Raw genomic sequence first — 97,139 nt, 5'->3', positions numbered from 1 at the left:
CCGAAGCCCAAACGCAAGAAGCGCCGCGTGCCCCACGCCCAGTACCTGCGACAGGTCGCCACCTCCCGCGTCCTCGCCGCCGGCACCGTCGACTACGTCAAACGATGAGGTTTAAAGGGGTGCCACCAAGGGGAGCGAGTCAGCCGTTTCGGACGGACGGGCCTTCCGTTAGAGCAACTCATTGTCCAAGAGCTTGGGCGCCTTACGCCACTCACGAAGCGTGGAGCGAAATGGGCGTCGTGCCGAAGGATTGGCAGGCCAATGACACGGCACTCAAGTGGGAAAACGAGGTCAGGGTGTTGCCCGCTCGAAACAGTCATGACTTTACAGCCGCATTGCCTGTCTTCCTCGCAGGCCTACTGCCCTGCGGGCTCCCGACGTCACCATGGCGAAGCTCCTGAAGTGGTCGGCCCTCCCGCTCGCGGCGCTGCTGCTGGGCGCGTGTGGTGGAACGCAGAAGCCCGCGAAGAGCGACGAGCAACCGCTGTCCGGCGAGCGCGGCTACCGCGCGGCCTACGCGCCCAGGGCTGCCGAGGTGAAGGAGGGGCTCGCCTCCGGGCGGTGCCACGTGAACAGCACCTGCGGGGAGCTGTCCTTCGTGGACTGCGGCATGGCGGCAGACGGCCCCGCCTACTACGTGAGGACCTCGAGCCACGAGGTGCTCGAGGTGTGCGGCGGCGCCTGCATGTCGGGCCCTCGCCAGGACATGTGCGTGGCCTGCCCGCCACCCGAGTGGACCTGCGGGCGGTAGGGTCCGCAGCTCTGCTCGGACGCGGCTAGCGCGGGCGAGGCAGGGCGAAGGCTTCCTCGCGCGCTCGGCCCTCGGCGGAGGCCGGGGCGCCCAGCTCCATCAGCGCGGCCACCGTGGGCGCGATGTCCACCGCTGCGATCTGCTGCGGGTAGTACCCGGGCTTCACGCCGCGCCCCATGAGCAGGAAGGGCACCTGTGTGTCGTAGCCGTGGGGCGTGCCGTGGTTCGCCCCGAAGGTCTCCTCGTCCACGACGATGAAGGGGCGGGGCACCCAGATGACGTCGCCGCTGCGGTCCGGGTAGTAGCCGCGGCGCATGGGCATCACGTAGCCGCCCACGTCCGGGATGTTGAACAGGTCGTCGCGCGCGACCGCCGTGATGGCGTAGGGCTGGCGCGCGAGCCACGCGGCCACCGCGCGGCGCACGGCGATCCCGTCGGTGCGCCCGCTCAGCGCCTTGCCCCCGAGGTACACGTCCGCCTGCTCGATGCGCACCACGTACTCGCCCGCGCCGAAGCGCGTCTGCAGCTCCTTCCTCAGCTCGCCCTCGATGACGTGCGGGTCGAGGCGCTTGGCGGGCAGCCCGGCAGCCGCCCACTCCTCGGGCGCCGCCGCGCCGCCGTGGTCCGCGGAGAGCACCACGAGCAGGTTCTGGCGCCCGCCCGCCGCGCGCTCGGCCGCGGCGATGAGCTCCGTCAGCGCGCGGTCCAGCCGCACCAGGCTGTCCTGCATCTCCCAGGAGTAGGGGCCATAGGCGTGAAAGACGTAGTCGGTGCCGCTGAAGCTCACCGAGAGCAGGTCCGGGACTTCGTCCTGGCCCAGCTTCTCGCCCGCAATCGCCGCCTTGGCCGCCTGCACCAGCAGGTCGTGCGAGAAGCCGGAGGTGCGGAAGGCCTCGTAGTAGTCCTTGCCCGGGGCCGAGAGGCCGCCGGTGAGGGCGTGGGGGAAGGTGCGGCCCATTCCCACGGGCGTTCCCTCGAAGGGGCGGTCGTCCTCGCCCACGTAGGCAATGGGAGGCAGGGCGAGCTCCCACGTCTTGCCGAAGGCGGCGTCCGGGAGCTTGCGCGCGTTGAAGGCGCTGAGCCACTCGGGCACGGCCTTCGTGTACCAGGTGCTGGTCACGAACTTCCCCGCCACGTCGCTGAACCAGTACGCCTGGCCCAGTCGCCCGGCGAGCGGGAGCGCCGCGCGCGCCTTGTACGAGAGTGCCACGGCCTTGCCCCGCTCCTGGGTGGCGGTGCGCAGGCGGTCCGCGAGCGTCTCGGCCTGCAGGGCCTCGGGGCAGCTGTCCTCGGTCGGGTCCAGGGGGACCTCGAGGATGGGGTGGCGCCCGTCGGCGAACACCGCCAGCGCCTTGCCCGTGGCGCGGTCGCCCACCTCGTTGTCGACGATGCCGTGGCGCCAGGGGTGCGCGCCGGTAGCCAGGGTGCTGTGTCCGGGCGCGGTGCGCGCCTCCGCGGTGAGGTAGCGCGTGTCCGGGAACACGGCGCCCGCGTCCAGCAGCTGCGCGAGCGCCCCGGTGAGCTTGGGGCGGTTGCGCAGGAGCACGTCCGTGCCCAGCGCATCCACCGAGACGAAGAGGGTGAGGCGAGGGGGCTTGGCGCTGGCCGGGAGGGCGAGCAGGAGGCTTGCGAGCAGGAGGGAGCGGCGCATGGGGCGCATCCTTCCCAGCGAGGGTGCTCAGAAGCAACCAACTCCTCGCGAACCGAGCCTTCCGCCCAACCTGTTGCCCTGCTAAGGGGGGCCCGGCATGTACGAGGCACGACTGCGCGTCATCTACGGCGACACCGACCAGATGGGCGTCGTGTACTACGCGAACTACTTCCGCTACTTCGAGTTCGCGCGCAGCGAGCTGTTCCGCGCGAAGGGCGGCAGCTACCGCGACTTCGAGCGCGAGGGCAGCCTGCTCCCGGTGGTCGAAGCGCACTGCGACTACCGCGCGAGCGCCCGCTACGACGACCTGCTCGTCATCCGCACCCGGGTGAGCGAGCTCAAGCGCGTGTCCCTGACCTTCTCCTACGAGCTCTTCCGCGAGGGCGAGCTCGAGCGCCCGCTGTGCACCGGCCACACGGTGCACGCCTGCATCGGGCGCGATGGTAAGCCCACCCGCATTCCCGAGCGCCTCGCGCAGCTGCTGCGCGAGGACTCCTGACGCTTCCCCGTAACCCTCACCGGCAGCAACGGAGCACGAAAGACATGGATCGCAACCTGGCAATGGAGGTGGTGCGCGTCACCGAGATGGCGGCGATCGCATCCGCCCGTCTGATGGGCCGCGGCGAGAAGGACAAGAGCGACCAGGCGGCAGTGGACGCCATGCGCCGCGCCTTCGATGCCCTGAACATCGAGGGCACGGTGGTCATCGGCGAGGGCGAGCGCGACGAGGCGCCCATGCTCTACATCGGTGAGAAGGTGGGCAAGGCGCAGGCGGGCGCTCCCGGCGTGGACATCGCGCTGGACCCGCTCGAGGGCACGAACCTGTGCGCCTACGGCCGCCCGGGCTCCATCAGCGTGGTGGCCATGGCGAGCAAGGGCTGCCTGCTCAACGCGCCGGACACGTACATGGAGAAGATCGCCGTGGGCCCGCGCGCCAAGGGCGCCATCGACCTGCGCAAGAGCCCCACCGAGAACCTGCGGGCCATCGCGGAGAAGATGAAGGTCTACGTGGAGGACCTCACGGTGATGATCCTCGACCGCGAGCGCCACCAGGAGCTCATCAAGGAGGTGCGCGCCGCGGGCGCGCGCATCCGCCTCATCGAGGACGGCGACGTGGCGGGCGCCATCGCCACCTGCTTCCCGGGCACCGGCGTGGACGTGCTCATGGGCACCGGCGGCGCGCCCGAGGGAGTGATCGCCGCTGCGGCGCTGCGCTCGGTGGACGGAGAGATGCAGGGCCGGCTCGTGCCGCGCAACCAGGGCGAGATCGAGCGCGCCAAGAAGATGGGCATCACGGACATCACGAAGATCTACACCGCCGAGGAGCTCGCGCGCGGCGAGGTGATGTTCGCGGCCACCGGCGTCACCACCGGCGACTTCCTGCGCGGCGTGCGCTTCTTCGGTGGCGGCTGCGAGACGCACTCGGTGGTCATGCGCAGCAAGACCGGCACCGTGCGCTACATCCAGTCCACGCATAAGTTCGACTCGAAGCCCGGCTACAACTTCTAGTCCTCACTCATCTCCCGGAGTCACCCCATGGCAGGCGCCACGAAGTCCATCGTCATCAACGCCCCGATGGAGAAGGTCTTCGACGTCATCGCGGACTTCGAGCGCTACCCGGAGTTCCTCCCGGAGGTGAAGCGCATCCGCCTGAGCAACCGCCAGGGCGACGCGGTGGACGTGCACTACGAGGTGGAGCTGATGAAGACCGTCCGCTACACCATCCACTCCGTCGCCCAGCGGCCCCAGAAGCTCTCCTGGACCTTCGTGGACGGTGAGTTCATGAAGGACAACCGCGGCAGCTGGACGCTCGAGCCGGCGGGCGAGGGGAAGACCCAGGCCACCTACAACGTGGAGATGGCCTTCGGACTGCTCGTGCCCAAGGCGATCGTGAACACGCTCGCCGAGACCCAGCTGCCCAAGATGCTGGAAGCATTCAAGCGACGCGCTGAGAGCCGCTGACCTCCGGCCGTTCCGACTGGAACGCGAGCTCGCCTGCCTGCCCTCCCTGCTTGGGCAGGTGGGGCACCCTGGCCTCAGGTGTGTCCCGCAATGCCGGCTTGCTGCTGCCTTTGACTGCATTACACTTCGGTCCACCTCTCGGGCTCGCGCCCGGGAGCGGGCGGGGTGCGCGGGTCGCTGTCCCGGCGGATGGGTAGCCGTGCGAGTGGCCGCGGGGGTCCTTGGTGAATCGAGGGGCCTTAACTTGCATCAAAGGATTGGACGAAGAGGCAGTACGGGGCAGGGCGGGTCGGGGTTCCAGGCGGTTTGCAGGTTGAGGAGAAGCGAAAGACCCATGCTCGACGCGTTCATCATCGAGGAGATCAAGCGGCGGGAGCGGGTGCGCGAGGATCATCAGCGCCCCGTGGCCGAGCTGCCGCTGCCCGCGCCGGACGAGCGGCCCCGCCGCCGTACGGACACGGAGGACGACGAGAAGCCGCAGCGCGGCGTGGTGGTCATCGACCTCTGCGTCTAGCCGCAAGCCGCATTCCCGCGCCTCGCAGGCCCGCGCCGGACCCCTCACCGAGGGAGCCGCCGCGGGCCTCGTCGTCTCGGCAGGCCGGTGCGCGCTCCGGCAATCGACAATCGCGGCCGCCTGCTGCAGCGCATTCTTGCGAGCCTCGGAGCGCTCCTCTAGAAGCCGCTCCATGACCGAGATTGCCGAGATCCTAGCCCGCGAAGTGCTCGACTCCCGTGGCAACCCCACCGTGGAGGCCGAGGTCCACCTGTCTGGCGGCGCTCGTGGCCGCGCGATCGTGCCCTCCGGGGCCTCCACCGGCGAGCACGAGGCGCTCGAGCTGCGCGACGGGGAGAAGGACCGCTACCTGGGCAAGGGCGTGCGCAAGGCGGTGGCCAACATCCTGGAGACGCTCGCCCCGGCGCTGCTGGGCTCGGACGCCACGGACCAGTTCGCCGTCGACCAGCGCATGCTCGCCCTGGACGGCACCCCCACCAAGGGGAAGCTCGGCGCCAACGCCATCCTCGCCGTCTCCATGGCCACCGCGCGCGCCGCGGCGGACGCGTACGGCCTGCCGCTCTACCGCTACGTGGGCGGCAGCCAGGCGCGCACCCTGCCGGTGCCGCTGATGAACATCCTCAATGGCGGCGCGCACGCGGACACGCGCGTGGACATGCAGGAGTTCATGGTGGTGCCCGCCGGCGCCGCGTCTTTTGGTGAGGGCCTGCGCTGGGGCGCGGAGATCTTCCACGCGCTCAAGAAGATCCTGAAGGCGAACAAGCTGCAGACGGCCGTGGGCGACGAGGGCGGCTACGCGCCGGACCTGCCCGCCAATGAGGAGGCCCTGCGCCTCATCATGGAGGCCATCAAGACCGCCGGGTTCAAGGCCGGTGAGCAGGTGTTCCTCGCCATGGACGTGGCCGCGAGCGAGTTCTTCGACAAGGGGAGCAAGAAGTACAAGCTCAAGGGGGAGGGCAAGGAGTTCGATGCCGCGGGCCTCATCGCCTACTACGGCAACCTCGCCTCCAAGTACCCCATCACCTCCATCGAGGACGGGATGGCGGAGGACGACTGGGACGGCTGGAAGCAGATCACCGAGAAGCTCGGCGACAAGATGCAGCTGGTGGGCGACGACCTCTTCGTCACCAACGTGGAGCGGCTCAGCCGCGGCATCGAGACCGGCACGGCCAACTCCATCCTGGTCAAGGTGAACCAGATCGGCAGCCTCTCGGAGACCTACGACGCGGTGCGCATGGCCCACAAGGCGGGCTTCACCAGCGTGATGAGCCACCGCTCCGGCGAGAGCGAGGACACCACCATCGCGGACCTCGCAGTGGCGCTGGACTGCGGGCAGATCAAGACCGGCTCCGCGAGCCGCTCGGACCGCATCGCCAAGTACAACCAGCTGCTGCGCATCGAGGAGGAGCTGGGCGCCGGTGCCCGCTACGCGGGACGCTCGGCCTTCAAGGCGCTCAAGGCGAAGTAGGGCGCGCGCTCGTGAGCCCGCGGCCCCGCATCCTCGTCTCCAACGACGACGGCTATCTCTCCGAGGGCATCCAGGCCCTCGTCGACGCGGTCACTCCGCTCGGCGAGGTCTGGGTCGTCGCGCCCGACCGCGAGCAGAGTGCCGCGAGCCACGCCATCAGCCTCCACCGGCCCCTGCGCATCAAGGAGGTGCGCGAGCGCTGGTACTCGGTGGACGGCACGCCCACCGACTGCGCGTACCTGGCCATCCACCACCTGCTCAAGGACCGCCGGCCCGATCTCATGGTCAGCGGCATCAACCACGGCGCGAACCTCGCCGAGGACGTGACCTACTCGGGCACGGTGGCGGCCGCGATGGAGGGGGCGCTGCTCGGCGTGCCCTCCATCGCCTTCAGCCTGGTGTCACGCGGCCCCTTCGACTTCGGGCCCGCGGCGCGCTTTGCCCGCGCGCTGGTCACGGCGGCGCTCGCCCGCCCGCTGCCGCCCCGCATGCTGCTCAGCGTGAACGTGCCCGGCGGCTGCGAGCCCCAGGGCTACGAGGTGACGCGCCTGGGCCGCCACAGCTACGGCTACGACGTCGTGGAGAACGTGGACCCGCGCGGCCGCAAGTACTACTGGATCGGCGGCACCGACTACACCCACGAGGACATCCCGGGCAGCGACTGCAATGCGGTGCACCTGCACAAGCGCATCGCCATCACCCCGCTGCGCCTGGACCTCACGGATACGCCCCGGGTGAAGGAGCTGGCCTCCTGGGGAATCGAGGGCTTCCGCCGCCACGAACTGGACCCCGCGGCCACGAAGGACGATCCTCCGGCCGTTTGAGTCCCTCGCTTCCACCCCGCGCCGTGCTCACTGCGCTCGCGCTGCTGCTCGCCACCGGCTGTGCCACGCCCCGTGCCGTGGCGCCCCACGCCTCGGCGCTGCCCGAGCGCGCGCCCGCGCCGCGTCCCTCTGCCGCCCAGGCTGCCCTGCGCATCACGCCGCACGAGGAGCCGGAGCTGGTGGCGGTGCGCCATCGCGTGGCGGCCGGGGAGACCGTGTACCGCATCTCGCTGAGCTACGGCCTGCGCCCGGAGGAGTTGATGGCGGCGAACGGCATGAGCGACCCGCGCACGCTCGCCGTGGGCCAGGAGCTGCTCATCCCCGGCGCCCAGAAGGCCGTGCGGGTGGCCGCGGCGCCGGACCGCGACGAGTCCGAGGTGCGCGCCTCCCCCGCGCCGCGCGAGGCGCCCAGCCGGGTGAAGGGGCGCGCCACGCCTGCGAGCCTGAGCGAGCGGCCGAAGGTGGCCACCCAGGGGCTGCTGGAGTGGCCGCTGCGCGGCGTGCTCTACGGCCGCTTCGGCAAGAAGGGGCGCGAGCCGCACGACGGCATCGACCTCGCCGCCCCCGAGGGCACCCCCGTGCGCACCGCACGCCCGGGCCACGTCCTCTACGCCGGAGAGCAGAAGGGCTACGGCAACATCGTCATCGTGGACCACGGCGACAGCCTGGTGACGCTGTACGCGCACAACCAGGACCTGCGGGTGAAGACGGGCCAGCAGGTGCGCGGCGGCCAGGTGGTGGCCACCGTGGGGCAGTCCGGCAAGACCTCGGGGCCCCACCTGCACTTCGAGGTGCGCCGCGACGGGCTGCCCGTGGACCCGCTGGACTTCCTCGGGGCGCTGCCCACGCAGTAGCCTTTGGGGTCCCTGCTCCCCATGCGCCGCCTGCCCCCGCTGACCGCTGCCGCCCTCGCGGCCCTCCTCGCGCTCCTCGGCGCGTGCAACCGCGAGCCCGCCGCGCGCGTCACCCCCGAGCAGTACGTGGAGGGGCTCTACCTGAAGGGCCAGCTCGAGTACCACCAGGGCAAGCTCCCCGAGGCGCTCGCCTCCTTCGAGGAGGTGCGCAGGCTCGCTCCCGCGGACCCGCGGGTGCCCGCGGCCGTGGGCGAGGTGTACCTGGCCATGGGGCGGCTGAAGGACGCGGCCGCCCAGTTCGAGGAGTCGGTGGCCCGCGAGCCCAAGCGCGCCACCAGCTGGGCGCAGCTCGGCTACCTGCGCGCGCAGCTGGGTCAGCCGGACGCGGCCTTCGGTGCGCTGCGCAAGGCCGTGGCGCTCTTTCCCGACGACGACGCCTCGCTCGAGCTGCTCGCCGAGCTGCACCAGAAGAAGGGCGAGTGGGACGCGGCCGTGCGCCACGATGTGCTGGCGGCCGAGTCGGCCGAGCCGGGAAGGCGCGGACAGCTGCTCGTGCGCGCCTCGGAGGTGCTCGCGGGGCAGGGGCGGCAGGCGGAGGCGCGCGCGCTGCTCGAGGAGCACGCGGCGCGCGGGGCTCGAGAGCCCTCGGTGCTCACGGCGCTCGGGGACCTGCAGGTGCGGGACGGCGCGCTGGAAGCCGCGGCCCAGAGCTACACCGAGGCCGCGCGCGCCTCACCCCGCGACCCCACGCTCTGGCAGCTGGTGGGGGAGATCCAGCGCAAGCTGGACCGCCCGGGCGACGCGCTGCTCGCCTTTCGCGAGTCCTTGCGCGTGAAGGAGCGGGTGGGGCCGAACGTGGCCGTGGCGCGCATCTACCTCGCGCGCGGGGAGCGCAAGAGCGCCGAGGACGCGCTGGAGCGCGCGCTCGAGAGCGCCTCGGGACGAGAGACTCCGGGGGAGCTGCGCGAGCTGGCGGAGCTGCTCGCGGACCTGAAGCGCAAGCCGGACGCGCTGCGGCTGCTCGCGCACCTCGCCGCGGAGCCCGACCAGGCGAAGGACGCCGCGCTGCAGCGGCGCACCGCGCGGCTCGCGCGCGAGCTGCGGGACACGAAGACGCTCACCGCCGCCTGCGGGCGCGCGCGCAGCGCCGAGCCGCGCGCGGCGTGCCCCTGAAGCAGTCTAGAGCCGGCCGCTGCCCGGGAACTTGCGGTACACGCCCACCACCAGGCCCAGCAGCATGGTGCTGCGGAAGTCCGAGCGGTTCACGTAGATGGGCTGCATGGTGGCGTTGGCCGGCTGGAAGCGGATGCGGTCGCCCTCCGGATAGTAGCGCTTCACCGTGGCCTCGTCCTCGATGAGCGCCACCACGATGTCGCCCGGCTGCGCCGTGGGGGTCTTCTTCACGAAGAGGTAGTCGCCGTCGAAGATGCCGTCCTCGATCATCGACTGGCCCTTCACCCGCAGGGCGAAGACCTCGCGGCCGCTGCCGCCGAGGAGGAAGCTGTCGATGCGCACCGAGTCCTCGACGTTCTCGGTCGCGAGGAGGGGAGCGCCGGCTGCCACCTTGCCCAGCAGGGGGACGTCCACCATCCCGCTGTCCTTGCGCTGCCCCAGCCCCAGCACCAGGCGCGCGCGCTTGGTAGGGACGAGCGAGCGGCTCTGCTGCTCGCCGCGGTTGAGGTAGCCCTTGCGCTCGAGCGCCTTGAGGTGATCGTTCACCCCGTTCGTCGAGCGGATGTCCATCTCCTCACCGATCTCCCGGATGGTGGGAGGAAAGCCCCGCGCCTCCGTCTCCTTGACGATGAAGGTGAGAATCTCGCGCTGCCGGTCCGTGAGCTCTTCCATCGCCTCTCCCTCTCGAGGCCCGGCGGGTGCGAGCTGCCGGGACGCAACAAAGTTTCAGTGCTCCATGCTCCCTGAACAGACGTTCCGAGTCAATCATTCGCGCACTGCGCGTGAAGCGCGGAACTGGGGGCCGGCACGGCTTTGCGCATACACTGCCGGACTGACGTGTCCGACCCCCGACCGACCCTGCTCTTCGTCGACGACGAAGTGGACGTGCTGGACCTGCTGACGCGGGCGTTCGAGCGCCGCTTCCGGGTGCTGCGGGCGCAGTCCGGCGCCGAGGCGCTGGAGCTCCTGCGCCAGGGGCCGGTGGACGCGCTCATCACCGACCAGAAGATGCCCGGGATGAGCGGCACCCAGCTCGTGGCGGCCGCGCGCGCCGAGGGGATGGACGTCACCACCATCCTGCTCACCGGCTACACGGATCCCGAGGACATCATCGCGGCGATCAACCAGGGCCAGGTGTACCGGTACGTGACCAAGCCCTGGGATCTCACCGACCTGCAGGTCACGGTGAACGGCGCGGTGGAGCTCACCCAGCTGCGCCGCGACCGCGAGCGCCTGCTGCGCAAGCTGCAGCAGCGGGTGGACGCCCTGGGCGTGCTCTACGACGTGAGCCGCCAGAGCGCGCAGGACCCGCCCAGCTACGACGCCATCATCGACCGCGTGCTCAGCGCGGTGGGGCGCGTGCTGCCCTACGACTGCGGCGCCGCGGTGGTCTCGGTGAACGGCGGGCGCTCGGCCACGCTGCGGCTGCGCTGCCGGGGCCTGGTGGGCGAGCGCGCGCTGGTGGGCGTGAAGGACCAGATGATCGCCGCCTACCGCAAGAGCTCCGGCTACCTGCTGCCCGAGGACCGGCTCACGGTGCGCGTGTCCGGCACGGTGACCCAGGAGGTGCAGGCGCAGGTCTCCTTCGCCTCGCAGCTCAGCGTGCCGCTCACCGCGAGCGGGCGCACCGTGGGCACGCTCACGCTCTTCTCCCGCGCGCCCGGCGCCTACGGGGACGAGGACGGGGCGCTGCTGGACGTGCTCGCCAACCAGACCACGGACGCCATCCAGGCGCTGCGGGCCTCCGAGGAGGAGGCCCGGCTGCGCGTGGAGCGGATGGTGGAGTCCATGGCGGACGGCGTCCTGCTCACGGACGAGAAGAACGAGCTCGTGGTGCTCAACCCCGCCGCGCGCAGGCTCTTGCGGTTGGGGGACGACCCCGCCGAGGCCACCGCGCGCCACCTGCAGGAGAAGCTCGGCTTCTATCCCTTCGAGCTGGTGCGCGGCTGGGAGTACGGCGGCGCGCAGGCGCTGGTGGAGGAGCTGCACCTCTTCGATCGCACCGTGCAGTCCACGGTCACGCCGGTGAACGACGCGCGCGGCCAGCTGCGCGGCGTGTGCGTGGTGCTGCGGGACGTGACGGAGCAGAAGCGGCTGGAGGAGCGCAAGGACGCGTTCGTCTCCATGGTGAGCCACGAGCTGCGCACGCCCCTGACCTCCATCTCGGGCGCGCTGGATCTGGTGCTCAACTTCCTCACCGGCGAGCTCAACGAGAAGCAGCACCGCTACCTCTCGATGGCGCGCGAGAGCACGGACCGGCTCAACGCGATCGTGGACGACCTGCTGGACCTCTCCAAGTTCGCGCAGGGCCGCATGCGGATGCGCTTCGAGCTCGGCGCGCTGGACGACCTGGTGCGCCGCGCCGCCGAGCACTACGGGCCCGCCTTCCTGGAGAAGCGCATCCGGGTGACGCTGCAGCTGCCCGCGCAGCCGCTCAAGGCGGTGGCGGACGCGGACCGCCTCACCCAGGTGCTCAACAACCTGCTCACCAACGCGGTGAAGTTCACCCCGCGCGACGGCGACATCCGCCTGGACCTGAGCGCGAGCCCCGAGCTGCCCGGCTGGGTGGTGCTCAGCTGCTGGAACAACGGCGAGCCCATCCCCGAGCGCGACCTGGAGCGCATCTTCGATCGCTTCGAGCAGGCGCACAGCCCGCGCACACGCGCCGTGCGTGGCACCGGCCTGGGGCTCGCCATCAGCCGCAGCATCGTGGAGGCGCACGGCGGGCGCATCTGGGCGGAGCCCTGCGCGGACGGCGCCCACTTCGTCGCGGTGCTCCCGGTGGAGCCGCCCCAGAACGCAGACGAGGCCGCTCGCGTGGACGAGCCCGCCGCCCGGCGCGCGCTCGCGGGGGCCAGCGTGGGCCGCGTGCTGGTGGTGGAGCAGGATGCGGCGCTCGGCTACGGGCTCAAGGCGCTGCTCGCGGCGCGCGGCTTCGAGGTGCGCTTCGCCTCGAGCGCCGAGGAGGCGCTGGCGCTCGCGCGCAGGGATCATCCCCAGGCCATCGTGCTCGGCTCGCAGCTGCCGGACGTGGGCGGGCTGCAGGTGGCGGAGATTTTGCGCCACGATCCGGAGACGCGCGGGGTGCGGCTGCTCGTCCTCAGCCGGGCCGAGGAGCGCGGCCGCGCGTTCAGCGCCGGGGCGGACGCCTTCCTGCTCAAGCCGGTGCAGCCCGGGGCGCTCGAGGCGGCGGTGGAGTCGCTGGTGCGCGGGGCCGGGGCGCGCTCGCACGGGCGGGTGCTGGTCATCGACGACGATCTCAAGATCGCTTCCATCTGCCGCGAGGTGCTGGAGAGCCACGGCTTCGAGGTGGCACTCGCAGGCAGCCTCGCGGACGCGCGCCGCGCGCTGCGCGAGCGCCGCCCGGACCTGCTGGTGCTGGACGTGCAGCTGCCGGACGGCGACGGCTTCGGCTTCCTCGAGGAGCTCAAGGCCGAGCGCGCCGGGAGCCACATCTCGGTCATCTTCGTCTCGGCGCGCACCGAGACGGCCGCCAAGGTGCGCGCGCTGAAGCTGGGCGGGGACGACTACCTCACCAAGCCCTTCGACGCGCTGGAGCTGGGCGCGCGCGTGGAGAGCGTGCTGCGGCGGCGCGAGCAGGAGCTCAACGCCTCGCCCACCACGCAGCTGCCGGGCTCCGGCGCCATCGAGCGCGAGGTGCAGGGGCGGCTGCAGGGGCGCACCCCCTTCGCCTTCTGCTACCTGGACCTGGACAACCTGAAGGCCTTCAACGACTTCTACGGCTTCGCCAAGGCGGACGGGGTGGTGCGCCAGACGGGAGACCTGCTGCGCGAGGTGGTGGCGCAGGAGGGGCTGCCGGGCGACTTCCTGGGCCACGTGGCCGGTGACGACTTCGTGTTCATCACCACGCCGGAGACCGTGGACCGCGTATGCACGCGGCTCATCGAGTCCTTCGACCGCATCATCCCGCTCTACTACGACCGCCAGGACCGCGAGCGCGGCTACATCGAGGGCGAGGACCGCTTCGGCGAGCGCCGGCGCTTCCCCGTGATGAGCGTGTCCATCGTGGCGGTGATGACGGATGGCTCGGGCAGCGTGGACCACGCGGAGCTGGCCCGGCGGGCAGCGGACCTGAAGAAGCGCGCCAAGGCGATTCCCGGCTCGGTGTACCTGCGCAGCGACCGCGACGCGGGCGTGCGCTCGGCGGGATGAGGCTCTACCAGCAGCTGGTGCTCTTCATGCTCGCGGCGACGGTGCTCCCGCTCGCCGTGGTGGGCTTCCTGCTGCTCTCGCGCGCGGAGGCCACCCTCGTCGAGCGCCTGGACGCCGAGCAGCGCGGCCTTGCGCAGGCGGCCGCCGAGGGCGCCTCCGCGGAGCTGCTCGCCACGGTGGACGCGCTCGCGCGCTCCGCGGAGCTCATCGACTGGGAGCACGCGAGCCCGGCGGAGCTGCGCGGCGGGCTCTCGCTGCTCTACGGCCAGTCGCCTGCGGTGAGCGCCGTCCTGCAGGTGGACGCGCAGGGCCTTCCCCTGGGCGAGCCCGTGTTCGAGTCCGACGCGAGCCGCGGCCATCCGGGCTTCGACCCCGCGGCGACGCCCGCGCTCGTGCGCGCGGTGCAGGTGCAGGGCCTGCGGCGCGGCGGCAAGGGCCAGGCGGCGCTGGGCAGCGCGTATGCGCACTCGCGCGGGGCCGGAGCGGCGATCGCGCTCGCGGTGAAGCTGGGGGAGGGGCCCGAGGCCTCCTTCGCGCTCGCGGAGCTGGTGCTCACGCGCGTGGAGGCGCTGCTCGCGCGCAGGGCGGCCGGAGGCCTCGCGCGCGTGGAGCTGGTGGACGGCGGCGGGCGGGTGCTCGCGAGCAGCGTACCGGGGCGCGCGCTGCAGCCGCTCGAGCCCGCGCTGCGCCAGGAGCTGCCCAGCTTCCGCGCGGGCAGCCCGCCGCAGCGCGTGAGCAGCGCGCCCCTGCCCGAGGGGCTGGGCCTGCGCGTGGTGGTCTCGGTCGACGAGGGCGCGGCGCTGGCCCCGGTGCGGACGATGCGGCGCACGGTGTTCGTCTCGGTGGCGGCGGCGCTCGGCGTGCTGCTGGTGCTGGGCGGGCTCTTCACGAGAAGGCTCAATGGCCGGCTCTCGCAGGTGGTGGAGGGGGCCGAGGCCTTCGGGCGCGGCGAGCTCGAGCGCAGGCTGCCGGTGGAGGGCGAGGACGAGCTGAGCGCGCTGGCCACGACGTTCAACCGCATGGGCGAGGAGCTGCAGGCCTCGCGCGCGCGGCTCTTGCGCTGGAACGACGACCTGCGCGTTCGGGTGGACGAGGCCACCGCGGAGCTGCGCGCGGCGCAGGCCGAGCTGGTGGAGGCGCAGAAGCTCGCGGCGATCGGCCAGCTGGGCGCGGGCGTCGCGCACGAGATCAACAACCCGCTCGCCGGCATCCTGGGCAACGCGCAGCTGATGCTCCTGGATCGCAGCGAGCAGGACCCGGACTGGGACTCGCTGCGCAAGATCGAGCAGAGCGCCAAGCGCTGCAAGGAGATCACCCAGAACCTGCTGCGCTTCTCCCAGCAGCGCGCCCGTCCCGAGCTGCGCCCAATGGACCTCAACGCCAGCGTGCGCGACGCGCTGGGCCTCACCGAGCACGAGACCCGCGGAGAGGGCGTGAGCCTGCAGCTGCAGCTCTCGCCCGCCCCGGTGCGCGTGCGCGCGGACCCCGGCCACCTCTCGCAGGTGCTGCTGCACCTGCTCTCCAACGCGCGCACCGCCATGCGCGCGGCGCCCGTGAAGCAGCTCACCCTGCGCACGGGGGAGGCGGACGGGCAGGGCTACGTGGAGGTGGTGGACACGGGCAAGGGCATCGCCCCCGAGCACCTACCGCGCATCTTCGAGCCCTTCTTCACGACGAAGGAGGTCTGGAGCAACGTGGGCCTGGGGCTCTCGGTCGTCTACCGCGTCGTGCAAGAGGCGGGCGGCCGCGTGGAGGTCCAGAGTGAAGTGGGGCACGGGAGCCGCTTCACCGTGCGGCTGCCGCGCGCCTGAGTGCGCTAGGCTCGCGCCCAGGTCCCATGCCCTCCGCCTCCCCGCGCCGCAACCTGCGCTTCATTCTCGGCGTGCTGCTCATCCTCGCGGCGCTGCCCGCGGGCTACCTGCTGCTGCTGCGCGAGCCGCCGCCGCCCGCCGTCGTGCCGCCCGCTGCAGTCGCCCCGCCCCAGGCCGTGGAGCTGCGGATCGGGGAGCTGAGCGGCGCGGTGGAGGTGCGCCGCGGCGGCGCGTGGATGCCTGCTCGCGCGGGCGAGCTCCTGCGGGTGACGGACGCGGTGCGCACCGGCCCCGGGGCCTCCGCGCTGCTCGTGGGCGGCCCCTCGCTCGAGGTGAAGATGACCCCGGGCACCGAGGTCTCGGTGGAGGAGCTCACCGACTCGCTCTCGCGCCTCCTGCTCGGCAACGGCATGGCCACCGCGCGCGTGCGCGGCGGCGCGAAGCAGACCTTCGAGCTCAAGGCCGCGGGCAGCGATGCCGTGGCCCGCACGGACGCGGGCACCTTCGCCATGAGCACCAACGGCCAGGGCACGGTGGCCGTGGGCACCCAGGAGGGCGAGGTTACCTTCGTGGGGCAGGGCAAGGTGGTCATCGTGCGCGCGGGACAGCAGTCCATTGCCCGGCCCGGCCAGGCGCCCTCGGACCCCACGCCGCTGCCCACGAGCCTGCTGCTCAAGGTGCAGTGGCCCGCGGCGGGCGCGCTGCGCCGGCGCACCCTCGTCGTCGCCGGGCAGAGCGAGCCGGGGACGCGGCTCGAGGTGGCCGGCCAGCCCCTCACTCCGGATGCGGACGGGCGCTTCCAGCGCACCGTGGAGCTGAAGGAGGGGACGAACACGCTGCAGGTGCGCGCCGAGGGCGTGGGCGGCGCCGTGCACGAGGAACACCGACAGGTGGTCGTCGATACCACACCGCCGCGGGTGGGGCTCGACCCGGGCCTGTGGAAGTAGCTTCCCTCCGCGGGGATCCCCTACACTCGCTCTGCTTTTTCACGTTGAGAGGGGACACCCCAGATGCGCGCGTCGAAGCCCTGGCCACTGGCGTACCTGCTGGCCCTCGCCCCGGCGCTCGCCTCCGCGCAGGTGTCTCCCGCTCCGTACCCCGCCGGTACTCCGGTGGTGGTGAACGCGGGCCCCGGTGACCAGAAGGAGCCGCACGTGAGCGGCGACACGGTCGCCTACTCGAGCGAGCTCAACGGCGTGGGGGAGATCCGCGTCTTCGACCTCTCCACGCACGTGGACGCGGCCATCCCCAACGGCGGCGCCTTCGACTTCCTCTCGGACGTGAGCGGCGACAGCGTGGTCTTCACCCGCATCGGCGCGGACCGCAGCGCCATCCTGCGCTACGACGTGGCGGCCGGTGGCGCGCCGGTGGAGCTCGCTCCTGCGGCTGGCACCAACCGCCGCGCGGCCTCCGTGGGCGGACGCACCGTGGCGTGGGAGGACTACGGCGCCTGGGGCTCGCAGGGCGTGGCCCCCGAGCTGGTGGTCTACGACCTGGACTCGGGCGTCACCCAGGCGCTGACCTCCGATGCGCTCTCCGACACCGCGCCCGCGGTGAGCCCGGACGGCCGCACCGTGGTGTGGACCAAGTGCGAGGGCGCCCAGGGCCCGTGCAACGTGTGGGAGGCGCAGGCGGGCGCGAGCGGCTTCGTGGCCCACGCGCTGACCTCGGACTCGCACGGCTCCGCGAACCCGGACACCAACGGCACCGTCGTCGTCTACGACAGCGCGCGTCCCGGTGCCGACGGCACGGTGGACCAGGACATCTTCCTGCAGGACGTGGGGGACAGCGCCGAGCGGCGCCTCGTGCTGCCGGGCCAGGACCTGAACCCCAGCGTGAGCGGCCACTTCATCGCCTTCCAGCGCCGCTTCCCGGACGCCGCGGTGCCCAACTCGGACATCGCGCTCTACGACCTCGACACTTCGACCCTCTACCGCCTCACCGACACGCCCGAGGACGAGCAGCTCACCGACATCTGGATCTCCCCGGACGGCAAGCGCGTGAACGTGGTGTGGAGCGTGCGCGAGAACGGGGACGACAACGTGCGCGCGCTCACCTTCCAGGCGACGGCGAACGAGTGCACGCCGCCCGCGCCGCAGACGGCCGCGCAGGTGTGCGCCGCTCCCGGCAAGCACCCGCTGCTCGCCGAGCTGCAGCTGCAGCGCGAGCGCCGCACGCCCTGGGATGCGACGGCGCGCTACAGCGCCACCGGCACCGGCGTGCTCTGCGTGGACAACGGCTTCGGCGGCGCGCGCGCGCTGGGCGGCCTGGTCGCGATGAACGACCGCGTCCTGGTGATGCTCGAGACCTGCAGCCCGGACCAGAAGACGGTGGCGCTCGAGCAGCAGCTCGCGAGCGACGGCTTCGTCTACGCGGCGATCGCGGGGGACTACGGCTCCGCCTTCCGCGTCCGGCTCTACGGCGAGCTGCCCGCGTGCATCCCCAGCCCCGCGGCGCCCCTGCCTGCACAGGGCCAGCGCATCTCCTTCGTGGACGCTGGCAGCGTCGTGGTGATCGTGGTGGACACGGGCCACGGCTGCAGCAGCACGGGGCAGGGGACGGCGCTCGCCGGCCTCGGGCTGCTCGCGCTCGCGGCGCTGCGGCGCCGGCGCGCCCCCGCGCAGGGCTGAAGGCCTTCGCCGGCGCGGGGCTTTTCCGCGCGCTTTCTCGCTCCGCCTCACCCCTGCCGCTAGAGTGAGCCGCTTGCTCCGCCCGCTCACAGCGCTCTGGCTGTTGCTCGTCGCCGCGCCCGCGAGTGCCGAGTCGTACGCGCTGCTCGGCCCCACGGCCGAGGTGCCGCCCGAGGGCTTCGCGGTCGCCGTGGTACGCCGCGACGACGCGGGCGCGCTCGCGCCGCTGCCCTCGGCGCCGAAGCTCAGCGCCCGCGGCGCCGAGCTGCGCCCGGGCCCCTCCCAGCCGCCCCTGTCCACCGTCTGGGTGCTGCCCCAGGCGGGCGCGCGCGTCGTCGAGCTGCGCGCGGAGGTGGCGGGCCACACGCTCACGGGGCGCTACGTGCTGGGGCCGCCGGCGCGCCGCGTGGAGCTCACCCTGCAGCCCCCCGCGCCGGTGAAGGGGCACGACCGCGAGGCCGAGCTCACGGTGCGCCTGCGGCGCGAGGACGGCAGCCCCGACACGAGCGGCGCACCTCCCGTGGTGCGCGCCAACGTGGGCCAGGTGGAGGCGCTCACGCCCGCGGGGCCCGGCCTCTACCGCGCGCGCTACGTGCTGCCCCCCACGCGCTTTCCCGAGGTGGCCATCCTCGTGGCGCTCTCGCCGTGGCCGCACGCGCAGGCCGTGCACGGGGCCTACGGCAGCCTGCGCGTGCCGCTCGCGGCGAGCGTGGAGCTGCCGGGCCGCACCGAGCGCGACGCGAGCATGGCCATCGAGATCGCCGGCGTGCGCTACGGCCCCGTCCGGGCCGACCACGACGGGCGCTTCCGGCTGCCGGTGGTCATCCCGCCCGGCCACCGCTTCGGCCGCGGCCGCGTGGTGGACCCGGTGGGCAACGTGCGCAACCAGGAGGTGGACCTGCTCCTGCCCCCGACGGACGGGCTCGCCTGCGTGCTGCACCCGGGGAAGCTGCCCGCGGACGGCAGCGCCCGCGCGCGGCTCCTGTGCGCGACGAGCGATCCCGAGGGCCGCCCGGTTCGCCACGCGCGCGTGGAGGCGCGCGGAAAGTCGGGGCGCCTGGAGGGGCCCGTGGAGCACGAGGACGGCCTACTCGAGTGGCGCTACGTCGCGCCGCGCGCGTCCCAGGCTCTGCGCGAGGAGCTCTCCGTCGCCTGGCCCCAGCGCGGGGCCGCCTCGCGAGAGCAGCTGGAGCTGCAGCTGGTGCCCGGCGGCACGCCCGTCTCCCTCGCGCTCTCGCTCGGGCCCGAGCCCGTACACCACGGCACGGCCACCGCCGTGCGCGTGGAGGCGCGCGATGCGGCGGGTGCGCCGCGGCCCGGGGCACCGGTGGCCCTCGAGGCCTCGCTCGGCAGCCTCGCCACGCGCTCGCTGCGCACGGACGACGAGGGGACGGCGTGGCAGGTGCCCGAGGCGGGCGAGGAGGCCACGGGCCTGCTCACGGCGCGGGCGCTGGGCGTGCGCGACGCGAGCCCGGCGCGCCTCTGGCTCTGGGCGCAGGGAGGCGAGCTGCGGGTGGGCGTGTCCGAGCTCTCGGGCCTCCCGCTCGCCCAGCAGCCGCTGGTGGTGAACGGAGAGGCGCGAGAGACCGGCGCGGACGGCACGCTCTCGCTGGGCGCCCTGCGCGCGGGCCGCGTGGAGGTGCACCACGCGCAGTGGCCCGGCCTCGCGCGCAGCGTGGAGGTGCTGGGGCCGCAGGGGCCCGTCTTCCCGGAGGACCCTGCGCTCGTGCCCGCGCCCGTACAGCGCGCCGTGCGTCTCGCGCCCGCGACGCCGGTGAACGTGCGCCTCCAGACCGAGCGCCTGCGCGACGGGCGCGTGCGCGTGAGCTACTGGGTGGAGGACGCCCGCGGCCAGCTCCTCGAGGGCCGAAAGGTGCACGTGGCGCTGAGCGAGGGGGAGCCGGGGCCCTCCGAGACGTCGCAGGGCCGCACGCGCTTCACGCTGGAGCGGCCGGCGCACGCGCTCAGCGTCTCCGTCGCGGACGTGGCCACGGGCGTCACCGCGCTCGCGGAGCTGCGGCCTTGAGGCGCCTGCTGCTCGCGGCGCTGCTGCTCGCCTCCCCCGCGCTCGCGCAGGTGGCGGTGACACCTGCTCCGTGGCTCGAGGGCACGGTGGTGGGCCGCGTGTGCGAGGACCAGGACGCGGACGGCCTCTGCGCGCCCGGGGAGCCGGGGCTCGCGCACGTGCGACTGGTGCTCTCGGACGGGCGCGAGGTGCTCACGGACGCGCAGGGCCGCTTCCACTTCGCGGGCCTCGAGGCGCGCCGCCCGGACGACACCCGGGGCCTGCACCTGCGGCCGGGCCGCTACCGCCTCAAGGTGGACGCGCGCACGCTGCCGCCCGGGACGCTGCTGCCGGTGCAGGGCGCGACGGTGGAGCTGCCCTGGGGAGCCCTCGCGCTGCAGGACTTCGCGGTGCGCCGCGAGGCCTCCGGGGCCGCGCCCCTCGCGCTCTCCTACGCGGCCGCGCCGCCCAGCGCGGAGCGCGTGGACGGGGTGGTGCAGTTCCTCGCCGCGGGGCAGGCCGCCCCCGGAGACGCGGTGAGCGTGGCGGGCGTGCCGGCGCAGGTGGACGCGCAGGGCGCCTACCGCGCACTCGTGCCGCTGCAGGAGGGCCCGAACGCGCTCGCCATCCGCGCGCAAGGCGCCGGCGGCTCGTTGCGCCTCTACACCCAGCGCGTGGACGTGGTGGCGCGCGAGGGGGGCTGGCTCGTCGTCCCACGCGCTCCCGAGGCCACCGGCGCGCTGCAATTGCCCGCCACCGGAACGCTGCCCTCCGGGCGCACCGCGCTGCACTTCGTGGGCACACCGGGTACGCGCGTGCGCGCAGGGGAGGCCGGGACCGAGGCCATCGTGGGCCCTGAAGGCAGCGCCGACGTGCCGCTCACCCTGCGCGATGGCGCCAACACGGTGCTGCTGCAGCTCAGCGCCCCCGCAGGCCCCCCGCGCACCGAGCGCCTGCAGCTGCAGGCCGCCCCGCGCGCCTTCGCGGTGGGCCTGCTGGATGTGGAGGGCAGCTACGCGCCGAAGAGTGGCGCCCTGCGGCTGGTGGGGCGCGGCGCCGCGCACGGGGAGCTGCAGCTGGGGCAGCTCTCGCTGATGGGAGAGCTCAACCTGCAGGACACCGACCGCGAGGCGGGCTTCGAGGGCTGGCGCTCCCCGCGGCGCGTGGAGCGCTTCGAGCGCGCGCCGGACCCGGACCTCGCGCCGGCGGAGTGGGGCGACACCTCCACCGGCCTCGCCGCGAACCCCGCCGAGGCCGGCCTGCGCCTCGAGGCGCGCCACCCCCTGCTGGGCCGCGCGGGCTTCGGCACCTACCGGGCGTGGCTGGGAGACCGCGAGCTGGGGCGCTACCACCGCCCCCTCTTCGGCCCCTACGCCGAGCTGCAGGCGCCGGTGGGCGCGGTGCGCGTGGGCTTGGACGCCTTCGCGGGCGGGCTCCACGATCCCACCCGGGGCCTCTCCGCCTCGCCCGCACACGCGGAGCTGCGGGCCACCGGCGGCAGCCTCTACTACCTGGGCACCGGCAGCGTCGCCGAGGGCTCCGAGGTGCTTCGGGTAGAGCTGCGCGACGGCGTCACCGGCTTGCCGCTCGCTGAGCGCCACCTCGTGCGCGGCCGCGACTACGACGTGGACTACCTCTCGGGCCGCGTGCTGCTCGCCGAGCCGCTCTCCTTCGTGGGAGGCACGGCGTGGCTCACCACGGATCCGCTCACCGCGGCGCCCGAGCCGGTGCTGGTGGCTGACTTCGCGGCGCTGCACCTCGGAGAAGACCGCGGCGGTGGCGGCGCGGAGGCGTGGGCCGAGCTGGGCCCCGCGCGCCTCAGCGTGTCCGCGCTGCAGGAGGGGCAGGGCGAAGGGCACTACGCGCTGCTGGGCGCAACCGCGCAGACGCAGTGGCAGGGCTACACGCTGCTCGCCGAGGCCGCGCGCAGCCGCGGACGCGCCGTGGCGGAAGAGCGCTTCGGGCTCTCGGACGACGGCGGCCTCAGCTTCCTGCGCCCGGCGCCTCTGACCTCTCCCGGCGGCGATGCGCTGGGCCTGCGCCTGCGGGGCCCGGGCGTGGGCGGGGGCGGGCGGCTGGAGGCCGCTGCGCGCGTGCGCTCCGCGGGCTTCTCGGACGATGCGCACGCGGACGCGGTGCGCGCGCGCCAGCTCTCGCTCAACCTCGAGCAGCCGCTGGGGCCTTTCACCCTCACGCTGCTCGGAGATGCGCGCAGTGGGGCGGACCCGCGCCTGCCCTTCGGCGAGGCGCCGCTGCGCGCACGCACGCTGGGCGCGGGGCTGGGCTACGAGCAAGGGTCCTGGGGTGTGCGTGCGGAAGTGCGCGACAGTGAGCTCGAGGCGAGCGAGGTGGCGGGGGAGCGCGAGCTGCTCGAGGGGGGCAGGACCTCCGCGGGCGTGAATGCGCACCTGCGGGTGCACGAGGGCGTGGTGCTCTCCGCGGGCCACCGCCAGTCGCTCGTGCAGCGCGGCGAAGGGCCGGGCCGGCTGGACGACACCTTCACCTCCGCGGGCGTGGACCTCTCGCTCGGAGAGGCGCGCCACGTGGGCGTGCGCGGCGGATGGGGGCCGGAGCTGGGGCCGCTCGTCTGGGCGGAGGGCAGCGTGCGCCGCGGCCAGGATACGTACTACGGCGGCTACAGCGTGGACGTGGACGGGCCGGACGTGGGCGCGGCGCGCGCGGTGTCCGGCGCGAGCACCGACGTGGCCGCGGGCACGCGCCTCTACGTGGAGGACGTGAGCGCCCACGACGCGAACGCGGTGCGGCTCGCGCGGGCGGTGGGCTTCGAGCAGCTGGTGACGGGCGCGCTGCGCGTCGGTGCCCGCTACGAGCGCGGCGTGCGCAGCCCGCTGGACCTGCCCAGCAACCTCACGCGCGACGTGGGGGCGCTCTCGGTGCAGTGGGTGCTCGAGCGGCTGCGGCTGCAGGCGCGCGCGGAGCTGCGCGACGAGCACGGTGCGAGCGACCGTGCACCCTCGCTGCCCGTGGACCGGCGGCAGGCGGTGGTGGGACTCGCAGCGGACCTCACCCTGCGCCGCGACCTGTCGGCCTCGGGGCGGCTGGACGTGGGACACACGGTGGGGCAGGGCGCGCTCGAGGCGCGCTTCGTCGAGGGCTACGCCGCGCTCGCGTGGCGCCCCGGCCCGCTCGCGCTGGTGGGGCGCTATGCCCTCACGCGCGAGCTCTCCCCGGGCGAGGGCTCGGTGCTCGGCGAGCGCGCGCTGCAGGTGTTCTCGCTGCTGCCCGCGCTGCAGCTGGGCGGGCGCGTGGGGCTCGCGGGCGGCGCGCACCTGGGGCGCTCGGGGCTGGGCGGGAGCGCGCTGTGGGTGTTCACCGGCTCGGTGCGCCCGAGCGTGCGGGTGGTGGGGGGGTTGGAGGTGGCGGCGGAGCTGCTGCGCCGCAGCGTGGCGCAGGACGGCGACTCGCTCCATGCGGTGCGCGCGGAGCTCGCGTACCGCTTCGACGAGCGGCTGCGGCTCGCCGCGGGCTACGGCGTGCTGGGCTTTCGCGGCCTCGGCATGAGCCCCACGCCGGACGAGGGCCGCGTGTACCTGCGGGCGGAAGCGGCCTACTAGGAGCGAGCATGCGCGCACTACTCCTCAGCCTCCTGTTGCTCGCGGCTGGCACGGCCCACGCGGACTGGCGCGCGCTCGCGGTGGCGGGAACGCCCACGGACGTGGAGGTGTGGCGGCCCGGTGTCTTCTCCGTCTCCACCACCTCGCAGGCGGTGCTGGTGGTGAACGGCGCGGTGACGCAGACGGTGGCGGGCGAGTCGCTCGGCACGCTGCTCACGCCGGACGGCTGCCTCCTCTCGCTGCAGCGCAACGGCAGCTTCGTCTCCGCCTCCACCTGCCCGCACCCCGCGGACAACCCCTTCGGCACCTCGGGCCTCAACATCGTGAGCTACGCGCGCACGGCGGGCGGCGCCGCGTTCACCTACGGGGAGCTGGGGAGCGACCAGCGCTTCGCGTACACGCCCTCGGCCGCGGACGCGGGCCTCTGGACGCCGCTGCTCAACGACGGGGCGCGAAAGGCCACGCGCGTGGCGGACGCGGCGCGGGTGGCGGGGGTGGACCACGCCCTCTTCGGGCTGCTCGGCGGCACCGGCACCGAGCTGTTCTGGTACGCGGGGGCCACGTCGCCCCGGGTGGTGTCGCTGGACGCGGGGGTGGCCCTGCTCGAGGCCGAGCTGTTCCCGCTCGAGGGCGCAGCACCGGGCGTCCTGCTCGGCGCGCAGGGCGGGCTGTACCGCGGCGTGCTGGGCGCGGGCGCCTTCGAGCCGGTGCCGCTGCCCCCGGGCGTCACCGACGTGACGGGCGTGGTGCTCACGCCGGACGCGGGCACCGCGCTCGGGGACGGCTTCGGGCTCGCGGCGGCGCGCCTCGCCGACGGGGGGCACGCCGTGCTCAACGCCGTGCCGGTGACGCGCGGCGCGGACGTGGGCCGCAGCTGGCGCCTCAACTCGAGCTTCCCCGGGCCCACCGTGCCTGCGGGTATGGCCACCGCGGACCTGGAGCGCGTGCGCTGCGTGGACGCGAGCTTCTGCGTGCTCACGGTGCGCAGCAGCACCGGCAACAACCTGCTCGTCTACAGCAATGCCGCTGCACCTTCCTTCGGTGCGCCCGCGCCCCTCACGCTCGACGAGGGCGAGCAGCGCGTGCTCGACCTGCCGGCGGTGGACCCGGATGGCGACGCGCTGCACCTGGAGGCGGCGCTCGCGGATGGCGGCACGGCGGCGCTCGGGCTGGACGTGGCGGAGGTGGACGGCGGCCTGCAGCTGACGGTGCGCGCCGGCGCCGTGTGCGCTGCGGCGAGCGGCAGCGTGGAGCTGCGCGCCGCGGACGGGCTCGCCGCGCACGACGTGCTCACGCGCCTGGGCGTGAGCGTGCGCGACACGCAGCCGGACCCGCGCGTGGTGCTCACGCCCGTGGATGCGACGGGGCTGCAGGTGCGCTGCGGCGAGGGCGCGAGCGGGCGGCTCGTGCAGCCCCTGCCCACGGGGCTGTGCGCGGACGTGGCGGTGGGCTGGACGCAGCTGTCGGGGCCGCAGCTCGAGAGCCCCCAGCTGAGCGGCGCGCAGGTGGAGGTGCGCACCGTGGAGAAGGGGCTGGACGCGCTGCTGGGCGAGACGCTGGTGCTGCAGGTGAGCGCGGACGCGGGCAGCGGCAACGCAGCCTCGCAGGTGCAGTCGCTCACCCTGAGTGCCGAGCCCTTCGTCGCCCTTCGCCACCGCACCGAGCGCCCCCTCACCGTGGAGGGGGAGACGGTCGGCGTCTTCGTGGACCTGGACAACCCCACCGCCTGTGCGCTCTCGGACGTGCGGGTGGAGGAGCAGCTGGAGGGGCTCGACTATGTGCCGGGCTCCGCGCGCTTCGAGGGCGCGCCGGTGGACGCGCAGGTGCAGGACGGACGCCTCGTGGTGACGGGGCTTCCGCTCGCGGCGGGCGCTCGCGCGACCCTGGGCTTCAGCGTGCGCACGCGGCTGCTCGGCGAGGGGCGCGTGAAGGGCGAGGCCTTCCGCCGCAGCGTGCGCATCAGCGAGGCCGCGGCGCCTTCGCCGGAGCCGCAGTCCTGTGGCTGCGGCGGTGCACCGGCGGGCGCGAGCGCAGTGTCGCTGCTCGCGCTCGCAGGGCTGCTGCGGCGGCTGGCCCGGGTCCGGGGCTAGAGCCCGAAGGTGATCCGCCGCCGGGCGGCGTCCCCGCTGCGCTCCTCCACCAGCCCCAGCAGCTCGAAGGCCCGCAGCGTCCCGAGCGCCTCTCGCTCCGGGAGGTCCGTGAGCGTGAGCAGGTCCTCGACGGTCTTGCTCCCGTCCGCGTACGCGAGCAGCAGCGCCTGGCCGCCGCTGAGCGAGAACTCGTTGAGGCCGTAGGGAGGGTCCGTGCGGGGGAAGAGCTTGCGTCCGGCGCGCATGTGCTGGCGCAGCTGCACGAGCGACTCGGTGCGCAGCACGCCCTCGAGGATGAGGTCTCCCGGGAACACCGAGAGGCGCACCAGGTCCGAGCGCTGCGGGCGCTGGGGGCTGAAGCCGTAGGAGCCGCTGGTCCAGGCGAAGGTGGCCCAGAGGATCTCCTTCACCTGCTGCTCGAGCAGCTCGCGCCGCTGCTCCTCGCGGAGGAGCCCGAGCCGCACCATGGCCTCGCCGGTGCGCACGTTCTGCTCCTGGCACAGCGCCGCCACCTGCTGCAGGTCCGTCTCGGTGAGCACGCCGCGGCGCACGCAGAAGCGCCCGAAGCGCTCCTGCGCGAGGTTCGAGGCGGCGTACACCGGGCGTCCCGCCTCGAAGTACACGACCTTGAGCACCTGGCCCTGGCGCAGCTTCAGCTCTCCGCCGTGCCGCGCCTCGTAGTACGCGTTGAGCAGCCGGGGCACGGCGGTGGTGGCGAGGTCTCCGGCCAGCTGCCAGTCGGGAAGGGCGGGGCGTGCTGCTGCCGCGGCCGGGGCGCTGCCGCCCTTGGCCCACACCCGCTCGCGCTCGGCGAAGGGCAGGGGCAGCGCGGCGGGGGCAGGAGCCGCAGGGGGCAGCGCGGGCTCCGGGGCCTTCGCGGGCGGGCTCGGCTGCGGGGGCGGAGCCGGCGCTCGCGGCTCGGGGGCCACGTCCGACTCCTCGAGCGGCAGCAGCTCCTCCAGCTCGGCGGCCGGCTCGGGTCCCTCGGGCGGGGGCACCGCGGTGCCCACCAGGCGCTCGAGCGACTCGAGGAGGGCGGAGAGCTCGAAGGGCTTCTCGAAGAAGGCGCGCGCGCCGTGCACCTCCACGGCCTCGCGCGCGAAGCGGTCCCCCTTGTACACGCCGCTGATGGCGACCGCGGGCAGCCCCAGCAGCCGCAGCTCGGCGAGCACCTCGCCGCCGCGCATGTCCGGCAGGAGCAGGTCCACCACGGCTGCGTCGAAGCCGCGCTCGCGCGCCGCGGCGAGCCCCTCCTCGCCCGAGTGCACGGCGTGGGCCGCATGGCCCCGGGCGCCGGCCGCAGCGGCCATCAGCGAGGCGAGCTCGTGGTTGTCCTCGACGAAGAGCAGTCGCGCCATGGGGGGGCGCAGCGTAGCATCCGCGCATGACGGACGTTCAGGGCTTTCACCATGTCGCCCTCCAGGTGCACGACCTGGAGCGCACCGCCGCCTTCTACCGGGACCTGCTCGGCTTCCCCGAGCTGCAGCGCCACCTGCACCCGGACGGCTCGCTGCGCAGCATCTGGGTGGGGGTGCCCGGGGGCGGCTTCCTCGCGATCGAGGCGGCCTCCCACCCGCCCCCCCGGGAGCTGCTCGAGGAGCCCTTCCGCCACGGCCGCCCGGGCCTCCTGCTGCTCGCCTTCCGCATCCCCCGCGCCGCGCGCGAGGGCGCGCTCGCGGCCTTCGCCCGGGCGGGCGTCCCGCTCGAGCACCAGACGCGCTGGAGCCTCTACGTGCGCGACCCCGAGGGCAACCGCATCGCGCTCAGCCACCACCCGGAGGACTGAGGGCCGCCTTGCCGGGCGGGCGGGCCGCGGGTACAAGCACCTCAATGCGCCTGGGTGAACTGCTGCTGGCCGAGAGGCTCCTCACCGCCGAGGCGCTCGAGGAGGGCCTCGAGGCCCAGGTGGTCCAGGGTGGGCGGCTGGGCACCAACCTGGTCGAGATGGGGCTGCTGTCCGAGCAGAACCTCGCGCGCTGCCTCGGCCGGCAGCACAACATGCCCTTCGCCTCCGGCGAGATGGTGCCCGACCCCAAGGCGTTGAGCCTGGTGGACCTGGACCACGCGGACGACAAGGACTACCTGCCGATGCGGCTGGACGGCACGCGCCTGAGCGTGGCGATCACCAACCCGCACGACGTGGCCACGCTGGACGAGCTGGCGTTCCGCACGGGCAAGCGGGTGGTGCCGGTGCTCATCCCCGAGTTCCGGATGAACCAGCTGCAGCGCCGCTACTGCCGCAGCTTCCGGCCCATCCGCGCCATCGACCTGGAGACCGCGCGGCCCGCGCGCCCGGCCGCTCCCACGGCCGCCCCGCAGGCGCGCGGAGATGGGCGCCTCGCACCGAGCACGGGCGATCTGATGGGCGAGGACGAGTTCCAGGCCCTCTACGCCCAGGCGCTCGAGGGAGGCGCGGCGCCTGCAACCGCGCCCGCGCCCGAGGCGCCAGCCCCGCGCGCAGCGCCCGTGCCGCCGCCCGCGCCCGTCGAGCCCGCGCAGCCCGCCGCCGCGGCCCCGCTGCCGCTCACGATGCCGGCGCCGCCTCCCGCGCCCGTGCCGCCCAGCCCGCCCCGCACCCTCACCCCGCTCACCTTCGCGCAGGCGCAGGCGGAGCTCGCGCGCAGCTCGGACCGCGAGGACGTGGCGGCCACCGTGCTGCGCTTCGCGCTGGGCAAGTGGAAGCGCAGCCTGCTGCTCTCGGTGCAGGGCGACCTGGTCACCGGCTGGCACGGCCTGGGGCAGGGGGTGCGCGACGCGGCGGTGCGGCGCATCGGCATCGCGCTGCGCAACCCGAGCACCTTCAAGCTGGTGCGCGACACCCGCTCGCACTTCGTGGGGCCGGTGCGCGCGGACGCCGCGGCAGCCGTCTTCTACAAGCTGCTCGGCGCCGGCGCGCCCACCACCGCCGTCATGCTGCCGCTGCTGGTGCGCGGCAAGGTGGTGCACATCCTGTACGTGGACGACGGGCCGGACCAGCTCACCACGCCGGACGTGGGCGAGCTGCTCATCCTCTCGCAGAGCGTGGGCCGCTCGTACGAGGCGATGATCCGCAAGCGCAAGGGCGGCTGAGCGCTCAGGGCGTCTCGAAGGCCACGTCGAAGCGCACGCGCTGGTTCGGCTCGAGCCGGAAGCCCTGCTGCCAGCGCGCCCCCGCGGCGTCCACCACCAGGTGGTGCTCGCCCTCGTAGAGCGCGAGCTCGCCCACCGGAGCGCTCCCGTAGGCCTTGCCGTCCACGCGGATGCTCGCGCCCTCCGGCGCGCTCACCACCACGTAGCCGCGCGCCAGGTACACGCTCTGGGCCACGCGCCCGCTCGCGCCCACCGTCACCGCGCGCGCGGTGTAGATGCCCAGCGCGGGGTTGCGCAGCGCGAGCAGGTGGCGGCCGGGCGGCAAGGACGCCTTGAGCGGGGTGCGGCCCAGCGAGGTCTCTCCCAGCCACACCTCCACCGCGGGCTCCACCACGAGGTCCAGCTCAGCGAGCGGCGCTCCCGCGTCGGCGGGGGAGGCGGATGGAGCCGGGGCCGCCGCGAGCGCAGCGGGCGCGCCCGCGTCTGGCAGGACGGAGGCCCCGGTCGCCTCGCGAGGCCCGGGCCCGCGCACCGCCCAGAGGATGCCCGCCACCAGCAGGGCAAGTCCCGCCGCGCCCGCGAGCATCAGGCCCACGGGCGCTGCGCGCGGCAGCTCCGCCGGAGTCGCAGGCTCGGCGGGCGCGGCCGGCTCGGGTCGTCGGCGCGGCGCGGGCGGCGGCAGCAGCTCCAGCGGGGAGCCGACGAGCGGGGCCTCGACGTGCGGGGACGGAGCGCGCGCGATGAGGGCCGCCCGCGCCGCGCGCGCGGGGTCCTCGGGCGGGAAGGCCCGCGCCATGAGGGCCGCGAGCTCCTGCGCGGAGGCGTGCGGCTCGGCCGCGGCGAGCAGGGCATCGCGCAGGGCGAGCATCGAGGGGTAGCGGTCCTCGGCGCGCTTCGCACAGGCGCGCCTCAGCACGGCATCGAGCGGCCCCGGGATGAGGTCCGGGCGCGCGGGGAGCGGCTCGAGCAGCAGCGCGGCATCCAGGTCGGAGGCGTGCGCGAAGGGGTGCTCGCCCGCGAGGCACTCGAAGACGGTGAGCGCGAGCAGCAGCACGTCCGACTGCACTGTCACGGCGCTGCGCCCGCCCAGCAGCTGCTCCGGCGCACAGTAGCGGCGGCGGTTGCGCACGCGCCGGCCCTCGGGCTCGCGCGGCGCGACGCCGAGCGCCCCGTAGCCCGTCACCTTGCAGGCGCCGTCGAAGCCGAGCATCAGCGTCTCGGGGCGCAGGTCGCCGTGCACCAGGGGTGTGCCGTCGTCGTTGCCGGCCAGGTGCGCGTAGTGCACGCCCATGGCCACGTCCGCGGCCAGCCGCACCGCGTGCGCCACGCTGAGGCGGCCCACGCGCTCGAGCACCTGGCGCAGGGGCTCGCCGTCCGCGAACTCGGTCACCCGCGCGTAGCCGCCCTCCAGCGCCGCGAGCCCGTGCACCCGCAGGATGTTCGGGTGCTCCAGCACGCAGGCGCGCGCCGTCTCGCGCCGCAGCTCCTCCAGCAGCGCCGGGTCCTGCACCAGCGCGTCTGGCGCCCGCACGAGGACCACGGGGCGGGCCGAGTCGAGGGACCAGCCCAGCACCGCGCGCGAGCCCTTGCCGGCGTGCAGGGAGCCCAGGGTGACGTAGCGCGGCTGACTCATGGGCCGGCGACTCTAGGGGACGGCGCTCTCAGAAGGGAAGGGTGAGGTGGTAGGCGTACCGACCTCGCCCCACGAGCAGCAGCACGCTGCGGGCCTGGCGCGCGTTGAGCAGCGCCTCTCGGAAGGTGCCCGCGTCCTTCACCGGCACGTTGTTCACGCGCAGCAGCAGGTCTCCGGGCTCGAGCCCCGCCTGCTCCGCCGCCGAGTCGGGGCGCACCTGGGTGAGCTGCAGCCCGCCGCGCGCCTCGCGCACGCGCAGGCCGAGCCGGTCCCACGCGAGCCCCTCGACGAGCCGCGCGGGGAACTCCACCGGCGTCACCTGCAGCGTGCGCAGCTGCCCGTCGCGGAACACCGTGAGCGGGAAGCTGCTGCGCGCGGGGTAGCCGCGCGCGCGCACCTCGAAGTCCTCGGCGTCCTGGATGCGGGTGCCCGCGAGCTCCGCCACCACGTCGCCGCGGCGCACGCCCGCGGCCTCCGCGGGGCTGCCCGGCTCCACCGCGCTCACCACCGCGCCGTAGGTGCGGTCCCACCCCAGGCGCTGCGCCTGGCGCGGGCTGAGGTCCTCCGCGTCCACGCCCACCCACGCGGGGCGCACCTTCCCGAAGCGGGTGAGCTCCTCCACGATGCGCCGCACCTTGTCCGCGGGGATCGCGAAGCCGATGCCCTGCGCGCTCGCGAAGATGGCGGTGTTGATGCCGATGACGTCCCCCTCCACGTTGAGCAGGGGCCCGCCGGAGTTGCCCGGGTTGATGGCGGCATCCGTCTGCACGAAGTCGTTGTAGACGCGGCCCTCGGCGCGGAAGGTGCGCCCCACGGCGGAGACCACGCCCGCGGTCACCGTCTTGGACAGGCCGAAGGGGCTGCCGATGGCGATCACCGTCTCGCCGATCATCAGGTCGCTGCTGGTGCCCAGCTTCGCGGTGGGCAGGGGCGCCTTCGCGGCCACGCGCAGCACGGCGAGATCGTTGTCCGCGTCGCTGCCGATGACCTCCGCGTCCAGCTGCCGCCCGTCCGCGAGCACCACGTGGATGGACGAGGCGCCGCGGATGACGTGATCGTTGGTGACGATGAGCGGCCCCGCGTTGCCCGGCCCCTGGATGATGACGCCGCTGCCCAGGCTCTGCACCGTCTGGCGCTCCTGTCCGCCGAACAGCTCGTCGAACATGCTGCCGCCGCCGCGAAAGCGCCGCTGCACCTCCTGCTCGGTGCCGATGTAGACCACCGCCGGGCCCACCCGCTGCACCACGTCCACCACCGCATCGCGCCTGCGAGCGAGGGTCCCCTGCGCCGCGGCCTCCGTGGCCAGCAGCGCCAGCACCAGCACCAGTCCCCGCTGCACTCCGCTCGTGTTCACGCTCGACCTCCGTACGTCCGGGATCGATCTGGAATCGACCCCGACTGTCGCGCCCCGGACGGGGCGATTGTTCGGAAGACCCCAGCGGACGCGCCGTCGCTGGAGGCCCTGCTCGCCGTTGCTTACACCGGCCCCCTGCCCGCGGAGTAGTCCGCGGGAGCATTCGCTGAAGGAGGGTAGGGGGATGAGCCTGGTCCTGGTCGCCGACGATGAGCCCGCGGTGCTCGAGGTGCTCAGCCAGGTGGTCGAGGACCTGGGGCACGAGGTGCTGCAGGCGCGCGACGGAGCGGAGGCCCTGCGGCTCGCGCGCGCCCGGCGCCCGCAGCTCGTGGTCACCGATCACGTGATGCCGCGCTGCAGCGGCCTCGAGCTGTGCCGCGCCCTGCGCCGCGAGCCCGGGCTCGAGGACGTGCCGGTCATCCTGCTCTCCGGCGTGCTCGCGCAGGGCGCGCCCGAGGCGCACGCCTTCCTGCAGAAGCCCTTCGAGATCGACGAGTTCGAGGCCGTGCTCCGCGCGGCGCTCGCGCAGGTCGAGGGGACGGGTGCGGACGCTGCGCTGCCGGGCGCGGCGCACGAGCCCGACTCCACCTGGGGCGCGGCGCGCGCGCTCGAGGGCACGCTCGCCGCGGCGCGCTCGCAGCTCGAGCGGCTGCAGGGCTCCGGCGCCGACGGCGCTGCCCTACAGGCGCTCTCGGCGCAGCTGGGCCAGATGGAGGTGCTCGTGCGGGGCCTGCAGGGCGCCGCCGGCCTCGAGCCGCGCGAGGTGGCGCTGCGCCCGGTGAACGGGGACCTCGGCGCGCACCTGCGCGGCGTGCTCTCGGCGTGGCGCGAGCGCGCGCCCTTCGCCCAGCTGCACCTCAGCGCCCCGGACGAGGCAGTGCCGGCGCGCTTCGACCCGGAGCGCCTGCGCCAGGCGCTGGACGCGCTGCTGGACCGCGCGGTGCACGCGGGCGGCCCGGTCGAGATACGGCTGCAGACGAACTCCGCGCTCGCCACCATCCAGGTGCGCGACGAGGGGCCGGCCGTGAGCGCCGAGGAGCTGCCCCGGCTCTTCGAGCGGCCGCGCGCGGAAGGGGCCCACACGGGCCTGAGCGCCGCGGCGCAGATCGTCCGGCTGCACGGGGGCGCCATCTCGGCGGACTGCACCCCCGAGCGCGGCTCTGCCTTCAGCGTGCTCCTGCCGCGCACCGGGCCCAGCCGGCGCGCGGGCAACGGCTAGAGGTCCTCGGGCTACTTCGCCTCGGACTTCAGCATCCAGCCGATCATCTTGTAGAGCAGGCGCGCGCCCACGTTGCCGTCCCACTCGCCGCCCTCCGCGTCGGGCGCCACCTCGTCCAGGTCGAAGCCGACGATGGTCCGGCCCGAGCGCACCACGCCCGCGATGAGCGCGTTGACCTCGGGGAAGCTGAGGCCGCCGGGCACGGGCGTGCCGGTGTGCGGGCAGAGCACCGGGTCCAGCCCGTCGATGTCGAAGGTGAGGTACACGTGCTGGGGCAGGTGGCTCACGATCTCGTCCACCTGGCGGTTCCACGGCGTGCCCTCGAAGCGCGCGTGCTGCAGCTGCGCATCGAAGTAGGTCTTCACCCGTCCCTTGGACTGCTCGATGTAGTCGTGCTCCGCCTCACCGAGGTCGCGGATGCCCACCTGCACCAGCTTGGCCACGCCCGGGATGCGCTCCATCACGTTGTGGAAGATGGAGGCGTGGCTCCACTGGAAGCCCTCGTACGCGTTGCGCAGGTCCGCGTGGGCATCCAGGTGCAGGAGCCCCAGGCCCGGGTACTTCTCGGCGTGCGCGCGGATGGCGCCGAAGGGCACGCTGTGATCTCCCCCCAGCACGCCCACGCGCTTGCCCTTCTGCAGCCACTCGCGCGTGGCCCGGTACACCGCCTCGTTCATCCGCTCGCACAGGGCGTTCACCTCGTCGCAAGCCGCCTGCAGCTCCGGCGTCACGCCGCCCGCCTCGACGATGGGGGTGGCGAGCTGCTTCGCGCGCGCGTTCCAGGCGCGCACCTCGCCCGGCTCCTCCAGCATCGCAATGCCGCGCGCGTAGGGGCGGCCCGTCTCGATGTCGAAGAGGTCCACCTGGCGGCTCGCCTCGAGCACCGCGCGGGGGCCCTCGCTGGTGCCGCCGCCGTAGCTGGTGGTGGCCTCGAAGGGGACGGGGAGGATGACGACGTGGGCCTCATCCGGGGTGTGCGGGAGGCCGAAGATGCCGGAGTCGGCGGCCGCGGCCGCGTTGGGATCGAAGGTGGGCATGGGCGCCCCCATAGCGCGCCCTACGCCTCCCAGGCCAGCACCAGCTTGCCCACCGGCGCGTTGCCCTGCATGCGCTCGAGCGCCTCGGCGGCGCGGGTGAAGGGCAGCACCGCGTCCACCACCGGGGGCAGGGCGCCGGAGCGGAAGAGGGGCAGCAGCTGCCGCTCCGCCGCCTGCACCAGCGCCATCTTCTCCTCGGGGGGGCGGCTGCGCAGCACCGTGCCGGTGAGGCGCAGCCGGCGGCTGAGCACGAGCCCCAGGTCCAGCGTGGCCGAGCGCCCCGCGACGAGCCCCACCAGCAGCGCCCGCCCGCGCGGCGCGAGCGCCGAGAGCGTCTCGGGCAGGTAGTCCCCGCCCACCAGCTCCAGCGCGAGGTCCACCCCGCGGCCCCCCGTCGCCTCGCGCACCGCTTCCGCATAGCGCGGAGGGCTTCCCGGCACGTGCAGCGCGTGCGAGACGCCCCAGTCCTTCGCCCGCGCGAGCTTCGCCTCGCTGCGCCCCGTGCCCAGCACCTGGGCTCCCGCTGCGCGGCACAGGAGCGCCGCGGCGCTGCCCACCCCGCTCGCCACCGCGGTGACGAGCACCGCCTCTCCCGCCTGCAGGCCTCCCTGCAGCACCAGCGCGTCGAAGGCGGTGAGGTAGGCCTCGGGCAGCGCCGCGGCCTCGGGGAAGGAGAGGTGCTCGGGCGCGTGCAGGGCCTCGCGCTCGTGCAGCACCAGCTGCTCGGAGAAGGCGCCTCCGCCCACCAGGCCCATCACCCGGTCGCCCGGGCGGAAGCGGCGCACGCGCGGCCCCACCTCGAGCACCTCGCCCGAGAACTCGAGCCCCGGCACGTCCGGAGGCACGTCCGGCGGGGCGGGGTAGGCGCCGCGGATCTGCAGCAGGTCCGCGCGGTTCAGCCCCGCCGCGCGCACGCGCACGCGCAGCTCGGAGGCGCCCGGCACGGGCTCCGGCGCGCTGTCCATCACCAGCGAGGCCTGGCCCTTCTCGCCCTGGATCCGCAGCACCTTCATCGCGAGCTCCTCCCGCCCGGGGCTCCCCAGGCCGCGCGCACTGTATTCAGGTTGGCCGGGGACCGGGCCCGGGCTTAACTATGGGGCTCCCCCCAACCCCCGCGACCATGCCTGCCTGCCCCGTCTGCAAGAAGCCCTCGCCCGCCCGCGCCCAGAACCCCTCGTTTCCCTTCTGCTCGCCGCGCTGCCGCGCGGTGGACCTCGGCCGCTGGCTCGGCGAGGAGTACCGGGTCCCGGATCGCCAGGCAGACGAGCAGGAGGACGGGCTGCCGCCCCAGCGGCCGACGGATGCCTGAACGGGGCGCCGGAGCTTGGAGGCCGGGGGGCGGGAGGATATACCCCGCCGCGTGAAGCGCGCCGCCAAGCTCCTCCTCAGCGTTGCCGTGACCGTCGCGTTCTCGTGGTGGGCCTTCCGCGAGACGGACTGGCACGCCCAGTTCGCGAGCCTGCGCAACGCGAACTACCTGTGGCTGCTGCCCTACGTGGGCATCCTCCTGCTCATCCACCTGGCGCGCACGCTGCGCTGGGGCTGCCTGCTGTCGGGGATGGAGCGGGTGCCCTTCGGGCCGCTCAACGCGGCCTCCGGCATCGGCTTCATGATGCTGCTGGTGCTGCCCTTCCGGCTCGGCGAGTTCGCGCGGCCCTTCCTCATCGCGCAGCGCAGCAGCATCCGGCGCAGCGCGGCCATGACCACCGTGGTGCTCGAGCGCATCACGGACGGCATCTTCGTGGCGCTGATGCTGCGCTCGCTGCTCTTCTTCGTGCCCACCGAGACCCCCGAGGTGCGCTACGTGAAGCTGGGCGCGAACCTCATGTTCGCCGTCTTCGGCGGCGGGCTCGTGTTCCTGCTCTTCGCGCTCTGGCACCAGGCGAGCGCCGTGCGCCTGGTGCGCACCACGCTGGGCCGCCTGTCGCCGGCGGGGGCCGAGAAGGTCGCCGGGGTGGTGGACTCCTTCGTCGGAGCGATGCGCCAGCTGCCGCGCGCAGGCCAGCTCGTCGCCTTCTTCGCGCTCACGGTGCTCTACTGGGCGCTCAACGGCGTGGGGATGGCGGTGCTCGCGCGCGCCTTCGACTGCTCGGCTGCGGCGCCCGGCGGCGTGTGCCAGCCGCTGCAGCTGGACCTGTTCCAGGCCTTCGTGGTGCTCGCGGTGCTGGTGGTGGGGCTGATGATCCCGGCCGCGCCCGGCATGATGGGCACCTTCCAGGCGGCGATCAAAGTCGGGCTCGGGCTCTTCCTGCCCGCCGCGGTGGTGAACGGCACCGGGCTCGCCTACGCGAACGTGATGTGGCTCGCGCAGACGGCGCAGCAGGTCCTGCTCGGCCTGCTGCTCATGTCCGTGGGCCAGATGTCCTTCCGCGACCTCGCCGGCAAGCTGGGCAAGGACGAGGGCGGCGAGCAGGCCGGCGCGGCCTGAGGCCGGCTCACAGCTGCTGATCGAGCCAGCGCGTCACGGCCTCGGCGATGGAGGCGGTGCGCTCGCCGCGGGCGGGGCGCGCGCTGCTGCGCAGCGGCTGGCCGTCCGGACCGAAGGCGCGCACGGGCGCGTCGCTGCTGCTGCCCGCTGCGCCGGCGCCGCGCCGCAGCGCCGCGCCGAGGGTCAGGGCGGCGCTCACGCCTCCTCCGGGCGGTCGTACTTCTCGAGCAGATCGTCCACCGCCTCGCGCAGGTACTCGCTCTGCGCCACGCGGGTGCGGCGCGACAGCTCGCGCAGCTTGTGGACCTGCTCCTCGGCGACCAGCACGTGGGTGGAGACCACGACCTCTGCCGCGGGGGACCCGATACCCGCGGCCTCCGCCGGGATGGAGGGGCTCTCGGGGATCGACGGGCTGGTGTTGGAATCGTGCATCGCGTTCTCCTCGTCCGGGCTGCTACAGGCCGCTACCGGCCTGTGGGCGGCATTAGAGGGGAGGCGCGTGGGGAGTCAAAAAAAGCGCCCCGGGCGAGCGGAGCGCTAGGGCTGCGCGCCGTCCTCCGGCGCTGCGTCGGGATCGGGCTCGGCGGGCTCCTCGCGGTCCCCCGGATGCTCCTCCGCGGGACCGGCCTCGGCGGGCACGGGCGCGAAGGTGGGCGCAGGCTGCAGCTCGCCGGCGGGCATCGCCTCGTGCGCCTCACCCGCGGTGCGCGCGCTGACGGCGTCGTGCGAGCCGGACGCCTCGCCCGGCTCGGTCTCCAGGCCCGCGCCGGTGCGCAGGTCCACGCGGCCTGCGCGCGGGATGCCGGCCTCCACGCGCACGCGCTCCTCGCCCGACTCCGTCGCCACCGCGCGCGCGATGCGCTCGCGCTCCGCCGCGTCCTCGGGGGCGCCGGGGAAGCGCTCGGGGTCGAGCGCGTCGTCGTCCGAGCCCGGGAAGCGCTCGGCTTCGTCGACCGCTTCGATGGCGCCCGTCCGCGCCGCCGTGCTGCCGGGAGCGGGGAGGCGGCGCCCGGCGCTCGCGTCCGGCCCTGCGGGGCCCGAAGAGGGGGTGCTGGCGAGGGACGAGCTCGCGATCGGTGCCGCCGTCAGGACCTCCGGAGCGGGCGGCGCAGAGGGCGTCGGCGCCCCGCGTACGGAGGGCTCACGCAGCACCTCTGCCAGGCGAGCGGGCGGAGGACCGTGCAGCCGCAGCGTGGGAAGCGGGGCGGCTCGCGCGTGGCGGGGGACCGGGGCGGAAGTGGCCTGGGCGGCGTGCACCGCGCGCAGCGGGGCCTCTGCCCACTCCTGCACGCCCACCACCAGGCCCAGGAGCAGGAGCGCCGTCGCTCCCACCATCCGCGTCCGCAGCCTCATGAACCCCCCTCGTGCACCAAGGTAGCGATTCGGAGCGGACAGTAGAGGGCGACCCCAGGCGCCTGCCTGGTCTCCGGGCGTCGCGGCGCACGGGCCTTGCATCAGGCGCCGGGCCGCCCCGCGTCGGGTGGAGGACAGACGCGGGGCGAGGCTCCAGGCGCGCTAGCGGCGGCGCGCGGGGGCGAGCGCGCGCTGGCGCCGGCGGCGGCCGAGCGCGCCGAGGGCGAGCAGGGCCAGCGCCGCGGCCGGGAGGCCCGCGCTGCCCGTGCTGCTGCAGCCCGCGGCGGCGACCGGGGTGCCGTCGGCGTTGAGCGCCTCCGGAGCCTCGGTGCTGGTGCCCGGCGAGCCGCTGCTGCCACCACCCGCCGGGGCCGGATCGGTCGAAGGCGCAGGCGGGTTGGGGGCGAGCACCTGGTAGCGCGCGACGAGCTGCGCGTGCGCGGTGTCGAAGGCGGCGCCGTCGTCGCCCACGCGGTAGGCGGCCGGCACCACCGAGCGCGCCACGCTGCGCGCGAAGGCGGCGTCGCCGGCGCCCTCCACGAGCTTCAGCCACTCGTAGTCCTGCATGCCCTGGCGGATGAGCTTGAGGCGGATGCTGCTCACGGGCACCTCGGTCTTGCCGCCGATGCGCGCCGTCGTGCCGGGGTAGAAGAGGGTGCCGTCGCCGTTGCCGTTGAACTGGAAGATGTTCGTCCACGCCGTGGGCAGGGCGAGCGCCGTCTCGTAGTACAGCTCGCCGCTCGCGCCCTCCAGGTAGGCCACCCACTGCATCGCGCGGTTCTTCGCGCCCGAGCGGTCCACCATGTACGAGGGCCAGCCGGAGTTGACCTGGTTCTCGGGGGAGTTGGTGCCGTAGCCGCAGCCCTGGCTCATGCAGCTCTGGTACGCCCAGAGGCTCTTGCGCGCGTCGGCGCGCAGCGGCGCGTACTTCGCGCTCTGGTCGCCGGCGAAGCTCGCCTCGGTGCCGTCCAGGTGGTTCACCACCGGCGTCATCACGTCGATGTACGGCGTGAGCCCGTTGGCCGTCGCGTCGGTGATGTTGGTGGTGATGAGCGTGCGCAGCTCGGGCGCCGAGGAGCGCACCAGCTGCGCGCGCGTCTTCGCCTCCGCCCAGGTGGCGCCGTAGGGCGGCTCGTCCGCGGTGTAGTCGAAGGCGCGCGAGAGCCAGCCCTTCGCCTTGAAGTGGCTCTGGAAGTCCGCGAAGCGCGCGGCCGTCTTCGAGCCCGAGAACTGCACCGAGGTCAGCTTCGCGCCGCTCAGGCGCGTCTGGGCGCGCCCCTCGATGAAGGGGCCGTACTCGGCGTCGTACGCGCTCCAGTCACCGCCCTGCGGGACGACATTGAGCGCGGTGAGGGTGAGCCGGTGCTCCAGCGCCATGCGCTGGTAGCGCGCGAGCAGGTCCGCCTGCGCGCGCGTGCTGCCGCAGTCACTCGTGCCCGTGTGCGCCTTGCACACGTTGCCCGGGTAGATGAGGAACGCGGAGGCGAGGCTCGAGGTGGTCGGCAGCGTCGCGTTCACCACGGTGAGGGTCACGGGCACCTGCGCCGCGTAGCCGCTCCCGGTGATCTCCACCTGGCCCTTGTACACGCCGGGCGCCGCGCCCTGCGGCACCAGCATGTCCACCCACACCGCGCGCGACTCGTTCGCCGGCACGTCGAAGGGGAACGCCGTGCGCTGCTCGCCCGCGATCTCGTCCACGTCCGGCACGAGCGCGTCCGGCCACAGCCCCTTCTGCCCGAAGGCGCCCGAGCTCGAGGTGATGTCGAGGTAGGCCTCGCGGTACAGCGTGAGGTTCGCCGCGGGGATGCTCGAGGGCCCGCTGAGGCCCGCGAAGCGCGCGCGCACGCCGCTCACGCCGCCGCTGCCGCCCGCGACCACCACCTGGAAGCTGGCGAACTCGTTGCGCGCGGCCGTCAGCGCGATGCTGGGCTGGGTGCGCGCCGGGGTGCTGGGGCGCACCTTCACGGTGGCGCTCTCGGCGTACACGGTGGGAGCGGCCGAGGCCGCGAGTCCCAGGAGCGAGGCTCCCAGGGTGAGGAGCACTGTCGAATTCTTGATGATGTGGCTCGGCATGGCGCGCCGAACCCGTCGCTCCGTGTAGGCCATTCCCTTCGTTTGAGTTGAAAGGATACGGCCCCTCCTGCTCGCCTGTTCCCGACATGGGAGGGGGGCTCGGGAGAGGTGCGCAGCGCTCTTACCCGGGGCGACACGGCCTCACGCTTTCGGGGCCTGCGCGCGTAGGGGGAGGGCGGTGCTTGTGTGGTCGTGTCCCACCCGGCTCAGGGGGTTGAGGGGCGGCGCGGCACCCGGGCGCAGACCTCGGTGCCCTCGGGGCCGCTGCGCAGCTCCAGCGCGCCGCCCACCTGCAGCAGGCGCTGGCGCATGCTGGCGAGCCCCACCGTGGGGCGGGTGTGCAGCGGCGCCGCGGGGAAGCCGTGCCCCTGGTCCTGCACGGTGATGCGCACCTCGTCCGCGTCCTGCTCCACCTGCACGCTGGCCCGCGCGCTGCCGGAGTGCCGCTGCACGTTGAGCAGCGCCTCCTGCACCATCCGGAACAGGGCGTGCTCGGTCTCGGTGGGCAGGCGCTCCAGGCCCTGCGTGCCGCTGAGCGTGAGCAGCAGCCCGCTGCGCGTGCTGAAGCCCTCCACGTAGGCGCTGAGCGCCGGGCCCAGCCCCGCCTCGTCCAGCAGCGGCGGGTGCAAGAGGTGCGAGAGCGAGCGCAGCTGCAGCAGCGCCTGCTCGAGCAGCTCCTGGCACTCGGCGAGCTCCTGCGCCCCCGAGTGGCCCGAGCGCCGCGCGGCGCGCACCCCCAGCATCGCCGCGAACACCTGCTGGGCCGCGCCGTCGTGCAGCACCGAGGCGATGCGCCGGCGCTCCGTGTCCTGCACCTGCACCAGCTCGCCGGCGAGGTCGCGCAGCTGCTCCTCGGCGAGCTTCAGCTCCGTGACGTCCTCGTGCGCGAATACCAGGCGCGGCACGCCCGTCAGCGTGAAGCAGGTGACGCGCAGCTGGAACCAGCGCGGGGAGGAGGGCAGCGGGTCCGCGTAGGTGAGGCGCAGCTCGCCGCGCGCGCCGCTGAGCAGGCCGGGCACCTCGGCCAGGAGGTGCCCCGCCTCGGGCTGCAGCGCGCGCGCTCGCCGCCACGCCTGGAGGTAGTTGGCGCCCACGCCCGGGGCGCCCGCACGCTCCGAGGCGAAGCGGCGCCACGCGTCGTTCACCGCGACGATCTGCCCCTGCGCGTCGGTGATGGCCACGCGCGCGCAGAGGGCATCCAGTGCCGCCTGCAACAGCGTGAGCGTGCCGCGCGCTTCGTGCTCCGCGTGCCGCGCCCGCTCGGCGTCGCGCGCGCGCAGCAGCGCCGTGCAGACCAGGTCCGCCATCAGCTGCATGCGCTGCACCCGCGCTTGCGGCCAGGGGCCGGGCTGCAGCTTGCTGAAGCTCAGCCAACCCTGCTCGCGCTCGCCCGTGCGCAGGGGCACCGCGAGGAAGGCGCCCACGCCCCAGGACTCGAGCACGCGGCGCGCCTCGCCGCTGCCCTCGGGCAGCTCGTCGAGGTGGCTCACACACCAGGGCGCAGCCCTGCGCAGGTAGCGGCGCACCAGGTTCCCGGCGCCGGCGCGGGCCATCTCCGACTGCGCCGGAAACGCCGCCTCGCCGTCGCGCCACTGGGAGATCAGCCGAAGCCCCGTCCCCTCCGCGTCCAGCTCCCACGCCGTACCGCGCTGCGCGCCCAGGTGCTGCGCGAGGATGCGCAGCGCCGCGGGCAGGCCCTCCAGCAGCAGCCGCTGCGGGGGAGCGGCGAGGAAGGCCGCGGAGATCTCCGCGAGCACCGCGTAGGTGCGCAGCTCCTCGTCCCGCTCGCGCTCGGCCCGCAGCCGCAGGAGCGCCGGGGCGAGCAGCTCGCCGTAGCGGTGGGCCGCCACCACCTGGGAGGGCGTCCAGCGCCGCTCGGCATCCAGCGTCACGAAACCAATCCACCCGAGCGACTCACGGCCGGCCGAGCGCAGCGGCGCCATGATCCCCGAGCGGATGCCGGTGGCCTCCAGCGTGGCGCGCTCCTGCGCGGTGTCCACCGGCAGCTGCGAGAGGCGGGTGAAGACCACCGGGCGCTGCGCGCGCAGCTCGCGATACAGCCAGGGCAGTTTGAAGGGCGCGCGCAGGGGAGCAGGCATGCCGGGGGCGGACCAGTAGCGGTCCATGAGCGCGGTCACGCCGTCCTCGCCGAAGAGGAGGACGGCGCCGCGCTGGGCGCCGAGCTCGCGCGTCGCCTGCTCGAGCACGGCGTCGATCGCCGCGTCGAGCGCGTCCGCGCCGAGCGCGAGCAGGCGCTCCTGCGGCTCGCCCGGCAACGGGAGCAGCGGCGCACGCACGTCGCGCCACGGCGCGCTCGCCCCCGGCTCCTGCATCGCCTCCGCCTCCTCCCTCATTCCGGCCCACCACCCATCAGGCAAAGATAGGGGCGGTGGCGCAGGCGGGCCGGGCGCCGTGCTCGTACTGCGGTCGGGGGGCCGCGCGCTGCCACTGGTACCCGGGACCGAGTGCGGGGGAGCGCGAACCCTGAGACGCACGCCTGGTTCCCGGCCTGCCACCAGGGCCGCTCCCCACCTGCACCGGGTTTTCCCCGATGCCTACTGTGACGGGACTCCGCATCCCTGAGTTCCAACGATGCTCAAAATCCTTCTCGCTGATGACCATGCCCTCGTGCGCCGCGGCCTGCGCCTCTCGCTGGAGGAGCGCCCGGACTGGCAGGTGTGCGGTGAGGCCTCGAACGGGCTCGAGGCCGTGGAGCAGGCCCTCGCCCTGCGGCCGGACGTGGTGGCGCTGGACCTGATGATGCCGGAGCTGGGCGGGCTCGAGGCCGCCCGGCGCATCCGCGCGGGCTCCCCGGACACCGAGGTGCTCATCTTCACCTTCCAGCACACCGAGGAGCTCGCGGCGGAGGTGCTCGCCGCGGGCGCGCGCGGCTACGTGCTCAAGACCGACCCGCCGGAGGCCTTCCTCGCCGCGGTGGAGGCGCTCGCCCAGCACCGCGCCTACTTCACGCACAGCCTCCCCGAGAGCGTGGTGGACCGCATGCTCCACAGCCGGGCTCTCAACGGCGTGCGCTTCAGCATGCTCACGTCGCGCGAGCGCCAGGTGGCGCAGCTGGTGGCGGAGGGACGGCGCACCCGCGACGTGGCCGAGGCGCTGGGCATCAGCGAGAAGACGGTGGAGACCCACCGCACCGCCATCATGCGAAAGCTGAACCTGCACTCGATCGCGGACCTGGTGCGCTACGCCGTGCGCAACCGCATCGTGCAGGCCTGAGCGCGCGCGGGCAGCCTCAGATGACCTTGTCCTTGGCCATGCGGCTGACCACCGCGCCGCTGATGTCCTCGATGGCCTTGTAGGGGCTGGAGGGGTTGAAAGTCTTCGAGTTGGTGCTCCACACCAGCTCGCCCTTGCCCTGCGCGCGGTAGAGCATGGTCTCCACGTGCACCGTCTCGTTCTGGATGACGGCGCCCGGCGTGTACACGGTGGGGTAGAGCGCGCCGTAGTAGCCGTAGAAGCCCATCGCCGCGGGGTTTCCCACGGGGCCGCCGGGCACGTACTCCACCGTGTCCTCGGCGCCGGCGTAGCGGCTGACGACGACGGCGTCGAAGCCGTCTCGCCGCACCAGTTCCTCCACCTTCGCGCGGTCTGGCGGCGGCCCCTCGGGGGTGAGCGAGTTGATGGGCACGGCCTTCAGCCCGTGCTGCTGCAGGCGCTCCGCGAGCTCGCCCTCCATCATCCGCCGCGTCGTCTGCGAGGGCACCACCGCCACCACCAGCACCTTGCGCGGCGGGGTGCCCGGATCGGGCGCCTTCCAGACGTCGGCGAGCTTCGTGCTGGCACAGCCCAGGGGCAGCAGCAGCAGCGCGAGCGCCGTGGCCGCGGCGCGCACTCGGAGGGCAGGGAAGCGGGGCATGGCGTTCTCCTCGGGTCGCCAGAAGGTGGGGCGCGCCGGGGCCGGCTCGCATCCGGGGAACACCGGAGGGCGCGGCCGCCGGTGGGCCCTCAGCGCGCGGGCTCGGCGCCGCCGCTGCCCCCCACGGCGCGCACGCCGGCCGGGTACACCGTGTGCCAGTCCCGCTTCATGCTCACCACCGTGAATCCCTGCGCGCGCGCCGCCGCGAGCGACGCGCCGTCCGGCTCCGCGTAGGAGAACTCGCGTTCCGCGTCGTCGTGGTCGATGAGCAGCTGCAGGGAAGTGCCCTTGCGCCCCCGCGCGTAGCCGAGCATGTCCACGTCCCCGCCGCTGCGCTCGTTGCCCGCGGCGAGCGCGGGCCGCTGCCCCACGCGCAGCGAGATGTTCACCGGCTTCTGCGCCTTGTCGTCCAGCACGAGCAGCTCGCCGGTGCGCACCACCACGCTGCGCCCGCCCTGGGTGCGCAGCTCCTTCTTCAGGCTGCTGCCGATGACCTGCTCCGGCGGCACGCCGTACACCTGCCGCGAGAACGCGCGCACGAAGTCCGCGCCGCCGCCGGTGACGATCCACGTCTGGAAGCCGCTGCCGCGCAGCAGCTCCAGCAGCTCGAGCATCGGCGCATAGACGGTGGCGGTGTAGGGCACGTGCAGGGTGGGATGCTTCGCGGTGCGCAGGAACTGTCGCACCTGGGCCTCGTACTGTTCGTCGGTGAGCCCCTGTTCGGTGAGGGCGAGCAGCTGGGGCACCGCCTCCGGCCCGTGCCGCTCGAAGTACGCGAGGTCCCCCTCGAGCGCCGCCTTCACCTCGGGGCGCGCGCGCAGCGAGGGGTCCTCGGCCACCTTCGCCTTCAGCCGCTCCAGCACGAAGACCCCCTGTGCCACGGGCTTCTCGCTCCAGAGCGTGCCGTCGTTGTCGAACACCGCGATGCGCTCGGGGCGGGGGATGAAGCCGGGCCCGGCCTCGTCCGTCGCGCGGCGCAGGAAGTCCAGGATGGCCCGCTTCGCCGGCCCTTCGTTCCAGGAGGGCAGGGCGTCCGGGCGCTGCGCGGGCACCGCGGCGGACAGCAGGGCGAGCAGCAGCGCGGCAAGGCGGGACGCGGGGCGCATGGCGGACTCCTGGCGGGGCGAGACCCCAGGCCCAGAAGGCTCGTGCCGTGCGCACGCGGGCGCACGGTGCGGCCGTGGGGACGCCCGGTGCGTCCCCCGTCTCCGGGATTCTCCGGAGCCGCCGTGCAGGCGAGGTGGAGGTGTGCCCGCTCCCCTCGGTGGTTTCCCGATGCGCGCGCGCCACCCCCGGGTGCATGTTCGCGGCGAGCGCGGACGTGGGCGGCTCTGGAGCGCCCACCAGGAGTCGTCGCGGATGCGGGCAGGGGTGGTGTCCACAGACCCGGAGCACGGGGAGGCGCTCGCCACGGTGCTGCGGCGCTACGAGCACCGCGCGGAGGTGGTGGGGATGGAGGAGGCGCTCGAGCGGGTGCAGCGCGAGGAGCTGGAGGTGGTACTGCTGGATCTCGCCGCCCTGCACGACAGCGTCGGGCTGGTGCGCCGCCTGCGCGAGGCCGCGGGCGTGAGGGAGCTCTGGGTGGTGGGGCTGGTGGACCCCGAGGCGCAGCGCGAGGGCCTGCGCAGCGTGCGCGAGTCGCAGGTGGACGACTTCGTTCTCTGGCCGGGTGAGGAGGCGCTGCTCGAGGCGCGGCTGCGGATCGGCGCCGGGCGGCTCGAGGCAGCGCGCCTGCGCCGCGACGCCCGCTTCCCCACGGACTTCCAGGACCTCGTCGACCGGCTGCCGGCCCTGGTGTTCGTGGTGACGCTGGAGGGCCTGCTGCTGCACGTGAACCCCGAGGCGCTGCGCGCGCTGGGCTACGAGCGCGCGCAGCAGCTCGTCGGCTCGCGCGCGGACGCGCTGATCCCGAAGGAGGACCGGCCCGCGCTGGCGCTCCGCGCGGCGCTGCTCGCGGCCGGTGAGCAGCCCTCGGTGCGCGAGCTGCAGCTGCGCCACTTCAGCGGCCGCCACCTGGACGTGCAGCTGCTCACCTTCCCGCTGCACTTTCGCGGCCAGGAGGCCTTCGTGTGCGTGGGGAGGGATCTCACCGCACGCCGCGAGCAGCAGGCGCAGCAGCTCACCCACGAGCGGCTCGCCGGCGTGGGAATCCTCGCCGCGGGCCTCGCCCACGAGATCAACAACCCGCTGGCCTATCTCCTGAGCAACCTCACCTTCGTGCGCGACGAGCTCACCCCGGCGCCCGGGGCCCCGCCGCGCACCGCGTCCCGCGAGGTGCTGGAGGCGCTCGACGAGGCGCAGCAGGGCGCGCAGCGGGTGGCGCACATCGTGAGCTCCCTGCGGACCTTCTCCGCGCAGAATGCCCAGGCCCTGGGGCCGGTGGACCTGCGCGAGGCGCTGGAGGTGGCGCTGCGGCTCGCGGGCAACGAGCTGCGCAGCCGCGCCCGAATCGTGCGCGACTTCCGCGACGTCCCCCCCGCGTGGGGCAACGCGGGGCGCCTCACCCAGGTGTTCTTCAACCTGCTCGTCAACGCGGCCCAGGCCATTGCCCCCGGAGATGCGGAGCGCCACAGCGTGCAGGTGTCGCTGACGAGCCCCGCCGAGGGCTGGGTGAGCGCGAGCGTGCGCGACAGCGGCAGCGGCATCGCCCCCGAGCACCTCGGGCGGCTCTTCGTCCCCTTCTTCACCACGCGGCCGGCGGGGCAGGGCACGGGCCTGGGGCTCTCCATCTGCTACAACCTGGTGAAGGAGCTCGGCGGGGAGATCCGCGTGCGCAGCGTGGTCGGCCACGGCAGCACCTTCGAGGTGCTGCTGCCCTGCGCGCCGGCCTCGCAGCGCGTGCCGCCGCCGGCCCCCGAGCCCGCGGCGCCGGAGCGGCGCGCGAGCGTGCTGCTGGTGGACGACGACGTGCTGGTGGGGCGCGCCTTCGAGCGGCTGCTGCGGCCCTATCACGACGTCCTCAGCTTCCAGCGCGCCCGGCCCGCGCTGGACTGGCTGCGCACGGGGGCCGCCGTGGACGTGCTCTTCTGTGACCTGACCCTGCCGGACATGGGCGGCCTGGAGCTCTTCGACGCGCTCTCCCGCGCGCGCCCGGAGCTCGTCTCCCGGCTCGTGGTGGTGACGGGCGGGGACTTCACCCAGCAGGCGCGGGCCTTCGTCGAGGTCCTGTCGCAGCGCCGCCTGGAGAAGCCCTTCGAGCGCGACCAGGTGCTCGCGCTCATCCGCCAGGTGCGCGCCGGGGCCTACCAGACGTAGCGCAGGATGAGCTCGCCGTAGGAGATCTTCGGCGACTCGGACTCCGCGGGTTGCCCCTGGGCGTCGGTGCCCTGCAGCGGGTCCCCGTTGAGCGCCCGCACCGCGCTCAGGCCCAGCTGCAGGTTCGGGCGGCCCGAGTAGTAGACCCCGAGCGCGACCGTGCTCGCGGTGATGCTGTCCGACAGGAGGGCCGCGCCGTGGCGGTTGCCGAGGTCGAAGCGGTACTCGCCCATCAGCGCGATGGGCACCGAGTGCGCGGCGAAGTCGTAGGTGACTGCGACAGCATTCTCCAACCGGAAGGTGAAGAGGTCGTCGTCGAACTCCGTGCCCTGCACGATGTCGAAGAGCCGCTCGGTGCGCACCGTCCGCCGCGCCGTCACCCCGGCTTGCAGCGAGAACCCCTGCCCGAAGGTCTGGGCGAGGTAGGCGCCGAGTCCGAACGCGTGCTCCTTCGTGGGGACGATGAGGAGGTCGTCGAGGTTACCGCCCGCGATGTCCGTCAGCGTGCGGCCCGGCTGATTCACGAGAGACTGCAGCAGCGGGAGCACGGTGATGTTGCGCCCCTTGGACGCACCGAGGAAGCCGCGCAGGGTGAGCTGGGTCCCGCTCGCCTCGTTGCGCAGGACCCGGAACGCGAGCCCTGCGTCGCCGCGGACGTCGTAGGCGGCCCCGCGCCGCAGCAGCGTGATGCCATTGGTCCCGATGATGGCCTGCCCCTCGCCCGCGAGGTAGAGCGCGAGCCAGGGTGTGAAGCGCAGCGACAGGTCCAGCGTCTGCTGCAGACCCGTGAGCTTCACGTCGCGCGGGCCCAGGTCTGCCAGCGGGAGCTGGTCCGCCTGGAACTGCGCCAGGCCCTCGCGGATGCCCACGTGGGTGCTCACCACGGCGTTCTGCTGCAGCACCGGGAAGAGCAGGGTGTGCTCGCGCAGGATGCGGTCGCCCGGGTTGGAGCCGCCTCCCACCTGCGCTCGCGCATCCGGGGTGAGCAACACCAGCAACAGCGCCACCAGGCTCGAGAGGAGGGTGCGGTTCATGTCCGGAAGGTGGGCGCGGGGGCACGCCCGGCATCGTCCGCCAGTGCGAGCGCCAGGCGTGCGCACCCAGGCTGCCCGCCATGCAGGAGGCTGCGGGAGCCCCTGTGTCCGCAGAACTCCGGATGCGCTGCCTCCGGAGTTGTCCGGACGGAGTTGTCCGGAGCCGTGCACCGGGCAGACCCTTCGGCCGCCTGCTCCCGGCAGCGGCCGTGCAGCCGCGGCGGGGCCCGACCCCCGCGCACTCGACAGGTGCACGTGCGGGCCGCAGGTGCCATCACGTCTGCATGCGTCCACCCCTCGCCTCCGCCGCGCTCCGCCTCGCCGCGCTCGCGGTGGGGCTCGCGCTCGCGGGGTGCGCCACGGTGGAGGCGCCTCCCTCGGCGGCCCTGCAGAAGGTGGGGCGCAGCGATCTGCGGCCCGAGGAGCTGCGCATCCAGGTGCGCGCGCTCGCCCCGCGCTTCAGCGGACAGCTGGAGAACCTCGCGGACGACATCGCCCGCGACGCGGGGGATGCGCCCACGCGGCTCGCCATGACGCGCTTCAAGGCGAACGCCATCCCCGCGATGCAGTCCGCGCTCTTCCAGCCGGACCCGGTCGCGGCCGTGGTGGACGCGTGGGCGCTGGTGGCGCAGCTGCAGGACGCGCTGGTGGACATCGAGGCCCAGACGCCCGGGCGCGCCCGCCTCGCCACGCCCGCCTTCGCCGGCATGGAGCGCGAGCTGGAGGCCGTGTGGGCGGACCTCACGGGCAAGCAGGACACCTCCCAGGCCCGCGCGCGGGTGCACCGCTGGGCCCGCGACAACCCGCTCCGGGGCAGCGTCTCCGCGCGCACGGACACCACCGCGCTGCTTGCGGGGCTCACCGCCCAGTCCGGGGTGGGCGCCCTGGGGACCGCGGGCCGGCTGATGGACACCACGCAGGATCTCGTCGCGCGCATGGACCTGCAGACCGCCTTCCTGCCCAAGCAGGGCCGCTGGCAGGCGGAGCTCTTCACCCTGGGCGCGCTGCAGGACCCCGCCTACCGGGACGCCCTGCCCGAGCTGCCCCTGCTCGCCACCGCGCTGCAGGAGGTGACGCGGCAGGTGCAGGCCGTGCCCTGGCTGATGGCGCGCGAGCGCAGCGCCGTGCTCGCGGGCGTGCGCGACGAGCGGCTCGGGGCCCAGGGCTTCGTCACCTCGGAGCGTGAGGCGCTCGTCACCGAGCTGCGCCAGGAGCGCGTGGCCGTGCTCCAGGAGATGGACCGCACCGTGCAGCGCGCGGTGGACCGCAGCTTCGACCGCGCCCAGGCGCTCGTGGACCGCATGTTCCTCTTCGCGCTCGGGCTGGTGCTGCTCGCCGTGCTGGGCGCGCTCGCGGTGGCGCTGCTCCTGCGGCGGCGCTGGAGCCCGCGCGAGCAGGGCCCCCCGCCACGCTCGGGCTGGGTGCACCTGCGCCGCCCGGTGCACGGCTGAAAAAAGAAGCCCCGGCACCCTCTGCTTCGAGGGGCCGGGGCCTGTGGCTAGGGTCGGACTTGAACCGACTACCTGCGGATTATGAGACCGCCGCTCTAACCAGGTGAGCTACCTAGCCACAACGCGCGGCCCCTATACCGGAGGGCCGCGTGCGCCTGCAAGCGCATAGCGAAGAGGAAGGTCCCGACCGTGTGCCTTCAGGAGGCGCGGGTGAGGGACTTGGAGGCGGGGAGCGGCTCGCCTTCGTAATAGATGCTCGCGGTCTGCTTCCCGTACACCACGAGGACCCGGTCGCTCTCGGCGAGCAGGTCGCTGGTGGTCTCGGTGACCTTGCGAGCCAGGGTTTCGAATCGGCTCGGACCCTTGCGGCCCGCCCGGACTCTCACGACTGGCATTCTCGGACCTGCTCCTTCCCACGGGGGACGGCACTGCCGCGCACGGGGGGTGTGCGACGGGGCGGCATGACATAGCGAACCTAACACTTCGTTGACAAGCGCCGTCTGGAATGGCGGAAAGGGGGGATGGACCGCCGACTCGCCTGCCTGCTCCTCCTGTTCCTCGCCTCCGCGGCGCCCGCCGCGGCGCAGCTGCCCGAGCGCGTGGAGCGCAACTCGCCCACGCCCGTCTGGCTGCCGCGCGGGGCCTTCCTCGGCACCTTCCTCAAGGGTGGGGCGGTGGTGCCCCAGGTGCGCGTGCAGTGGGAGGGCACCCTCATCCAGGAGCGCATCGACGCCTTCGCCTTCATCCTCGAGGGCGGCGGCGGCTACGCGGTGGGCAAGCCGGACAACGCGGGCCCGCGCGAGAACCTGCACCTGGTGCAGCTCTACGAGTTCACCGCCCAGGGCGGCTTCGGCTACCGCGGCGACTGGAAGTCCGGCTGGCACGCGGGGGCCCAGGTGCTGGCGGGCCCCATCCACTACGGCGCCAAGTACGAGGTCCTCGCCCCGGAGAAGCGCACCGCGGGCATCGTGGAGGGGCGCCTGCAGCTGGGCCACAGCGTGGGCCCCTTCGTGCTCGGCGGCGCGGTGGGCTACGGCGAGCTGTTCGGCGTCTCGCGGCGCAGCAACGCCCTGCAGTACCTGGGCGGCCTGTCGCTGGGCCTCTTCGCGGACTGGCGCTAGGCACTCCCTTCAGCACACATCCGGCGAGCCCTCACGGGGGGTGAGCCTTGCCAGTCCTTCCGCCGGCTGCGTAACGTGCGGCTCGGCTTTTCCTCGGGACCTGGAGCACACGGCTTGGCCCTGACCACAGAGGCTTTCGGTCTGACGGACGTCGGCCGCAAGCGGCAGCACAACGAAGATGCGATGTTGGTGGATGCCGCGCTCGGCCTCTTCGTCGTGGCGGACGGCATGGGCGGCCATGCCGCCGGCGAGGTCGCCAGCGCGCGCGCGAGCGAGGTCGTGCGCCAGCACGTGCTCGCCAACCGCAGCGTGCTCAAGGACCTGGCCACCAACCCGAACCAGGACAGCCGCGCCGCGGCCGCCGGGCTCGTCGAGATCGCCATCCAGCGCGCCTGCGCGGACATCTTCAAGATGGCCTCGAGCGACGCGACGAAGCGCGGCATGGGCACCACCTTCGTGTGCCTCGCGGTCGCCGGCAACAAGGCCGTCATCGGGCACGTGGGCGACAGCCGCGTGTACCTGGTGCGCAACGGCCAGTGCCACCGCCTCACCGAGGATCACACGCTCGTCGCCGCGCAGCTCAAGGCCGGCACCATCACCAAGGAGCAGGCGAGCGCGTCCCAGTACAAGAACGTCATCACGCGCGCGGTGGGCATCCAGGAGTCCGTCCAGGTGGACACGCTCATCGTGGACCTGGTCCCCGCGGACGTGTTCATCCTCTGCTCGGACGGCCTGCACGGCTACCTGAGCGACGAGGAGATCCCCCCCCTGGTCGCGGCGCGCAAGCTCGAGGAGCTGCCCAAGGCCTTCGTCGACCTGGCCAACGAGCGCGGCGGCAAGGACAACATCACCGCCGTAGTGGTGAAGGTGAGCGGCGACGGCGCCGTCACCACCGAGGAGGCCGAGGCGCAGAGCCGCATGGAGGCGCTGCGCAAGATCCCGCTCTTCCGCCACCTCACCTACAAGGAGCAGACCGCGGTCCTCTCCATCGCCACCACCCGCACCTTCCCCGCGGGCAAGGAGATCGTGGTGGAGGGGCAGCCCGGCGAGGAGCTCTTCGTCGTGGTGCGCGGCCGGGTGGCCATCGAGAAGTCCGGAGTGGAGATCGCCGAGCTGCGCGCCGGCGGCCACTTCGGCGAGATGGGCCTCATCGACAACGCGCCCCGCAGCGCCACGGTGCGCGCCACCGAGCCCACCCGCGTGATGGTGGTGGCCCGCCCCGAGCTGATGAACCTGATGAAGCGCGAGTCCATCCTCGCGGTGAAGATGCTCTGGAGCTTCGTGCAGGTGCTCAGCGACCGGCTGCGCGCCACCAACTCCGAGCTCTCCGAGGCCCGCCAGGAGCTCGCCGCCGCCCACGCGGTGCGCCCCTTCACGGAAGAGTAGGTCGACAGCGCCAGCGGGCCGCTGAGGCCGGCGGAATTTCGCCGCCCGCGCGCCCGTTGCCAGCCCGCTCCCTCGCCTCGGCAGGCGAGGGCAGGTCCCCATGCAGAAGTGGCTCCTCGTCAGCGCTGCGCTGCTCCTGCTCCTCGCGGGCGGCGCGCTCGTGTGGCCGCGCGCTGCCGCCTCCGCGGCCGCAGCGGCCCCGGCCGCAGCGCCGGGACCTGCCCCGCGCACCTTCCTGCCCGTGGCGGTGCAGCGCGAGGACGCGGGCGGCCTCACGCTCAGCGGCCACGTGCGCGACGCCGCCGGCCAGCCGCTCGCCGGCGCCGACGTCTTCCTTGCCGCGAGCGCCGAGGAGACGCTCGCGAGCGAGCGCTGCGAGGTGTGCGGTGAGCCGCTGCTCTCCTGCGAGGCGCACGAGAGCGCGCGCCACGTGGCCGGGCTGCTCTCGCGCGAGGAGGGCCTGCTCGCGCCGCGCGCCCGGGTGCGCACGGACGCGGGGGGCGCGTTCCGCTTCGAGCACCTCGCCGGCGTCTCCTTCACGGTGTGGGCGCGCGCGCCGGGCCGCGGCGTCGCCTCGCACGAGCGCGCCGCCCCCGGCGAGCCCGTGGAGCTGTACCTGCCGGCCGAGCGCACCTTGCGCGGCGAGGTGGTGGACGACGCCGGCCGCCCCGTGCCCGGCGCCCGGCTGCACGCGCTGTCGCGCCGCGCCCCGGTGGGGGTGAGCGCCGAGGCGGGCGCGGACGGGCGCTTCGCGCTCGAGGGGCTGGGGGAGGGGCCCTTCTACGTCCTCGCCCGCGCGCCCGGCTTCCTGCCCGCGGTGGCGCCCTCGCTCGAGGCGGGCGGGGAGGGCGCGCACCTGGTGCTCGTGCCCGAGCGCACGCTGGAGGTGCGCGTGGTGCGCGGCGGCAAGCCCGTGGACGCCGAGGTGCAGCTCAGCGCGGACCACCTGCAGCGCGCGGTGCGCACCGTGCGCGGGCTCGCGCGCCTGGAGGGGCTCTCGCCCGGGCGAGTCACCGTCGCGGCCTCCGAGGGCAGCCTCGGCAGCGCGCCGCGCACGCTCGAGCTCCTCCAGGCGCGCACGCAGGTGACGCTGGAGCTGGAGCCCGGAGGGCGGCTGCTCGTCACGGTGGTGGACGAGGCCGGCGAGCCGGTGCCCTCGGCCCGGCTGCAGCTGCGCCTGCGCACCGGGGAGCCGGTGCGCAGCGAGCGCGCGGAAGGGGGCGCGCTCGTCACCTTCGGGCCGCTGGCCCCGGGCGACTACCTGCTCGAGGGCAGCGCCGAGGGCTTCGCGGACGGGGAGCTGCCCGCGCGCGTCGCGCCCGGTGACACGCCGCTCGAGCTGCAGCTCGCGCGCGCCACCTCGCTCGCGGGCCGCGTGCTGGACGTGTACGGCCGCCCCGCGCCGGGCGTCTCGGTGCTGCTGCAGCCCACGGGGGACACCACGCTCTCGGACGCCGCGGGCCGCTTCCACTTCGCCGTGCCCTCCGCGGGCCTCTACACGCTGCACGCGCACCACTCGGAGTGGGGCGGGGGCTCGGTGCAGGCGCAGGCCCCGGCGCAGGGCGTGGAGCTCTCGCTCGAGCCGCGCGCCGCCGTGGAGGTGACGGTGACGGGCGGCGGCGAGCGGCTGGAGGGCGCGGAGCTGATGCTCTGGCGGGACAAGGAGGACGTGTTCCACAGCGACCGCGCCTCGGGGCCGGACGGCGTCGTGGCCATGCGCGGACTGCCCCCGGGCAGCTACTGGCTCGTCGCCACCCAGCGCGAGCACCTCCCCTCCGAGCGCCAGCAGGTGCGCGTGGAGGAGGGGCAGACGGCGCGGCTCTCCGTGGAGCTCCCGCGCGGCGCGAGCCTCTCGGGCGCGGTGGTGGACGAGCGCGGCCAGCCGGTCGCCGGCGCGCAGGTGGGCGTGCTGCCGCGCGCGGTGGCGGCCACGACGAGCGACGCGGCGGGCCACTTCGCGCTGCGCCCGCTTCGCGCCGGCGTGCGCTACCGGCTCGAGGCGCGCCGCGAGGGCTACGATCTCACCGAGCGCGTCGAGGGCAGCGCGGACGGCGAGCCGGTGCGGCTCGTGCTGAAGCGGCGCGACCTCTTCCGCGGCCGCGTGCTCGCGGACGACGGCACGCCGGTGAAGCGCTTCCAGCTCGACGAGCAGGAGGTGTCCAGCGCGGACGGCCGCTTCGAGGTGGCGCTGCCGCGCGCAGGCGACCAGGTGGTGGTCTCCATCGAGGCGCCCGGCTTCGAGCCGCTCCTGCTCGAGCGCCCCGCGCAGGAGGACCTCGGAGACCTCGTCCTGAAGCGGGCCCCCACGATTTCAGGCACGGTGCAGGACGCCTCGGGCGCCCCCGTGAGCGAGGCGGTGGTCTCCTGCGACGTGTGCGACGACTCCGCGCTCACCGGCGCGGACGGCCGCTTCACCCTGCCGCGCCCGCCCTTCGTGCCGCAGTACACCCTCACCGCGCGCAAGGGCCGCCGCACCGCCTCTCAGCGCATCGCGCGCGGCGAGGTGCCGCCCGCGCTCACCCTCACGCTGCAGCCCGCCACGCGCCTGTGGGGCACCGCGTACCTGCCGGACGGCCGGCCCGCCGCGGGCGTGGAGCTGGAGGGGCTGGACACCGAGCGCGGCGAGCCGGTGCAGGTGGTGACGGGCCCGGATGGCCGGTACAGCGTCGAGCTCCCGCCCGGTCCCTACCGCTTCACGCTGGAGCCGGGCGCCGACTTCGCCGGTGCGCCGCTCCTGCTCGTGCAGGTGCGCGGCGGCGAGCAGCACGTGGACCTCGGGCCCGCGCCGGGCACGGCGTCGCTCACCGTGCGCCTGCAGCCGCAGCGGGGCTGGGCGCTGTGGGCCGTGCCGGGGCAGGTGGCCATGACCGGCAACCCGCCGCGCGAGCTGCTCCAGGTCCCGCTGGGGCAGCTTGTCTACCAGCCCCGCGGGGAGCAGGTGACGCTGCGCGGGCTCGCGCCCGGCCACTACACGCTCGTGTACGCCCCCTTCCACGTGGCGGCGCCGGAGGGCCCCCGCGTGCGCGGCGCCGACGTGCCCTCCCAGGGTGAGGTCAGCCTCAACCCTTGACGGCGCCCACACTTCCCCCGGGCTCTCCTGGCCGGAGGGTTGCGACCGGGCGGGCTCGCGCATATGGAGCAGCCATGGACCTGACGGCCTTGCAGGGTCGCCGCGTGGCGGTGGGCGTGGGGGGCGGCATCGCCGCGTACAAGGCGTGCGAGCTGGTGCGCGAGCTGCAGCGCGCCGGCGCCCAGGTGCGCGTGGCGATGACCGAGGCGGCGCAGCAGTTCGTCACGCCGCTCACCTTCCAGGCCCTCAGCGGCCACGCGGTGCTCACCAACTACTTCGACCCTGCGCAGGAGGAGGGCTTCGGCCACCTCGACTTCGCGCGCTGGGCGGAGCTCTACGTCGTGGCGCCCGCCACCGCGGACCTCCTCGCCCGGATGCGCGCCGGGATGGGCGGGGACGCCGTCACCACGTCGCTGCTCGCCTTTCGCGGCCCCGTGCTGCTCGCGCCCGCGATGAACGTGGCCATGTGGGAGAACCGGCTCACGCAGGAGAACCTCGCCGCGCTGCTGAGCGAGCGCCGCTTCGGCGTGGTGGGGCCGGGCGCCGGCTCGCTCGCCTGCGGCGACGTGGGCGCGGGGCGGCTGGCGGACGTGCTGGAGATTGCGGCGGCCGCGGCGCGCCGGCTCTCGGACGGGCCGCTCGCGGGCAAGCGGGTGCTGGTGACCGCGGGGCCCACGCGCGAGTACCTGGACCCCGTGCGCTTCCTCTCCAACCCCTCCACCGGGAAGATGGGGCTCGCGCTCGCGGAGGCCGCGCGGGCGCTGGGGGCGAAGGTGACGGTGGTGCTCGGGCCCGTGGGCGCGGTGGACCGCACCGGCCTGGAGGTCGTGGACGTGGTGAGCGCCGAGGACATGGCGCGCGAGGTGCTCGCGCGCGTGGAGTCGGCGGACGTCTTCATCGCGTCGGCCGCCGTGAGCGACTGGCGCCCCGCGCAGGTGGCGCCGCAGAAGGTGAAGAAGACCGAGCGGCCCGAGGTGCTCGAGCTGGTGCGCACGCCGGACGTGCTCGCGGAGGCCTCGCGGCGCGTGGCGGGGCGAGAGCGCCGCCCGCTGCTGGTGGGCTTCGCGGCGGAGACGGAGCGGGTGCTCGAGCACGCGCGCGAGAAGCTGCTGAAGAAGGGCCTGGACGCCATCGTCGCCAACGACGTGACCGAGCCCGGCGCAGGCTTCGCCGCGGACACCAACCGCGTGACGGTGCTCACCCGCGACGGGCGCGAGCAGCCCCTGCAGGGCAGCAAGCGCGAGGTCGCGCGCGCCGTCCTCGACCTGCTCTGTGCCAAGCTCCCCTCTCCCTCTGGGAGAGGGACGGGGTGAGGGAAGGGCGCCTCTCCGCTGCGTCACGCTGAGCCCGGGCTGCGCACCGGGCCCCTCTCGTTATCTTCTAGGACTCCGTGAGCGAAGACATCGACATCAACGAGCAGCTGCGCGAGGTCCTGGAGGACGTGCGCCGCCACCTCCTGTGGAACGAGGGCGACGCGGGCCGCACGCTGCTCGTGGACGCCGCCCAGGCGCGCGCCGCCGCTGCAGCCGCCGCGCCCGCCACCGAGCGTCCCGCACGCGCGGCCAGTGCACCGCCGGCCGCAGCGCCGCGCGCCAGCGCTCCGCCTGCGCCTGCCGCCATCGCTGCACCGGCGCGCGCGGCCACGCCGCCTGTCGCTGCCGCGGCTCCCGCCCTCTTCGACCTGGGCGCCACGCAGCGCCCGCTGCCGCCGCTGCCGGGCGTCGTGGACGGCGAGCGCCCCACGCTGGATCAGATCCGCGTGGAGCTCGGGGACTGCCGCCGCTGCAAGCTGTGTGAGGGGCGCAAGAACATCGTCTTCGGCTCGGGCAACCCGCGCGCGGAGCTGGTGTTCGTGGGGGAGGGGCCCGGCGAGACCGAGGACCTGCAGGGCGTTCCCTTCGTGGGCAAGGCCGGTGAGCTGCTCACCAAGATGATCGAGGCGATGGGCTTCAACCGCGACAGCGTCTACATCTGCAACGTGGTGAAGTGCCGGCCGCCGGGCAACCGCAACCCCGAGCCGGACGAGGTCGCCTCCTGCGAGCCCTTCCTGCGCGCGCAGCTGCTCGCGCTGCAGCCCAAGGCGATCGTGGCGCTGGGGAAGTTCGCGGCGCAGACGCTGCTGCGCGACACCACGCCCATCACCCGCCTGCGCGGTCAGTGGCGCGAGTACCAGGGCGTGAAGCTGATGCCCACCTTCCACCCGGCCTACCTGCTGCGAAACCCCGCCGAGAAGAAGGCGGCCTGGTCGGACCTGCAGCAGGTGATGAAGTTCTTCGGCAAGCAGCCCGGAGGGCGCTGAGCCACCGCACGGGGAGCCCCGCGATGCAGGGAACGCTGGAGAGACAGACGTTTCAGTCCCCCGCGCTCGAGGGCAACGCGCTCGGAGACCCCGCGCGCCGCGAGCTCACCGTGTACCTGCCCCCCGGCTACGCGCAGGGCCAGGGGCGCTATCCCGTGGCCTACTTCCTCCACGCCTTCGGCAGCGGTGGGCGTGGCTGGACGAACGCGGCCGGCTTCGGCCTCAACGTGCCCGAGCGGCTCGACGCGCTGGTGGCGAGCGGCGCCATCTCCCCCGTCATCGGCGTGTTCCCGGACGGCTGGACCGCGCTGGGCGGAAGCCAGTGGGTGAACAGCGAGGCCACCGGGCGCTACCGCGACTACCTCGCGCGCGACGTGGTGGGCTTCGTGGACCGCAGCTACCGCACGCTGCCGCGCGCCTCCTCGCGCGCGGTGCTCGGCCACAGCTCCGGCGGCTACGGCGTGCTGGTGATGGGGCGCCACCACCCCGAGCTCTTCGGGCACCTCAGCTGCCAGTCCGGGGATGCCTACTTCGAGTACTGCTACCTGCCGGACCTGCCCAAGGCGGCCGGCGCCCTGCTCAAGGCCGGCGGCCTCGAGCCCTGGTTCGCGGAGTTCCAGCAGCGCGCCCGCTCCACGAAGCTGCGCGGCGATGACTTCCCCACGGTGAACGCGGTCGCGATGGCGGCCGCGTACTCGCCCAAGCGCGGCGAGCCGCTCGATGTGGAATTGCCCTTCGAGCTGCAGACGGCGCGGATGCGGCCCGAGGTGTGGAACCGCTGGCTCGCGCACGACCCGGTGCGCTTCGTGCCCGAGCACCTGGACAGCTTCCGGCGCCTCTCCAGCGTCTTCATCGATTGCGGCAGCCGTGACGAGTACAACCTGCGCTGGGGCGCGCGGATGATCGCCGGCGCGCTGAAGGCCGCCGGCATCGACGTGCAGCACGAGGAGTTCGACGACGGCCACTCGGGCGTGAGCTACCGCTTCGAGCGCTCGCTCGCGTATCTCGTGCCCCGCCTGCAGCGCGACGACGCACGGTAAGTCGCCGGATTTGCTGCGGGTGTGTGGATGTGTGCTGCCCGGGGTTTGTCCCTGAGATGCACCGGAAGTGTCTCATCACCTACAGTCTGGCCCCGCCCGCGCCTGGGACTCCCCTCGGACCGTCTCCCCACGGCCTGCGACCGCGCGGCTCCAAGCTCATGGTGATGGCTCGATGGAACACGGCGCTCCTGCTGGGCGCGCTGCTGGCGCTCTCTGCGTGCGACAAGCGCGAGTGCCAGGTGGATGCGGACTGCGAGGACGGCAACGCGTGCACGGTGGACGCCTGCGTGAACCAGGTCTGCGAGGCGCACGCCGCGCAGACGGATGACGGCAATGCCTGCACCGCGGACTCCTGCGACCCGGCGACGGGCGTGAAGCACGCGGCCATCAGCGTGGATGACGGCAACGTCTGCACCGCGGACAGCTGCGACCCGGCGGTCGGCGTGAAGCACGTGGCCGTCAGCGTGGATGACGGCAATGCCTGCACCGCGGACGCGTGCGACCCGGCGACCGGCGTGAGCCACACGACCCTGGCCATGGACGACGGGAACGCCTGCACTGCGGACGCGTGCGACCCCAACACCGGGGTGAGCCACGCGTCGGTCCCCGTCGATGACGGCAACCCCTGCACCGCCGATGCGTGCGATCCCGCGACGGGCGTGAGCCACACCGCGGTCAGCGTCGATGACGGCAATGCCTGTACGGCGGACGCCTGCGACCCTGCGACCGGCGTGAGCCACACGGCGGTCGCCGTGGACGATGGCAATGCCTGCACCGCCGACGCCTGCGACCCTTCCATGGGCGTGAGCCACGTCGCCGTCAGCGTGGACGACCAGAACGCCTGCACCGCGGACAGCTGTGACCCCGCGACGGGAGTCCACCACACCGCGGTCGCCGTGGACGACGGGAACGTCTGCACCGCGGACAGCTGCAACCCGGCGACGGGCGTGACGCACGCAGCTGTCAGCGTCGATGACGGCAACGCCTGCACGGCCGACACCTGCGATCCGATCGCCGGCGTGAAGCACGAGGCGGTGGCCGTGGATGACGCCAATGCCTGCACGGCGGACTCTTGCGACCCCGCGACCGGTGTGAAGCACGCCGCTGTCAGCGTGGACGACGGCAACGCCTGCACCACGGACTCCTGCGACCCTGCGATGGGCGTGGCCCACGTGGCGATCGACCCGGATGACTCCAACGTCTGTACGTCGGACTCCTGCGACCCGGCGACGGGCGTGAAGCACACGGCCGTCGCGGTGGATGACGGCAACGTCTGCACCGTGGACAGCTGCGACCCGGCGCTCGGAGTGCACCACGAGCCGTCCAACCCGGACGACGGCAATGCCTGCACCACCGACTCGTGCGACCCGGTGTTCGGCGTGAAGCACGACGCGATCGCGACCGACGATGGCAATGCCTGCACCATGGACGGCTGTCTTCCGGAGGAGGGGCCCTTCCATCTGCCCGTCGATCCGGACGACAAGAACGCCTGCACCGCGGACAGCTGCGACCCGGACACCGGCGTGCACCACGCCGAGGTCGCCGTCGATGACTCGAACGCCTGCACCACGGACAGCTGCGACCCCTCCACCGGCGTGCACCACGACCCCACGGACGTGGACGACCACAATGCCTGCACCGCGGACGCGTGCGATCCGGTGCTGGGCACGAGCCACACGCCCATCGACGTGGACGACCACGACGTCTGCACCGTGGATGCCTGTGACCCCGTCACCGGCGTGAGCCACCAGGCCGTGGCGGTGGATGATGGGAATGCCTGCACGGCCGACTCCTGCGACCCCGTCACCGGCGTGCACCACGAGGCCGTGAACGTGGACGACAGCGTCGCGTGCACCACCGACGCGTGCGATCCGTCCTCCGGCGACGTGACCCACACGCCCAACGACTTCGCGTGTGGTCCGCAGCAGGTGTGCCGCGCCAGCGGCTGCGTGGCTGTCGGCCCCGGCGACCAGGTCGGCGAGGTGGTGATCACCGAGTTCAGCGCCCTGGGCAGCGAGTTCATCGAGCTGCACAACACGACCGCGGCGCCTGTGGACATCCACGACTTCGTCTTCCAGAACGGGGCGAACGCGCTGGCCAACGTGCGCGCGCTGAACGACGTGAACGGCACCGCGGGAACGCCCGTGATGCTGCCCGCGGGGGGCTACCTGTACGGCGTCGCCAATCCCGTGAGCGGCATCGTCCCGGCCGGGGCGGGCTTCGTGTACGGCGCCATCGGCACCTCCTTCGCGCTCGCGGACGGCGGGGACGTGCTCTCGCTGCACTCGCCCAACGGTGCGGCCCTCGAGGACCTCGTGGACTTCCGCAACTTCATCACGGACCCGGAAGCGAAGATGGCGGCGCAGGCCTTCCCGGGCTTCGCCGGCGTCTCGACGCAGCTGGACCCCGCCTCGCGCACGGCCGCCGGCAACGACTCCGGTGACAACTGGTGCACCAGCTTCTACTCGGGCGCCCCCGGCTCGCATGTGAGGGTGTCGAACACGGCGGGGGCGGCCAACGGCAGCTGCAGCGTGGCCGTCATCAACGAGGCATTCATCGACCCCGCCAGCACGGATGACGGGAAGGCCTTCCTCGAGCTCGTCGGCCCGGCCGGCGCACCCGTGGGCGGCCTGAAGGTCGAGGACGTCGAAGGGAAGGGCACCAGCGCGGGCGCGCGCAATGCGGGCGCCACCGGGGACCTCAACGGGACGGATCCCGCCGGCGAGCTCACCCTGCCTGCCGGCTGGCGCATCCCGGCGGACGGCGTCCTCGTCATCGCGGACGGCGTCAACGGCACCACCTCGGGCTCCTTCACCGCTTCCCTGGTTCCGGGGCTCGGCGCCGGTGACGTCACGGTGCGCGACATGGACCTGGAGAACAGCGGTGGTGACTCCATCATCCTCGCGGCGCCCAGTGGCACCGTCTGGGATGCTGTCGGCCACGATCCGGCGGGGGCTGCCCTCGACGTCAGCGCGACCACCTTCAAGATCAACAACCTGGCCCTGCTCATGTACGAGGGCCAGACCGCCATCACGCCGACCGACAACGTAGGCTATGCGCTGTGCCGCGACGCGCTGAGCTCGGACACGGACAACAACCGCAACGACTTCCACGTCTGCACCACCCCGAGCCCGGGCCAGGCCAACATCCTGCCCGCCGCGACCAACATCACCTCCGTCACGCCGAACAACACGGTCGCGAGCGGCGCCGCGACCACCACGAACGTCGTCATCACGGGAACCGGGCTTGCGTCCGGTGCGACGGTGAAGTTCGGGACGGTCAGTGCAACGTGCACCGCCACGGGGACCACGCAGCTCACCTGCACCGCGCCTGCGAACGCGACGGTGGGCCGCGTGGACGTCAGCGTGAGCAACACGCTGCGGGGCGGCGGCGGAGCGGCCAGCGCGAGCAACGCGTTCACGTACACCGGCTCGCTCAACGGCAGCGCGAACCCGCTGCAGGCGGACTACTGCAACCTGCAGTTCCCGGGGTCCTTCACCTTGGCGCCCGGCGCGGCGACGCCGGTGGTGTACGGCCAGCTGTTCGAGGCGGGCCTGACCGAGGCGCCGGGCGCACCGGCCGGGACCATGGCGCAGCTGGGCTACGGGCCTTCGGCGTCGAACCCCACCCTCGTCACCACCTGGCGCTTCTACGACGCGAGCTACAACGTCCAGGTCGGCAACAACGACGAGTACCAGGGGAGCTTCACTGCTCCGGCGACGATCGGTGCGTACAGCTACACGTACCGCTTCAGCTTCGACAGCGGGCTCAACTGGACCTACTGCGACCTCAACGGCGCGGGGTCCAACGGGAGCCTCCCGCTCGAGACCACGCAGCTGGGCGTGATGACGGTGCAGTAGACCCGGCAGGACGATTGACGCAGTGAGCGGGGGAGCTGGGCCACGGGCCTGGCGCCCCCGCGCTGCGTCGGGGGCAGCGTTTCTGCGAGCACTCGGCGCCCGGAAGGACGTAGAAGGCGGGGCCATGACCAACGACCGATACGGCCTGTCTCGCGTGGTGGGGGAGAAGGGCGTGCTGCCGCAGCGGGCGCGCAAGCTGGACCCCTCGCTGCCGTGCCGCGACTCCGAGCTGCTCATCGACGTGGAGAGCCTCAACATCGACGCGGCCTCCTTCAAGCAGATCAAGGACGACGTGGGCGGCGACCCCGCACGCATCGCCGGACGCATCCAGGAGATCGTCCGCGAGCGCGGCAAGATGCAGAATCCGGTCACCGGCTCGGGCGGCATGCTCATCGGGCGGGTGAAGGAGATCGGCCCTGCGCACCCCGCGCGCGAGACCCTGAAGGTCGGCGACCGCATCGCCACGCTGGTCAGCCTCACCCTCACGCCCCTGGTCATCGAGGAGGTGAAGGCGGTGCACGCGGGCATCGACCGCCTGGACATCCGCGGCCACGCGCTGCTCTTCGCGAGCGGCCTCTACGCGAAGCTGCCCACGGACATGGCGGACACGCTGGCGCTCGCGGCCCTGGACGTGTGCGGGGCGCCCGCGCTGGTGGCGCGCCACGTGCGCCCGGGAATGACCGTGGCCGTGCTCGGGGCGGGCAAGAGCGGGGCGCTCTGCCTCGCCCAGGCGCGCACGCAGCTGGGAGGCAAGGGAAAGCTGCTCGCCCTGGATATCTCGCAGAACGCGCTCGCTGCGCTGCAGGGCATCGGCCTGTGCGACCAGGCGCTCAAGGTGGACGCCACCCAGGGCGTGGACGTGATGCAGGCGGTGTCTGCGGCTACTGGCGGCGCGCTCTGTGATCTGGTGATCAACTGCGCCTCGGTGGCCAACACCGAGATGGCCACGCTGCTGAGCGTGAAGGACGGCGGCACCGCCATCTTCTTCTCCATGGCCACCAGCTTCACGGCGGCGGCTCTGGGCGCCGAGGGGGTGGGCAAGGACGTGACCATGCTGGTGGGCAACGGCTACGTGCCGGGGCACGCGGACCTCACCCTGGAGCTGCTGCGCCGCGAGCCCGCGCTGCGGCAGCTCTTCGAGCAGCGCTACGTCTAGCGCAGCGCGGCAACCGCTCCGTGCGGGCTGGGGGTTCCCCAAGGCGCACAAGTAGGGTAGAGGGGGCCATGCCTGGCCCCTTCATCGAGGACGCGCAGATTGCCCATGCGCGCAAGCTCGCGGAGGAGATCACCGACCCGGTCTTCGATCTCATCCGCCGGAACACCACTGTCTCCATCGAGCGCACGGTCCTGCGCTTCTTCGGCCTCTCGGGGGCAGGGACGCGCGGCGTCCCGCTCGCCAACCTGATGGTCGATCGCCTCCACGAGGCGAAGGTGCTCAACCGCGGCGCCGCCTACTGGTACGGCCGCGCGCTGCACATGGGAGCCAAGAGCCCGCTCGAGGCCGTCGAGCGCCTCACCGCGCTGCCCAACGACAAGCTGGGACCCCTCTCGCCCGAGGTGGAGGCGAACCTGCGCGACGAGGTGCGCTCGGAGGCGCGCGCCGCGATGGAGGACCTCAAGGGCCGCATCGCCCAGCGCGACGCCCTGCGCAAGCAGTTCCCCATGCCGCCGGCGCCCCACAAGTACGTCATCGTGGCCACCGGCAACATCTACGACGACGTGGACCAGGCGCGCGCCGCGGCGCAGGCCGGCGCGGACGTGATCGCCGTCATCCGCTCCACCGCGCAGAGCCTCCTGGACTACGTGCCCCACGGCGCCACCACCGAGGGATACGGCGGCACCTACGCCACCCAGGAGAACTTCCGCATCATGCGCGAGGCCCTGGACGAGGAGAGCCGCAAGCTGGGCCGCTACATCCAGCTGACCAACTACTCCTCGGGCCTGTGCATGGCGGAGATCGCCTTCGCCGCGGCCTACGAGCGGCTGGACATGCTGCTCAACGACGCGATGTACGGAATCCTGTTCCGCGACATCAACATGCGCCGCACCTTCATCGACCAGTACTTCAGCCGCCGCATCTGCGCGCTCGCCGGCATCATCATCAACACCGGCGAGGACAACTACATCACCACCGCGGACGCCTACGACGCGGCCCACACCGTCATCGCGAGCCAGTTCATCAACGAGACCTTCGCCAAGCGCGCGGGGCTCAAGGACTGGCAGCTGGGCATCGGGCACTCCTACGAGATCGACCCGTACCGCGAGGAGACGCTGCTGCTCGAGCTCTCGCAGGCCATGCTCGTGCGCCGCTGCTTCCCGGACGCGCCGCTCAAGTACATGCCGCCCACCAAGCACAAGGAGACGGACATCTTCTTCAGCCACGCGTACGACGTGATGGCGGACCTGGTGGCCATCTGGACGCGGCAGGGCATCCAGCTGCTGGGGATGATGACCGAGGCCATGCACACCCCGCTGCTCGCGGACCGCTACGTGGCGCTCAAGGCGGCCAAGTACATCCACACCGCGGCGCGCGGCATCGACGAGGAGTTCACGGTGCGCGAGGACGGCAAGATCGCCAACCGCGCGCGCTTCGTCTTCGGCGAGGCGATGAAGCTGCTCGAGGAGTGCCGCAACGAGGGCATGGTGGCCGCCATCGGCAAGGGCCGCTTCGGCGACGTGAAGCGCGAGGAGACCGGCGGCAAGGGCCTCGAGGGCGTCGTGGAGAAGGCGCCGGACTACTTCAACCCCTTCCTCGACCTCCTCGAGTCCTAGAGCGCGCACCATGGCCAAAGCGACCAAGCAGATCATCCGCCCCTACGGCGACCGCCGCGACGACGGCGTGGTGCAGCTCTCCTTCACGCTGCCCGTGCCCCTCTCCGAGAAGGCGAAGGAGGCCGCCGCCGTCTTCACCCGCAAGATGGGCTTCACGGACGTGAAGGTGGCGGCCGCCGAGAGCGCCGCCGACAGCTACACCTTCTTCATCGTCTACGCCCGCTCCGGCGTCTCGCTCGACTACGCCGAGATCGACGTGCCGGAGGTGGTGCAGAAGAAGATGAGCTACGACGACCTGAACAAGTTCATCCACGACAAGGTCGGCCGTCGCATCGTCGTATTCGGCGCCTGCACGGGCACGGACACCCACACCGTGGGCATCGACGCCATCCTCAACATGAAGGGCTACGCGGGCGACTACGGCCTCGAGCGCTACCCGGGCTTCGAGGCGTTCAACCTCGGCAGCCAGGTGCCCAACGAGGTGCTCATCCAGAAGGCGATGGCTCGCAACGCGGACGCCATCCTCGTGAGCCAGGTCGTCACCCAGCGCGACGTGCACAAGGACAACAGCCGCCAGTTCATCGAGGCTGCGAAGGCGGCGGGCATCCACGGCAAGACCATCCTGCTGCTGGGCGGCCCGCGCGTGGACCACAAGCTCGCGCTGGAGCTGGGCTTCGACGCGGGCTTCGGCCCCGGCACCAAGCCCAGCGACGTGGCCAACTACGTCACGCACGCCGTGCTCAAGAAGATGGGCAAGGAGAGCGCGGACGCGCACTACCAGGGGGAGCCCTCATGAGCCACAAGTCCATCATCCGCCTGCGCATGAGCAGCCACGACGCGCACTACGGGGGCAACCTCGTGGACGGCGCGCGCATGCTCGGCCTCTTCGGCGACGTGGCGACCGAGCTGTGCATCCTGCAGGACGGGGACGAGGGGCTCTTTCGTGCCTACGACTCGGTGGAGTTCCTCGCGCCGGTGTACGGCGGTGACTTCATCGAGGCGGTAGGGGAGATCACCCACGTGGGCACCACCAGCCGCAAGATGAAGTTCGAGGCACGTAAAGTCATCGTCCCGCGGCCGGACGTGAACGCCTCCGCTGCGGACCTGCTGCCCGAGCCGGTGGTGGTGTGCCGCGCCACCGGCACCTGCGTGGTGCCCAAGGACAAGCAGCGCGGAGGGACGAAGTGATGAGCAAGCCCATGGTGATCACCGCGGCCCTGGTGGGCGCGGAGACGACGCGCGAGCAGACGCCCTACCTGCCCATCACGGCGGAGGAGATCGGCATCGAGGCGGCGAAGTGCCGCGAGGCCGGCGCCGCCATGGTGCACATCCACGTGCGCACCGCGGACGGCAAGCCCAGCCAAGACGCGGAGCTGTTCCGCGCCGCCATCCGGGAGATCCGCAAGCGCTCGGACATCCTCGTGCAGACCTCCACGGGCGGCGCGGTGGGGATGAGCGTGGACGAGCGCTGCGGTCCGCTCACGCTCACCGGCAGCGACCGCCCGGACATGGCCACGCTGTCCACCGGCACCGTCAACTTCGGCGAGGACGTGTTCTGGAACCCCCGGCCGCTGGTGCGCGACATCGCCACGCGCATCCGCAAGCTGGGGCTCAAGCCGGAGATCGAGTGCTTCGACGCCGGGATGATCGACGAGGCGCGCTACCTCGCGAAGGAGGGCTACGTGGAGCTGCCGGCCCACTTCGACTTCGTGCTCGGCGTGCCAGGTGCGCTCGCGGCGCGCCCCGAGGCGCTGGACTTCATGATCGCCTCCATCCCCGAGGGCTGCAGCTGGACGGTGGCCGGCGTGGGGCGCTTCCAGCTCCCGATGGCCGAGCTGGGCGCGGAAAAGGGCGGCCACGTGCGCGTGGGGCTCGAGGACAACATCTACCTGTCCAAGGGCGTGCTCGCGAAGGGCAGCTACGAGCTCGTCGCGGAGGCCGCGAAGCGCGGCCAGGCCAAGGGCCGCACGCTCGCGACGCCGCAGCAGGCGCGCGAGCTGCTGCGCCTGGGGTAGTCACGCAGGAACACGGGTCAACGGCACCCTCTCCCTCTGGGAGAGGGCTGGGGTGAGGGAGTCGGGTTCATGGATATGGGTCTCGCAGGCAAGGGCGTCCTCGTCACCGGCGGCGCGGGCGGCATCGGCACGGCGCTCTCGCGCGCCTTCGCGGGAGAGGGCGCGAAGGTGGGCGTGCACTACCACTCGAGCGCGGAGGGCGCGCGAGCGCTGGCGCAGGAACTGGGCGGCGCGGCGCTGGGCGGGGACCTGACGCAGGAGGCGGACGTCGACGCCCTCGTCCCGGCGGCGGTGAAGGCCCTGGGGCGGCTGGACGTGCTCATCTGCAACGCAGGCGTGTGGCCGGTGCCGGACGAGGCCGTCTGGGAGATGTCGCTCGAGCGCTGGCGGCGCACGATGGCGCAGAACCTCGACAGCGTGTTCCTCTGCTGCCGCGCCTTCCTGCGGCACGTGAAGAGCACGGGCACGGGGAACATCGTGATCATCGCGTCCACCGCGGGCCTCTTCGGTGAGGCGGGGCACTCGGACTACGCGGCGGCGAAGGGTGCGCTCGCGAGCGGGTTCCTCAAGAGCCTGAAGAACGAGATCGGCCGCATCGCGCCCACGGGCCGCGCGAACGTCATCTGCCCCGGGTGGACCGCGGTGGAGCGCCACAAGGACAAGGTCAAGGACCCGGCCTTCGTGCGCAAGGTGACGCGCACCTGGGCGCTGCAGAAGATGGGGCTGCCGGATGACGTCGCGCGCGTGGCGGTGATGCTCGCCTCCGACGTGGTGTCGGGCCACGTCACGGGCGAAGCAGTCACGGTCGCGGGCGGCATGGAAGGCCGCGTGCTCCGCGAGGCCTGAGCCGTCTTCCTACTGTTTGCACGCGAGGGAACCCGCGTGAAGGTCCCCTCTCCCAGGGGGAGAGGGGACAGTGGGCTCGACCTTCGTCGCCTGTCCGGACTGGCAGGTGCGGGGCAGGGGAGCCTCTGCGACGCACGAGAGCGGCGCCGGACACTCCTGCTGACAGGGCACCTCACAGGTCTGGCGTGGCCCGCCAGCCGCCTCGTAGGCCATGCACCGCTGACCCTCGGCGCACTCCTGGTCCACGGCACACGCCTTGTGCAGTCCCTCGAGGCTGACCTGCGCCGCGGGCGCGGGCGGCTTCACTCCGCACGTCTCTCCGCGGCACCCCGTCGCGAGCGCGAGCACCGCGATCGCTGTGAGCAGCGCTCTCAAACCGGGGCCACCTCGCGCTTGCGGAACGGCCGCTCCACGCGCTTGTTCACGGTGCGCTTGAGCGCGCGGGCGAGCAGCCTTCGCGTGTCGCGCGGGTCCACCACGTCGTCCACCATGGCCATGGCGGCGGTGCGCTCGATGCGGATGTGCTGGCGCAGGCCCGCGGCGAGCTCCTCCTTCATCGCCTTCGCGGCCTCGGGGCTCTCCGCGCCCTGCAGCAGCTTGCGCGCGGCGATGGACACCATGCCCTCGGGGCCCATCACGCCGATCTCCGAGCCCGGCCAGGCCACGAGCAGGTCCGGCTGGAAGGCGCGGCCGTTCATCACGTAGTAGCCGGCGCCGTAGCCCTTGCGCACCACCACGGTGAACTTGGGCACCGTGGCGTTCGCCACCGCGTACATCATCTTCGCGCCGTGGCGGATGATGCCCTGCTGCTCCACCTTGGTGCCCACCATGAAGCCCGGCACGTCCTGCAGGAAGAGCAGGGGGATGTTGAAGGCGTCGCACAGGTTGATGAAGCGCGCGGCCTTGTCGGCGCTGTTCACGTCCAGGATGCCGCCCAGGTGCATGGGGTTGTTGGCCACGATGCCCAGCGGGTAGCCATCGATGCGCGCGAGGCCGGTGATGAGGTTCCGGGCGAAGCGCGGCTTGATGGGGAAGAACTTCCGGTCGTCCACGAGCGAGAGGATGACCTTGTGCATGTCGTACGCCTGGCGCGGGCTCTCCGGCACCACGGAGAGCAGGGCCTCGTCGCGGCGATCGAAGGGGTCGCTCGAGGCGCGGCGCGGCGGCTTCTCCTCGCAGTGCGAGGGAAAGAAGCCCAGGTACTCGCGCACCGCCGCGATGCAGGTCGCATCGTCCGGGTACTCGGCGTCCGCGACGCCGCTCACCTCGGTGTGCACCTTGGAGCCGCCCAGCTCCTCCTCGGTCACCTTCTCGCCCACCACGCTCTCCACGAGGTAGGGGCCGCCGATCGCAAGCGAGCTGGTCCCCTTCACCATGGGCACGAAGTCCGCGAGCGCGGGGATGTACGCGGTGCCCGCCGCGCCCGGGCCCACCATGGCGGCCACCTGGGGCACCACGCCGCTCATCACCACCTGCTCCTGGAAGAGGTAGCCGGTGTCCGCGAAGGCCGCGAGCCGCCGTGGGTCGATGCCCGAGGACGCCTCCAGCCGCGCGCCACCCGAGTCCACCAGCCACACCATGGGCAGGCGGCTCTTGAGGGCCACGTCGCGCAGCCGCGCCACCTTGCGCTCGCCCACCTCGCCGATGGAGCCGCCGAACACCGTGAAGTCGTAGACCGCGGCCGCCACGGGCCGCCCGTCGATCTCGCCGACGCCCGTGATGACGCCGTCGGCGGAGGAGGGCTTTCCCGCGTCCTCCTCCTCGGGGAGGTTTCCCTCGTGCGCCGCGAGCAGGCCGAGCTCCTCGAAGGTGCCCGGGTCGAAGAGCAGCTGGAGCCGCGCGCGCGCATCGAGCTTGCCGCGGGCGCGCTGGCGCTCCACGCGCTCGGGCCCGCCCATGGCCTCGCTGCGGGCGCGCTGCTGCGCGAGCTGCTCCACGCGCTCCTTCATCTTCATGGCGGCTCCCTCCGTGTCGGCGCTGCCCGAAGCCGGGCAGGGCAGAGCCTAGCGCGCCCCGCGCGCGGCGGGGCAGCCCGGATTGACACAAGAGTCAGCGAAGCGGCGCCGCTCAGGCCGACAGGCGCCGCACCCACGCGAAGTAGGCGGCGCGCGGGTCCTCGAAGGGGTCGCGGAAGAGGGCGCGCAGGGCGGCGCGGTCCACGCGGCCCGCGTCGAAGGCGCGGTAGAGCGCGTCCCCGAGCTGGTAGCCGAGGGCATGCGAAACGCCGTGGAAGAGCCGGTCGCGGCGCAGCGGCAGCAGCTTCACGGCCTCGTCCGGTCCTTCCGCCTCCGCCGCCTTGTGCGCGAGCACGAAGGCGGCCACCTGCCGCTCCACGCCGCGGCCCGCGGCGAACTGGCGGGCCCAGTCCGCGGTGCTCGCGCAGCCGCGGCGCGGGTTCACCAGCTTCGAGCCGAAGAAGCCCAGCGCCTCCTCGAGGCAGCGCGCATAGAAGGCGTCCGAGGCGCTGCGCGGGCGGTCCATCGCATCGCCCACGCCGCAGTGGCGCACGAAGTGGGCGGCCTCCTCGGCCGCGTGGTTGAGCGAGAGCGAGGCGAGGTAGGCGGTGCGCGCGCGCGGGATGTAGCTGCTCTCGCGGCTGAGGATGTGGCGGCGCAGCTTCTCCAGCTCGCTCGCGCTGAAGCGGCCGCGGCGCTGGATGCGCTCGAGCGCCGTCACGTCCGCCGCCGTCACCACCTCCACCTCCTCCACGGCCTCCGTCACGGACACCGAGGCGAAGCGCGCGATGAGCAGCGCCATCTCCTTGAAGCGCTCGCTCGCGCTGCGGTCCCGCAACGGGGCATCCCCGGACTCCGCCTCCAGGTAGTCCAGGAAGCTCTGCTGGCACACCACGGGGGAGGCGTTGAGCAGGCAGAGCGAGCCATCCTCCAGCTCCACCGCCTCCACCGAGCCCACGCGTCCCTGGCGCGCGAGCTGCCAGTAGATGCCCTCGCAGTTCTGGTAGACGACGAGCCCCTTGCGCGGGGCCTCCTCGCCCAGCGCGTGCTCCACCTGCGCGGGCAGGTGGCAGGGGGTCACGTGGTACTGGCCCACCAGCACCATCACCAGCGGGCGATCCGCGGCGCTCGCGGCGCGCGCGATGCGCTCGGCCGCGTACGCGTCTCGCAGGCTGAGCGAGCGCTCGCCCTGGGCGCGCCGATCGATGCCCACCACCTGCAGGCCGTGGGTGCGCGCGTAGGAGAGCAGCGGGCGCGAGCCGCTCCACAGGTCGAAGCCGCCGCTGCGCGCGTGGCCGAGACGGGCGTAGAGCTGCGCCTCGTCCAGCTCGCCGCGCAGGAAGCGGTCCACCGCCGGCTGGTGGCGCCCCTCCACGCACTCGAGCGCGAGCACGACGCGCCGGCCGCTCTCGCGCGCCCGCTCCACCAGGCTCAGGTAGGTCTGCTGCGCGAGCGGCAGCGTGTGGTAGTCGCCCACGTAGACGATGTCCGCCGAGCGCACCCGGGCAGGCAGGGTGGAGGCGCGCACGGGGCGGCGGAAGTCCGCGGTGCGGCGGCGGTGGCGCGCCTCGTACGCGCGGAAGGCGGCGGTCTGCCCCTCCACGGCGGCGGCGATCTGGGCCTTCTGACGGCGGAAGAGGGCGAGGTGGAGGTCGAGCGACGCGCGCATGGGGTGGCGGCGAAAGCTCGCACGCACCCACAGCACCGGCAAAAAAACGGCCGGCGCCGCGCACGTGCTCCATGCATGCACGGGAGCGAGAAGCACGCTGCCCGGCCGGCGCCTCCAGAAGGGCACGCAGCCGGGACAGCGGGTACGGCGTTACGGCGGGAACTGCTGCGCCGGCGCTACGACGACTTCGGCTCGCTCGCGGGCACGGCGACTGCCGGGCCCGAAGGGAAGTTGCCGAGCACGTCATTCACCGACGGCATGCGGCGGATGTCTCCCCGGGCCACCTTCCACGACTGCTGCACGATCCAGGAGATGGACCGGTCCTGGCGGACGGCCTCGCGCTGGATCTCCTCGAGCATGTCCTCGGGGAAGTAGAGCGACTGCTTGCGGTGGTCCGTGGTGGACATGGTGAGCGCTAGGTCCTTTCCTCGCGCGGATCGGTGCGCTCGTCGCCCGTCACGTCATTCACCGCGGGGAAGGACTTGATGCGCTCGCGCGCGATCTTCCACGCCTGCTGCACTACCCACGAGAGCGAGCGATCCTGGCGATTCGCCTCTTCCTGGATCTCCTTCAGCATCTCCTCGGGGAAGTACAATGACTGCTTGCGCTTGTCGGTACCTGCCATACCAAGAGCTCCGGAGCGGCTGCGAGGGGGACAACCAAGACAACTGACCCTGGGTTATCTGACAGACGTACCCACGGGTCAACGGTTTCGGTACCCGCCCGCCGTCCACCCCACATGCGAGACGCGCAAAAGGAAACGCCCCGGGCCGCAGAAGCAGCCCGGGGCGTCTCGGAAAGAAGGACCGCCGAGAAGTGTCTCAGCGATCCCGTGGACCCAGAGGGGGAGGGGGGGGACCCCTGGGTCCAACTCCTTTGAAAATCAGTTGGTGAACACCATCGCCCCCCGGTTCATTCCTGCCAGCGTCAATGGCTGACACAGGACAAAGTTAAGAACCCGCCGCCCTGCGTTCAACGCATCGTCGAGGGGGCAACGTCGCCACCTTGCTCAGCATTCCGCCACGCACATGCCCCGCCCCTCCCCACCTTCGGCACTTGTCCTGAGCGCGCTCGAGAGCGGGTACCGCCGTGAGCGCCTGCTCGGCCGCTCGCTGCTGCTCGCCGTGTCGGGCGGCGCGGACTCGGTGGCGCTGCTCGTGGGCACGGCGCAGCTCGCCCAGCCGCTTGGACTGCGCCTCGAGGTGGCGACGCTGGACCACGGCCTGCGCCCCGAGGCCTCGGCGGAGGTGCAGGGCGTGCTCGCGCTCGCGCAGCGCCTCGGGCTGCCTGCGCACGCCCGCACGCTCGCGCTGGGCGCCCTGGGGGCAGGACTGGAGGCGCGCGCGCGCACCGCCCGCTACGCCGCGCTCGAGGGGCTGCGGGCCGAGCGCGCGCTGGACGCCATCGCCACCGGCCACACCGCCTCCGAGCAGGCGGAGACCTTGCTGATGCGCCTGGTGCGCGGCAGCAGCCTGCAGGGCGCGCGCGCCATCCTCCCCTCGCGCGGGCGCGTCGTGCGTCCGCTGCTGGGGCTCACCCGCGCGCAGCTGCGCGCCTTCCTCGCCGAGCAGGGCGTGCCCTTCCACGAGGACCCGATGAACGCGGACCCGCGCTTCCTGCGCACCCGCGTGCGCCACGCGGCGCTGCCGGCGCTCGAGGCCGCCGCGGGCTTCGACGTCGCCCCGGCGCTCGCGCGCTTCAGCGCGCTCGCCGCCGAGGACGCGGCGCTGCTCGAGCAGCTCGCGGAGGGCGCGTGGACGCGGCTGCGCGGAGCGGACGGCGCGCTCGATGCGGTGGGCGTGCGCGCGCTCGCGCTGCCCTTGCGCCGCCGCGTCCTCGCGCGGCTGCTCGCCCAGAGCGGCGCGGTGCTCGATGCCGCGGCGCTCGAGCGCGCGCTCGAGGCGGTGTCGCGCGGCGGCCAGGCCACGCTCTCGCGCGGGCTCGTGCTGCGCGCGGCGGGGGGCCGCGTGCGCTGCGTACGCGCCGGCGACCCCGAGCCCTTTCTCCCGCAGCTGCTCGCGCGCGGCGCGGCGCTGCAGCTCGCGGGCAGCGGCTGGCGCGTGGGCGAGGGCGCGGCGCCCCCGCGCGCGCTGCACCTCGCGCTGGGCGCGCCGGTGCAGTGGCCGCTCTCGGTGCGCGCGCGCCGCCCCGGCGAGCGGGTGGGCCGCGGCGAGCGCGCGGGCGGCTCGCGCAAGGTGCAGGACCTGCTGGTGGACGCGCGCGTCCCGGCGGAGCTGCGCGATCAGCTCCCCGTCATCGCCGACGCCCAGGACCGCGTCCTCTGGATTCCCGGTGTATGGTCGCCGCCCACCCGCGCCTTCACGGGCGCCCCTTCGGCGCTGCTGTGGGCCCTTCCGCCCCCAGCGGCCCCGGGCGCGGCCAGGGGGGCCCCGTTATAGACGGCGCCACGCCTGGGGGTGGGGAAGACCGAAGCCCCCAAAATAGTTGAGGGCGTTTTGCTGTTGCTGATACGTTCCGACGCCAGGCGAGTGGTCGTGCGTCGGGGTAAACGCTTGGAAACGCTGGAGCTTTCCAGCCGGGCCCAGTCCCCGCCGAGCACCGAAAGGGCAGCTGACACGTGCGTTCGACTTACAAGACCATCGGACTGTGGGTAATCCTCATCGTCCTCTTCGTTGCCTTCTACCAATTCTTCTCCCAGGGCAACGAGCCGGTCGAGCAGCCCACCTTCACCGAGCTGCTGGACCAGGTGAACGCGGGTGACGTGAAGGCCGTGTCCGTCAAGGGCAACACCTACTCGGGCACCAACGAGAAGACCGGCAAGAAGTTCACCACCACCGGCCCCGAGGCGGACGCGAACATCCTCGCGCAGCTGCGGGACAAGAAGGTGGGGGTGAAGTACGAGAAGCAGGAGGAGAGCAACATCTGGGTCACCGCCCTCACGGGCTGGCTGCCGGTGGCGCTGCTCTTCGTCTTCTTCATCTTCTTCATGCGCCAGCTGCAGGGTGGCAGCGGCAAGGCCATGACCTTCGGCAAGAGCAAGGCGAAGCTGCTGAGCGAGAGCCACAACAAGGTCACCTTCGCGGACGTGGCCGGCGTGGACGAGTGCAAGGAGGAGCTCGAGGAGATCGTCGCCTTCCTCAAGGACCCCAAGAAGTTCACCAAGCTCGGCGGCCGCATCCCCAAGGGCGTGCTGATGATGGGCTCGCCGGGTACCGGCAAGACCCTGCTCGCGCGCGCCGTGGCCGGTGAGGCGGGCGTCCCGTTCTTCTCCATCTCGGGCTCCGACTTCGTCGAGATGTTCGTGGGCGTGGGCGCCTCCCGCGTGCGCGACCTCTTCGAGCAGGGCAAGAAGAACGCCCCCTGCATCATCTTCATCGACGAGATCGACGCCGTGGGCCGCCACCGTGGCGCGGGCTTGGGCGGCGGTCACGACGAGCGCGAGCAGACGCTCAACCAGCTGCTGGTGGAGATGGACGGCTTCGAGTCCAACGACGGCGTCATCCTCATCGCCGCCACCAACCGCCCGGACGTGCTGGACCCCGCGCTGCAGCGTCCCGGCCGCTTCGACCGCCGCATCGTCGTGCCGCGCCCGGATCTCAAGGGCCGCCTGGGCATCATCAAGGTGCACACCAAGCGCACCCCGCTCGCCCCGGACGTGGACCTCGAGGTCATCGCCCGCGGCACTCCCGGCATGACCGGCGCGGACCTGGAGAACCTGGTGAACGAGGCCGCCCTCTTCGCCGCGCGCCAGAACAAGGAGCGCGTGGACCTGAGCGACTTCGAGGCCGCCAAGGACAAGGTGTTCATGGGCCCCGAGCGCAAGTCCATGATCATGACCGAGAAGGAGAAGCGCAACACGGCCGTCCACGAGGCCGGCCACGCGCTCATCGCCAAGCTGCTGCCGGGCTGCGACCCGCTGCACAAGGTCACCATCATCCCGCGCGGCCAGGCCCTGGGCCTCACCTGGAGCCTGCCCACCGAGGACAAGGTCAACGGCTACAAGAAGCAGATCCTCGACCAGATCTCGATGATGATGGGCGGCCGCATCGCCGAGGAGCTCATCTACAACGAGATGAGCTCGGGCGCCTCCAACGACATCGAGCGCGCCACCGAGACCGCGCGCGCCATGGTGTGCCGCTGGGGCATGAGCGAGAAGCTGGGGCCCCTCGCCTTCGGCAAGAGCGAGGGTGAGGTGTTCCTCGGCCGCGACTTCAACTCGAGCAAGGACTACTCCGAGGACACCGCCCGCCAGGTGGACGCCGAGGTGCGCGCCATCGTCCTGGGCTGCTACGAGCGCGGCAAGAACCTGCTCACCGAGAACCTCGAGGCGCTCAAGCGCGTCTCCGACGCCCTGGTCGAGTACGAGACCCTGGACGCCGAGGACGTGAACATCCTGCTGCAGGGCGGCTCGCTCACCCGCGAGCGTCCGCCCCCCCGCGTCTCGCCCTCGCCTCCGACGAAGCCCACCGAGAAGAAGGACAAGCGCAAGATCCTCGACGCGCTCGAGGGCCTGCCCAAGATGGAGCCCGGCAAGGCGTAACGCCCGGCCGGCCCGCTTCCGAGGCCTGAAGTTCCCGGAGGCCCTTCCCGCCACTGTGTCGGGGAGGGCCTCTTCGTGTATGGGGCTCCCATGATCCGCGCCCGCATCCTCAGCGCCGATGCGCCCTCCACGCTGCAGCTGGGCTTCGCGCGCCTGGGGCTCCCGCGCGCGGCCGGCGAGTACCTGCTGGAGAAGCTGCCCCACCTGCAGCTGCTGCTCACGGGCCTGGAGCGCGAGCAAGGCCGCTTCCTCAAGGCGCTGCGCGAGGGCAGCGTCGCGCCCGGCTTCGAGGAGTTTCCCGACTCGCTCTCCGGAGACCAGGAGCGCCGCCCCGGCACGGCGCTGCTGAGCGGGCGGCGCGAGCAGCTGCTGCGCCTGGTGGACGCCGCGCGCGAGGCCCCCGGCCAGCAGGCGCTCGCGGCCGCGGTGCAGCGGGCGCTGGACGCGCTCTCGCCTCCGCCCCCGCTGCGCCTGGGCGCGCGCGACTTCGCCCTGGGCGAGCGCACCTGGGTGATGGGCGTGGTGAACGTCACGGCGGACAGCTTCTCGGACGGCGGGCGCTTCCTCGCGCCGGAGGCGGCGGTGGCGCACGGGCTCGCGCTCGCGGCGGCTGGCGCGCACGTGCTCGACGTGGGCGGCGAGTCCACGCGCCCCGGCAGCGAGCCCATCTCGGCGGACGAGGAGTGCGCGCGCGTGGTGCCCGTCCTCCAGGCCCTGCGCGAGCGCACCGAGGTGCCGCTCTCGGTGGACACCACCAAGGCGCAGGTCGCGCGCGAGGCGCTGCGCGCGGGCGCGGTGCTGGTCAACGACATCAGCGGGCTGTCCTGGGACCCGGCCCCCGCGCCCGCGCTCGCGCGGGCCGTGGCCGAGGCCGGCGCCGCCCTGTGCGTGATGCACCTCCAGGGCACCCCGGCCACCATGCAGCAGCAGCCCCGCTACGAGGACGTGGTGGAGGAGGTGCTCGACTTCCTCGAGCGCGCGCTCGCGCGGGCCGAGCACGCGGGGGTGGCTCCGGGCCAGCTCCTGGTGGACCCGGGCATCGGCTTCGGCAAGACGGTGGGCCACAACCTCTTCCTCCTGCGCCGGCTCCCCGAGCTGCGCGCGCTGGGGCGGGGCGTGCTGGTGGGCACCAGCCGCAAGGGCTTCCTCGGGGCGCTCACCGGGCGCAAGCGGGCAGACGAGCGGCTCGCGGCGACGCTGGGCTCGGTGGCGGCCGTGGCGGCCGGGGGCGGGGCGGACTTCGTGCGGGTGCACGACGTGGCCGAGGCCCGGGACGCGCTCGCCGTGGCGGACGCCCTGCGCGAGGCGCAGGAGGGGGGCGCCCTCTACGAGACTGTCGGGAAGCGGGCGCCGCCGCCCTAGTGCTCGGCGCCCGGTTGCCCGGCCGGGCGGGTGTTCCTACCTTCGTCGCCGAGCGGGGGGCGGGGTAGAAGGCCTCGCCCTGACCCGGGGGTATGGGCGCGGTGAGCCGGCCGCACGAGTCGGCTGGGCGAAAGGGAGAGCCTCGGATATGGCGTACAGGATGAACGCTACGGCGAAGGAAGAGCGGGCCTCGCAGAAGCTCTTCGGGACGGACGGCGTGCGCGGTGTCGCGAACGTCTACCCGATGACGGCGGAGGTCGCGATGCAGCTGGGGCGTGCCCTGGCGCACCTCATCCGCAACGGCCCGCACCGCCACAAGGTGATCATCGGCAAGGACACCCGGCTCTCCGGGTACATGCTCGAGCAGGCGCTCGCCGCCGGCATCACCTCCATGGGCGTGGACGTGGCGCTGGTGGGCCCGCTGCCCACGCCGGGCATCTCCAACATCACCACGTCCATGCGCGCGGACGCGGGCGCCGTCATCTCGGCCTCGCACAACCCCTACCAGGACAACGGCATCAAGTTCTTCTGGCGCGATGGCTTCAAGCTGCCGGACGAGACCGAGGCGAAGATCGAGGAGCTCATCTCGAGCGGCGCCATCGATGCCATCCGGCCCACCGCGACCAAGATCGGCCGCGCCGAGCGCCTCGACGACGCGCGCGGCCGCTACATCGTCTTCCTCAAGACCGCGTTCCCCCGCGAGCTCACGCTCGAGGGGATGACCATCGTGGTCGACTGCGCCAACGGCGCCGCCTACAAGACCGCGCCCGAGGTGCTGCGCGAGCTGGGCGCCAAGGTGATCACGCTCGGCGTGGAGCCGGACGGCCGCAACATCAACCACAAGTGCGGCGCGCTGCACCCGGAGAACCTCGCGCGCGCGGTGGTGAAGCACGGCGCGCACGTGGGCATCGCCCTGGACGGTGACGCCGACCGCCTCATCGTCGTGGACGAGAAGGGCAAGGTGGTGGACGGCGACGCCATCATGGCCATCTGCACGGGCGAGCTCGTGGCGCGCAAGGAGCTGAAGAAGAAGACGCTGGTGGCCACCGTGATGAGCAACATCGGCCTCGAGCGCGCGGTGGCGCGCTGGGGCGTCAAGGTGGCGCGCACCCGCGTCGGCGACCGCTACGTCGTCGAGGAGATGCGCAAGAACGGCTACAACCTCGGCGGCGAGCAGAGCGGGCACCTGCTCTTCCTCGACCACGCCACCACGGGCGACGGCACGCTCGCCGCGCTGCAGTTGCTCGCGGTGATGTGCCGCCAGGGCAAGCCCCTGAGCGAGCTCGCCTCCATCTTCGAGCCCGTCCCGCAGACGCTGCTCAACGTGGTGGTGAAGCAGCGCCGCGAGCTGGGCGAGCTGCCCGAGGTCATGAAGTGCATCCGCGCCGTGGAGCAGCGGCTCGGCAGCGACGGGCGCGTGCTGGTGCGCTTCAGCGGCACCGAGCCCAAGGCGCGCGTGCTGATCGAGGGCCTGGATGCGGCCCGCAACGAGGCGTACGCGAAGGAGATCGCGGACGCGCTCTCCTCTGCACTCAACCGCTAGTTGACTTCCCGTCCCCGGGCCCCAATAGAAGGGGGCTCGGGCGCGGGCCCTCCTCGCCCGGGCTCCGTTCACAGGGAGAGCAGGGCGTATGGGACAGCGACTGGGTGTCAACGTGGACCACGTGGCGACGCTGCGGCAGGCGCGCCGCACCACGTATCCGGATCCGGTGACGGCGGCCGCCATGGCAGAGCTGGCCGGGGCGGGGCAGATCACCATCCACCTGCGCGAGGACCGCCGCCACATCCAGGACCGCGATCTGCGCGTGCTGCGCGAGACGGTGCAGACGCTGCTCAACCTCGAGATGGCGGCCACCCCGGAGATGGTGAAGATCGCCTACGAGCACAAGCCGGACGTGGTGACGCTGGTGCCCGAGCGGCGCGAGGAGCTCACCACCGAGGGCGGGCTCGAGGTGGCGGGCCAGCGCGATGCGATTGCCCGCATCATCAAGAACCTCAAGGACGGGGAGATCTCCGTCTCGCTCTTCGTGGACCCGGACCTCGACCAGGTGCGCGCCTGCCACAAGGTGAACGCGGACCGCATCGAGCTGCACACGGGGCGCTACTGCGAGGCGCGCAACGAGAAGGAGCGCGCCCGCGAGCTCGCCCGCATCGTGGATGCGGCCAAGAGCGCGGCGAAGCTGGGGATGGGCGTGGCGGCAGGCCACGGGCTCAACTACGACAACGTGCGCCCCATCGCGCGCATCGCCGAGATCGACGAGCTGAACATCGGCCACGCCATCGTGGCGCGCGCGGTGCTGGTGGGCTTCGAGCGCGCGGTGCGCGAGATGCTCGAGCTGATGAACCACCCGGGGTGAGCCCATGGCAGTCGTCGGCCTCGGCCTGGACATCTGCTCCATCGAGCGCATGCGCAAGATCCTCGAGGGTCCGCGCGCCGAGCGCTTCCTCGAGCGCGTCTACACGGACGCGGAGCGCGCCCTGTGCAGCGCGCGCGCGGACGCCGCGGGCGCCTACGCCGCGCGCTTCGCCGCGAAGGAGGCCCTGGTCAAGGCGCTCGGGGCTCCGCCCGGCATCCGCTGGCGGGACATGGAGGTCGTGCGCGCAGGCGGAGCGCCGGGCTTCGTGCTGACGGGGGTGGCCGCGCGGGTGATGGCCGAGCGGCGCCTGGGCGCGCTGCTCTCGCTCACGCACGACGCGGGCGTCGCCGCGGCCACGGTGGTGTTGCAGCAGCTTCCCGGGGAGGGCTGAGCCATGAAGCCGGTGCTCACTGCGGCCCAGATGCGCGAGGCGGAGGGGCGCGCCGCGGCGCTCGGCGTCTCCAGTGCACTCTTGATGGAGAGCGCCGGCCGCGCGCTCGCCGAGGCGGTGCGCGGCCTGCTGCGCCCCGGCGGCCGCGTGGCGCTGCTCTGCGGTCCCGGCAACAACGGCGGCGACGGGTGGGTGGCCGCGCGCCTGCTGCTCGCCGGCGGCGTGCGCGCCGAGCTCGCGCTGGTGGGGGAGCGCGCGCGGCTCTCCGCCGAGGCCGCGCGCAACCTCGAGGTGCTCGAGGGCGCCGGGGGCGAGGCGCTCGCGCTCGAGGCGCTCGCGCCGCTCCGCGAGGGGGACGTCGCGGTGGACGCGCTGCTGGGCACGGGCTTGAGCCGCGCTCCGGAGGGCCCCTTCGCCGAGGCCATCCGCTGGCTCGAGCGCCAGCGCGAGGCCGGGGCGAAGGTGGTCAGCGCGGACCTGCCCAGCGGGCTGCACAGCGACTCGGGCCAGGCCTTCGAGCCCTGCGTGCAGGCGGACCTCACGGTGGCCTTCGGCGCCGCGAAGCTGGGACAGGTGCTGCAGCCGGGGGCAGCGCGCTCCGGCGAGCTCTCGGTCGCGGACATCGGGCTGCCCGCGGGCGTGCTCGAGCGCCTCGCCGGAGAGAGCGCGCACCTGGTGGAGGCCGCGGACGTGCTCGCGGCCTTCCCGGCGCGCGAGGCGGACACGCACAAGGGCACCTTCGGCCACGTGCTGGTGGTGGCGGGCAGCCGGGGCAAGTCGGGGGCTGCCGCGCTCTCGGGCCAGGGGGCGCTGCGCGGGGGCGCGGGCCTCGTCACCGTGGCCACGCCGGCGGACGCGCTGGACGCGGTGCTCGCGCACGCGCCCGAGCTGATGGGCGTGCCGCTGCCGGCGGGGGCGGCGCTGGGGCCCGAGCACCTGGACGCGCTGCTCGCGGCGGCCGAGGGCAAGGATGCGCTGGTGCTGGGGCCGGGCTTACCGCGCGGGCCCGGGACCGCGGCGCTGCTCGGCGAGCTGCTCTCGCGCGTGGAGGCGCCCGCGCTGCTGGATGCAGACGCGCTCAACGCCGTCTCCGAGGATCTCTCCGTGCTCGCGCGCGCGAAGGGGCCGCTGGTGCTCACCCCGCACCCGGGCGAGATGGCGCGCCTGTGTGGGCAGCCCACGAAGCAGGTGCAGGCGGCGCGCGTGCAGGTGGCGCGGGACTTCGCGCGCGCGCACGGCGTCACCCTGGTGCTCAAGGGCTCGCGCACCCTCACCGCGCTCGCGGACGGGCGCGTGTACGTGAACCCCACCGGCAACGCCGGCATGGCCACCGGCGGGGCAGGGGACGTGCTCTCGGGCCTCACCGGCGCGCTGCTCGCGCAGGGGCTCGAGCCCGCGGTCGCCGCGTGGGCCGCGGTGTACGCGCACGGGGCCGCGGGAGACCTCGCGGCTCGACGCCGGGGACAGGCGGGGCTGCTCGCGCGCGACCTGCTCGAGGGGCTGTGCGAGCTCTGGGTGGGGTGGCAGCGATGACGCTCCCCACGCGCTCGCGCACACTCGTCTCGGGCTCTCCCGAGCAGACGCACGCGCTCGGCGTGCGGCTCGGGCGCCTGCTGCAGCCGGGCGACTTCGTGGGGCTGGTGGGGGACCTGGGCGCGGGCAAGACGCACTTCGTGCGCGGAGTGGCGGAGGGCGCGGAGGTGGACCGCTCCGAGGTCGCGAGCCCCACCTTCGCCATCGTGTATCCGTACCGGGGCCGCGTGCCGCTCTACCACGCGGACCTCTACCGGCTCGCGGACGCGGACGAGCTCTACGCCACGGGCTTCCACGACCTGGTGGGCGCGGACGGCGCGGTGCTGGTGGAGTGGCTGGACCGCGTGCCCGAGGCCGCGCCCCGCGAGCACCTGCGCCTCACCTTGAGCGCGGACCGCGAGGACCCGGAGGAGCGCAGCCTCCAGGCCGACGCGGTGGGCGCGCGCGCCGTGGCGCTGCTCGAGGCGTGGCTGCCCGCGCAGGGCTGAGGTTGTCGCCGGCGAAAAACGAGCGGCGCCCGGGGCCACGAGGGCCACCGGGCGCCGCAGGACTTCAGGTCACGGACCGGGCTAGTAGGTGCCGGACAGCGTCACGCCCGAGTACGCGCTGTACGCGTTGAGCATGATGTACCAGTCGCCGGCGGCCGGAGCGCTGATGGTGCAGGTCTCCGCGTTGCCGGTGAGGTACGGGCGGCAGTTGTAGGTGGTCGTGGTGGGCTTCGCGCCGGAGCGGACGTAGAGGTCCGCGTCGCCCGTGCCACCGCTGATCTTCACGGTGAGCGAGGGACGGCCCGACGGCACCGAGATCTTCCAGTACTGCGAAGAGCCGGTCGCGCCGGAGATGTTCGACACGGGCACGCCGTTGGTCAGCACCGGCGTGGTGTCGGTGCCGCCGCCCGCGGTGTACGAGCCCACGATGCTCACGCCGGAGAAGGCCGAGTAGGCGTTGAGCATGATGTAGTAGGTGCCCGCGCTGGGCGCCGCGAAGGTGCAGGTCTCGGCGTTGCCGGTGAGGTACGGGCGGCAGTCGTAGGTGGTGGTGGTGGGCTGCGAGCCGAAGCGCACGTACATGTCCGCGTCACCCGTGCCGCCGCTGATCTTGATGCTCAGGTTGGTGGCGCCCGCCGGGACGGCCAGCGTGTAGTAGACGTTCGCGCCAGTCGCGGCGCTCTGGCCCGTGAGGGTCACGCCGTTGCTCAGCGCGGTGGAGCCGGTCGGAGGAGGCGGGGTGGTGCCGCCGGGCACGCCCACCGCGTCCCAGGCCTGGGTGACGGAGGCCGCCACGGTGCTCCCGTAGAGGTCGGTCGCCGCCTGCACGGTGGCGTTGCGCGCGCCCTGGAAGTTGGTGGACGCGGTCATGTAGTTGGCGTTGGCGCGGTAGAAGATGGCGCCGGCCTTCTGCGTACCGATGCCCGTCACGTTGACGGTGGTCTTGGCGCGCGGGTGCGTGCCGCCCGTGGACAGCAGCTTGAACGCGAGGTTCGCGATGCCCGAGTTCGAGTGCACGCCGCCGTTGTCGGAGGTGCCCGTGTAGCGCTCGGGGTAGTAGTCCTTCGAGGAGCCGTCCTGGGTGGGGTTCGCCATGTAGCGCAGCGCGTCGCCCGCGGTGCCCGGCGTCCAGATGTCCTCGCCGATCTTGAAGACGTCCGCGTCGGTCGCCCAGGTGCGGGTCCAGCTCTCGCAGTAGGCGGCGAAGATGTCGCTCATGCCCTCGTTGAGCGCGCCGGACTCGCCCGAGTAGGTGAGGTTGGACTCGTTCTCGGTCACCGCGTGGGTGAGCTCGTGCACGGTCACGTCCAGGTCGCGGCCCAGCGGACCGGACTGCACGCCGTCGCCGTCGCCGTACACCATCTGGGTGCCGTCCCAGTAGGCGTTGACGTAGTTGGTGCTGTAGTGCACCGAGCTCTTGAGCTGCGCGCCGGCGCCGTTGATGGAGTCGCGGCCGAAGTTCGCGCTGTAGCAGTTGTAGGTGGTGCCGAGGTGATCGTAGTTCTGGTCGATCGTCGCATCACCCGTGGTGGCCCCACCCTCGCTGCGGCGCAGCGTGCCCGGCAGGGTGCTGCCGTTGTTCGCCGAGTACACGACGCGGTTGAGCGCGCTGTGGATCTGCGGCTGGCGCTCGAGGAGGCTGCCGTCCTGCGCGCTCACGTAGACGAGGTCGCGCACGGGGGTGCCATCGGCGCGGGCGCCGGTGACGGTCACCTGGTACGCGAGCGACATCGCGCCGGTGTCGGACTTGAGGAAGTACACGAGCCGGCCGCTGCTCGCGGCAGCGCCCTGCACCTCGTCCGAGGCGCGGGTGGCCGCGACGCTCGCCGCCTCGGCGGCGATGCGCGGGGTGGCGGAGAGGCTCACGCCGTCGCGCGCGGTGCCGTTGACCGCATAGATGGTGCCCTCCTTGTTCACGTGGACGATGAGCTCACCGCCCACCACCGGCAGGCCGTTCTTGGTCTGCTGGTAGCGCAGGTGGGTGAAGTCCAGCTCGTCCTGCTGCACGCCGCGAACCACCAGGTCCTCGGCGCGCAGGCGGAACACCGGCGCGATGCGCTGCAGCGAGGTGCCCACGCGCGCAGGCGCGTTGGACTGCCCGAAGCTCGCGATCGTCTGGTCTGCCTGGCCGAGGTCGCCGCGCAGGAAGGTGGGGACCCCGCGCACGCCCACGTCCACCACCTGGGCGGAGGGCAGCGCGCTCAGCGCGGACTGGACCTCGGCGCTGCCGACGTCCTCCTTCACCACCGCGTCGTTGTCGTTGACCTGAATCGAGTTGTCACCGCACGCGGTGAGCGCCAGTACTGCTCCAGCCAGGATGCTGCTACGCAGGTTTCTCAAGCGGGTAACCCCCTCCAGAGTGTGGAACTGCGGCCCGCGCATGAGCACCTGCTGTGCCAGCGCTGCGGGGACCTGATTCCAGCCGGTTGAGGTCACCCCCCCGGGGGTGGATCTGCGGAGAGCTGCTCCAGTGTCGGAGGCGCTCGACGTCAAGTTCTCTTACGCTTCGCGGATTTCCGCCCGGAAACCGGGCGCTTGCGGCTCAAAACCCCCGCTGACCGGTTCCCGGACAGCGGGTGGAGCACGCGTGGTCCAACGGGCGGAGCCCAGCGTCAGGCGCAGGACAGCGGCGCGAGCGCGTCGAGCTGCCAGCGGTGCAGGACGAGGTCGCGGCTCACGCCCACCACGCCGTCCTCGGGCACCTCGTGCCAGTGGTCCTCGCCGCACAGGCGCTCGCTCGCGATGACCAGCTGGGCGAGCCGGGTGCCGGGGCTGGGCGGCGAGCCCGCCTCGCGGCGGGCGGACTCGGAGAAGAAGAGGGTTCGGTGGCGGCGGGTGGCCACCATCACGTCGCCGTCCGTGGCGAGGAAGTTCATGGACGAGCGCTCCTGGGGCCGCGTCTCACCGGGTAGATCGGTGAGGCGTGACACCTCGCGCATCGTCTGGGCGAGCGCGCGCGCCACGTCCTCGGCCTCGGCCGGGGCCTCCAGGGGGCGCAGCGCTCCCAGGAAGGTGAGGAAGAGGTAGAAGCAGCGCTCGGAGTCCGTGGCGCCGCGGATGCGCGCGCGCAGGTCCGGGCGGATGAGCGCCTCGATCGCCTGCTGGTGCTGCGCGAAGCGCTTCACCGTGCCGTTGTGCACGAAGGACCAGCGCCCGTAGAGGAAGGGGTGCGCGTTGCGCAGCTCCACCGAGCCCACCGAGGCGAGCCGCACGTGCGCCACCACCGCGCGGCTCGCGACGAGGCTGCTCACCCGCTCGAAGTCCGGGTCGCTGTGCGCGGCGCCCAGCCCGTGCGCCACCTGCGGCAGCGCCGCGTCCCCGTAGGAGGCGATGCCCCAGCCGTCCTTGTGCTCGCGCGACTGCTGCAGGAGCGAGTTCTTCTCCGTCACGAGCGAGCGGTGGACGGCGGTTGGGACGTTGGAGCGAAACCCGAAGAGGCGGCACATGGCGTGCCCCCTCTTATACCGCTGCGCTCGCGGTGGGCGCACGGCGCGCGCGCCTGCTCCCTCAGCGACAGAGCAGGCTGCCGTCCCCGGACACCCGCTCTGTCGACTCGTGCACCACCCGCCCCGCCTTGAGCACGGTGCGGGCGTGGTTGATGCCCAGGTGGTAGGGCAGGTGGCGGTAGCTCTCGCAGCCGAAGAGCACCAGGTCCGCCGGGTCCCCCGGGGCGAGCCGGCCGGCCCCCTCGAGCCTCAGCGCGAGCGCCGCGCCGCGGGTGGCCGCCCAGTAGGCCTCGGCGGCGCTGAGGCCGTTCTCCAGGCAGGCGAGCCCCATGGCGAGCGGCAGGTTCTCGCTCATCGCGGAGCCGGGGTTCACGTTGGTGCCCAGCGCCACGTTCACCCCCGCCTCGCGCAGGCGGCGCCCGGGGGCGTAGGGGCGCATGCGCAGGAAGAGGGTGCTGGTGGGCACCAGCACCGCACTCACCCCGGCCGCCGCGAGCGCGCGGATGCCCGCCTCGCTCACCTGCTCCAGGTGGTCCGCGGTGGCCGCGCCCAGCTCCGCGGCGAGCTCTGCGGCGCCGAAGGGCGTGAGCTGGTCTGCGTGCAGGCGCGGCAGCAGGCCGTGCCGCTTGCCCGCCTCGAGCATGCGGCGCGCCTCCTCCTTCGTGAAGGCGCCCTCCTCGGCGAACACGTCGCAGAAGCGCGCGAGCCCCTCGGCCGCCACGCGCGGGAGGATCTGCTCCACGCACAGGTCGAGGTAGGCCTCGCGCCGCCCGCGGTACTCCTCCGGAAGGGCATGCGCGCACAGCAGCGTGGGGACCAGGCTCACGGGCGCGCGCGCGCCCAGCGCCCGCACGGCGCGCAGCATCGCGAGCTCGCTCTCCACGTCCAGGCCGTAGCCGCTCTTCACCTCGGCCGTCGTCACGCCGTAGGAGAGCAGGCGGCGCAGGCGGGGCAGGGCGAGCTCCACCAGCCGCGCCTCGCCCGCCGCGCGGGTCGCCCGCACGGTGCTCACGATGCCGCCGCCCGCCTGGGCGATCTCCAGATAGGTCGCGCCCTGGTTGCGCAGGTCGAACTCCGCCGAGCGCTCCCCGGCGAAGACGAGGTGCGTGTGCGGGTCCACGAAGCCCGGCCCGACGAAGCCGCCGCCCGCGTCCAGCACCTGCGTGCTGCCGGTGACGGCGGCCGCCGGCAGCGCGCTCTCGGGCCCCACGAAGGCGACCCGGCCCCCGAGGACGCCCACGCAGGCCTGGGGCCAGGCGGTGAGCGCCTTCTCCGCGGGCTCGCGGGGGCTCCCCTTGAGCGTGAGCACCTCGGAGGTGTTGCGGACCAGCAGCTCGAGGGCGGGCATGGGAGGGGCTCCTCTAGACGGTGATGCCCGGGATCTTCACGCCGCGCGCCTTGGCCACCTCCACGGCCTCGGAGTAGCCCGCGTCCGCGTGGCGCAGCACGCCCATGCCCGGATCAGACGTCAGCACGCGCTCGAGGCGGCGCGCGGCCTCCTTCGTGCCGTCCGCCACGATGACCACGCCCGAGTGCAGCGAGTAGCCCATGCCCACGCCGCCGCCGTGGTGGAAGGACACCCAGGACGCGCCGTTCGCGGTGGCCGCGAGCGCGTTGAGGATGGGCCAGTCCGCCACCGCGTCCGAGCCGTCCTTCATCGCCTCGGTCTCGCGGTTGGGGCTCGCCACCGAGCCGCAGTCCAGGTGGTCGCGCCCGATGACGATGGGCGCCTTCACCTTGCCGGTGCGCACCAGCTCGTTGAAGAGCAGGCCCGCCTTCTCCCGCTCGCCGTAGCCCAGCCAGCAGATGCGCGCGGGCAGGCCCTGGAAGGCCACCCGCTCCTGCGCGAGCGTGATCCACCGGCGCAGCGACTCCTTGTGGGGGAAGAGCTGGAGGATGGCCTCGTCCGTCACGCGGATGTCCGCCGGGTCTCCCGAGAGCGCCACCCAGCGGAAGGGCCCCAGGCCCTCGCAGAACATCGGGCGGATGTAGGCCGGGACGAAGCCCGGGAAGTCGAAGGCGTCCGCGAGCCCCGCGAGCTGCGCCTGGGCGCGGATGTTGTTGCCGTAGTCGAAGACGTGGCTGCCGGCCTTCGCGAAGTCCAGCATCGCCTGCACCTGCATCGCCATCGACTCGCGCGCCCGCTTCACGTAGCCCTGCGGGTCGCGCCGGCGCAGCTCGTCCGCCGCCGCGAGGCTCAGGTCCGTGGGCACGTAGCCGTTGAGCGGATCGTGCGCGCTCGTCTGGTCCGTGACCAGGTCCGGCCGCACGCCGCGGCGGTACAGCTCGCGGAACACCTGCGCCGCGTTGCCGATGACCGCGACCGAGAGGCCCTTCTTCTTCGCCTGCGCGTCCTTGCACAGCTCGAGCGCGTGGTCGAGGTCGCGCGCCACCACGTCCAGGTAGCGCGTCTCCACGCGGCGCTGGGCGCGCGCCGGGTCGATCTCCACGCCCAGGAACACCGCATTGTTCATGGTGGCCGCGAGCGGCTGCGCGCCGCCCATGCCGCCCAGGCCGCCGCTGAGCACCAGGCGCCCGGCGAGGTCCGCGCTGCCGAAGTGGGTGCGGCCCGCCTGCGCGAAGGTCTCGTAGGTGCCCTGCAGGATGCCCTGCGTGCCGATGTAGATCCACGAGCCGGCCGTCATCTGGCCGTACATCATCAGCCCCTTGGCCTCGAGCTCGTGGAAGTGCTCCCAGTTGGCCCACTTGCCCACGAGGTTCGAGTTCGCGAGCAGCACGCGCGGCGCGTCCGGGTGGGTCTTGAGGATGCCCACCGGCTTGCCGGACTGCACCAGCAGCGTTTCGTCGTCGCCGAGCGACTGCAGGCTCTTCACGATGCGCTCGAAGGAGGGCCAGTCGCGCGCCGCCTTGCCCGTGCCGCCGTAGACCACCAGGTCCTCGGGCCGCTCCGCGACCTCGGGGTCCAGGTTGTTCATCAGCATGCGGAGCGCCGCCTCCTGGACCCAGCCCTTGCAGGAGAGGGTGTTGCCCCGGGGGGCGCGGATGACGCGAGACATGGCTTTGACTCCTCGAGAGGGAAGGGGGCCCGAGCGGGCGGCGCAATCTACCCAAACGCACGCCCGCTGCGAGCGCAACCTACACCGGCCGGAGGTCGCCGGGCAGGCGGGAGGAGGAGCCGCACCCAGGCGGGCCGCACCCTGCCGTCCACGCCCGCGGCGCCCACTCATCGCAGTGGCCGCCCGTACGAAGCGTGCGCAGGATGACACCACCTGTGCGCCGCGCTGTGCTAACCCGCGGTGCCCGGAAGCCGCACTGCCTGAGCTGAGCTGCCTCGTTCGAACAAGGAGAGCCGCGCGCATGAGCCGTCGTCACGTCCGGGTGGTGGGAGCGATGCTGGAGCGAGAGGGCGGCCGCTACCTCATCACCCAGCGGCCCTCCACGGCCTCGCTGCCCCTGCTCTGGGAGTTCCCCGGCGGGCGGGTGGAGGAGGGCGAGTCGGACGCCGAGGCGCTCGCGCGCGAGCTGCGGGAGGAGATGGGCATCAGCGTGAAGGTGCTGGAGCAGGTGATCCACACCCACCACGAGTACGAGCGCTACGACATCGACTTCCGCGTCTTCCGCTGCCAGCTGCGCGACGGTTCCGAGGCGGTGAAGCACCTGCGGGTGAACGATCACCGCTGGGTGACGCTGCACGAGATGTCCGACTACGAGTTCCCCGCCGCGGACGCGCGCACGCTCGAGAAGCTGCTCGGGCTGGACCACTAGGGCTCACGAGGGCAGGCGCAGGGGGCAGGCGGCCCTCTGTGCAGGCGCTCCCGCGCCGAGCAGCACCCAGGGCATCTGCGAGCGGCACGACAGTGCCCCCGTTATTTCCGTACGGACTTCACGCTTCTGATCGGAAGCCACGGGGGCACACACATGTGCGCCCGGTGGCTTGACGGGCGGGCAACGGTGAACATCTTTGCTCGGCGACGCCGTCCGATCGGATGGGGCGTGGGGTGGGGGAGGAGACGCGTGCCGACGATGAAGCCTCAGAATGTGCCGCCGCCGGGGGGTTCCCCGCGGAGCAAGAAGCCGGAGAAGCAGGCCCCGCAGGGTCCGAAGGGGTTCCGCTTCGGCTCGCCGCTGGGGTACGTGCTGCTGCTGGTGTTGGGCTTCATGCTCTTCCGCAACGTGTTCCAGGACGCGGGCGTGCGGCGCGTGAGCTACAGCCAGCTGCGCGAGGGCATCCAGAACGGACAGTTCAGCCGCGTGCAGCTCTCGCCCGAGTGGGTGAAGGGCTACCTGAAGGACAGCGCGCCTGCGCCCAAGGACGACAAGGCCCTGCGCAGCGAGCCCAGCGCCCTGCCGTGGATGGCGTACCGGGTGAGCGGCGACGACGATCTCATCAAGCTGCTCGAGGAGAAGGGCATCCAGTACGAGGCGGTGCCCCAGTCGGGCTTCTCCGAGGTCCTCTGGATCTGGCTCATCCCGCTCGGCCTCGCCTTCCTCTTCTGGAGCTTCATGATGCGCCGCATGGCCGGGGGCATGGGCCAGGGGCCGCAGAGCGTGATGAGCTTCGGCAAGACGCGCGCGAAGGTGCAGGCCGAGGTCGACACCGGCGTGGGCTTCAAGGACGTGGCCGGCGTGGACGAGGCCGTGGACGAGCTGCGCGAGATCGTCGAGTTCCTCAAGACCCCGGAGAAGTTCCGGCGCCTCGGCGGCCGCATCCCCAAGGGCGTGCTGCTGGTGGGCCCGCCGGGTACCGGCAAGACCCTGCTCGCGCGCGCCGTGGCGGGTGAGGCGGGGGTGCCCTTCTTCAACCTCTCCGGCTCCGAGTTCGTGGAGATGTTCGTCGGCGTGGGCGCGGCCCGCGTGCGTGACCTCTTCGCCCAGGCGACCGCGAAGGCGCCCTGCATCATCTTCATCGACGAGCTGGACGCGATCGGCAAGAGCCGCAACGCAGGCATCGCCGGCGGCCACGACGAGCGCGAGCAGACGCTGAACCAGCTGCTCGCGGAGATGGACGGCTTCGACGGGCGCACCGGCCTCATCATCCTCGCGGCGACCAACCGCCCCGAGATCCTGGACAGCGCCCTCATGCGCCCGGGCCGCTTCGACCGCCAGGTGCTGGTGGACCGCCCGGACAAGCGCGGCCGCGAGCGCGTGCTGGAGATCCACAGCCGCGAGGTGAAGCTGGGCTCCGACGTGGACCTCAAGGGCATTGCCGCGCGCACCCCGGGCTTCGCCGGCGCGGACCTGGCCAACGTGGTGAACGAGGCGGCGCTGCTCGCCGCCCGCCGCAACCGCGACGCCGTCATGCGCGCCGACTTCGAGGAGGCCATCGAGCGCGTGGTGGCCGGCCTGCAGAAGAAGAACCGCCGCATGAACGAGAAGGAGAAGGAGATCGTCGCCCACCACGAGGCGGGCCACGCGGTGGTCAGCTGGATGCTCCCGCACGCGGAGCGGGTGACCAAGGTCTCCATCATCCCGCGCGGGCTCGCCGCGCTCGGCTACACCATGTCGATGCCGCTCGAGGACCGCTACCTCATGTCCTTCGACGAGCTGAAGGACAAGATGGCCGGCATGATGGGCGGCCGCGCCGCGGAGGAGATCTTCATCGGCGAGGTGTCCACCGGCGCCTCCAACGACCTGAAGCAGGCCACCGACATCGCCAAGATGATGGTGCGCGACTACGGCATGAGCACCCTGGGCCCCGTGGCCCTCGGCCAGGAGCAGGGGCCGGGCTTCCTGCGCAGCGCCGGCATGCCCGAGACCCGCACCTACTCGGAGCAGACGGCGCGCTTGGTGGACGAGGAGATCCGCAAGATGGTCAGCGAGGCGCTGGACCGCGCCCGCCTCGTGCTCAACACGAACCGCGCGAAGGTGGAGGCGCTCGCCGCGCGCCTGCTGGCCACCGAGGTCATCGACGAGGACGACATGACCAAGATCCTCGGGCCCAAGGCCATGGCGCGCCGCGGGATGCTGCACCCCGAGGCCCGCCAGGTGGTCGCCGCGCACCCCGCGGAGGACGCCGCGGAGCAGGCCAGCACCTCGCACGCCTCGCCCCTGCCGGAGCCGCTCGGGGACGCCTAGGCCGCAACCCCCGCTCACGCCTGCCTGCTGCCCAGGCGACTGCTCGCCCCGTCGACCACCGCGCGCCTGCGGTGTCGGCGGGGCGAAATTATCTTGAGCCACACGTCACCCCAGAGGAGGGAGTCGCCCGTGGAGAACCGGATCGGCAAGAGCTACGTCGCTCGCAAGGCGCTGTTCGCCAAGGGCCTTCGCGATGGTCGCCTCACGGTGCAGGAGATCGAGGAGGCGCTGCCTGCGGGCACCCTCACGGCTGCCGAGCGCTGGCTCCTCTACTACTCGCTGCGCGCCGCCCAGGTGGAGATCATCGACGAGGTGACCGGCCAGGTGGACCCCGGCATCTCGCTCGAGGAGGCGATGGCGCACACGGAGCACTAGCGCGCGCGCACCGCCCCTTTGACAGGTGGGGGCCCCTGGTTAGCTTGGCCACACTCCTTTTCGACGACCCGAACGAGGTCCTGAGGCCATGCACGACTCCGACAACAGCCCGCCGCAGCCCACGCCGGTCGAGGACCGGCGCCGCTTCGACATGAACGGCAACCTCCGCGAGGAGGCCGCCGGCCAGCAGCAGCCCCAAGCGGGCGAGGACCCCGAGCGCCAGCGCCTCGCCGAGGAGCTCGCCGCGAGCCGCAAGCGCGTGGACGAGCTCGCGCGCGCCTACCAGGCCCTCTCGCAGGACCGGGAGGAGTTCAAGCAGCGCCTCACCCGCGAGCGCGAGCGCATGCTGGACGTGGAGCGCGGCAAGGTGGCCACCACGCTGCTCGAGGCGATCGACGAGCTGGACCGCAGCCTCGCCGCGAGCGGCAACGACACGGGCCCGCTCGCGCAGGGCGTGCGCCTCATCCGCGACGGCCTCGTCGCCAAGGTGCAGAGCACCGGCATCGAGCGCATCGACGTGGTGGGCAAGCCCTTCGACCCGAACACCGCCGAGGCCACCGACATGGAGCTCACCGCGAGCCCCGACGAGGACCACAAGGTGGTGGCCGAGGTGCGCGCGGGCTACCGGATGAAGGACCGCGTGATCCGCCCGGCCCGGGTGAAGGTGGCCAAGTACGTGCCCCCCGCGCAGGCCTGAGGGAACACGGGCGGGGAGGGGGCGGAAATAGGATGTGCGCCGCGCTGTTCGGCCGGACTATGAGGCTGTCCGTGCGCGCTCCCCGCTACGCCCTGCTCCCCCTGCTCGCGGCCCTCTCGCTCGGCCCCGCCGGTGCTGCGCCCCAGCCGCGGCCCGCGGCACCGAAGGACGCGCCCCGGGCTGCGCCAACGGGGGCGCAGCAGGCGGCCCCGGAGGGCGCACGGAGCGGCGCGGCCGAGGGCGTGATGGAGTGGCTGCGCGCCCGCGTGGCGGACCACGCGGCGTATGCGCGCGCCACCCAGGCGCCCGCCACCCCCGGGAGCACCGCGCAGCTGTGGCGCGAGCGCCCCGCGGGCGAGGCGGCGCTGCCGGGCTTCGTGCCGCCCACCTCGCTCGCGCCCCTCGTGCGCGAAGTGCAGGCGGGGGTGGTGAACATCAACACCGTGGGGCCCCGGGACGTGGTGGGTACGGCCACGCGCGCCACCGGCTCGGGCTTCATCCTCAACGCGGACGGCTACGTGGTCACGAACAACCACGTCATCGCCAAGGCGCGCGCCATCCAGGTGCGGCTGGGGGACGGGCGCGAGTTCCCCGCCGAGGTGGTGGGGCGCGACCCCGAGACGGACGTGGCGCTGCTCAAGCTGCGCGCGAGCGGCCCGCAGCGCCTGCCCACCGTGTTCCTCGGGGACTCGGACCGGCTCGAGGTGGGCGAGTGGGTGGTCGCGATCGGCAACCCCTTCGGGCTGGACCACTCGGTCGCCCACGGCATGGTGTCCGCGAAGGAGCGCATCCTCGGGGTGGGCATCTTCGACGACTTCATCCAGACGGACGCGCTCATCAACCCGGGCAACTCGGGCGGGCCGCTGTTCAACATGCGCGGTGAGGTGGTGGGCGTGAACACGGCCATCATCAGCCAGGGGCAGGGCATCGGCTTCGCGGTGCCCATCAACCTGGTGAAGGAGCTGCTGCCCAACCTGCGCGAGAACGGGCGCGCGGTGCGCGGCTGGCTCGGGGTGAGCCTGAAGAACGAGCCCAGCGCGCCGGGCGCCGAGGGCCTCGCCGACACGGGCGTGGCCGAGGTGGAGACGGTGTTCCGCGACAGCCCCGCCGCGCGCGCCGGCATCCGGCCCGGGGACCGGCTCGTGGGGGTGAACGGGAAGGCCACCGGCGACTACCAGCAGCTCAAGCGGCGCGTGAAGCTGATGGCGCCGGGCACCGAGGCCACCTTCACCCTCAAGCGCGGCCGCGAGGTGCGCGAGGTGCGCGTCACCATCGGCGTGCCGCCGGCGCAGGAGCCGCTCGAGGCGCTGCAGGGCCCCGGCAACCTGGACCGCGTGGGGCTGGTGGTGGCGGACCTGCCGGCGGAGGCCGCCGCGGCCGCCGGCTACAAGCCCTTCGCGGGCGTGCTCGTGGTGGGCGTGACCCCCGGCGGCAGCGCGCAGGCGGCGGGCCTGCGCGAGGGAGACCTCGTGGTGGAGGTCAACCGCAAGCGCGTGCGGGACGTGGCCGGCGTGCGCAGCGTGCTGGAGGGCGCGAGCCCCGCGGCGGACCTGCTCCTGCGCGTGCAGCGCGGAGACGCGCTGCAGTACGTGGTGCTCAAGCCCTCCTGACGCGGGGAGCGCCGGGGCGCTGTCAGTGCCCGCGCGCGAGCCAGAGGGCGAGCGGCTCGCCCGTGCGCGCCACCTGCACCTGGATGCCCTCGATGCGGGCGCTCACGCCGTAGATGCGCCCGCCGCCCTTCTTGGGGAGGCTCCACACGCCGGTGGGCACGAACACCACCTGGGCGCGCACGCCACGCATCTGGAAGAGGCGCTGGAAGGTGCCGGCCATCCAGCCGTCCGGGGCCTGGCCCTCGGCGCGCACGAGCCCCAGCACGGGGTTGCCCTTCGCGTCCGTGCGCTTGGGCGAGCCCTGGCACAGCGCGTAGTTGCTCGCCGGGAAGAAGGGGGTGACGTTCACCTCGAGCTCCCCCGAGCCCTCGTCGAAGCGGCCCGGCTGCAGCATCCCGGCCGAGTCCTCGCCCACCAGCAGGTAGTGGCGCTTGCCGTCGTGCTCCTTGCGGAAGGCCTTCGCCTTGTCCTCGCAGGCCTTGCCCGCCCCCGGCTCGCACTCGCCCACGTACTTCTCCAGGAAGCTGCCCAGGCCGCCCACGGCCTCGGCGCCCGAGCGCAGCTGGGTGAAGCGGGGGTCCTCCTCGGCGCGGGCGCCGAGGGGCAGCAGGAGCAGGGCGAGGGCGGTGGGCAGGGCGAGGCGCATCACGGGCGGAGAACTCCACGGGCAAGGAAGACGTGCGGGCGCATCCTGCCATCCGCCCACGGGCTTGGGGGCGCCCGAAGCGGAGTGGGGCGGGGTGGGGATGGGTGAGGGCGGGTGGATATTTTGACTACATGTTCCCACCATGTAGTTTTGCCTCGTTCCCACCGGAGGCATCCCCCTTTGAACGAGCAGCGTCCCAGTCAGAGCAGCACCGAGCGGCGCACGCACCTGCGCTTCGACAAGGTCTTCACGGTCTACCTGTCGACGGAGGAGGGGCTCACGCGGGGAATCGGGCGCAACATCAGCGCGTCCGGCATGTTCGTGGAGACGCGCGAGCCGATGCCGCTGGGCGGCCGGGTGCGCATCACCTTCGCTGGCGAGGACGGCACCGAGATGAGCTGCCTATGCGAGGTGCGCTACCAGGTGGCCCTGAGCTACGGGCGCAAGGACGGGCAGGCCGGCCACAGCCGCGGCATCGGGCTGCGCATCGTGGCGTACGAGACCAAGGACGAGCACCCGCTCTTGTTGGTGGACCGCGAGCGCGTGATGCACTGAGGCCGCGAGCGCAGGCCTCCTGAAAAGCCAAAGGGCACGGCGGGAAGCTTCCTCGAGGAAGCGTCCACCGTGCCCTTCGACGTTTCGGCGCTGCCCTCAGCCGACTACTGCGAGAAGCCCTCGAGGAGGTAGTGGGCCTCGATGCGCTTGAGCGCGAGGATCATCGCGGCGCAGCGGGTGTCCACCTCGCGGCCGATGCAGAAGCGGCGGCTGTCGTGCATCTCGGTCTTGCGCGGCTGGTTGCGCGAGATGTCGCGGATGATGCGGTAGTTGCGCTTCATCGCGTGCTCGAGGCGCTGGTTCACCTCGGCCTCGCTCCAGCGCTCCATCCGCTTGTTCTGGATCCACTCGTAGTAGCTCACCGTCACGCCGCCCGCGTTGGCGATGATGTCCGGGATCATCTCGATGCCGCGGCGCTGCAGCACGCGGTCGGCCTCGGGGGTGGTGGGGCCGTTGGCGCCCTCGGCGATCAGCTTCACCTTGAGCCGCTCCGCCACGTCCGCGGTGATCTCGCCGCCGAGCGCCGCCGGCACGAGGATGTCCGCCTGCACCTCCCAGAGATCCTTCTTCTCGATCTTCTGGGCGCCCGGGAAGCCGAGCACGCTGCGCTTGAGGTTCTTCGGGTCGGCCACGTACGCCATGAGGGCGTTCACGTCGATGCCGTCGCCGTTGAAGATGGTGCCGTCCGCGTCGTTCACCGCGAGCAGGCGCGCGCCCATCTGGCAGAGGATCTGCGCGCCGTGGCTGCCCACGTTGCCGAAGCCCTGCATGATGAAGGTCTTGCCCTTGAGGGTCTCGCCCTTCTCCGCGTAGTAGTCCTCGATGCAGAAGGCCACGCCCTGGCCGGTCGCCGCCGCACGGCCCTCGGAGCCGCCGATGCGCACGTCCTTGCCGGTGACGATGCCGCGCATGTTGTGGCGCTCGCGCTCACCGTCCGAGTACTGGCGGTACATGAGCGCCATGATCTCCCCGTTGGTGCCCACGTCCGGGGCGGGGATGTCGATGTTCGGCCCGATCAGCCCCTTGAGCTTGTACATGAAGCGCAGGGTGATGTTGGCGAGCTCCTCCTTGCCGTAGTGGCGCGGATCGATCTGGATGCCGCCCTTGCCGCCGCCGAACGGGACCTCGCTGATGGCCGTCTTCCAGGTCATCTCCGCGGCGAGCGCCTTGAAGAGGTCCAGGCTCACCTCGCGGTGGTAGCGGATGCCGCCCTTGTAGGGGCCGCGCGCCTGGTTGTGCTGCACGCGGTAGGCCTTGAAGCGCTGGCTCTCGCCGGGGACGAGCTGGTACACGCCGCCGTCCGGCAGGCGCAGGTGGCCGCGGCGGATGGCCACGTCCGAGCCGAGCAGCGCGCGGCCGTTGAGGATGATCTTGCCGTCCGCGAGGCGCTCGAGGCCCTCGGGGTTGCGCACCTGGGTCACCGGCAGGTCGTTGAAGGCCTTCGCCTCCTCGGGCAGCAGGGGCACGAGCCGGTCCTTCAGCTTCGCGGTGACGTAGAAGATGTGCTCGTAGTCGGGCTCCTCGAGCTCCAAGCGCACGCGCTTGTCGAGGTCGATGAGGTCGGCTGCGCGGTCGAAGATCTCCATCGCCTCCGTGTAGATGGTCCGCCGGGGCTCGGTGGTCGCCGGGGCGCGCATGAAGTTCTCTTCGCTGGCCATGTGGGAGGAAGCTCCTTTGGGGACGACGGCATCGGGGCGTCGTCCGGGATAGACAGGGTTGAAAGCGCGCCCCCTATATGTGGCGGACCGATCAGGGTCAACCCAACACGGCGTGGCGCGCGCGGCCGGCTTCTACCTGCAATGACGCAGGGTTAGCCAACGCGCTGTGTCATTCCGGGCGGCCCCCGAG

The 97,139-nt window shown here is 73.2% G+C and carries 77 protein-coding genes and 1 tRNA gene; 51 read left to right on the top strand and 27 right to left on the bottom strand.

The features are described 5' to 3' along the window. Nucleotides 1-385 precede the first annotated feature (385 nt). Nucleotides 386-751 carry a hypothetical protein gene (locus tag FGE12_RS17720; protein ID WP_153867644.1) on the top strand — a complete coding sequence of 122 codons (366 nt, stop codon included), beginning with the start codon at nucleotides 386-388 and terminating at the stop codon, nucleotides 749-751. 25 nt (nucleotides 752-776) lie between these two features. On the opposite strand, the gene FGE12_RS17715 is transcribed toward FGE12_RS17720, so the two are convergent. Further along, a complete protein-coding gene (locus tag FGE12_RS17715) occupies nucleotides 777-2,402 on the bottom strand; it encodes an alkaline phosphatase family protein (protein ID WP_153867643.1) in 1,626 nt (541 codons plus the stop codon). A 97-nt stretch (nucleotides 2,403-2,499) separates the two neighbouring features. On the opposite strand from FGE12_RS17715, the gene FGE12_RS17710 reads away from it, so the two are divergent. The 8 genes from FGE12_RS17710 (at nucleotide 2,500) to FGE12_RS17675 (ending at nucleotide 9,197) form a co-directional block, all read left to right on the top strand. Further along, nucleotides 2,500-2,901, top strand: a complete 402-nt coding sequence (locus FGE12_RS17710) for a thioesterase family protein (protein ID WP_153867642.1) — start codon at nucleotides 2,500-2,502, stop codon at nucleotides 2,899-2,901. Nucleotides 2,902-2,945: 44 nt separating this feature from the next. Continuing rightward, on the top strand, nucleotides 2,946-3,911 hold the full coding sequence (gene glpX, locus FGE12_RS17705) for a class II fructose-bisphosphatase (protein WP_153867641.1): 966 nt from the start codon (nucleotides 2,946-2,948) through the stop codon (nucleotides 3,909-3,911). Between the two features lie 27 nt (nucleotides 3,912-3,938). Further along, nucleotides 3,939-4,364, top strand: a complete 426-nt coding sequence (locus tag FGE12_RS17700) for a type II toxin-antitoxin system RatA family toxin (RefSeq protein ID WP_153867640.1) — start codon at nucleotides 3,939-3,941, stop codon at nucleotides 4,362-4,364. Between the two features lie 334 nt (nucleotides 4,365-4,698). Next, entirely contained in the window at nucleotides 4,699-4,878 is a 180-nt protein-coding gene (locus FGE12_RS17695; RefSeq protein WP_153867639.1) for a hypothetical protein, read from the top strand. A gap of 172 nt (nucleotides 4,879-5,050) precedes the next feature. Continuing rightward, nucleotides 5,051-6,346, top strand: coding sequence for a phosphopyruvate hydratase (gene eno, locus FGE12_RS17690; RefSeq protein WP_153867638.1), 1,296 nt, complete (start codon nucleotides 5,051-5,053; stop codon nucleotides 6,344-6,346). Between the two features lie 11 nt (nucleotides 6,347-6,357). After that, the gene (surE, locus tag FGE12_RS17685) at nucleotides 6,358-7,170 is read left to right on the top strand and encodes a 5'/3'-nucleotidase SurE (protein ID WP_194797986.1); all 813 of its coding nucleotides are present in this window, start codon (nucleotides 6,358-6,360) and stop codon (nucleotides 7,168-7,170) included. Nucleotides 7,171-7,193: 23 nt separating this feature from the next. Continuing rightward, nucleotides 7,194-8,024, top strand: coding sequence for a M23 family metallopeptidase (locus FGE12_RS17680; protein ID WP_194797985.1), 831 nt, complete (start codon nucleotides 7,194-7,196; stop codon nucleotides 8,022-8,024). 21 nt (nucleotides 8,025-8,045) lie between these two features. After that, nucleotides 8,046-9,197, top strand: coding sequence for a lipopolysaccharide assembly protein LapB (locus FGE12_RS17675; RefSeq protein ID WP_153867637.1), 1,152 nt, complete (start codon nucleotides 8,046-8,048; stop codon nucleotides 9,195-9,197). A gap of 6 nt (nucleotides 9,198-9,203) precedes the next feature. On the opposite strand, the gene lexA is transcribed toward FGE12_RS17675, so the two are convergent. Further along, the gene (gene lexA, locus FGE12_RS17670; protein ID WP_153867636.1) at nucleotides 9,204-9,869 is read right to left on the bottom strand and encodes a transcriptional repressor LexA; all 666 of its coding nucleotides are present in this window, start codon (nucleotides 9,867-9,869) and stop codon (nucleotides 9,204-9,206) included. A gap of 165 nt (nucleotides 9,870-10,034) precedes the next feature. Between lexA and FGE12_RS17665 the strand changes: the two genes are divergently transcribed. The 7 genes from FGE12_RS17665 to FGE12_RS17635 all read left to right on the top strand — a co-directional run bounded on the left by FGE12_RS17665 (nucleotide 10,035) and on the right by FGE12_RS17635 (nucleotide 25,481). Further along, the gene (locus FGE12_RS17665) at nucleotides 10,035-13,370 is read left to right on the top strand and encodes a response regulator (RefSeq protein ID WP_194797984.1); all 3,336 of its coding nucleotides are present in this window, start codon (nucleotides 10,035-10,037) and stop codon (nucleotides 13,368-13,370) included. After that, nucleotides 13,367-15,181 carry an ATP-binding protein gene (locus tag FGE12_RS17660; protein WP_153867634.1) on the top strand — a complete coding sequence of 605 codons (1,815 nt, stop codon included), beginning with the start codon at nucleotides 13,367-13,369 and terminating at the stop codon, nucleotides 15,179-15,181. Before FGE12_RS17665 ends, FGE12_RS17660 begins: the two co-directional genes overlap by 4 nt. Before the next feature lie 26 nt (nucleotides 15,182-15,207). Further along, a complete protein-coding gene (locus tag FGE12_RS17655) occupies nucleotides 15,208-16,128 on the top strand; it encodes a FecR domain-containing protein (RefSeq protein ID WP_153867633.1) in 921 nt (306 codons plus the stop codon). Nucleotides 16,129-16,191: 63 nt separating this feature from the next. Next, nucleotides 16,192-17,811 carry a TolB family protein gene (locus tag FGE12_RS17650; protein ID WP_153867697.1) on the top strand — a complete coding sequence of 540 codons (1,620 nt, stop codon included), beginning with the start codon at nucleotides 16,192-16,194 and terminating at the stop codon, nucleotides 17,809-17,811. Between the two features lie 73 nt (nucleotides 17,812-17,884). Next, complete coding sequence (locus tag FGE12_RS17645) at nucleotides 17,885-19,837, top strand: Ig-like domain-containing protein (protein WP_228530871.1); 1,953 nt, start codon at nucleotides 17,885-17,887, stop codon at nucleotides 19,835-19,837. Further along, nucleotides 19,834-23,391, top strand: a complete 3,558-nt coding sequence (locus tag FGE12_RS17640; RefSeq protein WP_153867632.1) for a flagellar motor protein — start codon at nucleotides 19,834-19,836, stop codon at nucleotides 23,389-23,391. The genes FGE12_RS17645 and FGE12_RS17640 overlap by 4 nt, the downstream gene beginning before the upstream one ends. A gap of 8 nt (nucleotides 23,392-23,399) precedes the next feature. Next, entirely contained in the window at nucleotides 23,400-25,481 is a 2,082-nt protein-coding gene (locus FGE12_RS17635; RefSeq protein WP_153867631.1) for a hypothetical protein, read from the top strand. On the opposite strand, the gene FGE12_RS17630 is transcribed toward FGE12_RS17635, so the two are convergent. Further along, nucleotides 25,478-26,839 (bottom strand): response regulator, encoded by a 1,362-nt coding sequence (locus FGE12_RS17630; RefSeq protein ID WP_153867630.1) that lies wholly within the window; start codon nucleotides 26,837-26,839, stop codon nucleotides 25,478-25,480. The genes FGE12_RS17635 and FGE12_RS17630 overlap by 4 nt on opposite strands. A 26-nt stretch (nucleotides 26,840-26,865) precedes the next feature. On the opposite strand from FGE12_RS17630, the gene FGE12_RS17625 reads away from it, so the two are divergent. Both FGE12_RS17625 and FGE12_RS17620 read left to right on the top strand, forming a co-directional pair. Next, complete coding sequence (locus FGE12_RS17625; RefSeq protein WP_153867629.1) at nucleotides 26,866-27,267, top strand: VOC family protein; 402 nt, start codon at nucleotides 26,866-26,868, stop codon at nucleotides 27,265-27,267. Nucleotides 27,268-27,311: 44 nt separating this feature from the next. Beyond that, the gene (locus tag FGE12_RS17620; protein ID WP_153867628.1) at nucleotides 27,312-28,550 is read left to right on the top strand and encodes a general secretion pathway protein GspE; all 1,239 of its coding nucleotides are present in this window, start codon (nucleotides 27,312-27,314) and stop codon (nucleotides 28,548-28,550) included. Between the two features lie 4 nt (nucleotides 28,551-28,554). Here the strand turns inward: FGE12_RS17620 and FGE12_RS17615 are convergent, their stop codons facing one another. Both FGE12_RS17615 and FGE12_RS17610 read right to left on the bottom strand, forming a co-directional pair. Continuing rightward, nucleotides 28,555-30,183, bottom strand: a complete 1,629-nt coding sequence (locus FGE12_RS17615; RefSeq protein ID WP_153867627.1) for a serine/threonine-protein kinase — start codon at nucleotides 30,181-30,183, stop codon at nucleotides 28,555-28,557. A gap of 28 nt (nucleotides 30,184-30,211) precedes the next feature. Next, the gene (locus tag FGE12_RS17610) at nucleotides 30,212-31,537 is read right to left on the bottom strand and encodes a trypsin-like peptidase domain-containing protein (protein WP_194797983.1); all 1,326 of its coding nucleotides are present in this window, start codon (nucleotides 31,535-31,537) and stop codon (nucleotides 30,212-30,214) included. A 184-nt stretch (nucleotides 31,538-31,721) separates the two neighbouring features. Between FGE12_RS17610 and FGE12_RS17605 the strand changes: the two genes are divergently transcribed. Beyond that, nucleotides 31,722-32,756 carry a response regulator gene (locus FGE12_RS17605; RefSeq protein ID WP_153867626.1) on the top strand — a complete coding sequence of 345 codons (1,035 nt, stop codon included), beginning with the start codon at nucleotides 31,722-31,724 and terminating at the stop codon, nucleotides 32,754-32,756. Between the two features lie 11 nt (nucleotides 32,757-32,767). Here the strand turns inward: FGE12_RS17605 and FGE12_RS17600 are convergent, their stop codons facing one another. After that, the gene (locus FGE12_RS17600; RefSeq protein ID WP_153867625.1) at nucleotides 32,768-33,793 is read right to left on the bottom strand and encodes an agmatinase family protein; all 1,026 of its coding nucleotides are present in this window, start codon (nucleotides 33,791-33,793) and stop codon (nucleotides 32,768-32,770) included. Between the two features lie 20 nt (nucleotides 33,794-33,813). Further along, the gene (locus FGE12_RS17595) at nucleotides 33,814-34,806 is read right to left on the bottom strand and encodes an NAD(P)H-quinone oxidoreductase (RefSeq protein ID WP_153867624.1); all 993 of its coding nucleotides are present in this window, start codon (nucleotides 34,804-34,806) and stop codon (nucleotides 33,814-33,816) included. Nucleotides 34,807-34,913: 107 nt separating this feature from the next. Between FGE12_RS17595 and FGE12_RS17590 the strand changes: the two genes are divergently transcribed. Both FGE12_RS17590 and FGE12_RS17585 read left to right on the top strand, forming a co-directional pair. Then, nucleotides 34,914-35,102: a DNA gyrase inhibitor YacG gene (locus FGE12_RS17590; protein ID WP_194797982.1), complete on the top strand. Its 189-nt coding sequence runs from the start codon at nucleotides 34,914-34,916 to the stop codon at nucleotides 35,100-35,102. 51 nt (nucleotides 35,103-35,153) lie between these two features. Continuing rightward, on the top strand, nucleotides 35,154-36,221 hold the full coding sequence (locus FGE12_RS17585; RefSeq protein ID WP_194797981.1) for a lysylphosphatidylglycerol synthase transmembrane domain-containing protein: 1,068 nt from the start codon (nucleotides 35,154-35,156) through the stop codon (nucleotides 36,219-36,221). Between the two features lie 7 nt (nucleotides 36,222-36,228). On the opposite strand, the gene FGE12_RS17580 is transcribed toward FGE12_RS17585, so the two are convergent. The 5 genes from FGE12_RS17580 to FGE12_RS17560 all read right to left on the bottom strand — a co-directional run bounded on the left by FGE12_RS17580 (nucleotide 36,229) and on the right by FGE12_RS17560 (nucleotide 42,001). After that, nucleotides 36,229-36,420, bottom strand: a complete 192-nt coding sequence (locus FGE12_RS17580; RefSeq protein WP_153867621.1) for a hypothetical protein — start codon at nucleotides 36,418-36,420, stop codon at nucleotides 36,229-36,231. Next, nucleotides 36,417-36,653, bottom strand: coding sequence for a ribbon-helix-helix domain-containing protein (locus tag FGE12_RS17575; RefSeq protein ID WP_153867620.1), 237 nt, complete (start codon nucleotides 36,651-36,653; stop codon nucleotides 36,417-36,419). Before FGE12_RS17575 ends, FGE12_RS17580 begins: the two co-directional genes overlap by 4 nt. A 105-nt stretch (nucleotides 36,654-36,758) precedes the next feature. Next, entirely contained in the window at nucleotides 36,759-37,574 is an 816-nt protein-coding gene (locus tag FGE12_RS17570) for a hypothetical protein (RefSeq protein WP_153867619.1), read from the bottom strand. Between the two features lie 162 nt (nucleotides 37,575-37,736). Next, on the bottom strand, nucleotides 37,737-39,647 hold the full coding sequence (locus tag FGE12_RS17565) for a DUF4091 domain-containing protein (RefSeq protein WP_153867618.1): 1,911 nt from the start codon (nucleotides 39,645-39,647) through the stop codon (nucleotides 37,737-37,739). Nucleotides 39,648-39,853: 206 nt separating this feature from the next. After that, nucleotides 39,854-42,001, bottom strand: a complete 2,148-nt coding sequence (locus FGE12_RS17560) for a GAF domain-containing protein (protein ID WP_153867617.1) — start codon at nucleotides 41,999-42,001, stop codon at nucleotides 39,854-39,856. Nucleotides 42,002-42,239: 238 nt separating this feature from the next. Between FGE12_RS17560 and FGE12_RS17555 the strand changes: the two genes are divergently transcribed. After that, a complete protein-coding gene (locus FGE12_RS17555; protein WP_153867616.1) occupies nucleotides 42,240-42,881 on the top strand; it encodes a response regulator transcription factor in 642 nt (213 codons plus the stop codon). Between the two features lie 16 nt (nucleotides 42,882-42,897). On the opposite strand, the gene FGE12_RS17550 is transcribed toward FGE12_RS17555, so the two are convergent. Then, nucleotides 42,898-43,521: a hypothetical protein gene (locus FGE12_RS17550; RefSeq protein WP_153867615.1), complete on the bottom strand. Its 624-nt coding sequence runs from the start codon at nucleotides 43,519-43,521 to the stop codon at nucleotides 42,898-42,900. Nucleotides 43,522-43,610: 89 nt separating this feature from the next. After that, the gene (locus FGE12_RS17545; RefSeq protein WP_153867614.1) at nucleotides 43,611-44,627 is read right to left on the bottom strand and encodes an HAD family phosphatase; all 1,017 of its coding nucleotides are present in this window, start codon (nucleotides 44,625-44,627) and stop codon (nucleotides 43,611-43,613) included. A gap of 253 nt (nucleotides 44,628-44,880) precedes the next feature. Between FGE12_RS17545 and FGE12_RS17540 the strand changes: the two genes are divergently transcribed. Further along, complete coding sequence (locus FGE12_RS17540; RefSeq protein ID WP_194797980.1) at nucleotides 44,881-46,776, top strand: ATP-binding protein; 1,896 nt, start codon at nucleotides 44,881-44,883, stop codon at nucleotides 46,774-46,776. On the opposite strand, the gene FGE12_RS17535 is transcribed toward FGE12_RS17540, so the two are convergent. Then, a complete protein-coding gene (locus FGE12_RS17535) occupies nucleotides 46,764-47,810 on the bottom strand; it encodes a hypothetical protein (protein WP_153867612.1) in 1,047 nt (348 codons plus the stop codon). The genes FGE12_RS17540 and FGE12_RS17535 overlap by 13 nt on opposite strands. 284 nt (nucleotides 47,811-48,094) lie before the next feature. Here FGE12_RS17535 and FGE12_RS17530 point away from each other — a divergent pair, with 284 nt between their 5' ends. Further along, nucleotides 48,095-49,261 (top strand): chemotaxis protein, encoded by a 1,167-nt coding sequence (locus FGE12_RS17530; protein ID WP_153867611.1) that lies wholly within the window; start codon nucleotides 48,095-48,097, stop codon nucleotides 49,259-49,261. A 44-nt stretch (nucleotides 49,262-49,305) separates the two neighbouring features. Here FGE12_RS17530 and FGE12_RS17525 read toward each other — a convergent pair. Continuing rightward, nucleotides 49,306-49,379 (bottom strand) — tRNA-Met (locus FGE12_RS17525). Between the two features lie 79 nt (nucleotides 49,380-49,458). Then, complete coding sequence (locus FGE12_RS17520; protein ID WP_153867610.1) at nucleotides 49,459-49,656, bottom strand: hypothetical protein; 198 nt, start codon at nucleotides 49,654-49,656, stop codon at nucleotides 49,459-49,461. Between the two features lie 126 nt (nucleotides 49,657-49,782). Here FGE12_RS17520 and FGE12_RS17515 point away from each other — a divergent pair, with 126 nt between their 5' ends. From FGE12_RS17515 to FGE12_RS17455, 13 genes are all read left to right on the top strand, one after another. Further along, nucleotides 49,783-50,382 carry a hypothetical protein gene (locus FGE12_RS17515; protein WP_153867609.1) on the top strand — a complete coding sequence of 200 codons (600 nt, stop codon included), beginning with the start codon at nucleotides 49,783-49,785 and terminating at the stop codon, nucleotides 50,380-50,382. Nucleotides 50,383-50,496: 114 nt separating this feature from the next. Further along, nucleotides 50,497-51,768, top strand: a complete 1,272-nt coding sequence (locus FGE12_RS17510) for a Stp1/IreP family PP2C-type Ser/Thr phosphatase (protein ID WP_194797979.1) — start codon at nucleotides 50,497-50,499, stop codon at nucleotides 51,766-51,768. A 100-nt stretch (nucleotides 51,769-51,868) separates the two neighbouring features. Further along, complete coding sequence (locus tag FGE12_RS17505; RefSeq protein WP_153867607.1) at nucleotides 51,869-54,838, top strand: carboxypeptidase-like regulatory domain-containing protein; 2,970 nt, start codon at nucleotides 51,869-51,871, stop codon at nucleotides 54,836-54,838. 74 nt (nucleotides 54,839-54,912) lie between these two features. After that, nucleotides 54,913-56,151 carry a bifunctional phosphopantothenoylcysteine decarboxylase/phosphopantothenate--cysteine ligase CoaBC gene (gene coaBC, locus FGE12_RS17500; RefSeq protein ID WP_153867606.1) on the top strand — a complete coding sequence of 413 codons (1,239 nt, stop codon included), beginning with the start codon at nucleotides 54,913-54,915 and terminating at the stop codon, nucleotides 56,149-56,151. Nucleotides 56,152-56,228: 77 nt separating this feature from the next. Continuing rightward, nucleotides 56,229-57,137, top strand: coding sequence for a uracil-DNA glycosylase (locus tag FGE12_RS17495; protein WP_194797978.1), 909 nt, complete (start codon nucleotides 56,229-56,231; stop codon nucleotides 57,135-57,137). Nucleotides 57,138-57,160: 23 nt separating this feature from the next. Beyond that, nucleotides 57,161-58,177: an esterase family protein gene (locus tag FGE12_RS17490; protein WP_153867605.1), complete on the top strand. Its 1,017-nt coding sequence runs from the start codon at nucleotides 57,161-57,163 to the stop codon at nucleotides 58,175-58,177. A gap of 164 nt (nucleotides 58,178-58,341) precedes the next feature. Further along, nucleotides 58,342-62,037, top strand: coding sequence for an IPT/TIG domain-containing protein (locus FGE12_RS17485; RefSeq protein ID WP_194797977.1), 3,696 nt, complete (start codon nucleotides 58,342-58,344; stop codon nucleotides 62,035-62,037). Between the two features lie 124 nt (nucleotides 62,038-62,161). Continuing rightward, nucleotides 62,162-63,193, top strand: coding sequence for an L-erythro-3,5-diaminohexanoate dehydrogenase (locus FGE12_RS17480; RefSeq protein ID WP_153867603.1), 1,032 nt, complete (start codon nucleotides 62,162-62,164; stop codon nucleotides 63,191-63,193). 68 nt (nucleotides 63,194-63,261) lie between these two features. Next, nucleotides 63,262-64,809 carry a lysine 5,6-aminomutase subunit alpha gene (locus FGE12_RS17475; protein ID WP_153867602.1) on the top strand — a complete coding sequence of 516 codons (1,548 nt, stop codon included), beginning with the start codon at nucleotides 63,262-63,264 and terminating at the stop codon, nucleotides 64,807-64,809. Between the two features lie 10 nt (nucleotides 64,810-64,819). Next, nucleotides 64,820-65,605, top strand: coding sequence for an OAM dimerization domain-containing protein (locus tag FGE12_RS17470; protein WP_153867601.1), 786 nt, complete (start codon nucleotides 64,820-64,822; stop codon nucleotides 65,603-65,605). Then, nucleotides 65,602-65,997 carry a hotdog domain-containing protein gene (locus FGE12_RS17465; RefSeq protein ID WP_153867600.1) on the top strand — a complete coding sequence of 132 codons (396 nt, stop codon included), beginning with the start codon at nucleotides 65,602-65,604 and terminating at the stop codon, nucleotides 65,995-65,997. The genes FGE12_RS17470 and FGE12_RS17465 overlap by 4 nt, the downstream gene beginning before the upstream one ends. Continuing rightward, nucleotides 65,997-66,824: a 3-keto-5-aminohexanoate cleavage protein gene (locus FGE12_RS17460; protein ID WP_153867599.1), complete on the top strand. Its 828-nt coding sequence runs from the start codon at nucleotides 65,997-65,999 to the stop codon at nucleotides 66,822-66,824. The genes FGE12_RS17465 and FGE12_RS17460 overlap by 1 nt, the downstream gene beginning before the upstream one ends. Nucleotides 66,825-66,893: 69 nt before the next feature. Further along, nucleotides 66,894-67,670 carry an SDR family NAD(P)-dependent oxidoreductase gene (locus FGE12_RS17455; protein ID WP_153867598.1) on the top strand — a complete coding sequence of 259 codons (777 nt, stop codon included), beginning with the start codon at nucleotides 66,894-66,896 and terminating at the stop codon, nucleotides 67,668-67,670. 371 nt (nucleotides 67,671-68,041) lie between these two features. Here FGE12_RS17455 and FGE12_RS17450 read toward each other — a convergent pair whose 3' ends face one another. The 4 genes from FGE12_RS17450 to FGE12_RS17435 all read right to left on the bottom strand — a co-directional run bounded on the left by FGE12_RS17450 (nucleotide 68,042) and on the right by FGE12_RS17435 (nucleotide 71,919). Continuing rightward, nucleotides 68,042-69,625, bottom strand: a complete 1,584-nt coding sequence (locus FGE12_RS17450; RefSeq protein WP_153867597.1) for an acyl-CoA carboxylase subunit beta — start codon at nucleotides 69,623-69,625, stop codon at nucleotides 68,042-68,044. A gap of 112 nt (nucleotides 69,626-69,737) precedes the next feature. Continuing rightward, nucleotides 69,738-71,294 (bottom strand): ChaN family lipoprotein, encoded by a 1,557-nt coding sequence (locus tag FGE12_RS17445; protein WP_153867596.1) that lies wholly within the window; start codon nucleotides 71,292-71,294, stop codon nucleotides 69,738-69,740. 176 nt (nucleotides 71,295-71,470) lie between these two features. Next, the gene (locus FGE12_RS17440; RefSeq protein ID WP_153867595.1) at nucleotides 71,471-71,701 is read right to left on the bottom strand and encodes a TIGR04563 family protein; all 231 of its coding nucleotides are present in this window, start codon (nucleotides 71,699-71,701) and stop codon (nucleotides 71,471-71,473) included. 8 nt (nucleotides 71,702-71,709) lie between these two features. Further along, nucleotides 71,710-71,919 (bottom strand): TIGR04563 family protein, encoded by a 210-nt coding sequence (locus tag FGE12_RS17435; RefSeq protein WP_153867594.1) that lies wholly within the window; start codon nucleotides 71,917-71,919, stop codon nucleotides 71,710-71,712. A gap of 403 nt (nucleotides 71,920-72,322) precedes the next feature. On the opposite strand from FGE12_RS17435, the gene tilS reads away from it, so the two are divergent. The 8 genes from tilS to tsaE all read left to right on the top strand — a co-directional run bounded on the left by tilS (nucleotide 72,323) and on the right by tsaE (nucleotide 81,926). Then, a complete protein-coding gene (gene tilS / locus FGE12_RS17430) occupies nucleotides 72,323-73,693 on the top strand; it encodes a tRNA lysidine(34) synthetase TilS (protein ID WP_228530870.1) in 1,371 nt (456 codons plus the stop codon). A gap of 179 nt (nucleotides 73,694-73,872) precedes the next feature. Beyond that, nucleotides 73,873-75,795 carry an ATP-dependent zinc metalloprotease FtsH gene (gene ftsH, locus FGE12_RS17425; RefSeq protein WP_194797976.1) on the top strand — a complete coding sequence of 641 codons (1,923 nt, stop codon included), beginning with the start codon at nucleotides 73,873-73,875 and terminating at the stop codon, nucleotides 75,793-75,795. Between the two features lie 90 nt (nucleotides 75,796-75,885). After that, complete coding sequence (gene folP / locus FGE12_RS17420) at nucleotides 75,886-77,157, top strand: dihydropteroate synthase (RefSeq protein ID WP_153867593.1); 1,272 nt, start codon at nucleotides 75,886-75,888, stop codon at nucleotides 77,155-77,157. Nucleotides 77,158-77,305: 148 nt separating this feature from the next. Continuing rightward, nucleotides 77,306-78,700: a phosphoglucosamine mutase gene (gene glmM / locus FGE12_RS17415; RefSeq protein WP_153867592.1), complete on the top strand. Its 1,395-nt coding sequence runs from the start codon at nucleotides 77,306-77,308 to the stop codon at nucleotides 78,698-78,700. 88 nt (nucleotides 78,701-78,788) lie between these two features. Continuing rightward, entirely contained in the window at nucleotides 78,789-79,514 is a 726-nt protein-coding gene (locus FGE12_RS17410) for a pyridoxine 5'-phosphate synthase (RefSeq protein WP_153867591.1), read from the top strand. Nucleotides 79,515-79,518: 4 nt separating this feature from the next. Next, nucleotides 79,519-79,905, top strand: a complete 387-nt coding sequence (locus tag FGE12_RS17405; RefSeq protein ID WP_153867590.1) for a holo-ACP synthase — start codon at nucleotides 79,519-79,521, stop codon at nucleotides 79,903-79,905. Nucleotides 79,906-79,908: 3 nt separating this feature from the next. After that, a complete protein-coding gene (locus FGE12_RS17400) occupies nucleotides 79,909-81,438 on the top strand; it encodes an NAD(P)H-hydrate dehydratase (RefSeq protein WP_153867589.1) in 1,530 nt (509 codons plus the stop codon). Next, nucleotides 81,435-81,926: a tRNA (adenosine(37)-N6)-threonylcarbamoyltransferase complex ATPase subunit type 1 TsaE gene (gene tsaE, locus FGE12_RS17395; RefSeq protein WP_153867588.1), complete on the top strand. Its 492-nt coding sequence runs from the start codon at nucleotides 81,435-81,437 to the stop codon at nucleotides 81,924-81,926. Before FGE12_RS17400 ends, tsaE begins: the two co-directional genes overlap by 4 nt. 81 nt (nucleotides 81,927-82,007) lie before the next feature. On the opposite strand, the gene FGE12_RS17390 is transcribed toward tsaE, so the two are convergent. The 4 genes from FGE12_RS17390 to hutU form a co-directional block, all read right to left on the bottom strand. After that, on the bottom strand, nucleotides 82,008-84,266 hold the full coding sequence (locus FGE12_RS17390) for a M4 family metallopeptidase (RefSeq protein WP_228530869.1): 2,259 nt from the start codon (nucleotides 84,264-84,266) through the stop codon (nucleotides 82,008-82,010). Nucleotides 84,267-84,538: 272 nt separating this feature from the next. Continuing rightward, on the bottom strand, nucleotides 84,539-85,372 hold the full coding sequence (locus FGE12_RS17385; protein WP_153867586.1) for a class II glutamine amidotransferase: 834 nt from the start codon (nucleotides 85,370-85,372) through the stop codon (nucleotides 84,539-84,541). Between the two features lie 61 nt (nucleotides 85,373-85,433). Beyond that, complete coding sequence (hutI, locus tag FGE12_RS17380; RefSeq protein ID WP_153867585.1) at nucleotides 85,434-86,720, bottom strand: imidazolonepropionase; 1,287 nt, start codon at nucleotides 86,718-86,720, stop codon at nucleotides 85,434-85,436. Nucleotides 86,721-86,733: 13 nt separating this feature from the next. Next, complete coding sequence (gene hutU / locus FGE12_RS17375) at nucleotides 86,734-88,389, bottom strand: urocanate hydratase (protein ID WP_153867584.1); 1,656 nt, start codon at nucleotides 88,387-88,389, stop codon at nucleotides 86,734-86,736. 301 nt (nucleotides 88,390-88,690) lie between these two features. Here hutU and FGE12_RS17370 point away from each other — a divergent pair, with 301 nt between their 5' ends. From FGE12_RS17370 to FGE12_RS17350, 5 genes are all read left to right on the top strand, one after another. Continuing rightward, entirely contained in the window at nucleotides 88,691-89,098 is a 408-nt protein-coding gene (locus FGE12_RS17370; RefSeq protein ID WP_153867583.1) for a (deoxy)nucleoside triphosphate pyrophosphohydrolase, read from the top strand. Between the two features lie 258 nt (nucleotides 89,099-89,356). Further along, the gene (gene ftsH, locus FGE12_RS17365; protein WP_153867582.1) at nucleotides 89,357-91,408 is read left to right on the top strand and encodes an ATP-dependent zinc metalloprotease FtsH; all 2,052 of its coding nucleotides are present in this window, start codon (nucleotides 89,357-89,359) and stop codon (nucleotides 91,406-91,408) included. Nucleotides 91,409-91,537: 129 nt separating this feature from the next. After that, nucleotides 91,538-91,783 (top strand): hypothetical protein, encoded by a 246-nt coding sequence (locus FGE12_RS17360; protein WP_194797975.1) that lies wholly within the window; start codon nucleotides 91,538-91,540, stop codon nucleotides 91,781-91,783. A gap of 88 nt (nucleotides 91,784-91,871) precedes the next feature. Beyond that, entirely contained in the window at nucleotides 91,872-92,480 is a 609-nt protein-coding gene (locus FGE12_RS17355; RefSeq protein WP_153867580.1) for a nucleotide exchange factor GrpE, read from the top strand. A gap of 245 nt (nucleotides 92,481-92,725) precedes the next feature. Continuing rightward, nucleotides 92,726-94,090, top strand: a complete 1,365-nt coding sequence (locus tag FGE12_RS17350) for a trypsin-like peptidase domain-containing protein (RefSeq protein WP_153867691.1) — start codon at nucleotides 92,726-92,728, stop codon at nucleotides 94,088-94,090. 22 nt (nucleotides 94,091-94,112) lie between these two features. Here FGE12_RS17350 and FGE12_RS17345 read toward each other — a convergent pair whose 3' ends face one another. Then, the gene (locus FGE12_RS17345; RefSeq protein WP_153867690.1) at nucleotides 94,113-94,736 is read right to left on the bottom strand and encodes a DUF6066 family protein; all 624 of its coding nucleotides are present in this window, start codon (nucleotides 94,734-94,736) and stop codon (nucleotides 94,113-94,115) included. Nucleotides 94,737-94,916: 180 nt separating this feature from the next. Between FGE12_RS17345 and FGE12_RS17340 the strand changes: the two genes are divergently transcribed. Beyond that, entirely contained in the window at nucleotides 94,917-95,291 is a 375-nt protein-coding gene (locus FGE12_RS17340; RefSeq protein ID WP_153867579.1) for a PilZ domain-containing protein, read from the top strand. A gap of 104 nt (nucleotides 95,292-95,395) precedes the next feature. Here the strand turns inward: FGE12_RS17340 and FGE12_RS17335 are convergent, their stop codons facing one another. Continuing rightward, complete coding sequence (locus tag FGE12_RS17335; protein WP_153867578.1) at nucleotides 95,396-96,949, bottom strand: Glu/Leu/Phe/Val dehydrogenase; 1,554 nt, start codon at nucleotides 96,947-96,949, stop codon at nucleotides 95,396-95,398. Nucleotides 96,950-97,139: the final 190 nt, after the last annotated feature.

Source organism: Aggregicoccus sp. 17bor-14 (assembly GCF_009659535.1).
Classification (GTDB): domain Bacteria; phylum Myxococcota; class Myxococcia; order Myxococcales; family Myxococcaceae; genus Aggregicoccus.
The sequence above is the reverse complement of the archived record's forward strand: the minus strand, read 5'-3'. Positions and strand labels throughout refer to the sequence as shown.

Excerpts from the sequence above, each read along its gene's own strand:
- FGE12_RS17720 (WP_153867644.1), top strand. The coding sequence starts at position 386 with ATGGCGAAGCTCCTGAAGTGGTCGGCCCTCCCGCTCGCGGCGCTGCTG.
- FGE12_RS17715 (WP_153867643.1), bottom strand. The coding sequence starts at position 2,402 with ATGCGCCGCTCCCTCCTGCTCGCAAGCCTCCTGCTCGCCCTCCCGGCC.
- FGE12_RS17710 (WP_153867642.1), top strand. The coding sequence starts at position 2,500 with ATGTACGAGGCACGACTGCGCGTCATCTACGGCGACACCGACCAGATG.
- glpX (WP_153867641.1), top strand. The coding sequence starts at position 2,946 with ATGGATCGCAACCTGGCAATGGAGGTGGTGCGCGTCACCGAGATGGCG.
- FGE12_RS17700 (WP_153867640.1), top strand. The coding sequence starts at position 3,939 with ATGGCAGGCGCCACGAAGTCCATCGTCATCAACGCCCCGATGGAGAAG.
- FGE12_RS17695 (WP_153867639.1), top strand. The coding sequence starts at position 4,699 with ATGCTCGACGCGTTCATCATCGAGGAGATCAAGCGGCGGGAGCGGGTG.
- eno (WP_153867638.1), top strand. The coding sequence starts at position 5,051 with ATGACCGAGATTGCCGAGATCCTAGCCCGCGAAGTGCTCGACTCCCGT.
- FGE12_RS17675 (WP_153867637.1), top strand. The coding sequence starts at position 8,046 with ATGCGCCGCCTGCCCCCGCTGACCGCTGCCGCCCTCGCGGCCCTCCTC.
- lexA (WP_153867636.1), bottom strand. The coding sequence starts at position 9,869 with ATGGAAGAGCTCACGGACCGGCAGCGCGAGATTCTCACCTTCATCGTC.
- FGE12_RS17660 (WP_153867634.1), top strand. The coding sequence starts at position 13,367 with ATGAGGCTCTACCAGCAGCTGGTGCTCTTCATGCTCGCGGCGACGGTG.
- FGE12_RS17655 (WP_153867633.1), top strand. The coding sequence starts at position 15,208 with ATGCCCTCCGCCTCCCCGCGCCGCAACCTGCGCTTCATTCTCGGCGTG.
- FGE12_RS17650 (WP_153867697.1), top strand. The coding sequence starts at position 16,192 with ATGCGCGCGTCGAAGCCCTGGCCACTGGCGTACCTGCTGGCCCTCGCC.
- FGE12_RS17635 (WP_153867631.1), top strand. The coding sequence starts at position 23,400 with ATGCGCGCACTACTCCTCAGCCTCCTGTTGCTCGCGGCTGGCACGGCC.
- FGE12_RS17630 (WP_153867630.1), bottom strand. The coding sequence starts at position 26,839 with ATGGCGCGACTGCTCTTCGTCGAGGACAACCACGAGCTCGCCTCGCTG.
- FGE12_RS17625 (WP_153867629.1), top strand. The coding sequence starts at position 26,866 with ATGACGGACGTTCAGGGCTTTCACCATGTCGCCCTCCAGGTGCACGAC.
- FGE12_RS17620 (WP_153867628.1), top strand. The coding sequence starts at position 27,312 with ATGCGCCTGGGTGAACTGCTGCTGGCCGAGAGGCTCCTCACCGCCGAG.
- FGE12_RS17615 (WP_153867627.1), bottom strand. The coding sequence starts at position 30,183 with ATGAGTCAGCCGCGCTACGTCACCCTGGGCTCCCTGCACGCCGGCAAG.
- FGE12_RS17605 (WP_153867626.1), top strand. The coding sequence starts at position 31,722 with ATGAGCCTGGTCCTGGTCGCCGACGATGAGCCCGCGGTGCTCGAGGTG.
- FGE12_RS17600 (WP_153867625.1), bottom strand. The coding sequence starts at position 33,793 with ATGCCCACCTTCGATCCCAACGCGGCCGCGGCCGCCGACTCCGGCATC.
- FGE12_RS17595 (WP_153867624.1), bottom strand. The coding sequence starts at position 34,806 with ATGAAGGTGCTGCGGATCCAGGGCGAGAAGGGCCAGGCCTCGCTGGTG.
- FGE12_RS17590 (WP_194797982.1), top strand. The coding sequence starts at position 34,914 with ATGCCTGCCTGCCCCGTCTGCAAGAAGCCCTCGCCCGCCCGCGCCCAG.
- FGE12_RS17575 (WP_153867620.1), bottom strand. The coding sequence starts at position 36,653 with ATGCACGATTCCAACACCAGCCCGTCGATCCCCGAGAGCCCCTCCATC.
- FGE12_RS17570 (WP_153867619.1), bottom strand. The coding sequence starts at position 37,574 with ATGAGGCTGCGGACGCGGATGGTGGGAGCGACGGCGCTCCTGCTCCTG.
- FGE12_RS17565 (WP_153867618.1), bottom strand. The coding sequence starts at position 39,647 with ATGCCGAGCCACATCATCAAGAATTCGACAGTGCTCCTCACCCTGGGA.
- FGE12_RS17560 (WP_153867617.1), bottom strand. The coding sequence starts at position 42,001 with ATGAGGGAGGAGGCGGAGGCGATGCAGGAGCCGGGGGCGAGCGCGCCG.
- FGE12_RS17555 (WP_153867616.1), top strand. The coding sequence starts at position 42,240 with ATGCTCAAAATCCTTCTCGCTGATGACCATGCCCTCGTGCGCCGCGGC.
- FGE12_RS17550 (WP_153867615.1), bottom strand. The coding sequence starts at position 43,521 with ATGCCCCGCTTCCCTGCCCTCCGAGTGCGCGCCGCGGCCACGGCGCTC.
- FGE12_RS17545 (WP_153867614.1), bottom strand. The coding sequence starts at position 44,627 with ATGCGCCCCGCGTCCCGCCTTGCCGCGCTGCTGCTCGCCCTGCTGTCC.
- FGE12_RS17540 (WP_194797980.1), top strand. The coding sequence starts at position 44,881 with ATGCGGGCAGGGGTGGTGTCCACAGACCCGGAGCACGGGGAGGCGCTC.
- FGE12_RS17535 (WP_153867612.1), bottom strand. The coding sequence starts at position 47,810 with ATGAACCGCACCCTCCTCTCGAGCCTGGTGGCGCTGTTGCTGGTGTTG.
- FGE12_RS17530 (WP_153867611.1), top strand. The coding sequence starts at position 48,095 with ATGCGTCCACCCCTCGCCTCCGCCGCGCTCCGCCTCGCCGCGCTCGCG.
- FGE12_RS17520 (WP_153867610.1), bottom strand. The coding sequence starts at position 49,656 with ATGCCAGTCGTGAGAGTCCGGGCGGGCCGCAAGGGTCCGAGCCGATTC.
- FGE12_RS17515 (WP_153867609.1), top strand. The coding sequence starts at position 49,783 with ATGGACCGCCGACTCGCCTGCCTGCTCCTCCTGTTCCTCGCCTCCGCG.
- FGE12_RS17505 (WP_153867607.1), top strand. The coding sequence starts at position 51,869 with ATGCAGAAGTGGCTCCTCGTCAGCGCTGCGCTGCTCCTGCTCCTCGCG.
- coaBC (WP_153867606.1), top strand. The coding sequence starts at position 54,913 with ATGGACCTGACGGCCTTGCAGGGTCGCCGCGTGGCGGTGGGCGTGGGG.
- FGE12_RS17490 (WP_153867605.1), top strand. The coding sequence starts at position 57,161 with ATGCAGGGAACGCTGGAGAGACAGACGTTTCAGTCCCCCGCGCTCGAG.
- FGE12_RS17485 (WP_194797977.1), top strand. The coding sequence starts at position 58,342 with ATGGCTCGATGGAACACGGCGCTCCTGCTGGGCGCGCTGCTGGCGCTC.
- FGE12_RS17480 (WP_153867603.1), top strand. The coding sequence starts at position 62,162 with ATGACCAACGACCGATACGGCCTGTCTCGCGTGGTGGGGGAGAAGGGC.
- FGE12_RS17475 (WP_153867602.1), top strand. The coding sequence starts at position 63,262 with ATGCCTGGCCCCTTCATCGAGGACGCGCAGATTGCCCATGCGCGCAAG.
- FGE12_RS17470 (WP_153867601.1), top strand. The coding sequence starts at position 64,820 with ATGGCCAAAGCGACCAAGCAGATCATCCGCCCCTACGGCGACCGCCGC.
- FGE12_RS17465 (WP_153867600.1), top strand. The coding sequence starts at position 65,602 with ATGAGCCACAAGTCCATCATCCGCCTGCGCATGAGCAGCCACGACGCG.
- FGE12_RS17460 (WP_153867599.1), top strand. The coding sequence starts at position 65,997 with ATGAGCAAGCCCATGGTGATCACCGCGGCCCTGGTGGGCGCGGAGACG.
- FGE12_RS17455 (WP_153867598.1), top strand. The coding sequence starts at position 66,894 with ATGGATATGGGTCTCGCAGGCAAGGGCGTCCTCGTCACCGGCGGCGCG.
- FGE12_RS17450 (WP_153867597.1), bottom strand. The coding sequence starts at position 69,625 with ATGAAGATGAAGGAGCGCGTGGAGCAGCTCGCGCAGCAGCGCGCCCGC.
- FGE12_RS17445 (WP_153867596.1), bottom strand. The coding sequence starts at position 71,294 with ATGCGCGCGTCGCTCGACCTCCACCTCGCCCTCTTCCGCCGTCAGAAG.
- FGE12_RS17440 (WP_153867595.1), bottom strand. The coding sequence starts at position 71,701 with ATGTCCACCACGGACCACCGCAAGCAGTCGCTCTACTTCCCCGAGGAC.
- FGE12_RS17435 (WP_153867594.1), bottom strand. The coding sequence starts at position 71,919 with ATGGCAGGTACCGACAAGCGCAAGCAGTCATTGTACTTCCCCGAGGAG.
- tilS (WP_228530870.1), top strand. The coding sequence starts at position 72,323 with ATGCCCCGCCCCTCCCCACCTTCGGCACTTGTCCTGAGCGCGCTCGAG.
- folP (WP_153867593.1), top strand. The coding sequence starts at position 75,886 with ATGATCCGCGCCCGCATCCTCAGCGCCGATGCGCCCTCCACGCTGCAG.
- glmM (WP_153867592.1), top strand. The coding sequence starts at position 77,306 with ATGGCGTACAGGATGAACGCTACGGCGAAGGAAGAGCGGGCCTCGCAG.
- FGE12_RS17410 (WP_153867591.1), top strand. The coding sequence starts at position 78,789 with ATGGGACAGCGACTGGGTGTCAACGTGGACCACGTGGCGACGCTGCGG.
- FGE12_RS17405 (WP_153867590.1), top strand. The coding sequence starts at position 79,519 with ATGGCAGTCGTCGGCCTCGGCCTGGACATCTGCTCCATCGAGCGCATG.
- FGE12_RS17400 (WP_153867589.1), top strand. The coding sequence starts at position 79,909 with ATGAAGCCGGTGCTCACTGCGGCCCAGATGCGCGAGGCGGAGGGGCGC.
- tsaE (WP_153867588.1), top strand. The coding sequence starts at position 81,435 with ATGACGCTCCCCACGCGCTCGCGCACACTCGTCTCGGGCTCTCCCGAG.
- FGE12_RS17385 (WP_153867586.1), bottom strand. The coding sequence starts at position 85,372 with ATGTGCCGCCTCTTCGGGTTTCGCTCCAACGTCCCAACCGCCGTCCAC.
- hutI (WP_153867585.1), bottom strand. The coding sequence starts at position 86,720 with ATGCCCGCCCTCGAGCTGCTGGTCCGCAACACCTCCGAGGTGCTCACG.
- hutU (WP_153867584.1), bottom strand. The coding sequence starts at position 88,389 with ATGTCTCGCGTCATCCGCGCCCCCCGGGGCAACACCCTCTCCTGCAAG.
- FGE12_RS17370 (WP_153867583.1), top strand. The coding sequence starts at position 88,691 with ATGAGCCGTCGTCACGTCCGGGTGGTGGGAGCGATGCTGGAGCGAGAG.
- ftsH (WP_153867582.1), top strand. The coding sequence starts at position 89,357 with ATGAAGCCTCAGAATGTGCCGCCGCCGGGGGGTTCCCCGCGGAGCAAG.
- FGE12_RS17355 (WP_153867580.1), top strand. The coding sequence starts at position 91,872 with ATGCACGACTCCGACAACAGCCCGCCGCAGCCCACGCCGGTCGAGGAC.
- FGE12_RS17350 (WP_153867691.1), top strand. The coding sequence starts at position 92,726 with ATGGAGTGGCTGCGCGCCCGCGTGGCGGACCACGCGGCGTATGCGCGC.
- FGE12_RS17345 (WP_153867690.1), bottom strand. The coding sequence starts at position 94,736 with ATGCGCCTCGCCCTGCCCACCGCCCTCGCCCTGCTCCTGCTGCCCCTC.
- FGE12_RS17335 (WP_153867578.1), bottom strand. The coding sequence starts at position 96,949 with ATGGCCAGCGAAGAGAACTTCATGCGCGCCCCGGCGACCACCGAGCCC.